Genomic DNA, 115,343 nt, shown 5'->3' with positions numbered 1-115,343 from the left:
TGGATCGAAAAGACCGAGCGCAGCTTGGTGAAGGGGCCCGCCTGCTTGAACTGGCCTTCACCGTTGTAGGCATTGAAGCCGACGTCCGATTGCACGACCCCCAGGTCAAGCTCGCCGGCCTTGATCGTGTTGGCATTGAAGACCGAACCGCCGGTCGATTCGACCGAGCAGCGGATGCCGTGGTTGGCGCGGTCCTTGTTGACCAGGCGGCAGATGGCGCCGCCCGCCGCATAGTAGACGCCGGTGACGCCGCCGGTGCCGATGCTGACGAACTTCTGCTGGGCGGCGGCCGGAGCCGGCGCCGTGGACAGCAATGCCGTTGCCAGGCCCGCCGCGGCGAGTGTCCAGGCATTGCGATGGCCCAAGGGGTGTTTGAAAGACCTGGTCATGCAAACTCCTTTTGGGGGTTTTCCCCGTGTGATTGCCGGTCTGTGCCGGCGGTGTTGGCAGCCCGCGAGCCGCGGATTGCCCTGTGCTGAATCATCACGTGCCCGCTGTCGGCGGGCGGCGCGCGCGGAACCCGCCGTCGCGCGCGCAGGCGGCGCCTAGGCGCCGGACTGGGCTATCGCCGCGTCGATCGCGCCGGCGAGCCTTTCCGTCAGTTGGTCCAGTTCATCGTCGGAAATGATGAAGGGGGGCGCGAGCAGCACGTGGTCGCCCTGGCGGCCGTCGATGGTGCCGCCCATCGGATACACCATCAGGCCGCGGGCCATGGCTTCGCGCTTGACGCGCGCGTGCAGCGCCAACGCCGGGTCGAAGGTCTGCTTGGTGGCGCGGTCCCGCACGAGTTCCACCCCCATGAACAGGCCGCGTCCGCGGATATCACCCACGTGGGGATGGTTGCCCAGCGCGGCTTCCAGCCGTTGCCGCAGGCCGGCGCCCTGGATGCGCACCCGTTCGAGCAGGTTGTCGCGGCGGATCACGTCCTGGACCGCCAGCGAGGCCGCGCAGGCTGTCGCATGGCCCAGGTAGGTATGGCCGTGCTGGAAGAAGCCGCTGCCCTGCTGCATGGCGTCGACGATGCGACCCTGCGCCATGACCGCGCCGATCGGCTGGTAGCCGCCGCCCAGGCCCTTGGCGATGGTGATGAGGTCTGGCGTCACATCCTCCTGTTCGACGGCATACAGCGTGCCAGTGCGGCCCATGCCGCACATCACCTCGTCGGCGATGAGCAGCACGCCGTGGCGGTCGCAGACCTCGCGGATGCGTGGAAAGTAGCCGGGCACCGGCGTCACGGCGCCGGCGGTCGCGCCGACCACCGGTTCGGCCACGAACGCCATCACGCTGTCGGGCCCCAGCCGCTGGATCGTTTCCTCCAGCTCCTGCGCCAGCCGTTCGCCGTATTGTTCGGCGCTTTCGTTGTCGCGCTGGTCGCGGTAGGCGTAGCAGGGCGACACGTGCGCCACGTCGATCAGCAGCGGCGCGAACTGCGCGCGGCGCCACGCATTGCCGCCGACCGCCAGGGCGCCGAGCGTGTTGCCGTGATAGCTCTGCCGGCGCGCGATGATGTGCCGGCGCTGCGGCTGGCCGATTTCCACGAAATACTGGCGCGCCATCTTCAAGGCCGCTTCCACGGCTTCGGAGCCGCCGGAGACGAAGTAGGCGTGTGAGGTGCCCGCCGGCGCATCCGCCACCAGGCGGTCGGCCAGTCGTTCGGCGACGTCGGTCGTGAAAAAGCCGGTATGGGCGTAGGCCAGCGCATCGATCTGGGCATGCATGGCGGCCTGCACGTCCGGGTGATTGTGACCCAGGCAGGACACCGCGGCGCCGCCCGAGCCGTCGAGATAGGCGCGGCCAGCGCTGTCATGGATCCAGACGCCCTGTCCGCGCACGGCGACGGGAGGGGTTTGGCGTAGGGAACGATGCAGGACGTGTGTCTGGCTCATGCTGCGGTTTTCCATGGATCAAGGGTTGAGAACGGCTGCGGCCCCGGGCCTCAGCCGGGCCGGCGCGCAGGCGCGCCGCTCCAGTAGACGTTGTCCGCGCGCAGGCGCGCCTCCACCTCGGTCAGGCGGTTCAGGACCGCATCGCCGCCGCGCGCGGTCAGCCGGGCGATCAGGTGTTCAGCCAGTCCCAGCAGGCCCGCGGTGGTGTGGAAAAACGAGCCCGGGCCCTGGCGCGCCGGGCGCGCCTGCACGCCGTCGCGGTCGGGCGGCGCAAAGCGCAGCGTGTGGCGCGCGTCCACGGCCAGCGGCGAGAGCGGGTCGTCGGTCAACGCCACGAGGGCGACGCCGCGCTGCGCCGCCTGGCGCGCGAGCTGGACCGTCGCGGTGGGGTAGGGCGCCTGCGAGATGACGATCAGCGCATCTTCCGGACCGAGGTTGTCGGTCTGCTCCGCGGGCGCGCCGCCCAGTCCGTCGATGAGGACGCTGTTGCGCCGCACAAGCTGGTAGGCGTAGCGCATCTGGAATGCGATGCCGAAGGCCGAGCGCGTCCCCAGGAATCCGACCTGGCGGGCTTCGAGCAGCGTTTGCACCGCTGCGTCGAACGCCGCGGGCGGGTTCAGCGTGCACACCGAGGACATGGCCTGGACCTGGTAGTCGGTCAGGACATCGGGACCAGGTTCGGCGGGGTCGCCCGCCGCGGCCTGCAACGCGGCGGCGCGGTCGCGCAGGCCGGGCTGTCCGTGCCCCACCAGCGCCTGTTGAAAGGGTTGGCGGAAGTCTTCGTAGCTGGCGTAGCCGACCGCGCGCGCCAGTCGCAGCATCGTGGCCGGCGCCACGCCCAGCGCCTGCGCCTGGCGCCGCATCGACCACAGGCCTACCTCCGCGGGATGCGCCACCACCCAATGCGCCGCCCGCTGCAACTCGGGGGGCAATTGCTCCAGCTTTTCCTGAAGTGTGGCGAGCAGGGATGACGGCAGGGACATGAGGGCGGGGAGGGGGGCGTTAAAAAAACATATGATAAATAAAACCAATGAAACAAAACATATGTTTTTTATAGGGGCTTCCCCGTGCTGCGCTGCGTCCGGCCCCCGGTCGCGGCAGCCCGACACCCCCCCGGCACCCCATAAGTGCGGCCATACTGCAGCGATCCTCGGCAAATCCGCGTTCATTTATTTACATCGTGCGGCGCCTTTTTGTTTGACTCGAATTAATCGGGCGCATATCATTCGTGTTGAAATTATTTTGTCCGAACCACCCGCAACCATGACTGACGCCGCGAAAACCGAAACCTCACAGCAGTACGACCTGCGCATTTTGCGAGCCCTGCGCCGCATCACGCGTTCGATCGCCCTGCATTCGCGCCAGTTGTCCGCGGTCAGCCACATCACCGCGCCGCAATTGATGTGCCTGCGCACGGTGATCGCCAACGGGCCCATGACGGCCACGGCGATCAGCCGCGAGATGCACGTCAGTCCCAGCACCGTGGTCGGCATCCTGGATCGCCTTGAAGACAAGGCCTTGATCCGCCGCGAGCGCGGTCGTGAAGACCGCCGCATCGTGTTCGTCACCGCCACCGAGGCGGGACGTGAATTGGCGCAAGGCGCGCCGTCGCCGCTGCAAAAGCACCTGGCCGACGCGCTCAACGCCTTGCCGGAATTGGAACAGGCCACCATCACCCTGTCCCTGGAGCGCATCGTGGCGCTCATGGAACAGGATGGTCAGGCCGCAGTCGACACGCATGGCGACGTGTCGTCGCCCATCCTTGAAGTGCCCACGGGCGGGGCACCACCAGAATCGGGAATCGTTGCATGAAGAAAAACGAACTGGACACCCCCACACTCTCAAGTGCCGTGGCGCCGGCAGTCAGCGCGCAGACCCACACCATGCGTCTGCCCGACCGCAAAGACGGCGCCGCCATCCACCGCCTCATTTCCGAGTGCCCGCCACTCGACCTGAATTCCCTCTACGCGTACCTGCTCCTGTGCGAGCACTTTCGCGACACCTGCGTCCTGGCTGAAAGCGCCGGGGGACGCATCAATGGTTTTATTTCCGCTTATGTGGACCCGTCCCGTCCAGACGTCCTGTTCGTCTGGCAGGTTGCGGTGCACGCCCGCGCTCGCGGCCATCGCCTTGGCCGCGCCATGCTCCGGGAACTCTTGCAGCGCAAGAACCTGGCGCATGTCCGCTATCTTGAAACCACGGTGGGGCCTGACAACCAGGCTTCGCGCCGCACCTTCGCCGGCCTGGCCGCCGAGGTGGGCGCCCACGTCTCCGAGCAGCCGTTCTTCGACCGGCAACTCTTCGGCGGCGCGGATCACGACGACGAGATGCTGTTGAGGATAGGTCCGTTCACTTTGCCGTCCCCCTAGGGACGCAGCAAGCCGGTCGGGCTTATCGATTTACCGGGATGGTTCACACCGTCCGGATGCGCCTGCCGCACCCGGAGGGGAGCTGGCCGTCTGTCAATTTATGAGATGAAAAGGGAGGATTAATCATGGACTTGAAGATCTTTGACCGTATGGAGTCTGAAGTGCGGGGCTACATTCGGTCGTTTCCCGTGATATTCAATCAGGCCCGGGGCTCGACGCTCATCGATGAGGATGGCGCCGAATACATCGACTTCTTCAGCGGCGCAGGCACGCTGAACTACGGCCACAACAATCCTGTTCTCAAGGAAAAGCTGCTGGAGTATGTGCAGGCGGACGGCGTCGTCCATGGCCTGGACATGGCCACCAGCGCGAAGAAGCGTTTCCTTGAGACGGTGGATCGCGTGCTGCTCAAGCCGCGCAACTGGCAGTACACGCTGCAATTCACCGGCCCGACTGGCACCAACGCCGTCGAAGCCGCGCTGAAGATCGCGCGCCAGGTCAAGGGCCGTCCCAATGTGATCTCGTTCACGCACGGTTTTCACGGCGTCACCGGCGGCTCGCTGGCCGCCACGGCCAACATGAAGTTTCGCGACGCCGCCGGCTACGCGCTGGGCAACACGACGTTCATGCCCTACGACGGATACTTCGGTCCGGACGTGGACACCATGTCGTACCTGGAACGCATGCTGGAAGATCCGAGCAGCGGCCTGGACAAGCCGGCCGCCGTCATCGTGGAAACGGTGCAGGGCGAAGGCGGCGTCAACGTGGCCACGCTGCGCTGGTTGAAAGAGCTGGAAAAGCTGTGCAAGCGGCACGACATGCTGCTGATCGTGGACGACATCCAGGTCGGCTGCGGCCGCACCGGCACGTTCTTCAGCTTCGAGGCCGCCGGCATCCGTCCCGACATCATCACGCTGTCGAAGTCGCTCTCCGGCTTCGGCCTGCCGATGTCCCTGGTGCTGATGAAGCCCGAGCTGGACATCTGGAAACCGGGCGCCCACAGCGGCACGTTCCGCGGCAACAACCTTGCCTTCGTCACCGCGACCCAGGCGCTGGAAACCTACTGGACCAACACCGCGTTCACCGCCGACATCCAGCGCAAGGAGCGCCTGGTGGGCGACTGGCTCGAGAACCTGGTGCACAGCTATCCCAACGCCGGCCTGTCGGCGCGCGGCCGCGGCCTGATCCAGGGCCTGGTGTCCAACACCACCCCGGCGCTGTCCAACCGCATTGCCCAATGCGCGTTCAAGAAGGGCGTCGTGATCGAAACCTCGGGCGCGCATGACGAAGTGCTCAAGCTGCTGCCCGCGCTGACGATCGAGGAAGACCTGCTGGCCAAGGGCCTGGATCTGATCGAGGCCAGCGTGGCCGAAGCGCTGGCCGATGAGGGGCAGTCTGCCCGCATCCTGAAATTTGGAGGAAAACGTCAATGATCGTACGCAATGTCAAAGATGTGATCGGCACCGCCGACGAAGTCCGCACCGACACCTGGGTCAGCCGCCGCGTGCTGCTCAAGAAGGATGGCATGGGCTTTTCTTTCCATGAGACCACCATTTTTCCGGGCGGCCGCACGCACATCCACTACAAGAACCACCTTGAAGCGGTGTGGTGCATCGAGGGCGACGGTTCGATCGAGACCATTGCCGACGGCAAAAAGTATGAACTGGGCCCCGGCGTGGTCTACGCGCTGAACGAACACGACGAGCACTGGCTGTGCGGCGGCAAGGAGCCGCTGCGCGTCATCTGCGTCTTCAATCCGCCGCTGACCGGCCAGGAAGTGCACGACGAGCATGGTGTCTACGCGCTACCCGATGCCGTCGCGGCCTGAAAATAGGAGGTTCGCATGATCTCACCCGCGAAGGATCCGTACGCCTCCCGTACGGATCGTGGTTCCGCCATCATTTCCCGCCAGGATCCCGTCGTCTATGAAGACGGCAAGTACGCCAGCGCGCTGTCCGACGAGCAGGTCGGCCAGTATGACCGCGACGGCTTCCTGCTGCTGGAAAACCTGTTCTCGGAAGCCGAAGTGCGCGCCCTGTCGGCCGAGGTCGAGCGCATGACGCGTGATCCGTCGATCGTGCGCCGCGAAGAGGCCATCACCGAGCCGGGCAGCAACGCCGTGCGTTCCATCTTCATGGTGCACGTGCTCAACCCCATGCTGGCCCGCCTGGTGCGCGATCCGCGCCTGGTCAACGTGGCGCGCCAGATCCTCGGTTCCGAGGTCTACATCCACCAGTCGCGCGCCAACATGAAGCCGGGCTTCAAGGGCAAGGAGTTCTACTGGCATTCGGACTTCGAGACCTGGCACGTCGAGGACGGCATGCCCTCGATGCGCGCGCTCAGCTGCTCGGTGCTGCTGACCGACAACAACGAGTGCAATGGCCCCCTGATGCTGGTGCCGGGCTCGCACCGCCAGTTCATCTCGTGCGTCGGCGAGACGCCGAACGAGCACTACAAGCAATCGCTGAAGAAGCAGGAATACGGCGTGCCGGATCCTGTCAGCCTGCAACTGCTGGTGGAGCAGGGCGGCATTCGCACGATGACGGCCAAGGCCGGCTCCGTGGTGTTCTTCGACTGCAACACGATGCATGGTTCGAACAGCAACATTTCGCCGTGGCCGCGCGCCAATGTCTTCATGGTCTACAACAGCATGGAGAACACCCTGAACCCGCCCAAGTATGGGCTGACCCCGCGTCCCGAGCACATCGCGACGCGCAAGGGATTCAAGGCGGTCACGCCGCTGGATGCGTTGAAGCTGGTTGGCGGTTGAGCATCCGCCGTCCACACCTGGCCCGGGCCCGTCCCGGGCCTTTTTTTTGTCTCTTGCCGGCGGCCCGGCGCGCCGCATTTCTTGTATTCTCTGCGGCATTCGCAACCCGTTGAGCCATCGCCGCCATGTCTGCCCGTATCCTCAGCCTGCACATCTATCCCGTCAAATCCTGCGCGGGCATCGACCTGACCGAATCTCCCATCGACCGCGCGGGCCTGGCGCATGACCGGCGCTGGATGGTCGTGGATGACAGCGGCCAGTTCATGACGCAGCGGCAATGGCCGGCCATGGCGCTGATCCGCACGGCGCTCTCGGCGGACGCGCTGCGCCTGTCGGCCCCGGGCATGGCGGACCTGGAGGTCGCCCTGGACGGATCGGGACTGGAAGGCGAGGCGCAAACGGTGGGCGTGTGGAGCGACACCATTTCCGCCCGGCGCGAAGGCGCGGCCGCAGAACGGTGGCTGTCCGAATTCCTCAAGACGCCGTGCCGCCTGCTCAAGGTGGATGCCGCTGCGCGCCGCAACGCCAAGCCCGACTGGGTATCGCGTTGGGCCGACGCGCATCCCGATCTGGCCGATGCCTTCGTGGGGGAACACCACTTCGGTTTTGCCGACGGTTTTCCGCTCCTGATCGCCAACCAAGCCTCGCTGGACGACCTGAACGCCCGCCTGCAGGCCAAAGGGGCGGCCCCGGTGCCGATGGACCGGTTCCGTCCCAACATCGTGGTCCAGGGCGAATGGGAGGCCTTCGAGGAAGACCACACGGCCATGATCACGGCGGGGGGCGTACGGATGGCGTTCGTCAAGCCCTGCACCCGTTGTTCGATTCCCGACATCGACCAGCGCACGGCCCAGCAATATGAAGAGCCGGGCCGCACGCTGGCGGGTTACCGCAATCTGGATATCGGCGTCGTGTTCGGCCAGAACGCCATCGTGGATGCGCCGGCCGGCGCGCGGCTGAAAGTGGGCGACGTGGTCGACATCGAACTGGATTTCTGACGCGCCGGGGGGCGCCGCGTCACGGCGAGGACAGCTTCAGGCCAACCAGGCCCAGCACGATGAAGGCAACGCTGGCAATGCGCAGCCAGCTTGCCGACTCGCCGAAGAGCACGATGCCCGCCACGAAAGCGCCGATCGTGCCGATGCCCACCCACACCGCATAGGCGGTGCCCAGCGGCAGGCTTTTCATGGCCAGGGCCAGCAGCCAGAAGCTGATGAGCATGCCGGCCACGGTCACGACGGACGGCCACAGGCGGGTAAATCCGTTGGTGTATTTCAGGCCGACCGCCCAGACGATTTCAAAGAGGCCAGCCAATACCAGGATTATCCAGGTCATGCACGACTCCCAAGATTGCGATGCCGGCGAGATGCCGACATAAATGGGGTCGTCCCCGGAAAAGGCGCCGGCCGTTTGACCGGGCGCAGCAACGGGCCGTCCCGTTGCGGCAAAAATTATAGAATACCGGCTTTCGACGGCAGATCCGGATGCCGGGCATCAACCTAGCAACACTTCGCGTTCCGGGCCGCGAAACCAGGATATTTTTATGCAACGCATCATGCTGCGGGCAAAGCTGCACCGCGTCACGGTCACGGAAGCCGACCTTCACTACGAAGGATCTTGCGGCATCGACGAAGACCTCCTCGACGCTGCCGGCATGCGCGAGTTCGAACGCATCGAGCTCTACAACGTGACGAATGGCGAACGCTTCGACACTTACATCATCAAGGCTGCGCGCGGCAGCGGCGCCATCTCGCTGAACGGCGCGGCGGCGCGCCGGGCCCAGGTGGGCGATCTGCTGATCATCTGCACGTACGGCCCCATGTCCGAAGAAGATTCGGCCACGCACAAGCCCCAGGTGGTGCTGGTCGACGACGCCAACCGCGTCAAGGAAATCCGCAAGTTCCCGGCGTGACGCCGGGCCGGGCGAAGCGCCATGCCGGCTCGGCCGGATAGCGCTTCGTCGCCTCTGAACCGTTTCATCATGAGCTTCCAGGTCATCATCCAACCCAGCAAGCATCAATTCCCGGTCGAGCCCGGCCAGACCGTGCTCGACGCCGCGCTGGCGGCGGGCATCGTCCTGCCCTATAGCTGTCGCAATGGCGCATGCTCCACCTGCAAGGGCAAAGTGGTGTCCGGGGAGTTCGACGCCGGCCAGTACCCCGCGCAGATCCTGTCGCCGGAAGAACTGGCCGACGGCTTCACCCTGTTCTGCCAGGCCCGGCCCCAGTCCGACCTGGTGGTCGAGTCCACCGAGGTCCGGCTGGCGAGCGACATCCAGATCCGCAAGCTGCCGTCGCGCGTCCAGACCATGGAGCGCGTCGCGCCGGATGTCACGGTGCTCAAGCTGCAACTGCCGGCCTCCGAGCAGTTCCGCTACTACGCGGGGCAGTACGTCGAAATCATCCTGAAGGACGGCCGCCGCCGCAGCTACTCGATGGCGGGCGCTCCGCACACCGGCAGCCCGCTTGAACTGCACATTCGCCACATGCCCGGGGGCCTGTTTACCGACCACGTGTTCGGCGCCGGCGACACGCAGATGAAGGAACGCGAGATCCTGCGCCTGGAAGGGCCGTTCGGATCGTTCTTCCTGCGCGAAGACAGCGACAAGCCCATCGTCCTCTTGGCCAGCGGGACGGGCTTCGCGCCGGTCAAGGCCATCGTGGAACACATGATCCACAAGAACATCAGCCGCCCCGTCGCGCTGTACTGGGGCGGGCGCCGTCCGCAAGACCTCTACATGGACGCGCTGGCGCAGTCCTGGGCGGCCCAGCTTCCGGACTTCCGCTACGTGCCCGTGGTGTCCAACGCGCTGCAGGAAGACAACTGGACTGGCCGCACCGGCTTCGTCCACGAAGCCGTCATGCAGGACATCGCCGACCTGTCCGGCCACCAGGTCTATGCCTGCGGCACGCCCTTGATGGTCGATGCGGCGCGCCGCGAGTTCAGCGCGCAGAACGGCCTGCCGCCGGAAGAGTTCTACGCGGACGCCTTCACGTCCGAGGCCGATCTGGCGAAGGCCGGGTCGTAAGTCGTATGTTTTTTTATTACTTAGGCGGCTGCAAAACGGCAAGGTAAACTGCTTTGGCAGCGGCTTGCCGGGCTGCGCGGACATCGGGTCCGCCCCCAGAACCGGCATGCAAGGAGCGATGCGGGCATGAAAGTAGCGGTATTGGGTAGCGGCATTATCGGCATCTCCAGCGCCTGGTGGCTAAGCCAGGCCGGTCATGACGTCGTGGTCATAGACCGCTGCACCGGTCCCGCGCAGGAAACCAGCCTCGCCAATGGCGCGCAGATTTCCGTCTCCTATGCCGAGCCCTGGGCCAATCCCCAGGCGCCGCTCAAGCTGCTCAAGTGGATGTTCCGCGACGACGCGCCGCTGCTGTTCCGTCCGCAACTGGACTGGCGGCAATGGATGTGGGGCCTGGCATTCCTGCGCGAATGCATGCCCGGCCGGCTTGCCCCCAATATCCGCGCCATGGTGCGCATGGCGGAGTACAGCCGCGCTACCTTGCGCGGCATGCGCGCCGAGCTCGGCATCCAGTACGACCACCTTGAACGCGGCATCCTGAATTTCTATCGCGATCCCCACGAATTCGAAAACTCGCAGCGCGCCGCCGGCCTGATGCGCGACTTCGGCGTCGAGCGCCGCGTCGTGACCGCCGACGAAGTCGTGGCCATCGAGCCCGCGCTGGCGCCGCATCGCGCCACGATCGTCGGAGGCGATTACACGCCCGAGGACGAAAGCGGGGACGTGCACCTATTTACCGTCGCGCTGGCCCAGCACTGCGAGCGTGCCGGGGTCGAGTTCCGCTACAGCACGCGCGCGACCCGGCTGCTCACGCAGGGCGGGGCCGTCACGGGCGTGGAACTCATTCAGCCCGACGGCCGCTACACCAGCCTGTCGGCCGACGCCTACGTCGTGGCCATGGGCAGCTTCAGCCCGGCGATGCTGCGTCCGCTGGGCATTCCGTGCAACGTGTATCCGGCCAAGGGTTATTCGGCCACGTTCCCGGTCCTGAATCCGGATGCGACCCCGACCGTCAGCCTCACCGACAGCAGCCATAAGGTCGTTTTCTCGCGCCTGGGCGACCGGCTGCGCATGGCGGGCACGGCGGAACTGTCCGGCTATTCCCGCAGTCTCAATTCTGGTCGTTGCGAAGCCATGACTCGCCTCGCCAGATCGCTCTTTCCCGACGCGCTCGATTTCGAGCGCGTCAGCTATTGGGCGGGCTTGCGCCCGTCCACTCCCTCGAACGTGCCCATCATCGGCCGCAGCCGCATTCCGAATTTGTATATCAATACAGGACACGGTACGCTTGGCTGGACGATGGGTGTTGGCTCGGGCCGGGCATTGGCCGATCTGCTCAGTGGACGGCGGCCAGAACCGGAATTCCCTTTTCTTGGTCTGTGAACCTATGAAGAAACTGCAATTGGCGGGCGTTGCCCGCGCGATGTTCGCCAGCCGGCGAGCATGGGTGTTCGGCGCCGCGATGGCGATGGCAGGCGTGGCAAACGCCGCACCCGTCGAAATCCAGGTCTGGCACACCCTGACCGACGCAAACAAGGCCGAGTTCGAAAAGCTCGCCAAGCAATACAACAAGGAACAGGACGACGTCCGGGTGACGCTGCGCGGTTTCGCGACGCCGGGCGCCCTGGAACAAGAGGCCGTGTCTGCGGTGAAGGCCAAGAAGGGCCCGAACCTGCTGCAACTGTCCGACAACCACTCGCCGGAAGTCGTGGCGCAGCACAAGGCGGTCCTCCCGCTGTATGAACTGCTGGCCAAATACCCGATCAAGGACCTGAACTGGTTCATCCCGGCCACCAGCAGCTTCACGCGCGACAGCAAGGGCCGCATCCTGGCCTTCCCCTGGATGGCCGAAGTCCCGGTGATGTTCTACAACACCGCGGCCTACAAGAAGGCCGGCCTCGATCCCAACAAGCCGGCCCGCACCTGGACCGCCTTGCAGGCCGATCTCCTGAAGCTGCGCGACGTGGCCGACATCGATTGCCCCTACGCGTCCAGCGACCAGGTCTCGGTCCACCTCGAAAATCTGGCGCCCATCAACAACCAGCAGTTCACCAGCAACAACAACGGCCTGGACGCGGCTTCCAAGAAGTCCGTCGCGCCCGCCATGCAGTTCGATACGCTGTACATGCGCCACATCTCGATGATGGTGAGCTGGAAGCGGTCGCTGCTGTTCATGGCGCACTCGGGCGACAACGCCAGCGACAAGCTGTTCGCCAAGGGCGAATGCGCGGTGCTGACGTCCAACTCGGGCGCGTTCGGCCAGTTCCTGGCCACCAAGTCGCTGTCCTTCGGCGTGGCTCCCTTGCCCTACTACGAGCAGGCCACCAAGGAAGGCGGCAAGCCCTTCGTGAGCGGTTCGGCCCTGTGGGCGCTGCAAGGCCATCCCCAGGCGCAGGAAAAAGCCACGGCGCAGTTCCTGGCGTGGCTGTCCAAGCCGGTCGTCGCCGCTGAATGGCATCAGCGCACGGGCTACCTGCCGCTGACGGAAGCCGCCTTCCGCGCGTCCGACGTGTCGTTCTACAGCCGCATTCCGGGCGCGCAGACGCTGATCGCCTCGATGAGCGCCAAGCCCGTGGCCAACAGCCGCGGCTTCCGCATGGCCAACTACGAGCGCATCGAGCCCGTGCTGAACAAGGAGCTCACCGATGCCTTCGAAGGCAAGGTGCCGCCCGTCGCCGCGCTGAACAACGCCGCCTCGCAGGCGCGCAGCATCGCCGCGCAGCGCTGAACGCCGCACGCGGCGCCGCTTTCGCGCGCGCCGCGTGACGCAGAGAAATCGCCCGGTCTTCGGACCGGGCTTTTTTTCGCCTGCCGATCCGTCGATGCGTTGATGCGTCGTCGGCCGGGTGGATGAATCCATCCATGCGTACATGCCAGTCTGGCGGCGCCTCGGGCGCTCGGCCAACATGCCGCTCATGCGTGTCGCTTCCGATGCGCCTTTTGCTCGCGGTGAGGCATGGTACGAATCTTCTTCCTGGCGGCCGGGCTGTCCTGTCTCGGCGCATGCTCGTGGTCGGGCCCCGGCCCGGGCGCACCCTCCTGGCAGGCGGCCCGTCCGTCGGCGCAAGGCTTCCGCTTTGATTGGCAGCTATCCGGCGATCCCGCCGTCGCGCCCCTGCAGGTCTTCGACGATGGGCGCGAGACCTGGCTGCAGTTCCTGCCCGGTCAGCCGCTGCCGGCCATCTTTGGCCTCGGCGCCGACGGCGAACACGCCTTGCCGTACGTGCGGCGCGACCCCTACGTCGTGGTCGCTGGCGCGTGGAAAGGGCTGGCGTTTCGCGGCGGGCGGCTGACCGCCAGGGCGCTGCGCGCGACGTCTCTGGCGGCCGTTTCGGCGCAGGGCCCGCAGACCGGCGCCGCATTGCCGGCGCCTGCCGCAGCCGACCCGACGCACCCGCAGACGGATCTGGCGGCGGCTGCCGCGCTTGCGGCAGAGTCGCCGGCCGCCACGGACAAGGACGCCACGCAGAAGGACGCCGCAGTCAAGGACGCCGCCGTCAAGGACGCCGCCGTCAACGAGGCTGCGGTCAACGAAGCCACAGTCAAAGAGGCCGCATCCAGGCACGCGCCCGATGCCGCGCAGGCATCCCTGTTCCGCGCGGCGCCGCCCGACGCCACGTTGCGGGCGGTGCTCGCGCGCTGGGCCGATGCGGCAGGCTGGACGTTCCAGCCCCAGCACTGGGCCGTGGACGTCGACATTCCACTGGCCGCCACCGCTGAATTCTCCGGCGACTTCAAGACTGCGGTGCGCGGACTGCTGGGCGCCACGGAACTGGCCGACCGGCCCCTGCAGCCCTGTTTCTACGGCAATCGCGTGCTGCGCGTCGTGCCGCTGGCACAGTCCTGCTCGCGCGCGGCAACGCCGCAAGGAGCCGCGGCATGAGCCCCAGACTGCTAGCGTTCGCCACGTTGTCCGGCATACTGGCCGGCTGCTCGGTCACCGGGCAGGTCTCGGACATGCATCGCATCGCCAAAGGCCGGCATGCCGACGTCGCCGCACGCCATCAGGCGTATGCCGACGGCCTGTCCGATCGCCAGGCGCGCCTTGCCGCGCAGGAAGTATCGACGCCCTGGCTCGCGGGCAAGCCGCAACCGCTGGCCCGCGAGGTCGTGCTGCCCCCGGCGCTGCGCGAAAACGTGCAGACCACGCTGATGCTGGCCGACGACGCCGACCTGTCCACGCTCGCCCAGCGCCTGACCGCCGCCACGGGCATCGCGGTGCGGGTGCGTCCCGACGCGTTGCTGCCGCAGGATCAGTTCCTGCCGCGGCTTGCCATCAGCGGGTCGATCGCCCTGGCCGCGCCGGCGCGCATCGAGGTGCGCGCAGATCCCCAGCCGCTCGCTGATCTGCTCGACGCGCTGGCCGCGCGCTTTTCGGTGTACTGGCGCTACGAACACAATGCGCTCGAGTTCTACCGGACCGAAACGCGCGTCTTCGACCTGCGGGCCCTGACGCTGGCCAGCAAGGTCGACGTGCGCCTGGGCCGGTCGGGCAGCGCGGAAGGCGAGGGCTTCGAAAGCACCTCCAACACCACGCTGTCGGCGGGCGAGCACAACGCGCTGGCCATCCTGCGCGCGAACATCCTGCCGTTCCTCACCCGGTCCGGCGTGATCGCCGAGTCCGTCGAAGGCGCGGCCGCGCTGGTCGTCACCGATACGCCGGACGCGCTGGACCGCGTCGCGCGCTATCTCGAACGCGAAAACAAGGCGCTGACCCGGCGCGTTCGCCTCGTCTTCGAAGAAATCACTCTCATCGCCAATAGCGAAGCCTCGGCCGGCATCGACTGGAACGCCCTGTATGCGGCCGCGGGCGCCACGGCGCGGCTCGCCGTGCCCGGCACGCCCGCCACCGGCGCCGGGCTGTTGCAGGCGGCGGCCGGCACGGGGCCGTTCCAGGGCTCGCAGGCCATCGTATCGGCGCTCAGCGCCATGGGGGCGGTCGTGCGGCACAGCAAGATTCCGGTCCTCACCCTGAACCGCCGTCCGGTCACCCATGCGGTCAGGACCACGTTTTCGTACATCGATCGGGTGCAGAGCACCGCCGTCCCGGGCATGACGTCCACGGGCGCGAACGGTTCGCTGCCCGCCGTATCCATCAGCCAGAAAGAGGAAACCGTCGGCTCGTTCCTGACGCTGGTGCCGGACATCCAGGAAGACGGACAGATCCTCTTGTCCATCGCCTATGACAACGCGGTCGCGCAACCCCTGAAGACCATCACCTTCGGAGAAAACGCCAACCAGGTCCAGGTGCAGCAGATCACCATCGACGGCAGCGGCACCGTGCAGCAGATCGAGCTGCGCCCGGGGCAGCCCATGATCGTCGCGGGCTTTGATCGCAAGCAGGACCAGCATGATCACCAACGGCTCGCGCCCGGCATGCCCCTGCTTGCCGGCGGCATGGACAGCGCCGCCTCCGAGCGCCTGACGACCCTGGTCCTCGTAACGGCCCAGGTCGAGGAAGGGTACTGAACGTGAACCGCGCTCCCCACTTCCTGCTGATCGAATGCCCAGGCTCGGAGCGGATGCTGGCGTTCGGCCTGCGCTGGTTCGCGCTGATCGGCTCCAACGTCCCCAGGCTGGCGCGTTCACGCGGGCGTCGCCTGCGGGCAACGCATTACGTGGTGGGCGGGTCCCCCGCGATGGTGGCCGGTTATGGGCGCGCGCGTCCTGGCCTGCGCCGGGGCCGTCGCGCGCAGGGCGGGGACGCGGCGCCTTTGCAGTCTGCCGCGCAGTTGTTTGCCTTGCTGTACCCGCAGGGCGGCCATAGCCTGGTCCGCTTGCCGGATGGGCGGCATTGGCTGGTGGCCGCGCAGGGCGGCGCGGTCCTGTCGCAGACGGACCGGGTGTTCGGTTCGTTCGACGACGCGCAGCAGGAACGGCTCGCGTTGATCGCGCAACGTCCTTCCTTGCAGGAGCACCCCGCCGACCAGGTCTGGACCGCGTTGGCGCAGGCCGTGGAACCGGGCGCGGCGTTGACGGCCTTGCCCTCGCGCTGGGCCGAACTGCCCGTCGCGTTGCGTCTCTTTCTTGCCTGCCTCGGGTTGGCCGCCGGGGCGCCCTTTGTGTGGAACGCCACCGTCAAGCCGCTCTGGCGCAAAGAGGCCGTCCGGCCCGAGCCGGTTCAGGTCCGGGACCCGGTGGTCGATGCGTACCACGCCATGCTGCGCGGTACGACCCTGCATCCGGCCGCGGGCCTCATGCGCCTGCTGGCCGGGGTGGCCGCGCTGCCCGTGCAGGTGCAGGGCTGGGCCTTGCGCCGCGCCCAGTGCGAAGCCGGACCCCTGCATTGGAACTGCACCGCCGTGTACGCCAGGGCCCATCCGCTCGCCACCAATGACGGTCTTTACGCCTTGCGCCCCGCCGGTTGGCAGGTGTTGTTCAAACCGCTCGAGGAAGCCACGCTGGCGTGGCAAGTGGCGTCGGCCCCGATCCGGCTGGCCGACATGACGCTGCCTACCGCTTTGCAGGTCGACACGCGGGTGGCCGGCGGGCTGCAAGGGCTGCGGCCGGCGTTCGCTTCCGTGACGTTGTCGCCGTCCACGCCGCTCGTGCCCCGGATGCCGGGCGTGCCGGCGGCGGGGCGTGCCTCTGGCACACAAGCCGGCGCAGCGGCGCCGGACATGCCCGCGATCCGGCGGCGCAGCCTCGTGCTGCACGGGCCTTTGCGCTCCATGGCGCTGATGCCCGGCCCCGTCTCCGCGGTCCGCTGGTCGCGCCTCGTGGTGGACGTGCAGCCGCAGGCGCGGCCGAGTCTGGCGGCCAGCGCGCTCGTCGCCGAATTGCAGGGAGATCTCTATGAAATGGACTAAACATCGCTTCGATCGCCGCCGCGTTGTCGGACGGACACTCTTCGGTCTCGTCATCGGGCTGACGTTGAACGCCGCGGCAGCCTCGCCGGCACCATCGCAGGCCGGGTCGGCCGCGGCAACGGACCCGCAGCCCTGGCCGGAAGCCGAAACCGTGCGCACGCTGTTGCGCGCGGATGCCGCCTCCGCGCTGGCGGCTTGTCGCGTGCCGGGCATCTGCGCCGCGGGCGACGCAGCCGACATGGCGTCCGAGCGGCCCGCGCCTGCGCGCTTGCGCGACGACATCCGGGTGGCCGCGATATTCGGCACGGCGCGCAGCCTAAACGTCGACATTGTCGTCAACGGGTCGCTGCTGCGTTACCGGGCGGGGCGCGCCGATCCCGTGGCGGGAAGCGCCGCGTTGGAGCCGTATCGGCTGCTGGCCATCGATGGCGCCTGCGTGCGCCTGCATCGAGACGGCCGCGACCAGACCGCATGCCTGGAAGCGCGAGGCCCGCGGCCATGACGACCCAAACCCAGCTTCCCGCCGGGGCGGGCGAGCGCGTCCCCGAGCTGCACACGCCCGAAGACGTCGCGAGCCTGGATCCGGCATTCGTCCGCGCGCTGGGCCGCCAGTTCGACCTGGCCTCGCTTGCCGGCCGGCTGTGCCCGGTCCTGCTCGAAGGCGGCGAGGCCGCGATCTTCGCCGTGAAGGAATACACCGTGGGCGACCAGATCGACGAGGTCGAACGCATGGTCAGGGCGGCGGGGTACCGCCTTGCGCAGCCCGCGCGCTACATGCTTCCCGCGCCGCTCCTGCTGATGATCGCGCGCGGCCAGTTCGTGCCGTCGGGACCGGGGCGCCTGGCCCGCGCCAATCAGGCCGAGCGCGCCTCGGCGCTGGCGGCCTTGTTTCTCGACATCGTCCGCTGGGGCGTCATGCAGGGCGCCAGCGATGTCCACATCAACGTCGACCAGCGGCGCGACACGGGAGAAATCCGCTACACCATTCACGGCGAATATGTCGGCACCGATCGGTTCGCCGGCCTGTCCAGCGCCACCTTGCTCGAAGTCCTGGCTGTGGCATGGATGGACGTGCGCGGCGGAAACGGCGCCGTGTTCGATCCGGCGGTCGAGCAACAGGGTCGTATTTCGCTGGACGTCGACTCGGCGCCCATCGTGTTGCGCTGGGCCTCGCTGGCCGCTGATGCGGGACCCTCGGTCTGCCTGCGCATCCTGCGCCTGGACGCCACCGTCAATGGCGACCTGCAGGCGCTGGGCTACCTGCCAGGGCAAGCCGAAACCCTGTTGCGGGCGCGCGAGCGCGAGGGCGGGGCGATCGTGCTGGCGGGCGTGGTCGGCTCAGGCAAGTCCACCACCATCGCCGCATTGATGCGCGGCATCGCGCCGACGCGCAAGGTCATCACGCTTGAAGACCCGGTGGAATACCACATCGGCAATGCGCTGCAGAACACGCTGTCGGGGGCGCTCGCGGATTCGGCCTGGCCCACGCTGGACGCCAAGCTCAAGACTATCAAGCGGTCCGCCATGAATGACCTGCTGATCGGCGAAATCCGCGACACCCAGACCGGCCGCGCCTTTATGGACCTCGCCAGTTCGGGCGTCAGCCTGTATGCGACGACGCACGCCGCTTCGGCCGCGATGATCCCCGAGCGGCTGGCTTCCGATGCGATCGGCGTCTCGCGCGAATTCCTCGCGTCGCCCGGCATCCTGAAGCTGCTCGTGTATCAGACGCTGCTGCCAAGGCTTTGCGAGGGCTGCGCCTTGCCGGTCGACAGCCTGTGGTCTCGCGGCGCCGCGCAGCAGGCGGGCGGATGGGACTGGCGCGGCTGGGTGCACGGCCTGCAAGCGGCGTTCGGCCTGGACGCCAATGCGCTCAAGGTCCGCAACGCGGCCGGCTGTTCCTATTGCCGGCGCCCTCACATGCCGGAACTCAACGGCACGTCGGGCCGCTGCGTCGCCGCCGAGATGATCGAACCCGAGCGGGCGCAGGGCTTTCTTGATCTGGTGCGACGGCGCGACAACCTGGGGCTGAAGCAGCAATTTCAGCCGGCAACGGGCACGGCCTGGCGCGACGCCGCCGCGCACGGCGTGCGGGCGCTCGATTGCGCCGTGTACCGGGTCAGTCTCGGCGATATCGATCCGCGCACGCTCTTGCGCAGATTCGAACTGCCCGTCGCGCCACGCATCGGTGCTTCTTTGAGCCACGCGGACCTACATGCGGCGGCGCCCGGGGGAGGCCGCCATGCCTGACCTCGCGCCGCATGCCTCCCCCTGGTTGCCGCGTTTCGGCGGCCAGCATCGGCTGCGCTGGGACGCGCTGCGCTTTCGCGCGCAGCGCGCCGACTACTACGACTACCTCGCCGACGTCGTCGAAGGCACGCAGGGGCGCAAGAGCCTGCGCGACATTTTCGAGGACGACGCGCGCCGCTACGGGCCTGACACGGTGCGCGGCCGTCTCTGCCAGCACTGGGCGGTCGCCTATCTCGACGCTGGCGGCGATCTGGGTGTGGCGTGGTCGGAAACGCTGCCGCACAACGAATGCCAGTTGCTGAGCTGCGTACAGGAAGAGGGCGGCGACCTGGCCGCGGCATTGCGGGATCTGGCCCGCGCCGTCAGGCTGGCGTCCGAGGCCTGGGGGGCATTGGTGTCGGCAGCCGCCACCGGCGTGGTCGCGGCCATCGTGGCCTTCGCCTTGCTGTGCGCCATCCCGTTCTTCAGCGTTCCCCGACTGCAGCAGGTTTTCCAGGTCGTGCCGGCCGAAGACTACGCGCCGCTGACCCGCGCGCTCTTCGCGCTGGCCAGCGGGCTGAAGCAATGGCTCGCGCTATGGGTTGTCCTGATCTTCGGCGCCGTCTTGCTGGTCCTGTGGTCGCTGGCCAATCTCACGGGCGATTTCCGTGCCGTGCTCGACCGCTGGCTGCTCTGGCGGCTGTACCGCGATTTTCAGGCGATCCGCTTCCTGTCGTTGCTTGCGGTGCTCATCAGGCAGCACGGCACGGCCGACACACGGTTGCGTCGCGCGCTGGCGGTGCAGGGGCGGGACGCGCCGCCGTGGCTGCACGCCCATCTGCAGGCCATGCTGAGCCGCATCGACGCGGGCGCCAGCGGCGCCGAAATATTCGGCACCGGGCTGCTGGACCCCGAAACCTGGTGGTACATGGCCGACATGATGGACGCATTGGGCGTGGAGCCCGGCCTGGCTCGCGTGCGCCTGCGCGTCGAGTCGCGGCTCCTGGCGCGGGTGCGGCGACAGGCGCTCGTGTTGCGCTGGTCATTGCTGATCTCGTCGCTCGCCACGGTGCTGGGCATCACGCTCTGGCATTACGCGGTGATAGACCAGCTACGCCAGGCATTGACGAATTTCTATGCCAGCCAGTAGGGCATCACGGGTTGGCGACAACGGCGCGGCTCGCGCTGCGCGCTTTATTCAAAGAGGGTAGTCATGAAAGAAATCGGGAAGTCTCGATTCGGCGCCGCGCGCCAGCAAGGGTTTTCGTTGATGGAAGTGTCCATCGTCACCGCCATCGTCCTGCTCATCGCCATCGTCGGCATCCCCGCCATCGGCGGTTACGTCATCGAGAACAAGGTGCCCAAAGTCGGCGAAGAACTGCAACGATTCATCGCCAGCATGAAGATCAATGCGCAGGGCGGCGGCGTGACGCCCTATGTCGGCCTCGATACCGGCGCCCTGGCCAACGCACTGCGCGATTCGACGGTGCTTGCCGTGCAGGGAACGGGCGCGGCGGCCAGCGTGGCGCACGGCCTGGGAGGCAGCGGAACCGGCGGCAGCGGCACCGTCGAGGTCGAGCCCGCGGCCGTCGATGGCGCGGGCATGGGCTCCGCGTTCACGCTCACCCTCACCAGCGTCAGCCATGCGGCATGCCCGGCGCTGGCTTCCGTGCTGCAGCGGGTGTCGGAAATCATCTCCATCACCGGGAGCAGCGGCGCCAAGGTCGTCAAGGACTCGATCGCCCAGCCCGCCACGCCTTATCGCGCCGCGCAGGCCCAGGCGCAGTGCAGCCAGGGCGACGTGAACACATTCGTGTTTACCGCAAGATGAGCGCGCCCCTGCGCAGCTCAGGCGTCCCGGGGCGCCACTGGTGCCGGGCCGGCAGCCCCGGGACCCAGCCGGGCTTTTCCCTGGTCGGGATGGTCGTGGCCCTGGCCATCACCACCGTAGTCGCCATTTGGGCCTCCAACGAAGTCGTCCACGGCATCGAGGCGTCCGCGGCGCGATCCACAGGCGTATGGATGACCCAGATTCGACTGGCGGTGGCCGGCGTGCTGTCGCGGCATGCTGACGCGCTGTCCAAGGGCGATGCGCCCGCGGACGGCCAGGGCCGGCCGTTGTTCGGGGACGCCTTGCGGCCCACCCTGGCCGAACTGCGCGGCCAGGGTCACCTGCCTGCCGATTTCCCCGACCAGTCGGCCCTGGGTTTCGGCGCCGATATCCGGATCTGGCGCGGTCCGACCTGTCCGGGCGAGCCGTGTCGCCTGGACGGCGTCGTCTATGCCGACAAGCCCTTGCTGAAAAAGGGGACGCAAGTTCCGGACCCTCTTGCCATGGCCGCCGTCCTCGAGGCGGCGGGGGGCTACGGCGGGGCGGTGTGGCCGCAAGCGCCCGCGCAGCTCCGGGGCGCCGCGTACAGTTTTCCCAATCCCCCGGCCGCCGGGGCGCCCACCTACGCACCCGGCACCCTGGCCTTGTGGGCGGGGGCGGGCAGCGGACAGCCCGATCTGAGCGGCTACGTCAAGCTGCGCGACACCCGCGACCCGGACCTGCAAGGCAAGCTGTCCGTGGCGGGCGATCTCGATGCGGGCGGCCACGTCACCGTGGGTGCGCGGGAGGTTCCCGGACATGCCTGCGGCGCGCAACCGGGGGCGCTGGCCACGTCCGCCGTCGGCCAACTGCTCTCCTGCGAGTCGGGCGCCTGGATGCAGGCGAGCGGGGGCTTCGGCGGCGCCTTCAGCATCAATTACCCCTTGGGCTGCTTTCATTACACGGGCGTCTCCACGGCCAATCCCCGCACGGGCCAATGCTCGTGCCCCGAAGGCTACGCAGGCGTCATTGTGTCGGCGGGCGGCAAATGGACGGAAACCGAAGGCTGGACCACCGGCTATGTCTGCGTCCGCTAAGCCTGCCCCAACCCGTTCCCGCGTATTCCCGCCAACCCTCTATAATTGGCGATTCGCCCTAAATTCTGCTTCATCCACGATGAAATCCTCCGAGATTCGCCAGCAGTTCCTGCAATTCTTCAAGTCCAAGGGACACACCATCGTCCCTTCGTCGTCGCTCGTCCCCGGCAACGACCCGACCCTGCTCTTCACCAATTCGGGCATGGTCCAGTTCAAGGACGTCTTCACGGGCAAGGAATCGCGGTCGTACACGCGTGCAACCTCGTCGCAGCGCAGCGTGCGCGCCGGGGGCAAGCACAATGACCTGGAGAACGTGGGCTATACCGCCCGCCACCATACGTTCTTCGAAATGCTGGGCAATTTCAGCTTTGGCGACTACTTCAAGCGCGATGCCATCCAGTACGCATGGGAGCTGCTGACGCAGGTCTACAAGCTGCCGGCGGAAAAGCTCTGGGTCACGGTCTACCAGGAAGACGACGAGGCCTATGACATCTGGGCCAAGGAAGTCGGCGTGCCGACCGAGCGCATCATCCGCATCGGCGACAACAAGGGCGCGCGCTACGCCTCCGACAACTTCTGGCAGATGGCGGACACCGGCCCCTGCGGTCCGTGCTCGGAAATCTTCTTTGACCACGGCCCCGAGATCTGGGGCGGCCCTCCGGGATCCCCCGAAGAAGACGGCGACCGCTACATCGAAATCTGGAACCTCGTGTTCATGCAGTTCGAACGCGATGCCGCGGGCAACATGCCGCGCCTGCCGCGTCCCTGTGTCGATACCGGCATGGGTCTCGAGCGCATCGCCGCCGTGCTGCAGGGCGTGCATTCCAACTACGAAATCGACCTCTTCCAGCACCTCATTGCGGCCGCCGCGCGCGAAACCGGCATCAAGGATCTGGAAGACAACTCGCTCAAGGTCATCGCCGACCACATCCGCGCCTGCTCGTTCCTCATCGTCGACGGCGTGATCCCCAGCAACGAAGGCCGGGGCTACGTGCTGCGCCGCATCGTCCGCCGCGCCCTGCGCCACGGCTACAAGCTGGGCCAGACCAAGCCTTTCTTCCATCGCCTGGTGCCGGATCTCGTCGCCGAAATGGGCGAGGCCTATCCGGAGCTGGCCGCCGCGGCTGAGCGCGTGGCCCAGGTGCTCAAGCAGGAAGAAGAGCGCTTCGGCGAAACCCTCGAACACGGCATGCGCATCCTGGACACCGCCCTGGCCAACGTGCCCAAGGGCGGCGTGCTGGACGGCACCACGCTGTTCACGCTTTACGACACCTATGGCTTCCCGGTCGACCTCACCGCCGACATCTGCCGCGAACGTGAAGTCGAGGTCGACATGGCTGGCTTCGAAGTCGCCATGGAGCGCCAGCGCGACCAGGCCCGAGCCGCCGGCAAGTTCAAGATGGCCGAAGGCCTCAGCTACGAAGGCGCCGAGACGCGCTTCGAAGGCTACGAAAAACTTGAACTGGACAACGTCAAGGTCACGGCCCTGTACGTGGATGGCACGCAGGTCCAGCAAGTGCAGGCCGGCCAGAGCGCGGTCGTCGTGCTGGACGCCACCCCGTTCTACGCGGAGTCCGGCGGCCAGGTGGGCGACACCGGTCTCCTGCAAGCCGATGGCGTGCGTTTTGCCGTCGCCGACACCCTGAAAATCCAGGCTGGCGTGTCCGGCCACCATGGCGTGCTGGAATCCGGATCGCTGTCGGTCGGCGATACGCTGCTGGCGCGCGTGGACGCCGTGCGCCGCGCCCGCACGGTGCGCAACCACTCGGCCACGCACCTCATGCACAAGGCCCTGCGCCAGGTCCTGGGCGCGCACGTGCAACAGCGCGGCTCGCTCGTCGATCCCGACAAGACCCGTTTCGACTTTGCGCAGGACGCGCCGCTGACGGCCGAGCAGATCGCTCGCGTCGAAGCCATCGTCAACGCCGAAGTCCTGGCCAACCAGCCCACCGTTGCCCAGGTCATGGGCTATGACGACGCGGTCAAGGGCGGCGCCATGGCGCTGTTCGGCGAAAAATACGGCGATACGGTCCGCGTCCTCGATATCGGCTTTTCGCGTGAACTCTGCGGCGGCACGCACGTCAGCCGCACCGGCGACATCGGCCTGTTCAAGATCGTCTCCGAAGGCGGCGTCGCAGCGGGCGTACGTCGCATCGAAGCCATCACCGGCGATAACGCGCTCGCCTGGGTGCAGAACCAGAACGCCTTGCTGACCCAGGTCGCCGGCATGCTGCGCAGCACGCCCGCCGATCTGCCCGCGCGCATCGCGCAGGTGCAGGATCAGGTCAAGACGCTCGAAAAGGAACTGGAGCAATCGCGCAACAAGCTCGCTGCCAGCGCCGGCAACGATCTGGCGTCAAGCGCCGCTGTCGACGTCAAGGGCATCAAGGTCCTGGCGGCCAGCATCGGCGACGTCGATCCCAAGGCGCTGCGCGGCATGGTCGACAACCTGAAAGACCGCCTGAAGCCCGCTGTCGTGCTGCTGGCCACCGGTTCTGCCGATGGCAAGATCAGTGTCGTGGGTGGCGTCACGGCCGACCTGACCGACCGCATCAAGGCCGGTGATCTGGTGGGCTTTGTCGCCGGCCAGGTGGGCGGCAAGGGTGGCGGCCGTCCCGACATGGCCATGGGCGGCGGCACGGACATCGCCGCGCTCCCCGCGGCCATCGCCGGGGTGCAGAAGTGGGTGGACGAGCGCCTCTGATGAGCGACGGCGATTCCAGCCTCGATGCCGGCGCCCAGGCGCCGGCCTTCGAGCAAGAGGTCGATGCCAGCGGCCTGACCTGTCCCTTGCCCATTCTGCGGGCAAAGAAGGCGCTTGCGCAGATGGAAAGCGGACAGGTGGTGCGCGTCATCACTACCGACCGTAATGCCATCCGCGATTTCCAGGCCTTTGCCCGCCAGACTGGCAACACGCTGGTCGCGCAGCAAGAGGCCGAGGGGCGCTGCGTGCATTTCCTGCGCCGACGCTAGCGCGCCGACCTCCCGCGCCCAAACGTCAAGGCCCGCTCATCGCGGGCCTTGTTTCATGCCGCGCCGTCTATCTGTGGATGGCCGCGGCGACCGCCTGGGTGACCGTGAAGTCCACCAGATCGCCTTCCTTGAGCTGCTGAAGCTTTTCACGCAGGGCCGGGTCTCGGACCTGGATGGTGCGTCTGCCGCCCTGGGGGCCCTTCAATATGACCAGATTCGCGCTGCGATTGATATGCCAGATCTCGGCCGTGATCGTGGTCTGCCGGCCAATGGCGCCGCCCGGCATCGCGCCCTTGGCCGCGCGGGTGGCCGCAGTCTCGGTCACGACCTCCGGCGCGCCGGAGCCCGCCGGGCGCACGTCCACCGCCACGGACTCGTAATAGTCCAGCGTCAACGTGTCCCCCGGCTTGATTTGCTGGAAGTTGCGAATGTCCGGCCCGGCAACGATTTCCACGGTGTTGCCATCGGCGCCGCGCAGCGTGATCGTCCGGCTGGCCGGGTCCACCGCCGTGACCTGGCCCGACGCCGTGGTCAGTGCGGCGCCGATCACGCGCGCGGACGCGCCAGTAGGCAACGCAAGTGATCCCGCCAGTAGTCCAGCCACAGCCAGGCGCGCGACGGGAGCGAAGACTGATTTTTGGTTCTTCATGATGTGCACACTCCAGTGAAAGGTAGTTCGTGGGGGGGGAAGTGGGGCAAAAAGCAGGGACGTAGCCGCATGGTCCGATAAGTCCGGACGCCGGGCAGGGAGGCGGGGAGGGCGAGAAAGCGGTCGCTGGACGGCGACCAGCAAAGACGTGGCGTAGAGTTTTGCGCGGGTCGACATGAATCCGATCGCTCCAATCAGATTGCTCTTCAGACGCAACAACTGCTCAAACGCATTAAAACGGGCTGTTTGCAGGCACAAGCAGCGCGGGGAGGCTACACTTCGGGCTGCGGCGGGCCTGGGCCCTTGTTTTGTAGAATACCCGGATGTGGTGTTTTAGGATATAAATCGCGCCGCATCGCAGAATTCAGCACTCCCATTTGCCAGCAGGCTTTAATCAGTGCTAGAATTTCCCGTTTTTCACAACTAATTCAAGGGATTACCTATGGTGGTGATTCGCCTGGCCCGCGGTGGGTCCAAGAAGCGTCCGTTCTACAACCTGGTGGCCACCGATTCGCGTAACCGTCGCGATGGCCGTTTTATCGAGCGCGTGGGTTTTTACAACCCCGTGGCTAGCGAAGGCACGGAAAACCTGCGCATTGCGCTGGATCGCGTGCAGTACTGGACCGGCACCGGCGCGCAACTGTCGCCCGCCGTCGAGCGTCTGGTCAAGGAATACTCGGCCAAGGTTTCCGCTGCGGCCTGATTGCCCGCGTCGCGTATTTTTGGCTGATACTCTTGGCTGATGCTGATACGCGAGCTGCTGGTTTTTCCACGCTGAAAGCTACACGCTTGAAAGCTACCATTCATAGCTGATTCATAGCTATCTAAGCCCGATAAAGAGCACGATACATGCCTGATGCCGCAACCTCCAACGCGGCGCCCACGGATTTGGTCGAGCTTGGCCGCATCACTGCAGCCTACGGTGTGAAAGGCTGGGTTAAAGTGCAGCCGCATTCGGCCAACGCCGAAGTGCTGCTCTCAGCGTCTCAATGGTGGTTGACTCGCCCTGTGCCTGAATTGGCGCGGGGCGCTGTCGCGTCTGCACCTGTCGCAATTAAGGTCCTGCAAGCCCGTTCGCAGGGCGCCACCGTGGTGGCGCAACTGCAGGGCATCACGGATCGCGACCAGGCCGAGGCGCTGCGCGGGCATACCGTGCAGGCGCCGCGCGGGTCATTCCCCGCGCCCGAGGAAGACGAATACTACTGGGTCGATCTCATCGGTTGCGCGCTGTATTCCAGCGCCAACGGCGAACCCGCGCTGATAGGCGTGGTAAGCGAGGTCCTCGACAACGGTGCACATGCCGTGTTGAAGGTCCAGCTCCAGAAGGCTGGGGACCAAGGTCCCGAGACCCTGCTGGACGCCAAAGGCCGGCCCGCCGAAATGCTCGTTCCGTTCGTACGCGCGCACATCCACGCCGTCGATCTGGCTGCTCGCCGCATCGACAGCGATTGGCCCGCGGATTTCTGATGCGTATCGACGTCGTTACGCTGTTCCCCGAGATGTTCGGGGTGGTGCGCGACCTCGGCGTCACCGGCCGGGCCCATGCCCAGGGCCGGTGGCAGTTGCGCACCTGGAATCCGCGCGATTTCACCCACGACGTGCATCGCACCGTGGACGACCGCCCCTACGGCGGGGGTCCGGGCATGGTCATGATGGCCGGCCCCCTGGAGGCCGCCGTGAGTGCGGCTCAGCGATCCCGCGCCGAACAAGGCCTGGATCCCGCGCCGGTCGCGCTGCTGGCCCCCGTTGGCCGGCGCTATGACCAGGCGGGCGCCGAAGCCCTGGCCGCCAGCGATGGCCTCATCCTCATCTGCGGCCGCTACGAAGGCGTCGACCAGCGGTTCATCGATCGCTGCGTCACCCATGAAATCTCCCTGGGCGACTTCGTGCTGTCCGGCGGAGAGATCGCCGCGCTCGCGGTGATCGATGCCGCCGTGCGCCTCTTGCCCGGCGTGCTCAATGATGGTGACTCCGCCCTGCAGGATTCGTTCAACGACACCTTGTCCGGTCTGCTGGACAGCCCGCACTACACGCGCCCGGAAGTCTATGAGGGCGAGCCGGTGCCGGCGCCCTTGTTGAGCGGGCATCATGCCAATATCGCGCGTTGGCGCCGTGAGCGCTCGCTGGCGTTGACCGCGGCGCGGCGGCCCGAGCTCATCGATGCGGCCCGAGCCAAGGGCTGGCTGAACAAGCTGGATGAGCGTTTCCTGGCCGAGCTGGCCGGGTCGCCGCTTCCTGCCGACACGACGCCTTCCCGCCGCCGCCGGCCGCGCAAGGCGTCAGGCGCCGACACCGCGCCTTCCACGGCCGGCGCTTCCAAGCCGACCGACGCCGCCTGACGTCTCCGCCGGCCGTTTCCCCCTGATTTTTCCGCAGGGGTCTCCGCCCCGCCTGTCCGTCATCGGCCGCACGTCGCCGTCACGCGCCTGCGCCTGCGCCCGCGATGCGCCGGATCCCAGTCTGCGCGGCAAACAAAACAAAAGCCCCGGAACGTGTCCGGGGCTTCTGGGTTGCTGCGCGCGAAGCGGAGATCAGTCCCCCAGCTTGGCGCGCTGCTCCTGCACCTTCTGCAGGGTCTCGCCAAACTGCGCCATGCGCGCCTTCTCCTGTTCGACCACGGCCGCGGGGGCGCGTTCGACGAAGCTGGCGTTGGACAGCTTGCCCTGGGCCTTGGCGATCTCGCCGGTCAGGCGTGCGATCTCCTTGTCCAGGCGCACACGCTCGGCCGCCACGTCGACTTCAACGTGCAGCATCAGGCGGCTGGAACCCACGACCTGCACAGGGGCGCCGGCGTCGGGCAGGGCGTCCAGCACCTCAACCTGGCTCAGCTTGGCCAGCGCGGCCAGGTACGGCGCGTTGCGGGTCAGCATGGGTGCGTCGCCCTGGGCGCACAGCGGCACCTTCTGGGCGGGCGACAGGTTCATCTCGCCGCGCAGCGCACGGACGGCCTCGACCTGCGCCTTCAGTTCGGCCACCGCGGCCTCGGCGGCCGCGTCCACGGCTTGCGGATTGGCCTTCGGATAGGGCTGCACGCTGACGCTGTCGGCGACGCCTTCCTTGCGCTTGCCCGCCACGACGGACACCTTCTGCCACAGCTCTTCCGTGATGAACGGAATGATCGGATGGGCCAGGCGCAGCACGCATTCCAGCACGCGGATCAGCGTGCGGCGCGTGCCGAGTTGCTGGGCCGGCGTGCCGGTCTGGATCTGCACCTTGGCCAGTTCCAGGTACCAGTCGCAGTACTCGTCCCACACGTAGCGGTAGAGCGCGTTGGCGATGTTGTCGAAGCGGTAGTCGGCAAAGCCGCGCGCCACGTCGGCTTCCAGGGTCTGCATCTGGCTGACGATCCAGCGGTCGACGAAGGACAGCTCGCCGGCGTCTGTCACCGTCAGGTCGTGGCCTTCGGTGTTCATCAGCACGAAGCGCGTGGCGTTCCACAGCTTGTTGCAGAAGTTGCGGTAGCCCTCGCAACGCTTGAGGTCGAAATTGATGTTGCGGCCCAGCGTGGCGTAGGCGGCCATCGTGAAGCGCAGCGCGTCGGTGCCGTAGGCGGGGATGCCGTCCGGATACTGGCGGCGTGTCGCTTTTTCGATCGCGCCGGCCTGCTTGGGGTTCATCAGGCCGTAGGTGCGCTTGGCCACCAGGCCGTCCAGGTCGATGCCGTCGATCAGGTCCACCGGGTCCAGCGTGTTGCCCTTGGACTTGCTCATCTTCTGGCCGTCGGCGTCGCGGATCAAGCCGTGCACATAGACGTGCTTGAACGGAATCTGGCCGGTCATGTGCGTGGTCAGCATGACCATGCGCGCCACCCAGAAGAAGATGATGTCAAAGCCCGTGACCAGGACGCTGGAGGGCAGATAGCGCTGCAGGTCCGGCGTGTTTTCCGGCCAGCCCAGCGTGGTGAAGGGCACCAGGCCCGACGAGAACCAGGTGTCCAGCACGTCCGGATCGCGCGTGAGCGGGCCCGACACGCCGGCGGCGCGGGCCTGTTCGATGGCTTCGGCTTCGTCGTGGGCGACGAACACCTGGCCGTCTTCCGAATACCACGCTGGAATCTGGTGGCCCCACCAGAGCTGGCGCGAAATGCACCAATCCTGGATGTTGTTGAGCCACTGGTTGTAGATGGTGGTCCAGTTCTCGGGGTAGAACTGGATGCGGCCGTCGGCCACCACTTCGAGCGCGACCTCGGTGATGCTCTTGCCGGGATTCAGCGTGCCTTCCGGCGCGGGCTTGCTCATGGCCACGAACCACTGATCGGTCAGCATGGGCTCCAGCACGACGCCAGTGCGGTCGCCCTTGGGCTGCATCATTTTGTGCGGCTCGACCTTGACCAGATAGCCTTCGGCTTCCAGTTGCGCCACAACGGCCTTGCGCGCCTCGTAGCGTTCCATGCCCTGGAACTGCTTGGGGCCGTTCTCGTTGATGTGCGCGTCCAGCGTGAAGATCACGATCAGCGGCAGATCGTGGCGCATCGCGCAGGCGTAGTCGTTGAAATCATGCGCGCCGGTGATCTTCACGCAGCCCGTGCCGAAGGCCGGGTCGACGAAATCGTCGGCGATGATGGGAATGTTGCGGTCGCACAGCGGCAGTTCGACTTCCTTGCCGACCAGGTGCTTGTAACGGGGGTCGTCGGGGTGGACGCACAGGGCGCCGTCGGCCAGCATGGTCTCGGGGCGGGTGGTGGCGATGGTCATGCCGCGCAGCGTGACCGTCTGGCCGTCCTTGTCGACGATGGTTTGCGGGCCATCGACGAAGGGGTAGAGGATGTGCCACATGTGGCCATCGGTCTCTTCGGACTGGACTTCCAGGTCGGAAACGGCCGTCAGCAGCTTGGGGTCCCAGTTGACCAGGCGCTTGCCGCGGTAGATCAGTCCCTGTTTATGCAGGCGGACAAAGGTTTCCACCACGCCGCGCGACATGCGCTCGTCCATGGTGAAGTACTCGCGCGGCCAGTCGGCCGACGCGCCCAGGCGGCGCACCTGCTCGGTGATGGCGCTGCCGGATTTTTCCTTCCATTCCCACACTTTCTCGACGAACTTTTCGCGGCCCAGGTCGTGGCGCGAAACCTTTTGCGCGTCGAGCTGTCTTTCAACGACGATCTGCGTGGCGATGCCGGCGTGGTCGGTGCCCGGGATGAACACGGTGTCGTCGCCGGACATGCGGTGGTAGCGGATCAGCCCGTCCATGATGGTCTGGTTGAACGCGTGGCCCATGTGCAGCGTGCCGGTCACGTTGGGCGGCGGGAACTGGATGACGTAGGGCTGGCTTTCCGTCCCCGTTTCTACGTGCTGGCCGCCGGCGAAGTAGCCGCGCTTGTCCCACTCGGCATACCAGCGGGATTCCAGTTCGGAGGGTTCGAAGCTCTTGGAGAGTTCCGGGGTTTCGCCGGCGATGGGCGCGGCGTTCGGGGGAGCAGCTTGAGTCATTACTAAGTTCCGGCAGACAGGGGCGCCCGGATAGGACGCGGGCAGCAAACCGCTCATTTTAAGATGTAATGCGGTCTTCTCAGCGTGTTAGAATACCGGGTTACTGTAAACCTTTTAGAAGTCCCTGAATTCATTGAGGATTCCTTCGGAAATGCGCGCAGAATCGTCCAGATTCACCCGCATCCGGAATCCCGCAGGCAATCCGGGACGCCTCCGACAGGTCGGCAGTGTCGAATCCTGTCCTGGTAGGTGGAACAGAGCGGCCCGAGGCACCCATTCGTTTCGGATCGCCTGCGCGCCAAGGGCGCGACACGCTCGTAGACGGCACCGAACGGTGGCATCGAAGGGCGGCATCGCCAAGCGCAGAGCCCCGCCAGGCAATTAACTAGAAACCCGTCAGAAATCAGTTTTCGGAGTCTTTTATGTCCATCCAACGCACCCTCTCGATCATCAAGCCCGACGCCGTCGCCAAGAACGTGATCGGCCAGATCGTCGGCCGTTTCGAGCAAGCCGGCCTGAAGGTCATCGCCGCCCGCCTGGCCCAGCTGTCGCGCGCCGACGCCGAGCGTTTCTACGCCGTGCACAAGGAACGCCCCTTCTTCAAGGACCTGGTCGACTTCATGATCTCGGGCCCCGTGTTCGTGCAAGTCCTGGAAGGCGAAGACGCCATCCAGAAGAACCGCGACCTGATGGGCGCCACCGACCCCAAGAAGGCCGCCCCGGGCACCATCCGCGCCGACTTCGCCGACAGCATCGACGCCAACGCCGTCCACGGCTCGGATGCCCCGGAAACGGCTGCCGTCGAAGTGGCTTTCTTCTTCCCCGAAATCAACATCCACAGCCGTTGATTTTTGGCTTGAGTTGTTGAGATCGCTTCAGCTTCAGTCCAGGCCTCGGCGTCAGTCTTTGTCTTGGCTCTGGCTTTAGCTCTAGCTTCTGTTTTGGTTTTACCTGGTTATGGAATCCGTCGAACGAATCAATCTGCTGGGGCTGGACAGCTCCGCCCTGTCCGAACTGGTCGGACAGTGGGGCGGCAAGCCGTTTCGTGCCCGCCAGTTGCAGCGCTGGATGCACCAGCGCGGCGCCGATTCGTTCGACGCCATGACCGACCTGGCCCGCGAATTCCGCGGCCAACTGGCCACGCACTGCCGCATTGAGGCGTTGCCCGTCAACATCGAGCAGCGCTCGGCCGACGGCACCCGCAAGTGGCTGTTCGACGTGGGGCAGGGCAATGCCATCGAAACCGTCTTCATTCCCGAAGACGACCGCGGCACGCTGTGCATTTCCAGCCAGGCTGGCTGCGTGGTGAATTGCCGCTTCTGCTCGACCGGGCACCAGGGCTTCAACCGCAACCTGAAGACCAGCGAGATCATCGGCCAGTTGTGGTGGGCCAAGCGCGTGCTCGAAGCCGACATCGGCACCGCCCGCCTGGAAGGCGCCCGCGCCACCGAAGACACCCGCGTCATCAGCAACGTCGTCATGATGGGCATGGGCGAACCCCTGCTCAACTACGACCAGGTCCTGCCGGCCCTGCGTCTCATGCTGGACGACAACGCCTATGGCCTGTCGCGCCGCCGCGTCACGGTGTCCACCTCCGGCGTGGTCCCCATGATGGACCGCCTGTCGCAGGACTGTCCCGTGGCGCTGGCCGTATCGCTGCACGCGCCCAACGACGCGCTGCGCGACGAACTGGTGCCGCTGAACAAGAAGTACCCGCTGAAGGAGTTGCTGGCCGCTTGCGAACGCTACCTGGCGTTCGCCCCGCGCGACTTCATCACATTCGAATACTGCATGCTGGACGGCATCAACGACACCGACCAGCACGCCAAGGAACTGATCCACATTGCACGCCAGGTGCGCTGCAAGCTCAACCTGATCCCGTTCAACCCCTTCCCCGCGTCCGGCCTGAAGCGCTCGAGCTCGGCGCGGGTGAAAGTGTTTGCCCAGCGTCTCATGGACGCCGGCATCATCACGACGGTCCGCAAGACCCGGGGCGACGACATCGATGCGGCTTGCGGCCAACTGGCCGGAGAGGTGCGCGACCGCACTCGGATCACCGAGCGCAACGCCGCACAGCGCCAGACCATACCAATCAGACAGGTGCACGCATGACGCAGGATATCGCTTCTGCAGTTTCCGAACCGTCCGCCGGCGCCTCGGGCAGCGTGGGCGCCGCATTGCGCGGCTTGCGCCAGTCCAAGGGCTGGTCGCTCGACGAAGTGTCCAGCCGCATCAAGTTTTCCACCAAGCAGATCGAAGCCCTTGAAAACGAGCAGTGGGACAACCTGCCCACCGGCGTTTCCTTGCGCGGCCTGGTCCGCAACTACGCGCGCCTGCTGGGCGCCGATGCGCAGGCCATCGTCGATTCGCTCGATCCCAAGGCCCGCGCCACCGGCCCGGCCAAGCTGAGCCCGAGTTCTCTGCACTCGGCGCATTCCATTCCGCAATCCAGCGCCGACGACGACCGCTCGTCCACGACGTCCTGGGGATGGCTCATCGCCATCGTGCTGGTGCTGGCCGCTGGCGTGGCGTATGCCTTCTGGCAAGGCTGGTTGCCGCAGCACTGGCTGCCGGCCGACTGGCTGCCCAAACCGACCAAGTAACCCGGTTCCACCCGATGCAAGATTCTTCTCTGCCTTGCCAGGATGCGCCGCCTCCCCCGGTGGGGGCCGCGGCGCGCCGCGCCACGCGCTCCGTCGCGGTGAAGTGGGGCGATCGCGTCGTCACCGTGGGCGGCGACGCCCCGGTCGTGGTCCAGTCCATGACCAACACCGACACCGCGGACGCCATCGCCACCGCCATCCAGGTCAAAGAGTTGGCCCAGGCCGGCTCCGAACTGGTGCGCATCACGGTGAACACGCCCGAAGCGGCCCGCGAAGTCGTCGCCATCCGCGAACAGCTCGACCGCATGGGCGTGAACGTGCCGCTGGTGGGGGACTTCCACTACAACGGCCACAAGCTGCTGACGCAATTCCCGGAGTGCGCCCAGGCGCTGTCCAAGTACCGCATCAACCCCGGCAACATGGGCGGCGGCAAACGCCGCGACGATAACTTCGCGCAAATGATCGAAGTCGCCTGCCGCTATGACAAGCCGGTGCGCATCGGCGTCAACTGGGGCAGCCTCGATCACGAACTCATGGCGCGCAAGATGGACGAAAACAGCCGTCGCGCCCAGCCGTGGGAAGCGCAAGCCGTCATGCGCGACGCGCTGGTCGTGTCGGCCATCAGCAATGCCCAGCGCGCCGAAGAACTCGGCCTGCGGCGCGACGCCATCATCCTGTCGTGCAAGGTCAGCCACGTCCAGGACCTGATCGCCGTCTATCGCGACCTGTCCGCCCGTTGCGACTACCCGCTCCATCTGGGCCTGACCGAAGCCGGCATGGGCAGCAAGGGCATCGTGGCTTCCACGGCCGCGCTGGCCGTGCTGCTGCAGCAGGGCATCGGCGACACCATCCGCATTTCGCTCACGCCCGAACCGGGCGGCGAGCGCAGCCGCGAAGCCATCGTCGCGCAGGAAATCCTGCAGACCATGGGCCTGCGCGCCTTCACGCCCATGGTCGTCGCCTGCCCGGGTTGCGGCCGCACCAGCAGCACGTTCTTCCAGGAATTGGCCGACAGCATTCAGTCGTTCCTGCGCCGGCAGATGCCCGTGTGGCGCACGCAGTACCCCGGCGTCGAGAGCATGAACGTCGCGGTGATGGGCTGTGTGGTCAATGGGCCGGGCGAAAGCCGTCACGCCGACATCGGCATCAGCCTGCCGGGCACCGGCGAAGTGCCGGCCGCGCCTGTGTTCGTTGACGGCGAGCGGACGGTCACGCTCAAGGGCGACCATATCGCCGAAGAGTTCCAGGCCATCGTTGAAGAATACGTTGCGCGCCGCTATGGCGCGCTCGCCTCTCACTAAAGTAAGGGTGTAGCCGCTGGCGCGCTTCCCGGCGCGCGGCGCGGCATGATCAAGATGACTCAAGCTTTCCAGAAAGTCGCCGCCATACGCGGCATGAATGACCTGCTTCCGGGGGCGAGCGCCCGCTGGGAGCAATTCGAGGAAATCGTGCGCGGCTGGCTGCGCGGCTATGGCTATCGCAATGTGCGTACGCCCGTGCTTGAGCATACGCGCCTGTTCGCGCGCGGCATCGGTGAAGTCACCGACATCGTCGAAAAAGAAATGTACACGTTCACCGACGCGCTCAACGGCGAGTCGCTGACCATGCGCCCCGAGATGACCGCGGGCATCGTGCGTGCCTCCATCGAACACAACCTGCTCTATGACCGCCCGCAGCGCGTCTACTCCATCGGCCCCGTGTTCCGCCACGAGCGCCCGCAGCGCGGCCGCTACCGCCAGTTCCACCAGATCGACGTCGAAGCGCTCGGTTTCGCCGGTCCCGACGTGGACGCGGAACTCATCGTCATGCTGGCCCGACTCTGGAAACTGCTGGGCCTGAAGGACGTGCGCCTCGAACTGAATTCGCTGGGCCAGCCCGCCGAGCGCGCCGCGCATCGCGCCGCCCTGATCCAGCATCTGGAAAAGCACCGCGACGTCCTCGACGAAGACGGCCAGCGCCGCATGTACAGCAACCCGCTGCGCGTGCTGGACACGAAGAATCCCGCCATGCAGGAGATGGCGGACAGCGCGCCGCGCCTGTTCGACTTCCTGGGCGAAGAATCCCGCGCGCACTTCGAAGGCGTGTGCCAGCGCCTGACCGACGCCGGCATCGAGTACCGCCTGAACCCGCGTCTGGTGCGCGGCCTGGACTACTACAACCTCACCGTTTTCGAGTGGGTCACGGATCGCCTCGGCTCGCAGGGCACGGTCTGCGGCGGCGGCCGCTATGACGGCCTGGTCGAACTGCTGGGCGGCAAGCCGGCGCCCGCCGTGGGCTTTGCCATCGGCATGGAACGCCTGCTCGACCTGTGGGAGCAGAGCGTCGATATCGCCGCGCCCGCCGAGTGCGACGTCTATGTCGTGCACCAGGGCGAAGAGGCGCAGCGCCTGGCCGCGCGCGTCGGCGAAGACCTGCGCGACGCGGGTCTGTCGGTCATCGTGCATGCCGGATCGGCGGGCTTCAAGTCGCAATTCAAGCGCGCGGACGCCAGCGGCGCCCGCGTTGCGGTTATTCTTGGCGCCGACGAAGTGGCTACGCAGACCGCCAGCGTCAAGTTCCTGCGCGCGCAGGAACAGGGCGAGGCGGCCCAGCAGCAGGTGCCGCTGGCGAAGCTGGCCGACGCATTGAACAACAAGGGTTAAGGCATGGCATACGATCTGGAAGAACAGGAAAAACTCGACGCGATCAAGGCGTGGTGGGCCCGCTACGGGACGCTCGTACTCACGCTGGTGACGGTCGTGCTCCTGGCCTGGGGCGGCTGGTGGGGCTGGAAGGCGTATGAATCGCATCGCGCCAACCAGGCCATGGGTTACTTCGAGGCTCTCGAAGATGCGGCCCGCCTGGGTGGCGCCGATTCCGCGGTGCGCATCAAGACGGCCGCCGCGACGCTGCGCGAAAAGTATCCGAACACCGGCTATGCCGCCCGCGGCGCCCTCGTGGCCGCTCAGGCGCTGCAGGCCCAGAAAGATGACGCCGGCGCGCGCGAACAGCTCGAATGGCTGGCCGGCCAGAACAAGAACCCGTCCATGCAGGCCGTGGCGCGCTTGCGCCTGGCGGGCATGATGCTGGACCAGAAGCAATACGATGCCGCCCTGGCGCAGTTGAACAACCCGCCGGCAGCCTTTGCCGCCTTGTTCGCCGACCGCCGTGGCGATGTCCTGGCTGCGCAAGGCAAGCGTGACGAGGCCCGCGCGGCATGGCAGAGCGCCATCGATGGCCTGGGCCAGGCCAATCCCCTGACCCAGGTTGTGCAACTGAAACTGGATGCCTTGAGCGGAGCGTGACTGTAATGCGTAAATTTGCACCTGGCCGCACGTGGCGCGGCGCCGTTTTGCTGGCCAGCCTGCTGGCCCTGGGCGGTTGCGGCATGTTTTCCCATGATGACGGCCGCTACGACCCCGCTCCCCTGACCGAATACAAGGCCGGCATGTCCGTGCGCCAGGTCTGGTCCACGTCGATCGGCAGCGGCTCGGGCCTGGGTTTCGCGCCCACCGTGCTCGGGGACGCCATCTACGCCGCCACGCCTGACGGCTCCGTGGGCAAGTTCGATCTGCAGAGCGGCCGCGTCATCTGGAAGGCTGACGTCGACGGCAAGTTGTCCGCCGGCGCGGGCAGCGACGGCACCACCACCGCCGTGGCCTCGCCCAGTGGCGACGTCATCGCTTTCGACGACACGGGCAAGGTCAAGTGGAAGGTCCGCGCCACCAGCGACGTCAGCATTCCGCCGGTCGTCGGCTATGGCATCGTCGTCGTGCGTAGCGGCGACTATCGCATCCAGGCATTCGACGCCAACAGCGGCGAACGCGTCTGGAGCGTGCAGCGCCCCGGGCCCTCGCTCGCCTTGCGCAGCGTGTCGCAGATGGTGCTGGCCGAAGGCCTGGTGATCACCGGCCTGCCCGGCGGCAAGCTCATGGCCATCGCTTCCAACAGCGGTAACGTTCAATGGGAAGGCACCGTGGCCACGCCCCGCGGCGCCAGCGACCTGGAACGGCTGACCGACGTGGTCGGCGCCCCGCGCATTGCCGGCAACCTGCTGTGCGCGGTCGCCTATCAGGGACGCATTGTCTGCTTCGACGTCACCGCCGGCGGCCGTCCGCTCTGGGCAAAGGACTTCTCCAGCGTCAGCGGCCTCACGCTGGACGACCGATTTGCCTATTCCGCCGACCAGAACAGTGTGGTAAACGCATTTGCGCTGGATAATGGGGGCAATCTCTGGAAACAGGCCGCCCTGAAGAACCGCCAGCTCACCGCACCGGCTATGCTGGGGGGAGCGCTGGCAGTGGGCGACCTGGACGGATACATGCACTTCCTGTCGCGCAGCGACGGCAGCCTGATGGCGCGCCTGTCCGTGGGCGGAGGCGCCATCGTTTCGCCGCCGCAAACGACCCCCCAAGGCGTGCTGGTCCAGACGGGCAATGGCAATCTCGTCATGATCGGCACCAACTGAAACCCATAAAGCAAAACCCTTACACCGTGTCTTTCAAGCCTGTCGTTGCCCTGGTCGGCCGCCCCAATGTGGGGAAATCGACCCTTTTCAATCGCCTGACGCGATCGCGCGCCGCGCTGGTGGCCGATTATTCCGGCCTGACCCGCGATCGCCATTACGGCGAGGGCAGGGTGGGCGATATTCCGTTCATCGCCATCGATACGGGTGGCTTCGAGCCCGTCGCGAAGGATGGCATCCTGCTGGAAATGGCCCGCCAGACGCGCCAGGCCATCGCCGAGGCGGACGTCGTCGTGTTCCTGGTGGACGCGCGAGCCGGCCTCAATGCGCACGACCACGAAATCGCCAAGCTCCTGCGCAAGTCGGGCCAGCAACGCGTCCTGCTGGCCGTGAACAAGGCCGAAGGCATGGGCCTGGGGCCCGCCATCGCCGAGTTCCACGAGCTCGGCCTGGGCCAGCCTTACCCCATTTCGGCGGCGCACGGCGACGGCATCGTCGACCTGATCGAACTGGCGCTCAAGGACCTGGCCGAACCGCCCGCTGAAGCCGAGCCTGCCGAAGAAGGCGAGCACGATCACCGCATCAAGCTGGCAATCGTCGGTCGCCCGAACGTGGGCAAGTCCACGCTGATCAACACCTTCCTGGGCGAAGAGCGCGTCATCGCCTTCGACATGCCCGGCACCACGCGCGACGCCATCGAAATCGATTTCGACCGCGACGGCCGGCGTTACACGCTGATCGACACGGCCGGCCTGCGCAAGCGCGGCAAGGTGTTCGAGGCGGTCGAAAAGTTCTCCGTCATCAAGACCTTGCAGGCCATCGAGGCCAGCAACGTCGTGCTGCTCATGCTGGACGCGCAGACCGAAATCTCCGAGCAGGACGCGCACATCGCCGGGTTCGTGCTGGAAACCGGCCGTGCGGTAGTGGTGGCCGTCAACAAGTGGGACGGCCTGGACAGCGAAGAAAAGGAACGCATCGAGCGCGAGTTCAATCGCAAGCTGCGATTCCTGTCGTTCGCGCGCGTGCACACGATTTCCGCGCTGCGCGGGCAGGGCATCAAGCCTTTGCTCAAGTCCATCAATGCCGCGCACGCCGCCGCGTTCGCCAAGCTGTCCACGCCCAAGCTCACGCGCGAGCTGCAGCTTGCGGTCGAGCAGCAGCAGCCTCCCCGCAAGGGCATCTTCCGCCCCAAGATGCGCTACGCGCACCAGGGCGGCCAGAACCCGCCGCTGGTGGTCATCCACGGCAATGCGCTGGACGCGATTCCCGACTCGTACCGCCGCTATCTCGAAACGCGATTCCGCAATGCGTTCGACCTGGCCGGCACGCCGCTGCGCATCGAATTCAAGTCTTCGCACAACCCCTACGCGCAGGAAAGCTGATCCATGAGCCGTTTCTGGAGTCCCGTAGTCGGGACGCTCAGTCCCTATGTCCCGGGCGAGCAGCCCAAGCTTCAGAACCTGGTCAAGCTGAACACCAACGAGCATCCTTACGGGCCTTCGCCCAAGGTGCTCGATGCGATCCGCGAGGCCTGCGACGACACGCTCAAGCTTTATCCGGATCCTTCCTCCGATCGCCTGCGCCAGGCCATCGCCTCGACCGTCGGCGTGCAGCCGGGGCAGGTGTTCGTGGGCAATGGTTCCGACGAAGTCCTGGCGCACGCTTTCCTGGCCCTGCTCAAGCATGATCGGCCTCTGCGGTTCCCGGACATCACCTACAGCTTCTATCCGGTGTATTGCGGTCTGTACGCCATCGATTTCGAAACGATGCCGCTCACCGCGGACTTCCGCATCGATGTGGAAGACTACCTGCCCGCGCGCCACGGACAGGCGGGCGCCATCATCTTCCCGAATCCCAACGCGCCCACCGGCCGAGCGCTTGCCGCCGCCGAGGTCGAACGCATCGTTGCCGGCAATCCCGACACGGTGGTCGTCGTCGACGAAGCCTACGTGGATTTCGGCGCGGAATCGGTCATCCCGCTCGTCTCGCGCTACGACAACCTGCTCGTTGTGCAGACGCTCTCGAAGTCCCGCTCGCTCGCGGGCCTGCGGGTGGGGTTCGCCGTCGGCAGCGCCGCGCTGATCGACGGACTCGAGCGGGTAAAGAACAGTTTCAACTCCTACCCCATCGACCGGCTGGCATCCGTCGGCGCAGTAGCGGCCCTGGAAGATACGGAGTACTTTGAGAAAACCCGCTGCGCCGTGATCGAAACCCGCTCACGCATGACGACGGGGCTGGAATCGCTGGGCTTCGAAGTGCTGCCGTCCGCCGCGAACTTCGTGTTCGCGCGGCACCCTTCGAAAGACGCCGCGATGCTGGCCGCGGCCTTGCGCGAGCGCAGCATCATCGTTCGACATTTCCGTCATGCGCGCATCGATCAGTTCCTGCGCATCACGGTGGGTACCGACACGCAGTGCGACCTGCTGCTGGAAGCGCTTGCGCAGGTACTGCAGGCGTGATTTTCAGGGGCGTTTGAGCTGGAAAACTCTGGTCTCATTTTTGCTTCCCGGCCAAGTAGCACGGGCCGGGAAAACCCTGTAGAGTACGTGTTTCGGCGTGCACCACCAGTACAAAAAGCACGCCACCACTCAATAACAAACAAATGGAGCCTGGCCAATGAGCAATAAAGGGCAAACTCTGCAAGATCCGTTCCTCAACACGCTGCGCAAGGATCATGTGCCCGTGTCGATCTATCTCGTGAACGGCATCAAGCTTCAAGGGCAAATCGAATCTTTCGACCAGTACGTCGTGTTGCTGCGCAATACCGTCACCCAAATGGTCTACAAGCACGCCATCTCCACCGTCGTTCCCGCGCGTGCCGTCAATTTTCAAGTGGAAGTCCCTGCTGAGTAATCTCGCTCCAGCTTTACCTTTTATTGCCCGCCGGACGGTTCTCGTCGGCGGGCATTTTCGCTTTGGCTCCAATATGGTGCATGTATGCGCGCTCTGATCATCAGCGTGGATCTGGGTGACCCAGACTTCACGGCCCATGCCGAGGAATTCGCCATGCTGGCCAAGGGCGCGGGCGCCGAAATCGTCGGCACCCTGACCGCCCGTCGGGACCGTCCCGACGCCAAGTTCTTCATCGGCTCGGGCAAAGCCGACGAGGGGGTTGCGATGGCGCAGGCCTTGCTTGCGGATATCGTCCTTTTCGACCAGCCTTTGTCGCCGGCCCAGCAACGCAACCTCGAGCGCGTCTTCAACCTGCGCGTCGTCGATCGCGTTGCGCTCATCCTGGACATCTTCGCGCTGCGCGCAAAGAGCCACGAAGGGAAACTGCAGGTCGAACTGGCGCAGCTCCAGCATCTGGCCACGCGCCTGACGCGCATGTGGAGCCACTTGGAGCGCCAGCGCGGCGGCATCGGCATGCGCGGCCCCGGCGAATCCCAGCTCGAAATGGACCGCCGCATGATCGGCGCCAAGGTCAAGACGCTGCGTGAGCGGCTGGACAAGGTCGAGCGCCAGCGCGTCACGCAACGCCGCGCCCGCGCGCGGGGCGGGGCGCTGTCGGTGTCGCTGGTCGGCTATACCAACGCCGGCAAGTCGACCTTGTTCAATGCCCTGACCCGCGCAGACGCCTACGCCGCTGACCAGTTGTTCGCCACGCTGGACACGACCACGCGGCGCATCTGGGTCGAAGGAGCGGGTTCGGTGGTGATATCCGATACGGTCGGCTTCATCCGCGACCTGCCCCACAACCTGATCGCCGCCTTCCGGGCCACGCTTGAAGAAACCGTGCACGCCGATCTGCTCCTGCATGTGGTGGATGCGGCCAGTCCGCAACGGGATGAGCAGATCTTCGAGGTGAACAAGGTGCTCGCCGAAATCGGCGCTGCCGCGATTCCGACCATTCTGGTATACAACAAGATAGATCGGGCGGGACTGGAACCGCGGGTCGAGCGCGATGCACATGGTACGATTGCGCGAGTATTTGTAAGCGCCACCGAGCGCGCCGGTTTGGACGCGTTGCGCGGGGCAATTGCGGAGACCGGACAGATTGTGGGAAACAATGCCGCGAATTATCAAACTCTTCAATCTGAATGACCCCGGCTGGGGTCGCGGAAACAACAATGGCTCCGAGCCGCCGCCCAAGCGGCCTCAGCGCGACGGAGACGGCCCACCCGACCTGGACGAGGTCTGGCGCGATTTCAATAATCGCATCGGCAACCTGTTCGGCCGCAAGGGCGGGGGCGGCAACAACCGGCCCGGCAATCGTGGCGGCATGACGCCGCCTTCCCCGCGTGGCACGCGTATCGGCCTGGGCGTCATCGCCCTGGTCGCGGTGGGCATCTGGCTGGCCAGCGGCTTCTACATCGTGCAAGAAGGCCAGGTCGCGGTCGTGACCCAGTTCGGCAAATACAAGAGCACGTCGCAAGCCGGTTTCCAGTGGCGCCTGCCGTATCCGATCCAAAGCCATGAAATGGTCAACGTGTCGCAACTGCGCACGTTCGAAGTCGGTTTCCGCGGCGGTGCGCGCAACAAGGTCCTCCCTGAAGCGCTGATGCTCACCACGGACGAGAACATCGTCGACATGCAGTTCGTGGTCCAGTACCGTCTGCGCGCCGATGGCGCGCCTGACTACCTCTTCATGACGCGTGACCCGGACGAATCCGTCCGCCAGGCCTCCGAAACCGCGATGCGCGAAGTCGTGGGCAAGCAGTCCATGGACTTCGTGCTGTACGAAGGCCGTACGACCGTCGCCTCGCAGGTGCAGGCGCTGATGCAGCAGATCCTGGATCGCTACCAGACCGGCGTGCAGGTCAGCACCGTCGCCATCCAGAACGTGCAGCCGCCCGAGCAGGTCCAGGCCGCGTTCGACGACGCCGTCAAGGCGGGCCAGGATCGCGAGCGCCAGATCAACGAAGGCCAAGCCTACGCCAACCAGGTCGTGCCGCTTGCAAGCGGTCAGGCCTCGCGCATGGTCGAACAGGCCGAAGGCTACAAGGCCAAGGTCGTCGGCGACGCGCAGGGTAATACGTCGCGCTTCACCAGCATCCTGGGCGAGTACGAGAAGTCACCCCTGGTCATGCGTCAGCGCATGTACCTGGAAAGCATGCAGGACATCTTCACGCGCGCCAGCAAAGTTATGGTCGACACCAAGAGCAACAACAACATGTTGTACCTGCCCCTGGACAAGATCATGCACCTGGCCGCTCAGGACGGGGGCAAGTCCAATGTCGGCAATCCCGGTTCGCCCGCTCTGGTCTCTCCGCCTGTCCAGCCTCCGCGTGGCACTGCCACGCCGGCGCCGCAGCCTTCCGGCAGCAGCACGAGCAACACGCTGCCCCGCGACCGTATGTCGCGCTAATCCGGAGGAGTCCCGAACATGAATCGTCTTATGCCCATCCTGGTCGGCCTGCTCATCGTGCTGGCCCTGCTTTCCTCCAGCGTGTTCGTCGTGCGCGAGCGCGACTACGCACTGGTGTTCTCGCTCGGCGAGGTCCGCAAGGTCATCAGCGAACCTGGCCTGTATTTCAAACTTCCGCCGCCGTTCCAGAATGTCGTCACGCTCGACAAGCGCATTCTGACCATCGAAACCAACGAAGCCGAGCGTATCCAGACGTCGGAAAAGAAAAACCTCCTGATCGATTCCTACGTCAAGTGGCGCATCGCGGATCCCCGCCTGTTCTACGTGACGTTCGGCGGCAATGAGCGTGCGGCGCAAGAGCGCCTGCAAGCACAGATCCGCGACGCGCTGAACGCGTCGGTCAACGTGCGCACGGTGCGGGATGTCGTCTCCACCGAGCGCGACAAGATCATGGCGGAAATCCTGACCAACGTCGCCAAGCGCGCCGAGCCCCTTGGCGTGCAGATCGTCGACGTGCGTCTGCGCCGGATCGAGTTCGCGCCGGAGATCTCGGAATCGGTGTACCGCCGCATGGAGGCCGAACGCACGCGCGTCGCCAACGAGCTGCGTTCCATCGGCGCCGCCGAAGGCGAGAAGATCCGCGCCGAAGCCGACCGCCAGCGCGAAGTCATCGTCGCCCAGGCGTACGCCAAGGCACAGGGCATCATGGGTGAGGGCGATGCCGCTGCGGCAGCGATCTACTCCCAGGCTTACGGCAAGAACCCGGACTTCTACACGTACTACAAGAGCCTGGAAGCCTATCGCGCCTCGTTCTCCAGGCCGGGCGACGTGCTGGTGGTCGACCCCAGCTCCAGCTTCTTCCAGTTCATGAAGGATCCGGCTGGCGCCGCGCTGGCGCCTGTCACTGTGCCGGCCAAGTGATGCGCAAGCGGTAGCGCCAGCGCGCCGCAGGCACGAAAAGCCCCCTGGTTCTCCAAGGGGCTTTTCTGCATCTGGCGCGCGCCGTATCGTGCGTCCGTATTGGGGACGGGTTGCGGCCATGCGTGCGCCACCCGGCTGGCGCTGTCGGCCGAACCATGTACAATACCGCGTAAGCTAGAAAACATTCCGCAGCGGCTGAGCGGGCTTACGCCCCCTCAGCCGCTTTTTCGTTTGGGCGACGCCCACGCATCACTTGGCGTTATTCAGGTAAACATTCATGGGTAACTGGTTGCTGCCCGAGAGCCTTGCCGACGTACTTCCGGCCGAGGCCCGGCGCATCGAGGAATTGCGCCGCGAACTTCTCGATCTTTACCGTACTTACGGGTTCGAGCTGGTCGCGCCGCCCCTGGTCGAGTACATCGATTCATTGCTGTCGGGCACCGGCAGCGATCTGGATCTGCGCACCTGCAAGCTGGTGGACCAGCTCTCGGGCCGCACGCTGGGCGTGCGCGCGGACATGACTCCCCAGGTCACGCGCATCGACGCGCACTTGCTGAACCGCGCGGGCGTCACCCGCCTGTGCTACTGCGGCAACGTGTTGCATGCGCGGCCTTCGGACCTCTTGTCCAGCCGTGAATTGCTGCAGATCGGCGCCGAAATCTACGGCCACGCCGGATTCGAAGCCGACCTCGAAATCATCCAGCTCGTGCTGGAAACCGTTGCAATCGCCGGCGTGCGCAATCCGCGCCTGGATCTGTGCCATCCGGGCGTGTTGCGCGCCCTCCTGAAGTCCGACCCGGCGGCTGCCGAGCTGGCGCAGGACGCCATCCGGCTGATGCGCGACAAGGACGTGCCCGGTTTGGGCGAGCTCGCATCGCGGGCGCCCGGCATCCGACCGGAAACGCTCAAGGCGCTGCAATTGCTGCCCACCCTGTACGGCGGTCCGGACGTGCTGAAGACCGCTCGCCGGGAACTGCCGTCGTTGCCCGGCGTGGCCGAGGCGCTCGACGCGCTGCAGTCGCTGGTGGATGCCATGCCGAACGTGTCGTTCAGCGTGGACCTGGCCGATGTCGGCGGCTACGCCTACCACTCGGGCGTGAAGTTCGCCCTGTACGCCGAAGGTTGGCACGACGCGCTGGTCAGCGGCGGCCGCTATGACGACGTCAGTCGTGCATTCGGCCGGGCGCGTCCGGCGACGGGCTTCAGTCTGGATTTACGCAAGCTGGCGGCGGGTCTGCCGCCGGCGGAAAGGGCGCGAGCGGTTCGCGCGCCCTGGGGGCAGGCCCCCGCCCTGACCGAGGCGGTTCGCCGCTTGCGCCGGTCAGGGGAAATCGTCGTTCAGGTATTGCCCGGTCACGAGCAGGATCAGGACGAATTCGTTTGCGATCGCGAGCTGGCGCTGCAGGATGGCGTCTGGACGGTCAGAACGCTGTGACTAACTCCCTCTCGGAAACGAGGGGGCCGCGGGGAGATTTCCGGATTTCCCGAGAAACTCGATATTGATTCGTAACATGAGCAAGAACGTAGTCGTAATCGGCACCCAGTGGGGTGACGAGGGCAAAGGCAAGATCGTCGACTGGCTGGCGGAATCCGTCCAGGGCGTGGTCCGCTTCCAGGGCGGTCACAACGCCGGCCATACGCTGTGGATCAACGGCAAGAAGACGATTCTTCGCCTGATTCCGTCGGGCATCATGCATCCCGGTGTCACCTGCTTCATCGGCAATGGCGTCGTGCTGTCCCCCGAAGCCCTGCTCAAGGAAATCGAAGAGCTTGAGGCGGCCGGCCTGGACGTGCGCTCGCGCCTGCAAATCTCCGAGATCTGCCCGCTGATCCTCCCGTACCACGTCGCCATCGACAAGGCACGCGAAGCCCGCAAGGGCGAGGGCAAGATCGGCACGACCGGTCGCGGCATCGGTCCGGCCTACGAAGACAAGGTCGCCCGCCGCGCGCTGCGCGTGCAAGACCTCTTCAATCCCGCGCTGTTCGATGAAAAGCTCGCCGAAGTGCTGGATTACCATAACTTCGTGCTGACCCAGTACCTTGGCGCCGAAGCCGTGTCGGCCAACGAAGTGCGCGATCAGGCCATGGCGCTCGCCCCGGCCATCGCCCCGATGGTCAAGGACGTCTCCAGCAACCTGTATGCCATGCAACAGGAAGGCAAGCGCCTGCTGTTCGAAGGCGCCCAAGGTGCGCTGCTGGATGTCGACCACGGCACTTACCCCTTCGTCACCAGCAGCAACTGCGTGGCGGGCGCGGCCTCGGCCGGCGCCGGCGTGGGTCCCCAGCAACTGGATTACGTCCTGGGCATCACCAAGGCGTACACCACGCGCGTCGGTTCCGGTCCGTTCCCCACCGAACTGGTCGACGAGATCGGCACGCGCCTGGCCACGATCGGCAAGGAATTCGGTTCGGTCACCGGCCGTCCGCGTCGCTGCGGCTGGTTCGACGGCGCCGCCCTGAAGCGCTCGGTGCGCCTGAACGGCATTTCCGGCCTGTGCATCACCAAACTGGACGTGCTGGACGGTCTGGAAACCATCCAGCTCGGCGTCGGCTACCGCGTCAACGGCGAGTTCCGCGACGTGCTGCCCTATGGCGCGCACGCCGTGGCCCAGGCGCAGCCCGTCCTGGAAGAACTGCCCGGCTGGAGCGAGTCGACGGTCGGCATCACCGAGTACGCCAAGCTTCCCGCCGCGGCCCGCCGCTACCTGGAACGCGTGGCGGAAGTCTGCGGTGTTCCGATCGACCTGGTGTCCACCGGCCCGGACCGCAACGAGACCATTGTTTTGCGTCATCCCCTGAAGGGCTGACATCGGGTTATTATTCCCGAGGCCGCCGCCGGTCATACCGGCGGCGGCCTTTTCGTATTTTTGTGCAGGAGATGCTTGCCTATGAGCACGCCGACCAGTGACGATAGCCATCTGTGGGTAACGTGGGACGATTACAACCGCTTGATCGAGCGCCTTACTTTGCAGGTGCACCAGTCGGGCTGGAAGTTTGACAAGATTCTTTGCCTGGCGCGCGGCGGCATGCGCGTGGGCGACGTCATGTCCCGCATTTTTGACGTGCCGCTCGGCATCCTCGCCACCAGCAGCTATCGCGAGGCGGCAGGCACCAAGCAGGGCGACATGGATATCGCCCAGTTCATCACCATCACCCGAGGCACGCTGTCCGGGCGAGTGTTGCTGGTGGACGACATGGTCGATACCGGCAAGACGTTCAGCAAGGTCTACGACCACCTGAAGAGCCAGTTTGCCGACATCACCGAACTGCGCAGCGCCGTGCTGTGGTGGAAAGGCCATTCCCTAGCCACGCCCGACTACTACGTCGAAAAGCTGCCCACCAATCCCTGGATCCACCAGCCGTTCGAAGACTACGACAGCTTGCGTCCCCATCAATTGGAAGCCTGGATACGCAAGGGCTCCCAGGGCTAGCTGGTTTGGTCGAAGGGCGGTCCCGGCGCGCTGGGAAGCCCTTTCAGTAGTCAAACCACCTATGACCATGCTAGAATCGCTGGTTATCGCTAAACCGAACTTGGCTTGTTACTCTCTGGGTAGTCTTTGGGTAACGGAAACAGCCAGCTTAAACCCGGGTGATCGCATGCCTGGGTTGCGCTTTCAAGGTTCCTAGTTATCGCGGTACTAGCCTTTTGGTGGTTGGCTGGCCTGGTTGTCAGGTCCCGTCGCCAAAGGCCGTCTTCGCGTACCTGGGTCCGCGCAGCGTTGCTGGAAAAGCAAGCCAGGTTTGTCATCAACTTTTGTTACCCTACAAGCAGGCCAATTACTTTATGCCTATCGTTCGACTGAAGGAAAACGAACCGTTTGAAGCCGCTCTGCGCCGCTTCAAGCGCACCATCGAAAAGACCGGTTTGCTCACCGAGCTGCGTTCGCGCGAGTTCTACGAGAAGCCCACCGCCGAGCGCAAGCGCAAGCATGCCGCCGCCGTGAAGCGCCACTACAAGCGCATCCGTAGCCAACAACTGCCCCCGCGCCTGTATTGATTTCTGATTCCCGAATCTATTGATTCCAGAATCATTCATCCAGGATTTGCTCGCCCGAGTCGACGTCGTCGACATAGTCGGGCGATATGTGCAGTTGCGAAAGGGTGGGGCCAACTTGCTTGGCCTGTGCCCCTTTCATAACGAAAAAAGTCCCTCGTTCACTGTCAGTCCCACCAAGCAGTTCTATCACTGCTTCGGCTGCGGAGCTCATGGCAGCGCCATCACCTTCCTGATGGAACATACGGGCGCCAGTTTCCCCGATGCCGTGCGTACGCTCGCGGCATCGGCGGGAATGACGGTCCCCGAAGAAAACCGCAGTCCCCGTCAGCAGCAGGAATCCGCGCGCCGCAAGGCCGAGGAATCCCGGCATACGCAAGTGCTGGACGCCGCTCAGGCGCATTACCTCAAGCAGTTGCGCGCGTCGCCCGCTGCCGTGCGCTACTTGAAGCAACGTGGCCTCACCGGCGAAATCGCGGCGCATTTCGGCCTGGGCTGGTCCGGCACGGACAGGCATGGCTTGTCTCAGGTATTTCCCAATTACGAAGATCCCACATTGGTGGAGTCCGGGCTTGTCATCGAGTCCGAAGACGGGCGCCGTTACGACCGCTTCCGCGAGCGCGTCATGTTCCCGATTCGCAATGCGCGGGGAAGCCTCATCGGATTCGGCGGCCGGATTATCGGCAAGGGTGAGCCCAAGTACCTGAACTCGCCCGAGACCCCGCTGTTTTCGAAAGGGCAGGAGCTCTACGGACTGTGGGAAGCGCGCCAGGCCATCCGCCAGGAAGGGCAGGTCATCGTGGTCGAAGGCTACATGGACGTGGTCGGGCTGGCCCAGCAGGGCATCGCCAATGCCGTCGCCACGCTTGGCACCGCGACCACGCCGGATCATGTCAAGAAGCTCTTGCGCGCCAGCGACAAGGTGATTTTCAGCTTCGACGGCGACAAGGCCGGGCGGCGGGCTGCGTGGCGCGCCCTGCAGGCGTGCCTGCCGGTGCTCAGGGACGATATTGCGATCCGGTTCCTGTTCCTTCCTGCCGAGCACGATCCGGATTCCTACGTGCGCGAACTCGGCGCCGAGGCTTTCCGGGCTTGCCTGGCCGAAGCCGTGGCGCTGTCGCGCTTCCTGCTGGAAGAGCTGGCGTCGCGTCACAACATGACCGAGGCCGAAGGTCGTGCCAGTTGCCTGCACGAAGCCAAGCCCCTGCTGGCCGCCATCCCCGAATGTGCGCTGCGCGTGCAGATTGAACGCGAAATGGCCAAGCTGGTGCAGCTCACGCCCGAGGAGATGGCCCAGGTCCTGGCGCAGCAGCCCGCCAAACCCTTTGCGCCCGCCGGCCGGCCGGCGCAGGGGGCGGGCGAAGCGGCTGCAGCCGGCTCGCCGGGCTCCGATGGCGGCGCGCCCGACATGGGATATGACTTCGGCGGCCACGAATTCCACGACATTCCGGCAGACGAATCCGAATTCACGGATTATGGCCAGTATGCCTCGCACGGCGACGAGTCCATCCCCGGCGGCGGCGGCTGGCAGCAGGGCGAAAAGCAGGACTGGAAGGCCAAAAGTGACTGGAAGTCGAAGGGCGATTGGAAGGGCAAGGGCGATTGGAAGGGCGGCAAGGGTAACTGGAAGGGGCGCCGTGACAACGACGTCGGCGGCTTCGAAGGCCGCCGCACGATGCCGTCGCTGGCCAAGCGCCTCCTCAGTCTGCTGCTGGCCCATCCCGAGTTGGTCGATTCCATGGGAGACCAGCAGCTTGAAGTCATCGACCACGGCCCCCATCTAGGTCTTGTAAGGGACCTGATCATGCTGGCGCAATCCAGCGGGGCACGCCACGTCGGCGCCTTGCTGGAGGCGGCCGAACCGGATTCGGACCTTGCCACCGTGCTGAAAGGCCTGAGGGCGGACATCTTGTCGCAAGAGGATCTGCCGGACCCGCAGACGGAATGGGATGACGCGCTGCGGCGCATCGAGTTTGATTCGGCCAAGGTCGAAATGGCCAAGCTGGCAGCGGCGGGCCTGGCCACGGACGAGGCCCGCAAGCGCTATCTTGAGCTGTCCCGCCGCATGACCGTCTTGAAAGGTGCCGGCATGCGCTAAATGCGCTAAAATCAAAGGTTGTCCGCCACGTTGCGAGAGGCCCGGCAGGCAAGAGCAGGGGCCTCTGGATGACCAGCAGTAGCAGGAACTTGAAAAATGTAGGGTGGTATCCGGAATCTATTTTGGATGCCGTAATCTAATAATTATTGTGGCAAATTATTGTGGCCATTGGCGTGCCCATCGATGCGAGCGGATGTTCGATTGATGCTTAGGCACTCCGGTAGTTCCCGGTAGTTAGTTGAGCCCGTGGCGCTAGCGCCGACCAGAAAAAAGGAAAGCCTTCTTTTTCTTAATGGCTTAAAAAAAACGGGACGCGTGCGTCAATTTTGTTACATAGTTAATTAATATAGCTGAGCGGTGAATCGAGCAGTTCAGCGGCGGTAGTTCCGCGTGGCGTTAGTGGTTCGGGTGCTGTGTATACGTAGCCGCTTGGGGCAATGGCCCGATAAGCGAGCAAAGCCTATTTATAGGCAGGCAGCCCCGCCCGATGTCCGGAACCCCGTCGATGAATGAGGTCATGCACGCCATGCGCCATAACGGTATTGAACCGTAGGATGGCGCCCGGCGGGCTCGCAAGAGCTGGCGCTGTGAACAACGCAGCCGCGTGATCTCTGCCGATCCACCAGATTTACCCGTATTTCATGCCGCGCCGGGTCCTTGCCCGGCGGGGTGATATGCGGTGCAACATGCCCGAACGGGTTGCGACGACCACGGAAGCGACTATGACCAAATCCACCGGCAAATCCTCCTCTGCAATTGAAGCGGCCGAAACCCAGGCTGTGGCGCCCAAGCGCGCCGTCAGCATGGCCGCGGAAAAAGCGCCCGCCAAGACGGCGGTAAAGGTCGCCAAGCCCGCTGCCAAGACGGCTGTCAAAAAGGCGGCCAAAACGGCTGTTGCCGCGGACAAGCCTGAAAAGGTAACGAAGGCCCGCGCCAAGAAGGCCGAAGACAAGCTGGCCGACCTGGTCGGCAGTGCGCGTCCCGCCCCGAGCGGCCGCCGCCCGGGCCGCCCCGCCAAGAACGCCAACAACGATTCCGACGGCTTCGACGATCCGATGGACGGCGAAGGCGAAGTCCTGCCCGACCTGAAGCCGCCCAAGCGCGGCGGCAAGCGCGGCAAGGCGGATCCCAAGGATCTGATCGCCCGTGGCCCTGTCACGCCGGAAGAGTACGAAGCCCGCCGCAACCGCCTGAAGCAGCTCATCAAGCTGGGCAAGGACCGCGGCTACCTGACGTACGGGGAAATCAACGACCATCTGCCGGATGACCTGGTCGACGCGGAAGCGATCGACGGCATCATCAGCACCTTCAGCGACATGGGTATCGCGGTCTACGACCAGGCCCCCGACGCCGAAACCCTGCTGATGAGCGAAAACGCGCCGGTGGCGTCCAACGACGACGACGTCGAAGACGAAGCCGAAGCCGCGTTGACTACGGTGGATTCCGACTTCGGCCGCACGACCGATCCGGTCCGCATGTACATGCGCGAAATGGGTTCCGTCGAGCTGCTGACCCGCGAAGGCGAAATCGAGATCGCCAAGCGCATCGAAGACGGCCTGAAGCACATGGTCATGGCCATCTCGGCCTGCCCGACCACGATCAACGAAATCCTCGCCCACATCACGCGCGTGCGTGAAGGTCAGGCGCAGATCGACGAAGTGGTCGATGGCCTGGTCGATCCGGAAGACGGCGAAGAATATGCCGGCGCCGGCGTGACCGCCGACGAAGACGAGAGCGATGACGGCCCGGCGGGCGGGATGTCCAGCAAGCAGCTGGAAGACCTGCGCGTCAAGGCCCTGGCCAAGTTCGACGAGGTCGGCAAGCAGTTCGACAAGATGCGCCTGTCGTACGAAAAGGACGGCTACAAGTCCGACATCTACGTGCGCGCCCAGGAAGCCATCCAGAACGAGCTTATGGGTATCCGCTTTACCGCCAAGATGGTGGAGAAGCTGGCCGATACGCTGCGCAACCAGGTCGAAGAAGTGCGCCAGCTCGAGCGGGCCGTCCTGCACACGTGTGTGGACCGTGCCGGCATGCCGCGCCTGCACTTCATCAAGGTGTTCCCCGGCAACGAAACCAACCTCCAGTGGGTCGTCGACGAAGTGGCCGCCGGCCATCCGTACGCTGAAACGCTCGAGCGTCAGATCCCCGCCGTGCAGGAATTGCAGCAAAAGCTGATCGACCTGCAGACCCGCGTCGTGCTGCCGCTGAAGGACCTGAAGGACGTCAACAAGCGCATGGCCACCGGCGAAGCCAAGGCTCGCAAGGCCAAGCGCGAAATGACCGAGGCCAACCTGCGTCTCGTGATCTCGATCGCCAAGAAGTACACGAACCGCGGCCTGCAGTTCCTGGACCTGATCCAGGAAGGCAACATCGGCCTGATGAAGGCCGTGGACAAGTTCGAATACCGTCGCGGCTACAAGTTCTCGACCTACGCCACGTGGTGGATTCGCCAGGCCATCACGCGGTCCATCGCCGACCAGGCGCGCACCATCCGTATCCCGGTTCACATGATCGAAACGATCAACAAGATGAACCGCATCAGCCGCCAGATCCTGCAGGAAACCGGCGCCGAGCCGGATCCCGCGACCCTGGCGCAAAAGATGGACATGCCCGAGGACAAGATCCGCAAGATCCTGAAGATCGCCAAGGAACCGATCTCCATGGAAACGCCCATCGGCGATGACGACGATTCGCACCTGGGCGATTTCATCGAAGACACGTCCACGCTGGCGCCTTCGGACGCGGCGCTGCACGGTTCCATGCGCGACGTTGTCAAGGAAGTGCTAGACTCTCTCACCCCGCGTGAGGCCAAGGTTCTGCGCATGCGTTTCGGCATCGAAATGAGCACCGACCAGACCCTGGAAGAAGTGGGCAAGCAGTTCGACGTCACGCGCGAGCGCATTCGCCAAATAGAGGCTAAAGCGCTGCGCAAGCTGCGTCACCCCAGCCGGGCCGACAAGCTGAAGAGCTTCCTGGAAGGGCAGTAAATTTTTCCGGGCCTCTAGCTCATGCCTGGTTAGAGCAGCGGACTCATAATCCGTTGGTGCCGAGTTCGACTCTCGGGGGGCCTACCAAGCATAGACGCGGGTTGCGTGTTTTCACGCAACCCGCGTTTTTCTTTTGGCTGCAAAGAAAATAAGGGGAGGTTCCTGGAACCTCCCCTGCATCATTCTTCGGCCGCCCGCTTCATGGGACGGGCCGGCACGCCGGCCACGGTCGTTGACGCTTCCACGGGCTTGGTGACCACGGCGCCGGACGCGACGGTGGCCTTGCTGCCGATGCGCACGCCGGGAAGGAGCGTGGCTCCCGCGCCGACGAATGCGCCCGCTTCGACAACGGGGCCCGTGATGTGGTCGCCGAAGCCCGCCCGGATCAGGTTGTCGTTTGCCGTGCCGACCATGGTGCTGATGAAGACGTCTTCGGCGATCCGGGCGTTCCCCGTGATGTGGGTGTTGTCCATGATCTTGGTGCGGTCGCCGATGGAGGTGTCGTAATTGATGGTCACGTAGCGGCTGATGATGCAACGGCTGCCAATCGAACATTTTTCGCGCACGGACGCGCCGTCGCCCAGCAAAGTGTTCGAGCCAATGGTGACGTCGTAGAAGATGACGACATGCGGCCCGATCGAGCATTCGTCCTCGATCACGATTTTTCGTTCGAATTGCGGCTGGCGGGCGATCGCGCCGGCGCCTTTGGGCTCTTTGCCGATGAAAGCGCCCGGGAAGACTTCGACGTTGCGCCCGAGGTGGACGCCGTCGGCCATCACGACATGCGGGTGGATGATGGAGCCCTCACCGATAGTCACGTCGCCGATCACGGCGTAAGGTCCGATGACGACGTTCTCCCCAATGACAGCATTATTGGAAACAATCGCGGTGGGATGTATTTTGCTCATGGCCATAAGTTGTTGTGATAAAGCAAAAGTTTCAGTAGGGGCCAGCGTGGCGACTTCCATATCCTACCTCCAGTCGCGAGCGACTGTTCGTCAGGGGGCAGCGATATGTCGCGCGCCCTAGCGTGGAATGGGCGAGGCTTTAGCGTATATTGATTGTCATTCTTTTGCCATAAAGCCATGCGAAATATGGAGCAATTTCTCCGCCGCTGCGTCGTCAACGCCCTCAATTTCGTGGATGAGAAGTTTTATTTTCGGGAATACCCGGACGTTGCCGCATCGGGTATGAGTGCGGCGGAGCACTTTCACCGGTTCGGCCTGGCCGAGGGACGGCTGCCCAATCGGTTTCGCATGTGGTGGTGGCGAAGGCAACAGTACCGCTTGCTGCGAGTCAAGCCCGAGCGCCGGAAGCTCTACGATCCCGAAATGCCAGATCTGACGCGTGACGGCCTGTTCTACCTGGCGAGGACCGCGTCGGCAACGAAGCTGCATAAGATGATCCGGGAGATATTGATCGACGTCCCGCCGGATTCCCTGGTCTGCAAGGTGCTGCGGCGCGTGCGGGTCCAGGACGCGGGTGAAATGCGTCGTCTGCCTGGCCCGGCAAGCTTTGGTTTCATTGAGCCGCCGGTCTATGGAGAGATCGGGCGCCAGATCCATCGCGTGGTTGACGTCCCGGAGTCCTGGATCGCGACGGTGCGGCAGGCCTCTGTGATCGGCGGGTTCCAGGTCCTGAAGAACGACTGGCTTGTGCAATACGAACCCGCGGCCGACCAGCGCAAAGGCTTCGTGGCCGGTATCTGGCCGTTCCTGCACGTCGTGGGAAAAAGCCGCAATCGTGTCGTCGCCTGGTTTCGCTATGACCATGTTGAAAATCTGGAGGCGGGCATACTGCTGAGCGGGCGTTGCAGTCCGAACTATTTCCATTGGCTGATCGAGTATCTCCCGCGCGTTCAACTCGCCATGACGCAACTGGACAAGGTCCGTCCGCCCCTGCTGGTCGATGCGGACATGTACCCGCAGGAGTTCGAATCGCTGGCTGCGATCGCCGGGGACTGGCCGATCCACAAAGTGCGAAAGGCCACATTACTGCATGTGGGCACGCTGCATATCCCTTCGATTCCGACGTATCACCCGGATTCCATCGATACGCCGTTCTGGAAAGGGTCTGCGGTCAATGTCGATTCCCTCAAGTTCCTGCGCGAGCGCGCCTGGGCGGCGGCGGGCATCCCCGTGGACGCCGCTCCGCCGACGCGTCGCATTTATGTGGCGCGGCGGCAAGGACGCAATGTGACGAACGGCGAGGAAGTGGAAGCCGTCTTGCGCGGCCTGGATTTCGAAGTCGTGGACACGGCGGGCATGTCGTTCATTGAACAGGTGCGCCTCTTTGCTTCGGCGGCCGTGCTGGTGGGCGCAGTCGGCGCGGCGTTTTCCAATCTCGTGTTTTGCGATCCGCGGTGCAAGGTGATCTGCTTCGTATCGCCTTTCGGAAAAAGATATTCCATGCAGGCGAGCCTGGCGCAGTTTGCCGGCTGCGAGTACATGCTGATTGCCGGCCAGCATCCGCGATATTCGCCCGGCGCCGAAGATACCAACCGCGACGTCAATCTGCTGCAGGAATCCTTCGGCATTTCCAAAGACGACCTGGAGGGCGCAGTGCGCCACATGCTCGGGCGGCAATAGCCCAGGCGCCCTTGGCGATAAAACGCGGAGTCCAAATGGAAGAGCGCCCCAGCTCGAGATGAGTCTGAGGCGCTCCTGCCCGGCTTCGCACGCGATGGGTGTCAGACAGCCCGGCAATTCCAATCTACTGCTGGGTTGGGAGGCCGGCAATAGGGGAAACCCTTGCAATAAACGGGGTTGGATTGCGCAACTCCGGACGCGCGCGTTTCCCACGAAGGCGGCGTCCAGTCAACGCGCCGGGACAAATTTGTCCGCCTCGGCATCCACGAATTGTTGGCTCATCGCCCGCTGGCGACACTGTGCTCCACGTTCACTGCACGGGAGAGCAGACATGTCGGGGTATCGGAAGCGTCAATTGGGGCAGGGCATGACCGAGTACATCGTGGTCGTGGCCCTGGTTGCGGTCGCGGCGATCGCGGTCTACCAGTACTTCGGGCAAGTCGTGCGATCGCAGACTGCAGCGATGGCGCGCGAGCTCGCCGGCGAGGACGGCAGCTCGCAATCCCGATCCGCGCAGCAGGCGGCTCAGAAGGCTGCGGCGCAGACCAAGGCGCGATCGCTCAAGTCCTTCACCGGCAACGCCGAGAGCGCAAATTGAGCGCGCCTTCGCTCACGCTTCCCGACTCCCAGCGAGGCCAGGCCCTGGTCCTGGGCATGCTGGTCGCCGTGGTGGGGGCGGCGTCTCTCGTCGTCCTGTACAACCTGGGCCAGACCGTGGAAGCGCGCACCCGCCTGACCCATGCGGCGGACGCCGCGGCCTACAGCGGCGCGCTGGCGCAGGCCCGCGCCCTCAATGCCATCGCCTATGTGAACCGTAGCCACATCGCGCATCAGGTCGCCATGGCGCATCTGGTCACGTTGGGGGCGTCGGCGCAGTATCTCCATGCGCTGCAGGCGCAACGCCGCCGCGGCAACCCGCCGGGCAGCCTCATTACGATGCTCTTCGGCCCCGACGTGGGAGCAGCCTATCTGACGGCGCAAGCGCCGGCGGACGCCGAAAGCCGGCTGGCCCGCGCATTCGCGCAGCACGACCGCGTCGTGCATCAGGTCCTGGAAATGGCCGCCCGCGAGATCGTCGCGGATTTCTCCGCAGCCCGGGAGCGCGTGATGCGCAAGGTGCTCGCCGCCAATTATCCCGCGCATCCGGGCATCACCCGGGACGCAGGGGCGCCAGCGTCCCCCCTCACGCTGCGTCTGCTGGCAGACGCGTGGCCACGCTACACGGAACGCAACGCGGCAACGCGCAAGGCGGGCCTGAGGCCCGCCACCGAAGGCGCGGCGGCGCGATACGGCTTTCTGGACAGCCGCAGCCAGACCCGTCGCAATCCCTGGATGGTCAATCCACGGTGCCCCCTGCATCGCCACGAGCTTCGGCGGCGCGGGTCGACCTGGCTTGGACCGGATGGCCGGTGGGGCGCTCTGGACACGCAGTCCTATCACGCCTTGCGCTCGAATCGCTGGGTCGGTTGCTACTTCCGCGAGTACGCAATGGGGTGGGGAACGGTGCAGGGAGAAAAAAGTGGCGTGCCGAACGATGTGGAATACGTCGACGATGCCCCCGCGGATTTCTCGCAAGAGGATTTCTGGCGGTGGGTGGAGCAGTCCACGTCGTGGGACATTTTTGGTGGCGCCACCAACCCGATGGCGAATTCGTACGCGATGGCGTCGGCGCAGCGGTGGCCGGCAGGCGGCTTGCCTGCCTATCGCGAAGTCGCCGCGGCGCGCATCGCCTATCCATTGCGTTTCGCGGTGGCGGTCAGCCTGGACTCCGCGGTGCTGAAGACCTCCGATGCGGCCAGTGCCGTGGCCGCGCCGAAGGGACGTTTTCACTACGCCGCGCTGGGTCGGACGAGCGCCGTCAAGGTCAGCAGCGCAGCCGAAACGTACTTCACGCGTCCGGAGCGGCGCGCCGACGGCCGGCAGGAGCTCGCCACGCTTTTTCGGCCCTATTGGCAGGCTCGCCTGTCTCCGGTCACGCCGCAGGAAGCCCTGTTGGCCAGGAGCGCCCCATGATGAAGATACGGACCCGCCAAGACGGGCAGGCGGTGATCGAGGCGTTGCTGATGCTACCGCTCATGGCGGGTTTGCTGTGGGCGGTGTCGGGCATCGGCGCGCTGCAGTTCTCCGCCCAGCGCGCGACGCAGGCCAGTCGCCAGGCCGTCATGGCGGCGGCACGGGGGCAGCCGGCAGCGCTGTGGCGCGCGCCGGACGGGATGGACGTCGCCCGCGCCGCCCAGGTCTTGGCCGGCGTTGCCACGCCCCGTGCCGACACGTTGCAGGACGAGTGGTTCGGCCAGGGCATGAAGATGCTGTCCGCGGAGACCCGGTCCCGGCCGCGCCCGGGTGACTCCACGTTTGGCTTGCCGATCGTTCGTCACATCAGTGTGGCGAGCGGGGCGGGCCATGCGCACGGGGACGCCGATGCGCAACGCCGTGTCGCAGGCTCGGCTACCGGCTGGTTGCAGGCGAGCCGGACTTCGACGTCCGAGGCCGGGCGGATGCAAGGCTATGTGGATCGGGCGGATCGCCCATGGGGGCGCCCGTCGCTATCGCTGGACTGGTTGTCCGCGTGGGGGGATGTGGTGCCCGCCGACCGGCTGGCCAAGCGCTCGGAGGAAGGCAGATGAAAAAAGTCCGATCTGTACGGACGCCATGCGGCAGGCAGGCGCGCATCGCCGCGCGCACGTCCGGCGTCGTTCTTTGCGGCGTGTTGGGATTGTCGCCGCAAGGCGTGCACGCGTCGCCTGGGGTCACGCGCCTCGAGGACCTGCGTTTTCCCGCGGGGGCGCTGCGCGAACGCCTGGCGGATCGCCTGTGGCTGCACGGCATGCCGGCGGACGTGCTGGTGTTCGACGCGCCCCAAAGTCCCTCGGCCCTGGCGCGCACGCTGTCGGCGCAACAGCCTGCCTTGGCGGACCTGCACGTGCTCCCCGGCCAACTCATCCTGTCCGGCCACGTCGGCGCTGAGCGCTGGGTGGTGCAGATGGAAGGGGTGGGTGAGGATCGCACGGTGGGCAGCCTTTCGGCGATCAACGTGCGCGCGGCCCCGACAGTCGCTCGGCCCGCGTGGCTGCCCGAGGGCATGCGCGTCAAGTCGGACATGACCGCGATGGACGCCGGCGTCAAGGTGTCTGACCGCATCTGGCAGCATGCGCTGCCCCCTAAAGAACTGGCCGACCTGCTCGATGCGGGCCTGCGGCGGGCCGGTTGGTCGCCGGAGCGCGATGCGGATGCGGCCCTGCCGGCGGTACGCCCTGGCGGCGCGGGACAGTGGTGGACGCGCGAGCGCGAACGCATGAAGCTGTGGCTGGTTCCCGTGGAGCGCGGCAGCGGGGTGCGCGCCGTCGGGTGGGCGCCATGAAGGCCTGGATCATTGGCGGTGCTGCTCGCTTGAGACGGACCGGCGTGTACGGATTGGCCCTGCTTGCCGGCCTGGTCGCGGCGTGGGCGGTGCGCGAACACGTACAGCAGCGCGTGCAGGCGCTGGAGGCCGAGGCGCGCACGCCGGTCGTAAGCCGGCTCGTGGCCGCCTACGACCTGCCGGCAGGCACGTTGCTGGAAGAAGTGCACCTTGCCGTACGCCAGATTCCCCAGCCCTGGGCGCCCGGCACCAGCGTCGATCCCATGGATCTGGGCAGCGTGCTCGGCGCCACGCTCATCGCCGACGTCGCGCATGGCGAGCCGTTGTTGAGGAGCTTCATGACCTTCACCGCGCCGGCTCCCTCGCTGGCCTCGCGGCTTCGGGCCGGCCAGCGTGCGCTCACCGTGGCGGCGACAGACCTGGGCGGACTGGGCGGCATGCTGAGGGCCGGCGACGCGATCGACATCTATGTCACCTTCAATCATCGCCAGCGTGAGGTCACGGTTGCGGTGCTGCAGGGAATGCGCGTGCTGACCGTGGCGGATACCGACGGGGCGGGCAATATCACCTTGGCGGCCACGCCGGAGGAAGCCATGCGCTTCATCGCCGCGCGGCAGGCCGGCGCGCTGACCGCCATGCTGCGTCATCGCGATGACGCAGCGCCCGTCAATCCTTCCGCGCAGAGTGACCTGGCGTCGCTCATCGGGCTGGACCCAGACCCCAAGCCCGCGCCCGGCGTTGCCATTCTCTATGGGGACCGCCTGGACGCCCGCGCAAGCTTCGACACGGAGCGGCCATGATCCGAATTCGATTCATTCTTGCACTTGGTCTCAGCCTCGCCATCCCGCCTGCGTGGTCCGCCACTGAAGCCTTGGAAATGCAGGTCGGGGAAACGCGCGTCCTGCCGCATCCCGGTGTGCGGCGGGTGGCAATCGGCAATGGCCAGGTGGTCAGCGCGGTCGCGGCGGAAGGCCGCGAGGTCGTGGTGTTCGCGCGCGCCGAAGGCGTGTCGTCGGTGCATGTCTGGGCGGGCCGCGACCGCATTGCTGCCTATGAGTTGCGTGTTGTTCCGGCGGGCACGCCGAGACTGCGCGACGAAGTGCAGAGCCTGTTGTCGCGTATTCCCGGGGCGCGCAGCTCAAGCGTGGGCGGCCGCATCCTGATCGAGGGTGATGATCTTTCCGATGACGACCGTTCCCGCATTGCGGCGCTGGCGCAGCGCTATCCGGATGTCGTGGACTTCACCGGGCAGGTTGGGTGGGACCGCATGGTGCTGTTGGATGTCCAGGTGGTCGAAATTCCTACATCCAGGTTGCAGGAACTTGGCGTGCGGTGGGACGGCATGACGCAGGGGGGCGTCAATGCGGGGCTGGCCTGGGACGCGGGGTCCCGAGGCCGCATGGCCCGTCCGGGTGAACAGATCATCGAGACGGCGGCGCCAGCGTCGGCGGCCGCGGGGTACTTCGGCATAAACGCCTTGCTCTCTGCGCGTATCGCGGCGCTGGCTCAAACGGGCGAAGCCGTCATGCTGGCGCAACCTCAGCTTCTTGCCCGCAGCGGCGCCAGCGCCACCTTTCTTGCCGGCGGCGAGGTGCCTTATGCGTCCACCGACGCGCGCGGCAATCCGACCACGCTGTTCAAGCCTTACGGCGTGTCGCTGAACATCACGCCTCGGATAGACCGCAACGGCGTCATCCGGTCGTTGATCGAAGTGGAGGCCAGCTCGATCGACACGTCGCTGAGCCTGCCGGGCGGCCCGGCGTTGCGTACCCGGCGTGCGTCCACCGAGTTCAACGTGCGGTCCGGCAACACTCTGGTCATCGGCGGATTCCTGTCGCGCGAACAGGGAAATGACGTCAGTGGCTTGCCGGGCTTGCAGAACATTCCCATCCTGGGCGCATTGTTCTCCTCAAGTCGCTATCAGCGCCGCGAGACCGAACTGGCGATCTTCGTGACGCCGAAGATCGTGTCGCAAGGCGAGCAGGCCATGGCCGACCGCGTGCGGCGCGGGCGCGAGACACTCCAGGCTGCGTTTCCGGATCCCCCACGGCTGGGAACGGTGGCGCCCGCCGATGCGCCGGGTTGGGATCCTTACTCCGGTGTGGGTTCGCAGTGGGCTGCATCTTGGCCGCACCCCAGTTCCACCTTGCCGGAGTGACGCAATGCTCAAGATCGAACTGACCTTTGAGGACGCGGCCGAGCACCGGCTCGAACTGCCCGTGCCGGTCTTGATAGGCAGGGGCGCCCATTGCGCATTGCGCATCCCGACCTGGAGAGTCGGGCGCCAGCACGCCCGGCTTCTACGCGAAGACGACGCCATTGTGCTCGAAGACCTGGGCACGCTGGCGGGCACGATGGTCAACGGCGCAAGGGTGGTGCGGCACTCGCCCGTATTGCCCGACGACGAGATCCTCATCGGGCCGTGTCGGCTGCGCGTATCGGCCGCGACGCCGCATGAGGTGCCTTCGGCCGGCGCCCCGGGAAGCGCGCCGGTCATCGCTGAGCCCGCTGTCGCGCGGTCGCTGGCGGTAGCGGGCAGCGTCGCGCCGGCGATCGCCGTGCCGTCCGTGCTGCACCGGCTGCACGACCGCCGCCGCCTGCATGCGGCCTTGCTGGGCGCACTGGACCTGCGTCGGCGCGACGTGGCGGGCATGAGCGACAGCATGCTGCGCGCGGAAGCCGAACGTCTGCTCACCCAGATCGTGGCTGCGGACGCCGATCTGCCGGCGCAGGCCGACAAGGCCGCCCTGTGCCGCGAGGTGCTGGATGAAGCCGTGGGCCTGGGGCCGCTGGAGCCTCTGCTCGCAGCGCCCGACATTACGGAAATCATGGTCAACCGCTACGATGAAATCTATGTCGAGCGGGCCGGCCGCCTGTGGCGTGAGCCGGCGGTGTTCACCAGTGAACAGTCGGTGCGCTGGGTGATAGAACGCATCGTGACGCCGCTGGGCAGACGCATAGACGAAAGCTCGCCGATGGTGGATGCGCGGCTGCCCGATGGATCGCGGGTGCACGCCATCATTCCTCCCGTGGCCATGAAAGGGGCCAGCCTGACCATACGAAAGTTCCCGCAGCGGCGGCCGCAGATGCCCGACCTGATTGCGCTCGGCGCGCTGAGCAACGAGATGGCGCAGTTTCTTGCGCTGTGCGTAAGGATGCGCAAGAACCTGGTCGTCTCGGGCGGCACCGGTGCCGGCAAGACGACCTTGCTCAATATCCTGTCCAACGAAATTCCGGACGCCGAGCGCGTGGTCACGATCGAAGACGCGGCGGAGCTGCGCCTGAACCATGAAAATCTGGTGGCGCTCGAGGCGCGTCCGGCCAACCAGGAGGGACGTGGCCGCATCGACATTCGCGAACTGGTGCGCAACGCGTTGCGCATGCGGCCGGACCGCATCGTCGTGGGCGAATGCCGAGGCGCCGAAGCGTTCGACATGCTGACGGCCATGAACACGGGCCACGAAGGCTCTCTCACCACGCTGCACGCCAATTCGCCGCGCGATGCGCTGGGCCGCCTGGAGGCCATGGTACTCATGGCCGGACTGGACCTGCCCTTGTCGGCGGTTCGTGAGCATATCGCCGCCAGCGTGGACCTTGCCGTGCAGCAGGCGAGGCTGGCGGACGGACGCCGCATCGTGACATCCATCGTCGAGGTGGTCGGCATGGAGAGCGGCCGCATCCAATTGCAGGAATTGTTCCGCTATGACCGCGCGCGGGGTTTTCAGGGGTGCGGCGCGCTGCCCAGTTTTGCGCGGGAGTGGGCGGAGCAGGGCGTGAGCCTGGATGGGGGATGGTTCTCGGATAAGGGGGCCCTCGCCGTCGATTCCTCGGCCTTTTCGCAGGGGTTGGCGTGATCTGGCTCGCGGCGGCGGCCGCCATGCTGTGCGCCGGCCTGCTGGCGTGGCGCGCGCAGAGCTGGTTCGCGCCCGCGCTTCGGCGATATCGCGAGGTCTACACCCAGGAAGCGGGTGTGCGGCTAAGTGAGGTGTTCCTGTTCATCGATCCCGGGCAGTTGTGGGTGGGCGCCGTGGGCTGCGGGGTGGTGGCGGCGGGGGTGGCCTTCTCGGCAACCGGCAGCGGCCTGGTGGCGGCGCTGTTTGCCGTGCTGGCATCGCGCGTGCCGCGGATGGTCGTGGATGGACTGCGGCGCCGGCGCGCCCGGCGCTTCGAGGAGCAACTGCCCATGGCCCTGCTGATGCTCGCCTCCGCGTTGCGCGCCGGCGTGGCATTGACGACCGGGCTGCGGCATGTGGTTGACCAGAGCGGGGCGCCGCTCGCGCAGGAGTTCGGCTTGATCCTGCGCGAGCAGCGGCTGGGTGTCTCCTGGGATACCGCGCTCGATAACCTGCATACGAGGATGCCCGCCGATTCGACGTCGCTGGTGGTGGCGGCCATGCGCATCGCTGCCAAGACGGGCGGCAACCTGGCGGAGGCCCTCGAAAGCATTGCCCAGACATTGCGGGCTCGCCTGCAGTTGCAGGCCAAATTGCTGGCGCTGACCTCGCAGGGACGGCTGCAGGCCTGGATCGTGGGCGCGCTGCCCTTGGCGCTGCTGGCGGTGCTTGACCGGCTGGAGCCGGAAATCATGGGGCTGCTCTGGCACACGCCCATGGGGTGGGGCGTGCTGGCGATCGTGGCGGTGCTGGAGACCGCGGGCGTGTTGCTGATCCGGCGCGTCATGCGGATCGATATCTGAAGGGGAACGGGAATGTGGCTTTATCTGGGCATGGTCGCGGCGGCGGCGGGGACGGGCTGGCTTGCCTGGGTGCTGTTGAAACCATTGTTGGCGCAGGAACCGGAAGCTGCCCGCGCCATGCCGTGGTGGTGGCGGGCGGCGTGGCCCTGGATCGCGGCGGTGGCGCCGCTGGCAGGGCCGCTGTGTTCCTGGCGCTGGCGGTCGCGGCTGACACGGCTGATCGAACAGGCCGCCTTGCCGGCGGGCGTCGGCTACGCGCACATCGTGGCGCTGTGTGGCAGCGCTGCCATCGCCGCCGGCGGCATTGGCGCGGCCGCCGCCGCGGCGCTGGCGCCCGCCGGGAGCATCGTGTGGATGCCTGGGGCGGGCGCGGCGGGGTTGGTAGCCGGAATCGCGCCGGCGCTGTGGCTCAAGGGGCTGGGCACGAAGCGGCGGCTTGCCATCGAACGGGACCTGCCTTTCGTGTTCGACATGATGACGCTCTGCGTCGAAGCCGGTTTGGGCGTGCAGGGCGCACTGCAATTGGCCGCCCAGAGCGGGCCGCCCGGGGTATTGCGCGATGCGCTCGGAGATGCATTGGCCGAGATGCGCGCCGGCGTGTCCAGAATCGCCGCGATCAAGGCGCTTGCCGACCGGAGCAACAGCCCGCTTGCGCGCAACTGGGCGGCGGCGCTGGCGCAGGCGGAATCCTTGGGGGCCAGCCTGGGGCCGGTCCTGCGGGCGCAAGCGGCGCAGTGCCGCAGCGAGCGGCATATGCGTGCGGAGCAACTGGCCATGCAGGCGCCGGTAAAGATGCTGTTGCCTTTGATCGGCTGCATCTTTCCCTGCACGTTCATCGTGCTGGCCTTTCCCATCGCGGTCCAGTTGCTGCAAAGCGTGCAATGAGCCGGCCGGCACCCTTGCCAGAAGGGCGTCTGCGCCTGCTGGCCGTCAGGCGCTGGCAGGGCCGGATGCGGGGACTGCTGGTGCGCGTCGCGCCCAGCCCGCGGACTGGAATCCTGCTGATGCCGTGCGCCGCGGTGCACACCTTCGGCATGCGTTACGCCATCGACGTGGCGTTCATCGGCCGGGGCGGCCAGGTGGTGGCGTTGCGCCGGGCGCTCGGGCCGTGGCGCGTGGCGCTATGCCTGCGCGCTGTTGCCGTTGTCGAAATGCGTGCCGGCGCTATGGATGCCGAACACGGAGGTGTACGCCGGATAGAAGCTGCAGTAAAGGACGCCACCCGCCGCAATGTTGAATGGAATCTGCAGGGTGCCCGCCAACTGCGGCGACAAACCGATGGCGACCAGTAACCCGGCGCACAGGTCGATGAAGAGGAACACCATGATCCAGCAGGCGCCGTAGACCAGGAACGGCAGCTTGTTGCGCCAGCACGCGATGCCCGAAAAGAACAGGGCCTGGGTCAGGCGCAGGCCGTGCCAGGCCACCAGCACGGGTGCATGCCAGAACAACGCCGCGATCACTACATAGCAGATCGCGAACAGCATGAGCGGCAAGGCCATGGCCGACAGGATGGGCTCCACGCTTTGCTCGACCGAAGCGATGCGTATGCCCTCCATCATGGCGTCGGTGAAAGGCAGGAAGATGAGCAGGCCCGTCACCAGGCACAGCCCCGCATAAAGCGCGCCCATGAGAAACAGCTTTCGGAAAACGCCCGGCTGCTTGAGCGGTTTGCCCCACATGGACGGCAGCATGACGCGATCGGCCTCTACGTGCTTGCACGCCGACAGCGTCATCAGGGTGATTATGGGCATCAGGGCGACGACCAGCATCGGACCCACCGGCGGGGTAGCGGACGCGAAGACGACCAACAGGCTGATGGCCATGGCCCAGGTGAACATGGCCAGGGGTTGCTTGCGGAACAGACGGAAACCGTCGCGGACCCAAAGCCAGCCGGACGTCGCGGGTAGAAATGCTGCTTGCATGGCTCTCTGAAGGGGAGTTCTCTCAAGGGGGGCGCTGTTCCCATTATGGGGGGCGTAGCGGTTACGGCAAGGTTGGCAAGGCCGAGCGGTGGCGTGCTTGCAACACTCGTTCGAAATGGCGCGGGTCGTGCGGCTTGAGGGTCTGGGCCGGCCGCGGCAGGTAGAAGTCATACAGGCGGGACAGCCAGAAGCGCAGGGCGGCCGCGCGCAGCATCAGCGGCCAGACTTCCCGCTCGGCGTCGGTGAATGGGCGCACGGAGGCGTAAGCCTTTAGCCAGGCCTGCACCAATTCAGGGACGAATTCGCCGGTGTCGCGCTCGATGCACCAGTCGTTGACGCTCACGGCCACGTCGAACAGCCACGTGTCGCAGCCCGCGAAGTAGAAGTCGATGATGCCGCCCATGAGCGGATCTTCGAACGTGCCGGCGAAAAGGACGTTGTCGCGGAACAGGTCGCAGTGTGCCGGTCCGGTCCGCAGGGCCTGCCAGGCGGGGGTCGAGGTAACGGCCTGCTGCGCGGCCAGTTCGGCCGTCAGCAGCTCGGCCTGGGCCGGGCTGAGAAAGGGCATGACCTTGGGGGCGGTCTCCAGCCACCAGGACAGCCCGCGCAGGTTGGGCTGGCGGATCGGAAAGTCCTGCGCCGCCACGTGGGCGCGCGCCAGGGTGGCGCCGGCCAGCGCGCAGTGGGCGGGACCGGGGGCCGGCTCGTAGCCGCCGGGCAGGCGAGACACGATGGCGCAGGGCTTGCCGTGCAGGGTGGTCAGCCGGGTGCCGTCGCGCAATGTCTGGGGCTGGGGCACGGGGATGCCGCGTTCCGCCAGGTGGTACATCAGCTCGATGTAGAACGGCAGTTGGGCATGCGTCAGCACTTCGAACAGCGTCAGCACGTATTCGCCGCGCGTCGTGTAAAGAAAATAGTTGGTGTTCTCGATACCCGCCGTAATGCCTCGAAGCGAGACGAGCTCGCCCAGATCGAAATGCGCCAGCAGGGCGCGCGCGTCGTCGTCGGATACAGAGGTGAATACGGCCATGGATCTACGGTGTGAAGGTTAACGGACGCGCGGACAGGCGTGCACGGCGGCGGCGCCGCAATTTTAGACCACATGGAGGGCGGCCCCTGGGCCGCCGTCGGACGACCGGATGGCGGCCGCCGGGCACAATGTCGCCAAGCACCGTAAAATACCGCATCCCCTTGTTTTGTAGAGTGATTCTTGGACTCCCCCGACTGGCGGCTTTGCGTCGCCCCGATGATCGACGTCACCGACCGTCACTGCCGTTACTTTCACCGGCTGCTGGCGCCACGCGCTCGCCTGTACACCGAAATGATCACCACGGGGGCGCTGCTGCACGGCAACGTCGCGCGCCACCTGGAGTTCGACGAGGCCGAGCATCCCGTGGCCTTGCAACTGGGCGGCAGCGAGCCCGATGCGCTGGCCCACTCGGCCAAGCTGGGCAAGCAATGGGGCTATGACGAAATCAACCTGAATTGCGGCTGCCCGTCCGAGCGCGTGCAGAAGGGCGCGTTTGGCGCCTGCCTGATGGCCGAGCCGGCGCTGGTGGCGGACTGCATGAAGGCCATGCAGGATGCCGTGGACATTCCCGTTACGGTCAAGCACCGTCTGGGACTGGACTACGACGAATCCTATGAATTCGTGCGGGATTTCGTGGGAAAGATCTATGACACCGGCTGCCGCGTCTTCATCGCGCACGCCCGCAACGCGGTGCTCAAGGGCCTGTCGCCCAAGGACAACCGCGAGATTCCGCCGCTGCGTTATGACGTGGTCGCGCAGCTCAAGCGTGATTTTCCGGATTGCACCTTCGTGCTCAATGGCGGGCTGGCCGATGCCGGGCAGTCCGTGAGCGCCGCGCAGACCTTTGACGGGGTGATGCTGGGACGCGCCGCCTGGCACACGCCGCGCGTGCTGTCGGAAGTGTCGTTGCAGTTATGGCCGTCGGTGCGGCTGCCCAGCGACGCGCAGGTCGTGGACGCCATGACGGAATACGCCGCCCGCCAGGTTGCCAAGGGTGTGCCGCTGCGGGTGATGACCCGTCCGATGCTGGGCTTGGTGAACGGACAGTCTGGCGCGCGCCGTTGGCGCCGGATGCTGTCGGATCCGGCCCTGCTGGCTGCGAACAATCCGGAGCTGATCTACGACGCGTGGCGCAGCCAACGCCATGCGCCGGGCTCAGGCGCGCACGACGCGGCTCGCGAGGCCGCGCCGGCCGGGATGTAATTCCCGCGGCAGGCCGCAGCGAGGGCGCCCGCGGGGCTCAGGACTTGGCGGGTTCGGCGCTTTCGGCGGGCCAGTCGCGGATATACGCCTTGAGCATGTTGTTTTCGAACTGCTGGGCGGCGACGATGGCCTGCGCCATGTCATAGAACGAAATCACGCCCATCAGCGTGGGACCGTCCATCACGGGGATGTAGCGCGCGTGCTTTTCCAGCATCAGGCGCTGCACTTCGTCGGCGCTGGTGTTGGGCGACACGCTGACCGGGGCGTCGTCCATGATCGAACGGATGGTCGTATCGCCGGCCCCGCCATGCGCATGCATGTGGCGGATGATCTCGCGGAACGTGAGCATGCCGGTCAGGGTGCCGAATTCCATGATGACCAACGAGCCTATGTCCTGCTCGCTCATGGTTTGCACGGCCTGCGCCACGGGCATGTCGGGCGACGCCGTATAGAGCGTGTCGCCCTTGACGCGCAAAATCTCACTGACCTTCAACATCGGAATCTCCTGGGGCGGACTGCGCCCATATGCTTTGCTATTTCTTGTTCGCGCCCAGTTGCAGCAGCACGGGTGCGACGTCATTGTCGGTATTTTGCGCTTCTCCGCAGAGTTCTTCCAGCGTTGGCGTGGTTTGCGGCGAAATCACGGACGAAGCGACGCGCAGGATGTCGGGATCATTGCGCACGCGGGGCTGGCTGCGGTCGATCAGAAAGCGGTCCACGACCGGCGCCATCGAGGTCGTGCGGGCGTCGCAGGTCAGCATCCAGTTGTCTTCGGGGCTGCGGGTAACCAAGCCCATGGCGCTCAGCGTCTCCAGGACTTCATTGAGCTCGTCCTGGTGCAGGCGCAGCTGCGAGGCCAGCGTGTTTGCGGCCACGCCGCCCGGGGTCGACAGCTGTGCCTTGCGCAACGCGCGCAGGGCAGCCAGCGCGTCCACGAACGAGGCGCCGGGATAGCGGTTGATGTGCCAGCGTCCCAGCCTGATCAGGGGGGCGCTGGAGGCGAGCGTGGCGCCCAGCAGGACCGCCAGCCAGGACAGGTAGATCCACAGCAGGAAGATGGGGAGGGTCGCAAAGGCGCCGTAGATGACCGTGTACGTGGGAAACCGCGTCAGGTAAAAGGCGAACGCCGATTTCATGATTTCCAGCACGATGGCCGTGACGCTGCCGCCGATGAGCGCGTCGCGCCACAGCACATCGCGGTTCGGCACGACGACGAAGAGCGCCGCGAAGCCCAGCCCCGTGAGCACCAGCGGGATGAAAGAGATGGCCACACTGACCACCTCGGGCACGTCCTTGATGAGCCCCAGCGATTCGCGGGCCACGAACGAGGTGGCCCAAAGGCTGCCGCCGGCCAGGACCGGTCCAAGCGTGATGATGGCCCAGTACACGAGCGCCCGCTGCGGCAAGGGGCGCTGGCGCGAGACGCGCCAGATGTCATTGAAGGCCTGGTCGATCGTCATGATCAGCAGCAGTGACGTGACCAGCAGGAAGGCGCCGCCGATGGCGGTCAGGCGCGATGCCTGGTGCGCAAACTGGTTCAGGTAGTCCATGATGTTGTCCGAGACGGACGGGGGCATCAGGCTGGTGGTGAGGAAGTCCTCGAGGGCGACCCGGAATTCCTGGAAAACGGGAAAGGCGGTGAACAGCGACAGCACCACCGCCAGCATGGGGACGATTGCCAGGACGGTGGTGAAAGTGAGGCTGGACGCCACCTGGAGCAATTTCTCTTCGTTGGCGCGCTGCACAACAAAGATAAATACGCGTCCGGACCTCGCGACCCATGAAAAGCGCGAGGTCGATCGTTTGGTGACCGCCGGCGTAGCGGCGGCGGGCTCGGCGGGGCGATTCATCAGGCGATAATAGCAGCATGAACCCCGAACTCAACCCCCGCTTGCGCCTGCTGGCCTCGGTGTCGTTGTTTGCCCTGATCGTGCTGTGCGTCGCCTGGGAAACTGTGGTGGCGCCCGTACGGCCAGGCGGATCCTGGATGCTGCTCAAGGCCCTGCCGCTGGCCTTCCCGTTGCGCGGCATCGTGCGCGGCAATCTCTATACCTATCAGTGGGCGTCGATGCTGTCGCTGCTCTACCTGATGGAAGGGGTGGTCCGCGCCATGTCCGATCCGGCGCCCCTGTCCGTCCTGATGGCGTGGGGCGAGATACTGCTGTCGACCACCTTTTTCCTCAGCGCCATTTTCTATGTGCGTCCAGCCAAACGCGCCGCCCGGAGTCAACGCGCATGAAGAATGCCCAATCGCTGTCCGAACTGAATGCCGTCAACTCGTTTGCGGCCTTGCCCGAGGCCTTCTATACCCGGCTGGCAGCCCAAGGGCTGAACAACCCCAGGCTGTTGCACGCCAATCATGAGGCGGCCGCCCTGATCGGCCTGGATCCCGCGGTGCTGTCCACCTCGGAATTCCTGGAGGTGTTTTCCGGCAGCCGCCCGTTGCCGGGCGGAGACACGCTTGCCGCCGTTTACAGCGGTCACCAGTTCGGCGTCTGGGCGGGCCAGTTGGGCGATGGGCGCGCGCACCTGCTGGGAGAGGTGGAGGGGCCCGAAGGCGCATGGGAATTGCAGCTCAAGGGTTCCGGCATGACTCCCTATTCTCGGATGGGGGATGGCCGGGCGGTGCTGCGTTCTTCCGTGCGCGAATATCTGGCCGGCGAAGCCATGCACGGGTTGGGCGTGCCGACCACGCGGGCGCTGGCGCTGGTGGTGTCCGACGATCCGGTCATGCGGGAAACCGTCGAAACCGCCGCGATCGTGACGCGGATGTCGCCCAGTTTCGTCAGGTTCGGCTCGTTCGAGCACTGGTCGTCGCGGCGCCAGCCCGACCTGCTCAAAACGCTGGCCGATTATGTGATTGATCGGTACTACCCGCAGTGCCGCGAGGCGCAGGCGGGGGAAACTCCCTCTGAAACCGCGCCCTACGTGAATCTGCTGCAGGAAGTCACGCGCCGCACGGCGCTGCTGATGGCCGATTGGCAGGCCGTGGGGTTTTGCCATGGCGTCATGAATACCGACAATATGTCCATCCTGGGGCTGACGCTGGATTACGGTCCCTACGGTTTCATGGACGGTTTTCGGTTGGGACATATCTGCAATCATTCGGACGCCGAGGGGCGGTATTCCTGGAATCGCCAGCCGTCCGTGGCGCTCTGGAATCTTTACCGGCTGGGCGGCAGTCTGCATATGCTGGTGCAGGACGCCGATGCGTTGCGCGCGGTGCTGGACCAGTTCGAAGCCATTTTCACGCGCGCTTTCCACGACAGGATGGGCGCCAAGATGGGACTGGCGGCCTGGGTGCCCGACGACGAGGCGCTGCTGGACGATCTGCTGAAACTGATGGATGCCAATCAGGCCGATTTCACCCTGACCTGGCGCCGGCTGGCCGATGCATTGCAGGGCCGGCGCAGCGCGTTTGAAGATCTTTTTATCGATCGCCCCGCGGCCGGCGCCTGGCTGGATCGGCTGCTGGCCCGCCATGCGCAGCAAGGTCGGCCCGTGGCCGAAACCGCCGCCGCCATGAATCGCGTCAATCCCCTTTATGTCCTGCGCAATCACCTCGCCGAGAACGCGATCCGCGCTGCCAAAATGGGGGATCCTGGTGAAATTGATACGCTGCTTAAACTACTGCGTAACCCTTATGTCGCCCAGGACGGTTATGAACGTTATGCCGGGTTGCCGCCGGATTGGGCCAACGGAATCGAAGTGAGCTGTTCTTCCTGAAGCCGATTTTGAGATATTCGCGGCACGATTAATCCGGCGGCAAACCCGGCTTGCGAAAAAAACGCGCGAAAAATGCAAAATATCGCCGTTTTTTTCACTGCAATCATTCGTTTCCATTGTAAAAGTCGTAAGATTGCCGGCTCCGGGACCTTTTTTTCAAGAGTCTCCAGGGCATTTGTCGACAATCTCAATGTAAAGCGCTCTGAATATGCCTGGTGCAGATGGTTTGCTATGTATCGGCCTGCTTGAGGACGATGCCGATTTCCGCGAGGAATTGGCGCTGGGCCTGGGCGGCTACGGCTTTCGCGTGGCGTTCGCCTGTGACAATGCAGTGGCCTTTTATCGCCGGTTGCAGGAGCAGCCGTGCGACATCGTCATCCTGGACGCCCATCTTCCCGGCGAGGATGGTTTTTCCGTCGCCACGCGCCTGCGCGCCTTGAGCCCGGTGGGCATCGTCATGTTGACGGGCCGCAGCGCCCTTGAGGACCGCGTTCGCGGGCTGGAAGGCGGCGCCGACGTCTATATGACCAAGCCGGTCGACCTGCTTGAACTCAGTTCGGTCATACGCAGCCTCGCGCGCCGGATGCGCCTGGCAAAGGCGCCGCGCCCGGCCGATGCCGAGACGCGCGCGTCGGCGGACACGAACTGGTCCCTGCAGGACGGCGGCTGGATTCTCGTCGCCCCGGACGGCGCTTCGCTGCACCTGAGCGCGCAGGAGCGGACGTTCCTGGTGGCCTTGATGGATGCCGCCGGCAGCGCGGTCAGCCGCCAGGCGCTGGCCGAACTCTTCCTGCCGGACAGCCCGGGCGGTTTTGAATTGCGGCGCATCGACGTGCTGGTGAGCCGGTTGCGCGCCAAGGCGCAAAGCGCCGGCCTCAAGCTGCCGGTGCTGTCCGTGCGCGGCCAGGGCTACGTGTTCGCCGCATGACGCGGGCCGTGGCCACGAGCCGTGGACCGCGCACGCCGATTGGCGCCTAGGCCTGCGGTCCGCAGGTCGGCAGGGTGACGACAAAGCGCGTGCCCACGCCCACCTGGCTTTGCACCGTCAGCGTGCCGCCCTGGCTCTGGCAGATGCGCCGGGCCAGATACAGCCCGATCCCCATGCCCTGGGTCTCGCGATGCGCAGACCGCCGAAAGCGCGGCTCGAAGATGCGGGCCTGTTCTTCTTCCTCGATGCCGGCGCCGCGGTCGACGACGGCCGCCCACGTCATGGGCGTGTCGCCGACCCGGGTATGACCGGTTTCGATACGCACCGGCTCGTTGGCGGGCGAGTACTTGATGGCGTTGTGGATCAGGTTGCGCACGACCACGCTGGTGAGCGGACGGTCGCAGTAGACGGGCAGCGGGGCGTACGCGTCGACCACGAGCGCATGCGCCGTATCGGGCTGCATGGCGTGGACCACGTCGCGCACCAGGTCGGCCAGGTCGGTCTGTTCGCCGCGCGGGCTCCAGGCGTGTTCTTCCAGGCGATCCTGGTTCAGCAACTGGTCCATCAGCTCCGTCATCCGCGCGACGGACCGGTGGATGCGCGCCAAGCGCGTATCCACGGTTTCGCCGCTGTCGGAGAGAATCATGTCCAGGGATTGGGCCGCGGCACTGATGGTGGCCAACGGGGCGCGCAATTCGTGCGAGATCAGCGCATTCATCTGCCGCTGCGTGTCGAGCGCGCCGGCCAGTTCCGCCAGCCGCAGTTCGCCCTGGGCCAGATGCTCGGCGTTCGTGGCGCCATCGGCGGGGCGGGCCGGCGCGAGGTCGACGGAGGTATTGAGCGCCAGCCAGAGCAGTGCGCCCGAAGCCAGCATCAGCCGCAATACCTCGATGCCGGCGTCGGCGGCATCGGCGCCGCCGGCGGTCCAGGCATCGTGTCCGAGTATCCATGCCGATGCGCCATACGTGAGCGCCAGGGCCAGCGCCAGGGACATCTCGCGCACGCACCGTTGCCTTGCCGCACTTGCCAGAAACCAGATTGCCAGCGGCACGCTGAGCAGGGCGCAGACGCCCGCGATGGCGGCGGGCAGCACGCCGGATTCGGTTTCGTAGACGAAGATCAGCGCCAGCGCCGCCACGCCGCACAGCGCGATGCTGATGGATCGGCACGCGGCGGCCAGCATCGTGGCCCAGCGCGAGCCTTTCAGAAGGGGGGCGGTCAGGGCGAGCAGGGCCGCGTAGGAGGCGGCCTGCAGCGCGCCCGGGGGCATCAGCGCGGGCAGGGATCGGAACAGGCCTTCCACCAGCGCAAAGGCCATGCCTGCCGCGTACAACGCGTTGCGGGTATGCGCCCAGGCCACGCCGCAGGCCAGTGTGCATGCGATCGCGACGCCAGCGGTCAGGCCGGACTGCAGGCTGTCGTAGTCGGCATTCAGCCCGTAGGCCAGCGCATGGCCCGGCCAGAAAAGGGCGCATAGCAGCAGCCCCATCCCCGGCCAGGCGGATCTCCGGAGGGAGCCGGCCCAGCTCGCGCGAAGGTGGCGGAAACGCCAGCGGGTGCGAAGAAACAATCCTTCCGTCAACTAGGAACCCATTGGTGATCATGCGCGAGATCGTGCGCGTGGGCGAAGTTTACGACAGCCCCGCTGATCGCGCGGACGCCGATCTCTTCCAGCACGAACTGCGTGGCGCTGTCAGGCACGTCGGCGGCATAGACCGCCATGTCCAGCGTCCTTGCGGTGGCGACCACGGTGGCGGCCAGGTGCTGGCTGCCGGGGCTGTGGAGCAGGCCGGTGATGAAGCTGCCGCAAAGCGTCACGTAGGACACGGGGAATTCATGCAGGTGTTCCATGGCGCCGAATTGCTGCGACAGCCTGGACACGCCGACCCTTCCGCCGGCGCCGGTGACGATGTCGCAGAGCAGGCGCACGTCGGCGCCTTGTTCCACGAGTCCCGCGGCGTCGACGTCGAGGATGAGCCGCATCGTCAGCGCCGGCCGGTCGGCGAGCATGCGTTCAAGCCGGGTGAAGAACGACCCTTGCGCGAGCGTGGCGAGCGACACCGGCACGGTGAGCGCGCCTTCATGGGTGAAGAGCCAGTCCAGTCCCAGGCGGATCGCCTGGATGTCGCATTCGGCCGACAGGCCCAGGCGCACCGCCGGGGGCATGAAGATCGAGGCGGGGACGGGGTCCGTGCCGGACGCGTCGTGCAGCGCCAGGGTGGCCTCGTAATGCAGCACCGCGCCGGACAGGTCATGCAGTGGCTGGGCCGCCAGCGAGAACCGGTGCTGCTCCAGCGCCGTGACCAGCGCATCGTGCCAGCTGTATTCGCCGATACGGGTGCTGTCGGCGGCCTGGCTCGCGGGCGTGATCTGGTCGTCGTCTGCGCTTTCCGCGCACATCAGGGCATGGTCCAGGCGGGCCAGGATGTCGCTCATGTTGTCGCCCGAGGCGAACGCGGCCATGGCCAGCGCCCAGCGGCACCAGCCGTATTTGTCCATCGGCACGCGCAGGGACCGCAGCTCGCGCCGCACGCGTTCGGCCAGCAGGCTGGCCTGCGGCGCTGACGTGCGTGGCAGCAGCAGGGCGAAGTCCGAGCCGCTGATCCGCGCGAGCAGCGCGCCCGGACCGCCGAATTCCTCCACCAGCTTGCGCAGCCGGTCCGACGACGACCGCAGCCACTGGTCGGTGAAGGCGCGGGACAGATGCCGGTTGATCTGCGCCAGATCGCGCTGGCGGAACATCAACAGGTGCCCGCCCGTGTCGTCGGATTTGTCGGTCAGGGCCAGCCTGAACTGGTCGATGAAATGCTTGCGGTTGGACAGGCGGCTGATTGGGTCCCGGTAGATCTCGCTTTGCAGGGATTCGATGCGGGCGTTCTGTTCCTGCACCGTGGCGGCCACGCGCCGCTGCGCATCGACCAGCGCCTGGTCCACCCCCGGCATTTCGCAGGAGCCGGTCAGCGCCGTGCCGGCGCCCGGCGCCAGGGCCCGGACGCGGTCGCAGATGTCCCGGGAGGTCCGGGCCTCGATCCACCGCACGAGGTTGGTCGCGAAAAGCGCCCAGAAAGCGGCGGCGGCCAGCGCCAGGCCCAGCACTCGCACACCGCCTTGCCATAGCGTGTCGCGCGCCAGCCGCGCGTCGGCCTGCACGGTCAGGGTGCCCTTGGTCTTGCCGTTGGGCGTGGCGAAGGGCCGGGACACCGCCGGCGCTTCCATGTTCAGCCACGCGGCGCGCCAGTCCCGGTCGCGGCCGACGGCCGGCGGCGACCGGCGCTCGACGCGCAGGACATTTCCTTCATTCGTGATATTTACCAGCGAATACAGGCCTTGGCCGAACAGTTCATCCGCGAGCTCGGCCTGCTCCTGCTGGGTGCCCGTGCCGTGGGACAGCGCCCACGCCAGCGCGTTGGCGCCCGCTTCGCTTTGCTGCGCGAGCTGGGTGTTCAGGTAGCGGTGCGCCGCCAGCATCCCGAGCGCCTGGGCGCCAAGCAGGATGAAGCCGATCAGAAGAGCGGAGCATAAAAGCAGCCGGCGTAATGTGGGCATGTTACTTGCGTGTCCCTTCCTGGGCTTGCGCGGTGCCGGCGGGGTATCGCGTCGGCTGCCGCCTAAACGGGAGCGTCAGGCGGCAAGAACGCCTGCGCGGGATAAAACCTGGATATCAAACGTGACACACGTTACGGAGATTGCGATGGCAACGCTGACACTGTAATGGGGCCTGTCACAGAACGCACAGAATATTACGAAATCCTCGGTCATATCAGACAAGGTGTGCAATTATTTCGCTCGTGATAATTGGCCGGTTGAGAACTATTGAGACACTGCGTATTAATTTTTGGCGCTTCGGTGTCGTAGATGGAGCGAGGCATGGCGAGAGGACCGGCCAGCGACTGCCATCCAGGACCCTGCCATGACCTGCCGCGAGCAAACCAAGAACCCAAGGATGTCAGGAAAGAAGGGGCGTGTTGCCTCCGAAAAGTGGCGTGTTTTTGCGAAAGCAATGCATAATTTAAAATATGTTACAGCCCCTGGGCCCGTGGTCGGGCCGCAACGCCGGGGGCATATGGATAGGGGGCTCCGTGCGTGAGAGTTACCTGCTCGCACTGTGCCTGACGCTCGCGGGCGCACTTGCAGCGATCAGTCTGCTTTTCGTCCGCCGGGAGCGCACGCTCCGGCGGCGTTTGACGCGTGACGAATTGACCGGCCTCCTTAGCCAGCAGGAGCTGCATCGTCGCGTGCGTACCTGGCTGGGCAAGCCGCAGGGCACGACGCGCCGCGGCGCCTTTTTTCTGGTCAGTTTCGAACACTACGCCCAGATCAGCGCGATGCTGCGCGCGGGCGAAGACCAGGCCCTCGTGGTGCAGGTGGCGGACCGGCTCGGGCTGGTCGCCCGCGCGCTGGGCGGCATGGCGGCCCGTGCCGGTGCCGATTCGTTCACCGTCTGCGTCCCCAGCGTGGACGAAGAGGGCGCCGCGCAGGTGTCGGCCAAATTGCTGGCCGACCTGAGCGCGCCCTATGAACTGGGAGGCCGTCCCCTTATTGCGGTCTTTCGGATTGGCGCCGCCCTCTATCCCGCCCACGGCCGCAGCGTCGAAGAACTGCAGCGCTGCGTTCAGGTCGCGATGGTCCCGCTCAAGGAACGCGGCGGCGAGGGCTGGAACCTCTTTGATTTCCGTCTGCTGGCGCGCCAGCGGGATCAGCAGGGCCTGGAAAACGACCTGCGGCTGGCGTTGACCACGCCCGACATGGAGCAGTTCGAGCTGTACTACCAGCCGGTCTGCGACAGCGGCACCGGGGTGGTGCAGGGCTGCGAGGCCCTGCTGCGCTGGCATCACCCCGTGCTGGGCAGCGTGTCGCCGGCCGTCACGATCGAACTGGCCGAACGCAGCGGCCTCATCGTGCCGCTGGGCGCCTGGATCCTGGAGCGGGCTTGCACGCAGGCGGCGCTGTGGCCGTCCGCCTGGCGCGTCCACGTGAATCTTTCCGTCAAGCAGATGGACGAGGACAGCCTGGTGCAACTGGTGACCGACGTGCTGGAGGCCACTCGCCTGTCTCCGCGCAAACTGGTGCTGGAAATCACCGAATCCATCTTCATCCTGCACTACGAGCGGCACGTAAAGATCCTGAACATCCTGCGCGACAAGGGCATCGGCGTGGCATTGGACGACTTCGGCTGTGGCTATTCCAGCCTGAACCACCTGCGCCATCTGCCCATCGACTGGGTCAAGATCGACCGCAGCTTCATTTCCGCCCTGGAATCGGACGCCGGCAGCCGCGAAGTCGTGTCGGCCCTGTTCGGGCTGTGCCAGGCGATGCATCTGCCTGTCGTGGCCGAGGGGGTCGAGACGGAAGGTCAGCGCGAAATCCTCAAGTCCTTGGGATGCCGCGTGATGCAGGGCTATTTGCTGGGTAGGCCCGCGCCCGCCGCCCAGATCCAGGCTTTGGCCTCGGCGGTGTCATAATCGGGGTTGCTTGCAAACCCGACCTGTTGACTCCCTATGCCCGGCAATACCCTAGGTACTCTCTTTACCGTCACGAATTTCGGCGAATCCCACGGGCCGGCCATCGGTTGCGTCGTGGATGGCTGTCCCCCCGGATTGGCGCTGGACGCCTCGGACATCCAGGCCGAGCTGGACCGCCGCCGTCCCGGCACCTCGCGCCACGTGACGCAGCGCCAGGAAGCCGACCAGGTCGAGATCCTGTCGGGCGTTTATGACGGCGTCACCACCGGCACGCCCATCGGCCTCCTGATCCGCAACACCGATGCGCGCAGCAAAGACTATTCCAACATTGCCGACACCTTCCGGCCCGGCCACGCCGACTTCGCCTACTGGCGCAAGTTCGGGGTGCGCGACCCGCGCGGCGGCGGCCGTTCGTCCGCGCGCCTGACGGCGCCCACCGTGGCGGCCGGCGCCATCGCCAAGAAATGGCTGGCCGAACACCATGGCGTGAAGGTGCGCGGCTACATGAGCCAGCTCGGTCCCATCGCGATCCCTTTCGTTTCCTGGGACGAGGTGCCCAACAATCCCTTCTATGCCCCCAATGCCGAGGTCGTCCCCGAACTGGAAGCCTATATGGACCAGTTGCGCCGGGACGGCGATTCCATCGGTGCGCGCATTGAAGTCGTCGCAGAGAACCTGCCGGCCGGCTGGGGGGAACCCATCTACGACCGTCTCGATGCCGACATTGCCCACGTCATGATGGGCTTGAACGCGGTCAAGGGCGTGTCCATTGGCGCCGGCTTCGACTGCATCGCGCAGCGCGGGTCCGAACATGGCGACGAGATCACGCCCGAGGGCTTTCTGAGCAACCACGCCGGGGGCGTGCTGGGCGGCATCTCCACGGGCCAGCCCATCACCGTGTCGCTGGCGATCAAGCCCACGTCGAGCATCCGGGTCGAGCGCCGCTCGGTCAACCGCGCCAACGAGCCGGTGATGGTCCAGACGCTAGGCCGCCACGACCCCTGCGTCGGCATCCGCGCGACGCCGATCGCCGAGGCCATGCTGGCGCTCGTGCTGATCGACCACGCGCTGCGCCACCGCGGGCAGTGTGGCGCCGCCCCGGTCTGATACGCTTTCCCGTTGTTGAAATGGCTTGGAGGCCGACATGAAACAGAAGCGTCATTTTCTGCGCAATGCCGGAGCCGTGCTGTCGCTGACCGTACTGGCCGGCTGCACGGGCATGAACACTACGCAGTCTGGCACCGTGGGCGTCAATCGCACGCAATATATGTCCAGCATGGTGCCCTCGCAGGCACTGGAGCAGGAGGCGGCCCAGCAATACGCCGACATCCTGCAGCAGGCCAAGTCCAAGGGGCTGCTGGACCGCGACGCCAAGCAGGTGGCCCGGGTGCGGGACATCTCCCAGCGCCTGATCGCGCAGGCGGGCGTGTTCCGTCCCGATGCGACAGGCTGGAAATGGGAAGTCCACGTGCTGTCCAGCGACGAAATCAACGCCTGGTGCATGCCCGGCGGCAAGATCGCCGTCTACACCGGGCTGATTTCAAAGATCAATCCGACCGACGATGAGCTGGCCGCGGTGCTGGGCCACGAGATCGCCCACGCGCTGCGCGAACATGCCCGCGAGCGCGTATCCCAGCAGATGGCCACCGATCTGGGCTTGCAGGTGCTGTCCATCGCCACGGGATCTCCCGCGGCGTCGGACCTGGGCGGGCAGTTTACGAGCGTGATGTTCACCTTGCCCAACAGCCGCACCCATGAGACCGAAGCGGATCGGATGGGCGTGGAACTGGCCGCCAGGGCGGGCTACGACCCGCGCGCCGCCGTGACGCTGTGGCAGAAGATGGGCGCGGCCAGCCAGGGCAGCGCACCGCCCGAGATCCTCTCGACCCACCCGTCGGCCGCCTCGCGCATCAGCGACCTGCAAGCCGCAGCGCAGAAGGTGATGCCGCTTTACGAACAGTCCAAGGGCCAGGGCGCGCGCTGAGCGCGTCCGGCCTCGCGCTGACGACACGGCCCGCGCGGCAAGGCCTGCGCGGGCCGTTTTGCATGGTCTGCCGATCGCGGGGCCTTCAGCCTTGTCCCCCGCTGGCCGTCTTGACGCCCTGGCCGCGCATGATCTCGATGCCCAGGCCGTGCAGGATGCGTTGGGTCTCCGCGTCCGGCACGTCTTCCGCATAGACCGCGATCCCCAGCGACCGGGCGGTTTCCAGCACCGAGGCGGTCAACTGTTGGCTGCCCGGGCTTTGCGACATGCCACCCACGAATCCACCGCCCAGTTTCACGTAGGACAACGGCAGCGTGTGCAGCTGCGCCACCGCGCCGAACTGCTGCGCCAGGCGGCGCACGCCGATGTGCGCGCCGAACTCCGCGGCGACGCGCGCAAACGCGGTGATCTGCTCGTGGCATTCGACCAGCCCGTGCGCGTCGATTTCCACGAACAGGCGGCGCGCCAGCGGACGGTTTTCGGTCAGCAGCAGCGCAAGCTGGCGCATAAACTTCTGGCCGCGCAGCGACGGCAGCGCCACGCGCACGGCGAGTTCGCCCGGATGGCGGGCCAGCCATTGCAGGCCCAGCCTCACGGATTCCAGGTCGCATTCCGCCACCAGGTCCAGCCGCACGGCCGGCGGGATGAAGAGCGTGGCCGGGATCGGCTCCTGGTCGGGCGCGGTGCGCAGCATCAGCATGGCTTCGGTCCGCACCACGCGGCCGTCCAGCGCGAGCAGGGGTTCTGTCGCCAGTTCGAAATGCTGTCCTTCCAATGCCGTCTGGATGGCGTCCTTCCATGCGCGCTCGCCGGCTTCCGAGGGCGATTGCATGTCGGTGGCGCCCGCAATCACGACTTGGTCGTTGCCGGCGCTTTCCGCACGCATCAGGCCGAAATCCAGTCGCGCCAGCACGGCGCCTGCCTGGCTGCCGTGTCCGTAATCGGTCATGGCCTGCGCCCAACGGCACAGATGCCCCTCACCGACCGGAATGCGCGAGGCGTGCAGATCGGCCCGCACCTGCTCGGCCACCATCATGGCCTGCGGCGCCGCGCAGCCGGGCAGCAGCAGCGCAAAATCGGATCCGTTCAGGCGCGCGAGCAGGGGCGTCGCCACATGCATGCGCGTCAGCGACCCCTGGATGCGTTCGCAGGCCGCGCGCAGCCACTGGTCGATGAATTCACGCGGCATGTGCCGGTTCAGGTCCGCCAGATCGCGCTGGCGGAACACCAGGACATGCCCGCCATCGATCCGGGACGTGCCCGCCGCCGGCCGGGTTTCCAGCGCGCGCCGGAACTCGTTGACGAAGTACTTGCGGTTGGGCAGGCCGGTCACCGGGTCCTGGTTCAGCTCCAGTTCCAGCGACTCGATCTTCGCGTTCTGCTCTTCGACGCTGGCATGGATGCGTTCGCGCGTCTGGTTCAGGGCCTGCACCACGCCGGAGAGCTCCGGCACCCGCGCCTCGACCTGCTCGCCCGGCGAGTCCCGGCCGATGCCGCGGACGTGGTCGCTGATCTCGCGCAGAAGCCGGTTCTTGATCCAACCGACCAGCACGAAGGCAAAGACGGCCCACAGGATGCCCGCGCCCACCACCAGCGCGATCATCTTCAGGCTGCTGCGCCACAAGGCTTCCCAGGCATAGGCGTCGTTGGCGATCAGGGTGACTTCGCCGATCTGCCGCCAGCCGTCGCTGACCGCGTGGCTGGCCGCTTGGCTATCCAGCGGCGCCAGCGCCTGGAACCACGCCGGCACGGAAGCCGCCGTCGCCGTGGACTTGCGCTCGATCAGCACCTTGCCCTCGGGATCCGTCAGACGCACCAGCGAGAAGTGCCCGCCATCGTAGAGCGCCGACACCAGCAGCTCCTGGACGACCGGGTCATTGTTCGCCGGTTGCGACAAGGACAGGGCCAGGGACACGGCCGCGTCGGTGCTTTGCACCTGGAGCTGGCCCGAGAGGTATTCGCGCGCCGAGTTGACGCTGAGCGCCAGCGTCCCCAGCAAGATGACGCTGATGGCGAGGGTGACACTGAGCAGGAGCTGACGAAGTATGGACATAGTCTTGTTTCCGGACATCAGGGGCGGATGCCTTCCCGTTCCATGCGTTGAAGGAGGTCGCGCCAGCGGCTGAGGCGGTCGACGGGCGCGGCAGCCTTGCCGTCCACGTAGACGCCGTCGGCGTTGAAACTGAACACCGGCGTCAGGTCGCGCCGCTGCGTGGCCGGCAGGATGGTTGAGATCAGGCTGTCCAGCACCAGCGGGACGGCGTTCGGGGTTTCGTAATAGCCCAGCACCATGTGCGCCACCTGGCTGCTGCTGGCCGCGCCGCCAATGCGCGCGCGCACGTAGATGAAGCGCAGCTTGTTGGCCGGCACGCCCATGGAGAGCAGGGTGAAATACTTGCCGATGACATAGTCTTCGCAATCCCCCGCGCCTCGCCCCAGCGATTCCAGCGGCGTGGCCCAGTAGTCGGCCTGCTTCCAGATGATGGAATCCTCGCCGGAAAGGAGGGCGCGGTTCCAGAAATCGTTGGCGACGGTGAGGCGGTCCTTGTTCGCGGCGGGCGCGGGGCTGCGCAGCAATTGCAGCCAGCTCGAGACCGATTTGGAGCCCTTGGCGCCGTAGCGGCTGGCCGACAGGCTTTGCAGCCGGTCGGAGTTGACTTCCAGGGCGGAACTGCCCGTCCAGCCGCAAGCCAGGCATAGCAACGCCAATCGGCACAGAGTCAGCGCGCTACGGTAACGGCGGGTCGATGGCATGAAACGGATTTTCACATTTTTTGCGTGATGTTGGACGCACCCTTTAAAAAATGTGACTGAGAAAAAAGGGAAGGCCGATGCCGGCCTTCCCTTGGAACGTCGTGGCTTAGTGGTGATCGACGTTCAGCTTCCCCTTCTGCAGCAGGTCGTTGATGATGGCCTGGTTGCTGACGGCCTGACCGTGGGCGTCATGAGTGAGATCGACGCCCTCCAGCACGATCTTCTGATCGGCACCCTGGCCGATCTGGCCCTTGGTGTTGATCTCGAGAATCGTGTTGCTGGAGTTGGCCGGATCCTGCTTGAAGTTCAGATAGTTCGTCAGATTGCCGTCCTTCTCTCCGACGAGCAGGTCCTTCAGATCCAGCACGTCTCCGCCGTCCGCGGGCTTGGCCAGGGAGAAGTCCTTGATCCGGTCGACTGCCGGGTTGGCGGTCGTTCCCTGATCATTGAACTCCCAGCGGAACGTGTCGGAGCCGTCGCCACCGATGAGGGTGTCGCTGCCCTTTCCGCCGACCAGCACGTCGTTGCCCTTGCCACCGTTGAGCGTATCGTTCCCATCGCCCGCAAGCAGGATCTCGCTCTTGTCGGTGCCAAGCAGAGAGCTACCCGATTGATACGCCACCGACACATTGGCACTGTCGCTATGACCATCCGCCGTCTGGATCGTGTACGAGGAATTGGCCACGTTGTCGGTCACGGGGTTCGCGTGGGAGTAGTCCACGGTCATCGTGAGCAGATAGTCCTCCGCTCCCGTGCCGCCCCAGCTCGATCCGTTGTCGTCGACGTTGACCATGTGGATTTCGTAGGTGGCACCGTTCGTGGAGCTGATGGACTGGCCGCTCTGCAGCACGACATAGTCGTCCGAGCTTCCTGCCAGGCGATACTCCATCCGGATCCAGTTGCTTGGCTGGTCATGGCTCAGCGTGAGGACCTCACCGGCCAGCAGGGTGATGGTGATTGTGTCCTGATCGTTGTTTTGGCTCGAGCCGACCGAAGCAAGATAACCGTCCACCTTGATCTGAGCGCGATCCTGGCCAATCTGCGCCAGACGGTCACGGTTGACCGTCAGGAACTTGTTCGCGTTGTTGTTGCCGGTGCTGTCAAAGTCAACTTTTTCCACCGTTCGTGCGGTGAAATCGCCTCCCTTGTCCTTCCAGCCCGTATTCACCGTCAGCGGACCCATCGTCAACGCACCCGTTCCGCGCACGTCGTTGGCAAGCAGCGAGCCGGCCTGCACGGTCAACTGCGAACCCAGGATGTTGGTGATCACGCTGTCGTTCACGGCATCCGGGTTTTGATGGACCGGCGCCGTCACCGTCAGCGTGAGGCTGGAGCTTGCCGTATCGCCGTCGCCATCCTTGACCGTGTACTGGACGGTGTCGCTGCCGGCGGTTTGCGGCTGGTAGCGGTAATCGCCCACGTTTTCGCCCGCCAGATCGATGGTGAACTTGCCATGCGACGTGGTCACCGTCAGTTCGGATTTGGCCGAATCGAATGTGTAGGTCGCGCCGGAGCTGGCCGTAACCTTGTTTGTCGCGGCGTCGTAGTTATACGTCTTGCCGTCGATGACCAGTTGTGTAATGCGCGCACCGGCCAGGTCGGCGCCCAGCGTGCCTCCGGCGGAGATGTCACCGGTAATGGGCGGCGCGATGGTGTCCGCGATCGCCGTGTCGAGCCCGTTCAGGTCCTTCACGATGATCGTGTTGCTGTCCTGCGGCTTGTCCGGGTTGTAGGAGACCGGATCAATGTACGTGCCGCTGGCGTTGGTGCCCAGGCCGATGCCGTAAGAATTGATATGGTTGTCCGAGAGGAACTTCTCCCAGGTCGCTTGCTGCGCCGCGTAGACGGGACCGTTCTCCGGATTTCCGTCCGTGAAGAAGTAGGAAATGTTCTGGACATTGGCGCCTTCCAGCTTGCCCGTGCCAGAGTTGTTCCACGCAGTCATCGCGGTGTTCAACGCGGCTTCGTAATTCGTGCCGCCGCCGTAGCTCAAGCCCTCGACCAGCACTTTGGCGTCGGCCAGCGACATCCAGCCGCCTCCCTTCTGGCCGGCGGTCGAGTTGAACTCCACGATCATGACGCGCACGTCGCCGGCTTCGCCATATTGGTCGAGCAGCTTGGCAACCGAGGACTTCAGAACCTCCAGTCGCGACAGTTCACGCCAGCCGCTGTACACCCCGCTGCCATAGTTCATGCTGCCGGACGTGTCCAACGTAAGCATGATGTTGGTGCCGAGCGAAGACAGCGCGGAGCTTGCGGCGGCCGGAACGAGACTGGGCGCCGTGTCGGTGACCAGCACGCCCAGGTCGCCCGTGGCCTTGCCGCCGAACTTGTCTTCGACCGTGATCGTGAAGTGGTCCTGGACGTTGGTGTCGTCGCCGGTGTGTTGCTGCGCGCCGCTGGTCTGGTAGGTGTAGGTCACCTTGCCGGTGGCCGCGTCGTAGCCGGTAAGCGTCAGCGTGCCCTTGCTGGTGGTCAGCGTGAGCGGATCGTTCGCCAGGCCCGCCAGGCGGTCCAGGGTCAGCGTGGCATCGGCGTTGCCCGTGCCGTCGATCGAGATCGACTTCAGTCCGGCCGCCGCGGTGATCAGGAAGGAGCCGCTGCCGGTGGCCTGTGCTTCCGACACGCTCAAGACGCCAGGAGCAGCGGCGTTGTTGTCTGCGATCGCCAGGGTCGGCCCGGTCGGCTCGACACCGCCGACCTGGAATTGACCGTTGGCAAAGTCGCCGTCGGCGTCCTTGACTTGGTACGTGAAGTCGATCAGGTCGTTGGCCGTGCCATTCATGGGTTGGTACTGATAGAACTCCCACTTGCCGGTGGCCGGCGTCAGGCGGATCTCGAACACCAGATTGCCCGAGGAATCCAGGCCCTGGATCAGGTTGCCATTGGCCGCCACATTGGTCTTGATGGCGCCGCCGTCGCGCGTGGTCAGGCCGCTTTCCACCCCCGTCAGCTGCAGCGTGCCGGCGCCGTCGGCGCCGTAGGCGTACTGCAGGTTGCCGTCGGCATAGGCGATGGCATGGACATCCTGGCTGCCCAGGAACGTCACGCCGGTGACCGTGAAGTCGCTGTTGTCGCTCGACGAGTTCTTGTGGTTGTCCGTGGCGGAAACCACGATGGTGTCGAAACCGCCTTCCTCGACCCGGAAGTTCGCCGCATAGTCGCCGCCGTTCTTGTCGGAGGTGAAGGTGCGTTCGGCAATCAGCACGCCATCGCGGTAGAAACGCGCGATGCCGCTTTCCACTTCGCCGCCGTACATGGCTGCAAAGTCGATGGTTGCGCCGTAGGCGATCTTTCCGCCGGTAAGGCGGATCGTCAGCTCTTCAGACGCGCCTTGCCCGTTCAGTTCGCGATAGTCCACCTCATTCGCAATGTTGTGATACGGGGATTCATTGCTGGCCACGCCCAGCCCGGACGTGCTCTGGTTGACCTTGGCGTCGACGAGCGTGAGGTCGTCTTTCGAGGTGAATCCCTTGGCGGAGACTTCCACCGCACCATTGCCGAACGTGAACTTCCATTGGCTGTCGCTGCTGGAGCTGCCCGCAAACGACACCTTGCCGGTGTAGACATCGGGAATGCCGGTGGATTCCACGTTGACGGGCGAATTCTGCTGCACGACGGGAGAGTCGTCTTCGATCGTCACGTTCAGGGTGGTGGAGACGGGCGCATTGACGCCGTCGGCGACCTTGACCGTCACGGACAGGCCGAGCGTATCTTCGCGGGTCGTGTCCGGGTGGTCGACCGGCGCCAGCATCTTCACCGTGTACGCGCCGGTGTCGTCGATCTTGATGATGATGGCATCGGCGGAGCCGGCGCGGCCGGTCAAGGTATGGCCGTTGTCGGAGAGCGTCCAGACGATGGGCACGCCGTCGGAAGAGAGGGTGCCATTGGCCGGCGCCACCAGGGTGATGGTGTAGGTGGCTCCACTATTGTCGTCGGTGATGCTCAGTTGACCGTTGGCCTGCGCCGAGTTGGTCGTGTCGGACGTGCCGTTGCTGTCCTTGATGCCGCCGCTCAATCCTTCCTCGGACACGGCCGCGGATGCGCTGCCGACCACCGGGGGCTTGTTGATATCGACGATCGAGGCATTTCCGCTGTCCGAGATGCCTGCCGGCAAGGCCGAGCCACTGGCGGTCTGTCCGGAAAGCGTGGCGTCGAGCGTCATTTTCTCGGTGCCTTCGTAGATGCCGTCTGCCGTCGTGGGCACTTGGACCACGATGCCGCCGGTGGTGCCGGCGGGAACCTTGATGCTGTACGAGCCGTCGGCGTTGGCCGTGACCGTCACGGACAGCCCGCCAATCGTCGCGGTCGGGGTGCCGTGGTCGGCTGCGGTGATCTGGCCGCCCAACGTAAAGGTGAGGGTGGTCTCGGCATCGACGGGCTTGCTCAGGGAGACGTTGAAGCTCGCCTTATTCCCTTCCGTCACGTTGCCCGCGTCGGACACATTGAGCGAGGGCACGTCGGCGCCGGGGCCGCGGTCGTCCACGATGACGGCGTTGCCGGTGTCGGTGATGTTGCCCGGCAAGGCAACGCCACTGGCGGAATTGCCCGTCAGCGTGGCTTCGAGGGTCAGTTGCTCGCGGCCTTCGAACACCGTGTCGTTGGTGGTCGGGACCGTGACCACGATGCCGCCCGTGGTGCCGGCAGGGACCGTGATGCTGTACGAGCCATCCGCGTTGGCGGTGACCGAGGCGGACTTACCGCCGATCATGACGGTGGGCGTGCCCACGTCGCCCGCTTCGATCTGGCCGCCCAGCTTGAAGGTCAGGGTGGTGTCGGCGTCGACGGACTTGGTCAGCGCGACGTTGAAGACTGCGTTGCTGCCTTCATTGACATCCCCAGCGTCGGAGACGGTCAGGGCGGGCACGTCGGCGCCCGGGTTCGGGTTGGACGGATCGGTGCTTTCGGTATCGACAATCGTGGCGCTGCCGCTGTCGGTGATGTTGCCCGGCAAGGCAACGCCGCTGGCGGAATTGCCGGTCAGCGTGGCTTCGAGGGTCAGGTTCTCGCGGCCTTCGAAGGTGACATCATCGGTCGTCGGGACCGTGACGACGATGCCGCCGGTCGTGCCGGCAGGCACGGTGACGCTATACGAGCCATCCGCGTTGGCGGTGACCGTGGCGGACTTGCCGCCGATCATGACCGTGGGCGTACCCACATCCCCCGATTCGATCTGACCGGCCAGCGTGAAGGTGAGCGTGGTGTCGGCGTCGACCGGTTTGGTCAGTGCAACGTTGAAGACCGCGTCGCTGCCTTCGTTGACATCGCCTGCATCGGAGACGGTCAGGGCGGGCACGTCCGCGCCCGGGTTCGGATTGGACGGGTCGGTGCTTTCGGTATCGACAATCGTGGCGCTGCCGCTGTCGGTGATGTTGCCAGGCAAGGCAACGCCGCTGGCGGAATTGCCGGTCAGCGTGGCTTCGAGGGTCAGGTTCTCGCGGCCTTCGAAGGTGACATCATCGGTGGTCGGGACCGTAACAACGATGCCGCCGGTCGTTCCGGCAGGCACGGTGACGCTATACGAGCCATCCGCGTTGGCGGTGACCGTGGCGGACTTGCCGCCGATCATGACGGTGGGCGTACCCACGTCGCCCGCTTCGATCTGACCGCCCAGCGTGAAGGTCAGGGTGGTGTCGGCATCGACCGGCTTGGTCAGTGCAACGTTGAAGACCGCGTCGCTGCCTTCGTTGACATCGCCTGCATCGGAGACGGTCAGGGCCGGCACGTCGGCGCCCGGGTTCGGGTTGGACGGGTCAGTGCTTTCCGTATCGACAATCGTGGCGCTGCCGCTGTCGGTGATGTTGCCCGGCAAGGCAACGCCGCTGGCGGAATTGCCGGTCAGCGTGGCTTCGAGGGTCAGGTTCTCGCGGCCTTCGAAGGTGACATCATCGGTCGTCGGGACCGTGACGACGATGCCGCCGGTCGTGCCGGCAGGCACGGTGACGCTATACGAGCCATCCGCGTTGGCGGTGACCGTGGCAGGCTTGCCGCCGATCATGACCGTGGGCGTACCCACGTCGTCTGCTTCGATTTGACCGCCCAGGGTGAACGTCAGCGTGGTGTCGGCATCGACCGGTTTGGTCAGGGCGACGTTGAAGACAGCGTCGCTGCCTTCGTTGACATCCCCGGCGTCGGAGACCGTGAGTGCGGGCACATCCGCGCCCGGGTTCGGGTTGGACGGGTCAGTGCTTTCGGTATCGACAATCGTGGCGCTGCCGCTGTCGGTGATGTTGCCCGGCAGTGCAATGCCACTGGCGGAATTGCCCGTCAGCGTAGCTTCCAACGTCAGGTTCTCGCGGCCTTCGAAGGTGACATCATCGGTAGTCGGGACCGTGACCACGATGCCGCCGGTGGTCCCGGCGGGCACGGTGACGCTATACGAGCCATCCGCGTTGGCGGTGACCGTGGCAGGCTTACCGCCGATCATGACGGTGGGCGTACCCACATCGCCCGCTTCGATCTGGCCGCCCAGCGTGAAGGTCAGCGTAGTGTCGGCGTCGACGGACTTGGTCAGCGCGACGTTGAAGACCGCGTCGCTGCCTTCGTTGACATCGCCTGCGTCCGAGACGGTGAGCGCGGGCACGTCCGCGCCCGGGTTCGGGTTGGACGGGTCAGTGCTTTCGGTATCGACAATCGTGGCGCTACCGCTATCGCTAATGTTGCCCGGCAAGGCAACGCCGCTGGCGGAATTGCCCGTCAGCGTAGCTTCCAACGTCAGTTGCTCACGGCCTTCGAACACCGTGTCATCGGTCGTCGGGACCGTGACGACGATGCCGCCCGTGGTGCCGGCCGGCACGGTGACACTGTAGGTTCCATCCGGATTGGCGGTGACCGTAGCGGGCTTACCGCCGATCATGACCGTGGGCGTACCCACATCGCCCGTTTCGATCTGGCCGCCCAGCGTGAAGGTGAGCGTGGTGTCGGCGTCGACCGGCTTGGTCAGTGCAACGTTGAAGACGGCGTCGCTGCCTTCGTTGACATCGCCTGCGTCGGAGACGGTCAGGGACGGCACGTCCGCGCCGGGGTTCGGGTTGGACGGATCAGTGCTCTCGGTATCGACAATCGTGGCGCTGCCGCTGTCGGTGATGTTGCCAGGCAAGGCAACGCCACTGGCGGAATTGCCCGTCAGCGTAGCTTCGAGGATCAGGTTCTCGCGGCCTTCGAAGGTGACATCATCGGTGGTCGGGACCGTAACGACGATGCCGCCGGTCGTGCCGGCCGGCACGGTGACGCTGTAGGTTCCATCCGAATTGGCGGTGACCGTGGCAGGCTTGCCGCCGATCATGACGGTGGGCGTACCCACATCGCCCGCTTCGATCTGGCCGCCCAGCGTGAAGGTCAGCGTAGTGTCGGCGTCGACCGGCTTGGTCAGTGCAACGTTGAAGACGGCGTCGTTGCCTTCGTTGACGTCCCCGGCGTCCGAGACCGTCAGGGACGGCACGTCGGCGCCCGGGTTCGGGTTGGACGGGTCGGTGCTTTCGGTATCGACAATCGTGGCGCTGCCGCTGTCGGTAATGTTGCCCGGCAAGGCAACGCCGCTGGCGGAATTGCCCGTCAGCGTGGCTTCGAGGGTCAGGTTCTCGCGGCCTTCGAAGGTGACATCATCGGTCGTCGGGACCGTGACGACGATGCCGCCGGTCGTGCCGGCAGGCACGGTGACGCTATACGAGCCATCCGCGTTGGCGGTGACCGTGGCGGACTTGCCGCCGATCATGACCGTGGGCGTACCCACATCGCCCGTTTCGATCTGGCCGCCCAGCGTGAAGGTGAGCGTGGTGTCGGCGTCGACCGGCTTGGTCAGTGCAACGTTGAAGACGGCGTCGCTGCCTTCGTTGACATCCCCAGCGTCGGAGACGGTCAGGGCGGGCACGTCGGCGCCCGGGTTCGGGTTGGACGGGTCAGTGCTTTCCGTATCGACAATCGTGGCGCTGCCGCTGTCGGTGATGTTGCCAGGCAAGGCAACGCCGCTGGCGGAATTGCCCGTCAGCGTGGCTTCGAGGGTCAGGTTCTCGCGGCCTTCGAAGGTGACATCATCGGTCGTCGGGACCGTAACAACGATGCCGCCGGTCGTGCCGGCCGGGACGGTAACGCTGTAGGTTCCATCCGCGTTGGCGGTGACCGTGGCAGGCTTGCCGCCAATCATCACCGTGGGCGTACCCACATCGCCCGCTTCGATCTGGCCGCCCAGCGTGAAGGTGAGCGTGGTGTCGGCGTCGACGGACTTGGTCAGCGCGACATTGAAGACGGCGTCGCTGCCTTCGTTGACATCGCCTGCATCGGAGACGGTCAGGGCCGGCACATCGGCGCCGGGACCATGGTCATCCACGATGACAGCGTTGCCCGAGTCGGTAATGTTGCCCGGCAGCGCGATGCCGCTGGCCGAGTTGCCCGTCAGCGTGGCTTCGAGCGTCAGCTGCTCACGACCTTCAAACACCGAGTCACCGGTCGTCGGGACCGTGACGACGATGCCGCCCGTGGTGCCGGCGGGCACGGTGATGCTGTACGAGCCGTCCGCGTTGGCGGTAACGACGGCAGGCGCGCCGCCGATCAGGACGGTGGGCGTACCCACGTCGCCTGCTTCGATCTGGCCGCCCAGGGTGAACGTCAGCGTGGTGTCGGCGTCGACGGACTTGGTCAGGGCGACGTTGAAGACCGCGTCGCTGCCTTCGTTGACATCGCCCGCGTCGGAGACGGTCAGGGCCGGCACATCGGCACCCGGGCCGTGATCATCGACGATGACGGCGTTGCCCGAGTCAGTGATGTTGCCCGGCAGGGCAATGCCGCTGGCCGAGTTGCCCGTCAGCGTGGCTTCGAGGGTCAGTTGCTCACGACCTTCAAACACCGAGTCACCGGTCGTCGGAACGGTGACGACGATGCCGCCCGTGGTGCCGGCGGGCACGGTGATGCTGTACGAGCCGTCCGCGTTGGCGGTAACGACGGCAGGCGCGCCGCCGATCATGACGGTGGGCACGCCCACGTCGTCTGCTTCGATTTGACCGCCCAGGGTGAACGTCAGCGTGGTGTCGGCGTCGACGGACTTGGTCAGGGCGACGTTGAAGACCGCGTCGCTGCCTTCGTTGACATCCCCAGCGTCGGAGACGGTCAGGGCCGGCACATCGGCGCCGGGACCATGGTCATCGACGATGACGGCATTGCCCGAGTCAGTGATGTTGCCCGGCAGAGCAATGCCGCTGGCCGAGTTGCCCGTCAGCGTGGCTTCGAGCGTCAGTTGCTCACGACCTTCAAACACCGAGTCACCGGTCGTCGGGACCGTGACGACGATGCCGCCCGTGGTGCCGGCGGGCACGGTGATGCTGTACGAGCCGTCCGCGTTGGCGGTAACGACGGCAGGCGCGCCGCCGATCATGACGGTGGGCGTACCCACATCGCCTGCTTCGATTTGACCGCCCAGCGTGAAGGTCAGGGTGGTGTCGGCGTCGACGGACTTGGTCAGCGCGACATTGAAGACGGCGTCGCTGCCTTCGTTGACATCGCCTGCATCGGAGACGGTCAGGGCCGGCACATCGGCGCCGGGACCATGGTCATCCACGATGACAGCGTTGCCCGAGTCGGTGATGTTGCCCGGCAGCGCAATGCCGCTGGCCGAGTTGCCCGTCAGCGTGGCTTCGAGGGTCAGTTGCTCACGACCTTCAAACACCGAGTCACCGGTCGTCGGGACCGTGACGACGATGCCGCCGGTGGTGCCGGCGGGCACGGTGATGCTGTACGAGCCGTCCGCGTTGGCGGTAACGACGGCAGGCGCGCCGCCGATCGTGACGGTGGGCGCACCCACGTCGTCTGCTTCGATCTGGCCGCCCAGGGTGAACGTCAGCGTGGTGTCGGCGTCGACGGACTTGGTCAGCGCGACGTTGAAGACGGCGTCGCTGCCCTCGTTGACATCGCCAGCGTCGGAGACAGTCAGGGCCGGCACATCGGCGCCGGGACCATGGTCATCCACGATGACGGCGTTGCCGGAGTCAGTGATGTTGCCCGGCAGCGCAATACCGCTGGCGGAATTGCCCGTCAGCGTGGCTTCGAGGGTCAGTTGCTCACGACCTTCAAACACCGAATCACCGGTCGTCGGAACGGTGACGACGATGCCGCCCGTGGTGCCGGCGGGCACGGTGATGCTGTACGAGCCGTCCGCGTTGGCGGTAACGACGGCAGGCGCGCCGCCGATCATGACGGTGGGCGTACCCACGTCGCCTGCTTCGATTTGACCGCCCAGCGTGAAGGTGAGCGTGGTGTCGGCGTCGACGGACTTGGTCAGCGCGACGTTGAAGACCGCGTCGCTGCCTTCGTTGACATCGCCCGCGTCGGAGACGGTCAGGGCCGGCACATCGGCGCCGGGACCATGGTCATCCACGATGACGGCATTGCCCGAGTCAGTGATGTTGCCCGGCAGGGCAATGCCGCTGGCCGAGTTGCCCGTCAGCGTGGCTTCGAGGGTCAGTTGCTCACGACCTTCAAACACCGAGTCACCGGTCGTCGGGACCGTGACGACGATGCCGCCCGTGGTGCCGGCCGGCACGGTGATGCTGTACGAGCCGTCCGCGTTGGCGGTAACGACGGCAGGCGCGCCGCCGATCATGACGGTGGGCGTACCCACATCGCCCGCTTCGATCTGGCCGCCCAGCGTGAAGGTGAGCGTGGTGTCGGCGTCTACGGACTTGGTCAGCGCGACGTTGAAGACGGCGTCGCTGCCTTCGTTGACATCACCCGCGTCGGAGACAGTCAGGGCCGGCACATCGGCGCCGGGACCATGGTCATCGACGATGACGGCGTTGCCCGAGTCAGTGATGTGGCCAGGCAGCGCAATGCCGCTGGCGGAGTTGCCCGTCAGCGTGGCTTCGAGGGTCAGCTGCTCACGACCTTCAAACACCGAGTCGCCCGTCGTCGGGACCGTGACGACGATGCCGCCCGTGGTGCCGGCAGGGACCGTGACGCTGTACGTGCCATCCGGATTGGCGGTGACGGTGGCAGGCGCGCCGCCGATCATGACGGTGGGCGCACCCACGTCGTCTGCTTCGATTTGACCGCCCAGGGTGAACGTCAGCGTGGTGTCGGCGTCGACGGACTTGGTCAGCGCGACATTGAAGACAGCATCGCTGCCTTCGTTGACATCACCCGCGTCGGAGACGGTCAAGGCGGGCACATCGGCGCCCGGGCCGTGATCGTCGACGATGACGGCATTGCCCGAGTCAGTGATGTTGCTAGGCAGCGCAATACCGCTGGCGGAATTGCCCGTCAGCGTGGCTTCGAGGGTCAGTTGCTCACGACCTTCAAACACCGAATCACCGGTCGTCGGAACGGTGACGACGATGCCGCCCGTGGTGCCGGCGGGCACGGTGATGCTGTACGAGCCGTCCGCGTTGGCGGTAACGACGGCAGGCGCGCCGCCGATCATGACGGTGGGCGTACCCACGTCGCCTGCTTCGATTTGACCGCCCAGCGTGAAGGTGAGCGTGGTGTCGGCGTCGACGGACTTGGTCAGCGCGACGTTGAAGACCGCGTCGCTGCCTTCGTTGACATCGCCCGCGTCGGAGACGGTCAGGGCCGGCACATCGGCGCCGGGACCATGGTCATCCACGATGACGGCATTGCCCGAGTCAGTGATGTTGCCCGGCAGGGCAATGCCGCTGGCCGAGTTGCCCGTCAGCGTGGCTTCGAGGGTCAGTTGCTCACGACCTTCAAACACCGAGTCACCGGTCGTCGGGACCGTGACGACGATGCCGCCCGTGGTGCCGGCCGGCACGGTGATGCTGTACGAGCCGTCCGCGTTGGCGGTAACGACGGCAGGCGCGCCGCCGATCATGACGGTGGGCGTACCCACATCGCCCGCTTCGATCTGGCCGCCCAGCGTGAAGGTGAGCGTGGTGTCGGCGTCTACGGACTTGGTCAGCGCGACGTTGAAGACGGCGTCGCTGCCTTCGTTGACATCACCCGCGTCGGAGACAGTCAGGGCCGGCACATCGGCGCCGGGACCATGGTCATCGACGATGACGGCGTTGCCCGAGTCAGTGATGTGGCCAGGCAGCGCAATGCCGCTGGCGGAGTTGCCCGTCAGCGTGGCTTCGAGGGTCAGCTGCTCACGACCTTCAAACACCGAGTCGCCCGTCGTCGGGACCGTGACGACGATGCCGCCCGTGGTGCCGGCAGGGACCGTGACGCTGTACGTGCCATCCGGATTGGCGGTGACGGTGGCAGGCGCGCCGCCGATCATGACGGTGGGCGCACCCACGTCGTCTGCTTCGATTTGACCGCCCAGGGTGAACGTCAGCGTGGTGTCGGCGTCGACGGACTTGGTCAGCGCGACATTGAAGACAGCATCGCTGCCTTCGTTGACATCACCCGCGTCGGAGACGGTCAAGGCGGGCACATCGGCGCCCGGGCCGTGATCGTCGACGATGACGGCATTGCCCGAGTCAGTGATGTTGCTAGGCAGCGCAATGCCGCTGGCGGAATTGCCCGTCAGCGTGGCTTCGAGGGTCAGTTGCTCACGACCTTCAAACACCGAGTCACCGGTCGTCGGGACCGTGACGACGATGCCGCCCGTGGTGCCGGCGGGCACGGTGATGCTGTACGAGCCGTCCGCGTTGGCGGTAACGACGGCAGGCGCGCCGCCGATCGTGACGGTGGGCGCACCCACGTCGTCTGCTTCGATCTGGCCGCCCAGCGTGAAGGTCAGGGTGGTGTCGGCATCGACCGGTTTGGTCAGGGCGACGTTGAAGACAGCGTCGCTGCCTTCGTTGACATCCCCGGCGTCGGAGACCGTGAGTGCGGGCACATCCGCGCCCGGGTTCGGGTTGGACGGGTCAGTGCTTTCGGTATCGACAATCGTGGCGCTGCCGCTGTCGGTGATGTTGCCCGGCAGTGCAATGCCACTGGCGGAATTGCCCGTCAGCGTAGCTTCCAACGTCAGGTTCTCGCGGCCTTCGAAGGTGACATCATCGGTAGTCGGGACCGTGACCACGATGCCGCCGGTGGTCCCGGCGGGCACGGTGACGCTATACGAGCCATCCGCGTTGGCGGTGACCGTGGCAGGCTTACCGCCGATCATGACGGTGGGCGTACCCACATCGCCCGCTTCGATCTGGCCGCCCAGCGTGAAGGTCAGCGTAGTGTCGGCGTCGACGGACTTGGTCAGCGCGACGTTGAAGACCGCGTCGCTGCCTTCGTTGACATCGCCTGCGTCCGAGACGGTGAGCGCGGGCACGTCCGCGCCCGGGTTCGGGTTGGACGGGTCAGTGCTTTCGGTATCGACAATCGTGGCGCTACCGCTATCGCTAATGTTGCCCGGCAAGGCAACGCCGCTGGCGGAATTGCCCGTCAGCGTAGCTTCCAACGTCAGTTGCTCACGGCCTTCGAACACCGTGTCATCGGTCGTCGGGACCGTAACAACGATGCCGCCCGTGGTGCCGGCCGGCACGGTGACACTGTAGGTTCCATCCGGATTGGCGGTGACCGTAGCGGGCTTACCGCCGATCATGACCGTGGGCGTACCCACATCGCCCGTTTCGATCTGGCCGCCCAGCGTGAAGGTCAGCGTAGTGTCGGCATCGACCGGCTTGGTCAGCGCGACGTTGAAGACAGCATCGCTGCCTTCGTTGACATCGCCCGCGTCCGAGACCGTCAGGGACGGCACGTCGGCGCCCGGGTTCGGGTTGGACGGGTCAGTGCTTTCGGTATCGACAATCGTGGCGCTGCCGCTGTCGGTGATATTGCCCGGCAAGGCAACGCCGCTGGCGGAATTGCCGGTCAGCGTAGCTTCCAACGTCAGTTGCTCACGGCCTTCGAACACCGTGTCGTCAGTCGTCGGGACCGTGACGACGATGCCGCCCGTGGTGCCGGCAGGCACGGTGACGCTGTACGTGCCATCCGGATTGGCCGTGACCGTGGCAGGCGTGCCGCCGATCATGACGGTGGGCGTGCCCACGTCGCCTGCTTCGATTTGACCGCCCAGCGTGAAGGTCAGGGTGGTGTCGGCGTCGACCGGCTTGGTCAGTGCAACGTTGAAGACGGCGTCGCTGCCTTCGTTGACATCCCCAGCGTCGGAGACGGTCAGGGCGGGCACGTCGGCGCCCGGGTTCGGGTTGGACGGGTCAGTGCTTTCGGTATCGACAATCGTGGCGCTGCCGCTGTCGGTGATATTGCCCGGCAAGGCAACGCCGCTGGCGGAATTGCCGGTCAGCGTAGCTTCCAACGTCAGTTGCTCACGGCCTTCGAACACCGTGTCATCGGTCGTCGGGACCGTGACGACGATGCCGCCCGTGGTGCCGGCGGGCACGGTGACGCTGTACGAGCCGTCCGCATTGGCGGTAACGACGGCAGGGGTGCCGCCAATCATGACGGCGGGCGTACCCACATCGTCCGATTTGATCTGACCGCCCAGCGTGAAGGTCAGCGTCGTGTCGGCGTCGACGGACTTGGTCAGCGCGACGTTGAAGACCGCGTCGCTGCCTTCGTTGACATCGCCTGCGTCGGAGACGGTCAGGGCGGGCACGTCCGCGCCCGGGTTCGGGTTGGACGGGTCAGTGCTCTCGGTATCGACAATCGTGGCGCTACCGCTATCGCTAATGTTGCCCGGCAAGGCAACGCCGCTGGCGGAATTGCCTGTCAGCGTAGCTTCCAACGTCAGTTGCTCACGGCCTTCGAACACCGTGTCATCGGTCGTCGGGACCGTGACGACGATGCCGCCCGTGGTGCCGGCGGGCACGGTGACGCTGTACGAGCCGTCCGCATTGGCGGTAACGACGGCTGGGGTGCCGCCGATCATGACGGTGGGTGTACCCACGTCGCCGGCTTCGATCTGGCCGCCCAGCGTGAAGGTCAGGGTCGTGTCGGCGTCGACCGGCTTGGTCAGCGCGACATTGAAGACGGCGTTGCTGCCCTCGTTGACATCCCCGGCGTCGGAGACGGTCAGGGCGGGCACGTCCGCGCCCGGGTTCGGGTTGGACGGATCGGTGCTTTCCGTATCGACAATCGTGGCGCTGCCCGTGTCGGAAATGCCGGACGGCAATTGAGCGCCGTTGGCGGCCTGACCGCTGAGCGTTGCTTCCAGCGTCAGCGTTTCGCGACCTTCGAAGGTGCTGTCGTCGGTGGTGGGCAGCGTCACCACGATGCCGTTCGTGACACCGGCCGGAAGTTGGAAGCTGTACGTGCCATCAGCGTTGGCCGTCACAGCGACGGCGACGCCACCGATGGTGACGACAGGCAAACCGACGTCCTGAGGCTCGACCTGACCACCGATTTTGAGCGTGACGGTGGTTTCACGATCCAGATCGATCGTATTGCCCAAGCTGATGTTGAACGTGGCGGTGCCGCCTTCGTTCACGGTGCCGGCATCCGAAACGGCAATCGTCGGCACGTCGAGTTCGCCAGTGACGGTGACGGCGACCGTCGCCGTCGAAGTGGCGCCCGACGGATCGGTAATCGTGTAAGAAATGGTGGAGACGACCGTCTCGCCTTCTCCCAGCGCCTTGTATTCGCCATTGGGGTTAAAGACGTACGATCCGTCGGGGAACACCGTGAAAGTCCCGCCGTTTGAACCAGGAACGGTAATTCCCGCGCTGGTCATCGCGCGGCCATTGACGGAAACCAGCGTCAGCGCGTCGCCATCGGCGTCCGCGTCGTTGGCAAGAAGGTTGCCGCTGATCGAATTGTCCTGGCGCGTGGCGACGGTGTCGTTCTGCGCGACGGGAGGGGTGTTGCCCGGCGTTTGCACGGCGGCGGCATCGTCGTCCGCCGTCAGGCCGGCGCCCGACACGCGGGGCAGCGTGTCATCGGCGCGCGCCGGGTTCGGATAAGCCAGGTCCAGCGGGCTGGTGGTTTCCAGGATGCGCGCCAGGCGGACAAAGCTGCTGCCGCCGGCTTCACCGCCGCCGGCCACGACGGCGGCCGTCGGATCCAGGACTTCAAACGGGTCGCGGCCCGCTTGCAGGGCGGCCAGCAGGCGGTCGGAATCCGTGCCCGAAGGCGGCGCGACCGCGGCTTCCGTCGGATCGGCCAGGGGGCCGGTCATGTCGCTGTTCAGCGCCACTTCACGGCCCTCGCCGATGACGATGGGCATGCCGTTTTCAACCTGAAGCGAAACCGTGCCGCCCGACGCCGTGACGATGTCGCTGCCGGCGGGGACCTTGCTGCCTTGATGCAGTTCGGTCAGAGAACCGTCGCTATTGCGAATCCAGGCGCGACCGGAGATTTCGTTGACGACTGCGGGAGAGGAGTTGGCCATGTGGGTTCCGTTTCAGGGAGTTATCCAAGATGGCCAGATACTACGAGGCGCCGGCGACGGCGGATATTGTCCTCGAGGACAGTTTTACGCAGTGATTTTGGTGCGCGCTTCGGCGGGCGCGGAAATGCCGTGTACCAGCAGGGCGAGCTGCAGCCGGTCGGTGACGCCGAGCTTGTCGAAAACGGCCGACAGGTGCGCCTTGACGGTGCGCTCGGTGATGCCCAGCGCTTCGGCGATCTGCGCATTGGCCTGGCCGCTGGCGGCGTAGCGCGCGACGGTGATTTCGCGCTCGGTCAGCCGGCCTGCGTCCCAGGCATACGCGTCCTGCGCACGCTCGGTGACCAGCTTGAGCAGCCGGGATACCAGGGACCGGCCCATCCAGATGCCACCCGAGGCGACGACCTCCAGGGCCTGCGCCAGCGCGGCGGGCTGCGCGTAGCTGTGGCAGTAGCCGTGGGCGCCGGCGCCCAGCGCCTGCGTGCCTTGCTCGTCGTTGGGGCTGGCGCTGGCGACCACGACCTGCAGGCCGGCCAGCGCGGGCGTCCACGAAGGATCATGCCAGGAGGGCAGCTTGGGCACGTCGGCGTCCAGCACCGCCAGCGCGCGGCCTTGTTCTCGCCAGCGTTGCAGATCGGCCAGGCCTCGCCCGCGGGCGGCCATCCAGCGCGCCGGGTCCAGGGCGCGCCAGTGCTGCCACAGCAGATCGTCGTGCGTAATCAACAGGACGGGAGTGGGTTTCATAAGGCCTTGAAGCTCTCCATTAACGTTCGGTAAAGGCGTTCGCCTTGGCCCGCAGAATGGGCTTGAGCAGGTACTGGAGCACCGTGCGCTTGCCTGTCAGGATATGAACCTCCGCCACCATCCCGGGGATGATGGGCAACAGCTTGTCGCCTACCGTGCTGCGGTCGGTGCGCACCCGCACGACGTAGTAGGAATTGCCTTTCTCATCGGTCACGGTGTCCGCGCCGATCTGCTCCACCCGGCCTTTCAGGCCGCCGTAGATGGCGAAATCGTAGGCGGTGAATTTCACCTCCGCCTCCTGGTCCGCATGCAGGAAGCCGATGTCGCGCGGCTGGATGCGCACTTCGAGCAGCAGGGTGTCGTCCTTGGGAACGATCTCGATGATGTCCTTGCCGGGCTGCACCACGCCGCCGACCGTGTTGTTGAACAAGGTCTTGATGGTGCCGCGCACCGGGGCGCGCACTTCGGCCAGTTTGACGCGGTCGACCAGCGCCGCCTTGCCCTCGCGCAGCGTGGCGAGCTTGGTGTTGGTTTCGGACAGTTCGCTGCGGGCCTGGTTGCGGATGTTCAGCTCGGTTTCCTGGATCTTGCTTTCCGCTTCCTTGATCGACGCCTGGAAGCGGTCGATCTGCGCCTCGGCGCCTTTCTGCTCGCCGCAATACCGGGCCACGTCGCGCTGCAGGCGCAGCAGGTCGACTTCGGACACCGCGCCGCTCTTGAGCAGGGGCCGCGTCACCTGCAGTTCGCGCGAGGTCAGCCCGCAGCTTGCCGACGCCTGGTCTCGCTTGGCGATGGTTTCGCGCAGGTCTTCCTGGCGCTGCTTGAGTTGTTCACGGGCGACGTTGACGGTCGCGTTGAGTTCCGTGTTGCGCGCCTGCCAGGCGTTGCGTTCCATCTCCGCCAGTCCGGGCGCCTGCTTGAGCACTTCCTCGGGCGCGACAAAGGGGTCGCCCGTGGCCAGCGCCTTCAGGCGGGCCGCCTTGGCCAGCAGCGACAGGTATTCCGCGTTGTTTTCGCCCAGCGACGAGGCAAACCGGGTGGAGTCGATTCTCAGCAGGACTTCCCCCGCCTCGACCTCCTGGCCGGGGCGCACCAGGATTTCCTCCACGATGCCGCCGTCCAGGCTCTGGATGATCTGCACCTGCCGGGACGGCACGACCTTGCCTTCGCCGCGGACCACTTCGTCGATGCTGCCCAGCGCCGCCCAGACGAGCAGCCCGATCGTGGCGAGCAGCGACGTCCAGAGCAGGATGCGCGAACCGCGGGCCCGCGACTCGTGGATGATCCATTCGGCATTGCCGATGTAGTCGGACCGTTTCGCGGGTTTGCCTTTTTCCGCGCCGTCCAGGAGGCGGTTAAAGAAGAACACGAAGATGTCTCGCGGTGCGCGCAGCAGGCTGCCAAAGAAACCGTGCTTGGGGGCTCCAGGATTGTTCAGCATGGTTTTCAGCTCCCGCGTCCGACGCGTCCCTGACGCAGGGCCTCGACAACCTGTTCCTTCGGACCGTCGGCCACGATATGGCCGTTGTCGATCACGATGAGCCGGTCCACCAGTTCGAGCAGCGCGGTGCGGTGCGTGACCAGCAGGATCGTCTTGGTGGCGCTGGCTTGGCCCAGGCGCTTGCGCAATTGGGCCTCGCTCTGGTGGTCCATGTTGCTGCTGGGCTCGTCGAGCAGTAGGATCGGCGGATCGTTGATCAGCGCGCGCGCCACCGCCACCGACTGGCGTTGACCGCCGGACAGCGATTCGCCGCGCTCGCCGATGATCATGTCAAAGCCATTGGGATGCAGGTTGGCGAATTCGGTCACGCCGGCCAGGTTGGCGGCGGCCAGGATGCTGGCGTCGTCGGCGTATGGCGCGCCCATCGCCAGGTTGTGCTTGAGGCTGCCGTAGAAGAGCAGGGGATCCTGCGGCACGTGGCCGATGGCCCGGCGCACGTCGGCCGGATCGATCTGGCGCACGTCCACGCCGTCCAGCAGCACGGCCCCTTCCGTGGGCTGATACAGGGCCAGCGCCAGCTTTTCCAGCGTCGTCTTGCCCGAGCCGATGCGGCCGATGATGCCGACCTTTTCACCGGGCTTGAGCTTGAACGACACCTTCTTGAGCACGGGCTGGGTGCTGCCGGGATAGACGAAGGTCACGTCGCGGAACTCCAGGCCGCCGTGAAACACGGGACGATGCAGGAATTCGGCCTCGGCCGGGCGTTCGACCGGCAGTTTCATGTAGTTGTCGATCGAGCCCAGCGACGTGCGCGCGTTCTGGTACTGCATGAGCAGCCCCGCAACCTGGCCCAGCGGCGCCAGGCAGCGGCCGGCGATCATGGACGCGGCGATGATGCCGCCCATGGACAGGGCCGATTCCTGCGCCAGGTAGACGCCGATGATCACGACGGCGATCGACACGAGCTGCTGGACGGCCTGGACAAAGCCCACGGTGGACGACGAGATCAGCTTGAGCTTGCCGCCGGTCTGCGCGATGAATTCCGTGGCGCGCTCCCAGTTGCGCTGGATCGCGCCCTGGGCGTTGAGCGTCTTGACGGCTTCCAGCCCGGTCAACGCCTCGACCAGCGTGGCATTGCGCTGCGACGACGCCTGGAACGAGGCCATGGTCAACGCCTCCATGCGGGCCTGCGCCGCCAGCGACACCAGCAGGATCAGCACGATGCCGACCAGCGGCGGCAGGATCATCCATGGAGAAATCCAGGCCAGCGCGCCCAGGAACAGCAGGATGAAGGGCAGGTCGACCAGCGTGGTGATGGTGGCCGAGGCAATGAAATCGCGGATGGATTCGAACGAGCGCAGGTTGGCCGCGAAGGAGCCGACCGAGACCGGACGGCCTTCCAGGCGCAGGTCCAGCACGCGTTCCATGATCTGCGCGGACAGGCGCACGTCCACGCGCTTGCTGGCGCTGTCCACCACGTGGGAACGCGCCGTGCTCAGGATCATGTTGAAGATCACCACCAGCGTGATGCCGATGGCCAGCACCCACAGCGTTTCGACGGCGTTGTTCGGCACCACGCGGTCGTACACGTTCATGGTGAAGAGCGGCATCGCCATGGCGAACAGGTTGATCAGCAATGCCGCGACGAGCGCGTCGCGGTAAAGCCGGCGGTTCTCCATGATGGCCGCCCAGAACCAGTGGCGTTCGCGCACCTTGGCGACTTCCGGCGACCGGGCGTCAAAGCGGAATTGCGGGCGGATCAGGCAGACCAGGCCGGTGTACTGCGCGGCCAGTTCGGTCGGGCTCATTTCAATGGCGCTGCCCCCCAACTCGGGGTGGCTGACCACGTACTTGCCGCCGTCCTTCTTGAGCAGCAGGCAGGCGCGTTCGCCCTTGAGCAACAGGATGGCGGGCAGCAGGTCTTGCGATATGTCTTCCAGCGTGCGCTTGACCACGCGCGCCGACAGTTGCGCGCGCGCGGCGGCGCGCGGCAGCAGGGCCGGCGTCAGGCGGTGCTCTTCCAGGGGCAGGCCCGCCGACAGGGCTTGCGCGGTGGCCGCGACGCCGTGCAGGCGGGTGATTTCCACCAGGCAATCCAGCAGGGGATCGTCATGCGCGGCGCGCGCGTCGGCGCGCCATTCCCGGGCTGCCAATTCAGATAACTTGTCCATCTTCGTCATCCAACAGGTCCAGATGTTCCGAGAGGCGCGCACGCTGCTGCTTGCGCTGGGTGAGCTTTTGCTGGGCCTGAATGGGCAGATCCGTCATGCGCAAGGTGCCGTTGGCGATCAACGCGTCGATCAAGTCTTCCAGGACGCGGACAAAGTCCGCGTCCAACTGCGAGAAATCATTGCCCTGGGTTGCCATTGGGCCTCCTTGCGCATTGCGCCAATCAGGGTCTGGCGGCAGGCGCGTTCATCGGCACGAACGTGGGGGGCAGCGTGCCTTCGTTGTAGTGCACGCGCACGGGCTGCAGGCGGGCGGCGTCCGGAACGGTCGAATTGCACAGCTTGATCACTTCGTCCGACACTTCCAGCTTGCCGTTCTCCTCGGGCATTTCATTGCGCGCGGGTTGCAGCGACAGCGCCGGCAGCAGGGTGTGGGACAACGCCAGCCAGCGGTACTGCGCAAGGCGCAGATCATAAATGGCATTGGTCAGCGCGCGGCGCGATTCGAACAGTTCGTTTTCCGTGTCCAGCAGGTCCAGCAGCGAGCGCTGGCCGATCTGGAACTGCTGCACGTAGGCGTCGCGCACCTTCGTGGTGGCCACTTCGTGGTCGCGCAGGAAGGGCAGCTTCTGGTTCAGGCTGACGATGTTGTTCCAGGCCACGGCCAGATCTTGCTGTACGTTGCGGCAGGTGTAGTCGCGGATGTCGCGGGCGGCGTAGGACTGGGCGGCGGTCTGGCGCACGCGCGCGGAGTCCGCGCCGCCGCGGTACAGGTTGTAGCTCATCACGACCTGCACGCTGGAACTCTGGATGTCGCGGTTCTCGGGCGTGGGGTCGTTCTGGTCGCGTCCCGTGCTGGCCACGAACTCGAATTTCGGCGAGAACGCGCCCTTGGACGACTGAACGCCGGCCTGGGCGGCCTGCAGGCCCGCCTGCTTGGACAGGAAGCTGGGATTGCGGCGCAGCGAATCATTGAAGTTGCCGGGATTCTTCGGCAGCTTGTCGCTGATGTCGGGCGGCGGCTGCATCGATTCGGGCGGGAAGGCGCCGGTCACGCGCTGGAAGCGCTGCTGCACGTCCAGCAGGTTGGCCGTCTCGGTCATCAGGTTCGTCTGCGCCAGCGAAAGGCGGCCGCCTGCCTGTTCCAGGTCGACGCGCCGGCCCACGCCGGATTCCGTGCGCTCGCCGATCTGCTTGAGGGTCTGCTCATGCAGGGAGTAGTTCTGGCGGGCCAGCAGCTCCATGTCGCGGTAGCGTTGCAGGTCGATGTAGGCCTGCACGGCGGAGAAGGCGGTGGTGTCGCTGGTGGCCAGCACGTCGTAGAAGCGCGCCAGCTTGTCAAAGCCGGCCTGCTTGACGTCATTCGTGGTGCGGAAGCCGTCGAAAATCAGTTGGCGCAGTTCGACGGTCCAGCCCGGGCGGTTCCAGCTTTGCGATCCGACGCCGGGCACGTTGTTGCGCCATTCGCGCCCCACGTAGCCCTGCGCGTTGATCTGCGGAAAGTAGGCGGCGCGGGCGACGGCCTGGCCTTCGAGCGAAGCCTGGAAGTCGTGGTACTTGGCCTGGATTTCAGGGTTGCTGAGCAGCGTCTGCTCGACGATTTGATTCAACGTCACTTGCGATTGCCCGGCCGGCTCAGTAGCGGCGGGCGTGGCGGACTGTGCAAATGCGGCAGGAACGAATGCAAGGGCAAGGACCGAGGTCGTGCTTTTAAGCAAAAACGAAGCCATAGTGATTATTCGCGAGTCAAGTTGAGATTGAATGGCCGCCATGTTGTATGCAAATGTCAGTTTTGGCGAGTCAAGATTTGTCAATTCTTGATGGTTATTGCTGGCGGTCCATGATGTGATTGTCGCGCAACATCTACTAACTTCGTTGAATTTGCACGAACGCCGCTTAATCGAAAATGTATTATTTCTATTAATACGGATTATTACGTATTATTTCGATGAGTACGTCTCCAAAGCGAATGTCGATTATATCTATTTGAGAGTTCTGTATCTATTTTGTTTACCAATTTGTATCGAACCGGTTATTTGCCGGGTCGTGGGCCCTGTTATGTAATAAGTCGATACAACGCCCGTGATTGCCCTGTAACGACCGGCAGCGTGGTAGTTGTAGTACTGGTATATCAGGTGTGCTTGTACTAGGTTTGGGGGCTGGGCATAATTCCCTCATGCCGCAGCAGCCGGCGCGGCAGGGTAGCCTTTTACCCTCGCGCGAGGCTCGAGCCGGATTGTCTATTTGCAGAGCGCATCCATGGCCCAAACCCTTTACGACAAACTCTGGGACGCCCACATCGTCCACCAGGAATCAGACGGCACCTGTCTGCTCTATATCGACCGCCACCTGCTGCACGAGGTCACCAGCCCGCAGGCGTTCGAGGGGCTGACGCTGGCCGGCCGCAAGCCGTGGCGCACCGGCGCCAATCTGGCGGTGGCCGACCACAACGTGCCCACGCTGAATCGCGCCCAGGGCATCGACGATCCGATCTCGCGCCTGCAGGTCGACACGCTGGACGCCAACTGCGGCAAGTACGGCATCACCGAATTCCGCATGAACGACCTGCGCCAGGGCATCGTGCACGTCATCGGGCCGGAGCAGGGCGCCACCCTGCCGGGCATGACGGTGGTCTGTGGCGACTCGCACACCAGCACGCACGGCGCGCTGGGCGCGCTGGCCTTCGGCATCGGCACGTCCGAGGTCGAGCACGTGCTCGCGACGCAGACGCTGCTCATGAAGAAAGCCAAGAGCATGCTGATCAAGGTCGAAGGCGAACTGCCTTTCGGCTGTACCGCCAAGGACGTCGTGCTGCACATCATCGGCATCATCGGCACGGCCGGCGGCACGGGCCACGCGATCGAGTTCGCCGGCAGTACGATCCGCGCGCTGTCCGTCGAGGGCCGCATGACCGTCTGCAACATGGCGATCGAAGCCGGCGCGCGTTCGGGCATGGTGGCGGTCGACGACAAGACCATCGAATACTTCCGCGGCCGCCCCTTTGCCCCCACGGGCATCGTGTGGGATCAGGCAGTCAAGTACTGGCGCACCCTGCACACCGACGAAGGCGCCAAGTTCGACACGGTGGTGCAAGTCGATGCGCGCGACATCAAGCCGCAGGTGACCTGGGGCACGTCGCCGGAAATGGTGCTGCCGGTCGATTCCCGCGTGCCGGACCCCGACCGTGAAAAGGACGACGTGCGCCGCAGCGGCATGGAGCGCGCGCTCGAATACATGGGCCTGAAGCCCAACACGCCGCTGACCGACATCCGCGTGGACCGCGTGTTCATCGGCTCCTGCACGAATTCGCGCATCGAAGACCTGCGGGCGGCGGCCGTGGTGGCGCGCGGCAAGCGGGTCGCGTCCAATGTGCGGCAGGCGATGGTGGTGCCCGGCTCCGGCCTGGTGAAGCAACAGGCCGAGCGCGAAGGGCTGGACAAGATTTTCATTGAAGCCGGCTTCGAATGGCGTGAACCGGGCTGTTCGATGTGCCTGGCCATGAACGCCGACCGCCTCGAACCCGGCGAGCGCTGCGCGTCGACCTCCAACCGCAATTTCGAGGGACGGCAGGGACAGGGCGGCCGCACGCACCTGGTCAGCCCGGCCATGGCCGCCGCCGCGGCTGTCGCCGGCCATTTCGTCGACGTCCGCACGTTCCGTTAAGCGTCAAGCATCGAGTAAACAACATGCAAGCATTTACCACTCACGAAGGCCTGGTGGCGCCGCTCGACCGCGAAAACGTCGACACGGACCTCATCATCCCCAAGCAGTTCCTCAAATCCATCCAGCGCACGGGCTTCGGGCCCAACCTGTTCGACGAGCTGCGTTACCTGGACCACGGCGAACCGGGCATGGACAACAGCAAGCGTCCGCTGAACCCGGATTTCGTGCTGAATCAGCCGCGCTACCAGGGCGCCTCGATCCTGCTGGCCCGCAAGAACTTCGGTTGCGGTTCCAGCCGCGAGCACGCGCCGTGGGCGCTGACCCAGTTCGGCTTTCGCGCCATCATCGCGCCGTCCTACGCCGACATCTTTTTCAACAACAGCTTCAAGAACGGCCTCTTGCCGATCGTGCTGTCCGAACTGGAAGTGGCGCGCCTCTTTGACGAAGTGAAGGCCTTTCCCGGCTACAAGCTGAACATCGACCTCGACCGCCAGGTCGTGATCGCCGCGGATGGCCGCGCCATGGGCTTTGACATCGAGCCCTTCCGCAAGTATTGCCTTCTCAACGGCCTGGACGACATCGGCCTGACGCTGCGCCACGCCGACAAGATCCGCGCCTTCGAAGCCGAGCGCCTGGCCCGCCACCCGTGGCTGGAAAGCCGCCCGGTCGCCTGATCACTACCCATCGACCACAGGAACGCTCTCAATGACCCACAACATCGCAGTCTTGCCCGGCGACGGCATCGGCCCGGAAATCGTCGAACAGGCCGTGCGCGTCCTGAAGGCGCTGGACGTGCCCTTGGACATCAAGCAGGCGCCGGTCGGCGGCGCGGCATTCGACCAGTTCGAACACCCCCTGCCGCCCGCCACGCTGAACCTCGCCAAGGAATCGCACGCCGTGCTGTTCGGCGCGGTCGGCGACTGGAAGTACGACAGCCTGCCGCGTGAATTCCGGCCGGAACAGGCCATCCTGGGCCTGCGCAAGGCCCTGGGCCTGTTCGCCAACCTGCGTCCGGCGATTCTGTATCCGGAACTGGCAAGCGCCTCGTCGCTCAAGCCCGAGATCGTGTCGGGCCTGGACATCTTGATCATCCGCGAGCTCACCGGCGACATCTATTTCGGCACGCCGCGCGGCGTGCGTTCGTCGCCGGACGGCGCGTTCACCGGCGAGCGCGAAGGCTACGACACCATGCGCTACGCCGAATCCGAAGTGCGCCGCATTGCGCGCATCGGCTTCGAGTCGGCCCGTAAGCGCAACAAGAAGCTGTGCAGCGTCGACAAGGCCAACGTGCTGGAGACCTCGCAGTTCTGGCGCGACATCGTCATCGAGGTGGCGCGCGAGTACCCGGACGTCGAGCTGTCGCATATGTATGTCGACAACGCCGCCATGCAGCTCGTGCGCAATCCGCGCCAGTTCGACGTCATCGTCACCGGCAACCTGTTCGGCGACATTCTCTCGGACGAGGCGGCCATGCTGACCGGCTCGATCGGCATGCTGCCCTCGGCGTCGCTCAACGCCGGTGGCCAGGGCCTGTACGAACCCAGCCACGGTTCGGCGCCGGATATCGCGGGGCAGGGCATCGCCAACCCGCTCGCCACGATCCTGTCGGCCGCGATGCTGCTGCGCTATTCGCTGAACCTCGCGCCGCAGGCCGACCGCATCGAAGCGGCGGTGCGCAGCGTGTTGGCCAGCGGTCTTCGCACCGCCGACATCTTCGAACCCGGCACGACCAAGGTCAGCACCGCCGGCATGGGCGACGCCGTGCTCAAGGCGCTGGCCTGACAGGGTGCCAGCTGGTTTCACAGCCATCTATATAGATCTGTATGGATATATATAGGTAGAGGGAAGGGGCTGCCCGGGCGGCCCCTTCCGCTTCCTGGCCCCGTTTTTTTCTAGCTGCATCGCAACATCCCCGCGTGCATTCTGATAAATTGTTGAATTGCACGGAATTTCCCCTCCCATCTTGTCACCCCATTTAAAGAGCGATTGAAATGAATCAAGCAGTAGGCCTTGTCGGCTGGCGCGGTATGGTCGGCTCGGTGCTCATGCAACGCATGCGCGACGAGAACGACTTCGCACTGATCGAACCGGTGTTTTTCTCCACCAGCAACGCTGGCGGCGCGGCGCCCACTTGGGCGACCGGCGCGGGCCCGCTGCAAGACGCCTACAACATCGACGCTCTGAAAAAACTGCCGATCATCGTGACGGCGCAAGGCGGGGACTACACCTCCGAGGTCTATCCCAAGCTGCGCGGCGCGGGCTGGAACGGCATCTGGATCGACGCGGCCAGCACCCTGCGCATGGCCGACGACGCCATCATCGTGCTGGATCCGGTCAATCGTCCGGTGATCGACGCGGCCCTCAAGCGCGGCGTGCGCAACTTCATCGGCGGCAACTGCACGGTGAGCTGCATGCTGATGGGCCTGGCGGGCCTCTTCAACAACGACCTGGTCGAATGGATGACCTCCATGACCTACCAGGCCGCGTCCGGCGGCGGCGCGCAGCACATGCGTGAACTGCTGACCCAGTTCGGCGAGATCAACCAGTCGGTCAAGTCCCTGCTGGACGACCCCGCGTCGGCCATCCTGGAAATCGACCGTGGCGTGCTGGCCAAGCAGAAGGACGCTGCGCTGCCCCACGAGCACTTTGGCGTGCCGCTGGGCGGCAACCTGATTCCCTGGATCGACAAGGACCTGGGCAACGGGATGTCCAAGGAAGAATGGAAGGGCGAGGTCGAGACCAACAAGATCCTGGGCCGCGGCGCCGCGTTCGGCACGCCCGCCACCCCGATCGACGGCCTGTGCGTGCGCATCGGCGCGATGCGCTGCCACAGCCAGGCGCTGACCATCAAACTCAAGCGCGACGTGCCGCTCGACGAAATCGAAGCCCTCATCGCGCAGGGCACGCAGTGGGCCAAGGTCGTTCCCAACACCAAGGAAGCCACCGTCTCGGCGCTCACCCCGGTCGCCGTCACCGGCACGCTGGACATCCCGGTGGGACGCCTGCGCAAGCTGTCGATGGGTTCGCAGTACCTGGGCGCCTTCACGGTCGGCGACCAGCTCTTGTGGGGCGCCGCCGAACCGCTGCGCCGCATGCTGCGCATTGCGCTGAACGAAGCCTGATGCCCGACCGGGCGGCGCCTCGGGCTGCCCGGACCTTCGCCAGAGCAATCAGGGCACCTTCGGGTGCCCTTGTTTTTTGCGGCGCGTGTGCCCGCCGGCCAAGGTGCATGCCCCTTTCAGGTTTGTGAAATGCGCTTGATCCATTACACTTTTCGGGTGAATCGAGGCCTTTTTTTGCGCTGCAAATGGCGCGAATGGGCCTAAGCCCGTAATTCGATTACAAGAACGGAATTCCAGCTTATGACCCAGCGTTCGCGCCAAGTGAAGCATGCCCGCCGTTTGAAGACCCTTCAGTGGGCAATTGCGCTGGCGATCGGTTCAAGCGTCTGCGGTTCGGCGCTGGCCATGCGCGTGGGGCATTCGCGCGTCGTTTCCGTGCCCGGCGCGCCGCTGCAGGCGCTGGTGGGCCTGCAGGAATTGACGCCCGAAGAGATCAGCTCGCTCAAGGTGTCCATTGCGGACGAAGCTGCGTGGCAGCGCGCCGGCGTCAAGCCGCCGGTGCCGTTGGCCAGCATGGTGGTCCGGGTCGAGAACGGCATGGATCCCACGCGCAAGAATCTGCGGGTGCGGTCTGTGCAGGCGCCGGCGAGCGGCGCTGTCGACCTGCTGCTCGACATCAATTCCAGTTCGGGCCAGCGGCAGGTGCAGGTCAGCATCCTGGTGCCCCTGCGCGGCACCGGCGCTGACATCACGCCCGCCGCCGTGGGCGGGCCCGCCAGGGCTGGCGGGACGTCGGGCTCCGTCACGGTGAAATCGGGCGACTACCTTTTCGCCATCGCCCAGCGCAATGCCGTGCCCAACGCGTCGGTCTACCAGATGCTGGTGGCATTGTGGCGCGCCAATCCGCAGGCCTTCATCCAGAACAACATGAATCTGGTGCGCGCCGGCCAGACGCTCAAGATTCCAGATGCCGCCACGGTGCGCGCCATTGATCCGGCCGAAGCGCGCCGCATCTTCAACGAACATGCCGAGGCCTACGCCAAGTACCGCGGTCGCGTGGGGGCGGCAGCAGGCGCGAACCCATCGGTCGTCAAGGGACAGGACGCCGCCTCCGGCACCGTCGCCCCGCCGGCCGACGCGGGCGTGGCCAGCGCCGCGCCGGCGCAGGACCGTGTGCGCCTGTCCACCGGCCAGGCGCAGGACAGCGCCGCCGCCCAGGCCGAGGCGCAGGCTGATGCCAAGACCTCGTCCGAACGCGCCCTGGCGGACGCGCGCGGACGCGTGGACCAACTTCAAAGCAACGTCGACGACCTGACCAAGGCCGTCGCCCAGCAATCGGCCGGGGCGGGTGCCACGGGCGCTGCTGGAGCGGCGGGAGTGGCAGGCGCAGCGGGTACGCCGGGCGCGGCAGGCGCACCGGGCGCAGCAGGCACGCCGGGCGCAGCAGGCGCACCGGGCACGGCAGGTACTTCGGGCGCAGCAGGCGCACCGGGCACGGCAGGTACTTCGGGCGCAGCAGGCACGCCGGGCACGGCAGGGACGCCGGGCGCGGCAGGTACTTCGGGCGCAGCAGGCACGCCGGGCGCAGCAGGCGCACCGGGCACGGCAGGTACTTCGGGCGCAGCAGGCACGCCGGGCACGGCAGGCACGCCGGCCGCAGCAGGCACGCCGGGCGCGGCAGGTACGCCGGGCGCAGCAGGTACGCCGGGCGCAGCAGGTACGGCGGGCACGACAGGCACTCCGGGCTCGGAAGGCACTTCGGGCGCAGCAGGCACCCCGGGTGTGGCGGGCACGCCGGGTGCAGCGGGCACGCCGGGCACAGCAGGTGCACCGGGCGCAGCAGGCGCTTCGGGCACAGCAGGCGCGCCGGGCACAGCAGGCACGCCGGGCACAGCAGGCACGCCGGGCACAGCAGGCATCCCCGGCGCAGCAGGCACCCCCGGCGCGGCCGGATCGTCGCCCGCCGCATCCGACAAGCCCGTCGGCACGCTCCCCGACAAGACCGTTCAGACGGGCATGCCCGGCTGGCTGGCCGACAATCTGCTCGTGATCGTTACCGCGGTGCTGGCGCTTGTCGCCTTCGCCATCGCCTGGCTGTTGCGCCGGGCTGGCGCACGGCGCGACGACGATGATGAGGATAGCTATACCGACAACGAGCCGGTGCTGGACACGGCAGCGCTGAACCGCAGGCTCGACACCATCAATCTCGACCTGGACGTACCGCCCACGGACGAACCGCGCCGTGTCGGCGGTCCTCGGGTTTGAAGCATGTCTAGAGTTGCATTGGGGCTGGCGTATGACGGCTCCGCCTGGCAGGGTTGGCAGACACAGCCGCACCGGCAGACGGTGCAGGACTCGCTGGAGTCCGCCCTGGCCAGTTTCTGCGGCGTCGCCGAGCCGGTCCCCACGATCTGCGCCGGCCGCACCGACACCGGTGTGCACGGGGCAATGCAGGTGGTCCATCTGGACACCACGCTGAACCGCAGAACGGAATCCTGGGTGCGCGGCGTGAACGCGTTCCTGCCGCCCAGCATTTCGGTGCAGTGGGCCCAGGAAGTCTCCGACGAATTCCATGCGCGTTTTTCCGCTCGCGCACGCACCTATGTATACCTGCTCTGGCGTGGCCGGGTTCGTCCGGCGCTGTGGGCAGGCCGTGCCGGCTGGTGTTTCCAGCCGCTGGATGTGGACGCCATGCGCGAGGCGGCGAAGGCCTTGATCGGCGAGCACGACTTTTCCAGCTTCCGGTCGTCGCAATGCCAGGCCAAGCACCCGGTGCGGCACATGCATCGCCTGGACATCGAGGAGCGCGGGCCATTCCTGGTCTTCACGCTGAAGGCGAATGCATTCCTGCACCACATGGTGCGCAACATCATGGGCGCGCTGCTGCAGATCGGGCAGGGCAGGGAATCGGTCGACTGGATGCCGCAGCTCCTGGCCTGGCGTGACCGCAGGCGGGGCGCGCCTACGTTCGCGCCCGATGGCCTGTATCTGGCCGCCATCGACTATCCCGACGCCTTCGGCTTGCAGGAACTCGACGGCGGGGCCACGCTGTTGTCGCCCTTTACTCAATCCTGAGGGACGCCGCCACCCCGGCGGCGCATTCCCGCGCCTTATCGGAGGCATGCGTCATGCAACGCCGCGCGTTTTTGAAGCAAACCGCCTTGGCCGCCGCGGGCGGCGCCGTGTTGGGCAAGGTCGTCGCCCAGGATGCGTCTGGCGTCGCGCAGGATGCGCTGCCCCCGGCACCGGATGCCGCGCCCGCCGTCCCCGACGCGCCGCCCGCCGTGCCGCACGCCCCGCCCGCCGCCGCCGATGCGCCCGCCATCGTGCAGGAGGCGCCCCGGCTGACCTGGCGATTGGCCTCGACCTTCCCGAACGAGTCGCCCACGCTCTTTGCCGGCGCCGAAGACGTCGCTCGCTACGTGGCCGATGTCACGGAAGGGCGCTTCGTCATCGAAATCCTGCCGGCCGGCAAACTGCCGCGGCCCGACCAAGTCCTGCAAGCCGTGCAGCGCCGCGACGTCGACTGCGGCCACACGGTGTCCACCCGCTATTTCGATACCGACCCGGCCCTTTCGTTTGATGCCTGCGTGCCGTTCGGGCTGAACACCCGCCAGATGAGCGCGTGGATGAACCAGGGCGAAGGCCTGACGCTCACGCGCGAGGCGTTCGGCAGATACGGCATTTTGAACTTCCCTTGCGGCCAAACCGGCGCGCAGATGGGAGGGTGGTTTCGCGGTGAGATCAAGACGGTCGAGGACCTGCGCGGCCTCAAGGTGCACGCGGGCGGCTTTGCCCGTCACGTGCTGGCGCGTCTGGGCGCCGTGCCCGTCGACATACCCGTGGAACAGGCCTACGCCGCGCTGGAAGATGGCCGCGTGGACGCGGTGGCGTGGATCGGTCCCTACGACGACGAGCGCCTTTCCCTTTACAAGGTGGCGCGCAACTACTATTTCCCGGGATGGTGGGCGGGGACCCAGCAATTGTCGCTCTACGTGAACAAGGCCGCGTACGACGAATTACCGAAGCCCTTCCAGTCCGCGCTGTCGCTGGCCTGCGCCATGGCCACCGGCAACATGATCGCCCAGTACGATGCAGGCAATCCGGACGCGCTGCGCCGGCTGGTGTCGCAGGGCGCGCAACTGAAGGCGTTCCCGAGGCCGGTCCTGCAGGCCTGCTACGAGGCCTCGCTGGCGGCTTACAATGAACTCAGCGCCAAAGACCCGATGTTCAAGCGGCTCTACGACAGCATGCTGGCTTTCCGCAACAAGCAGGCCCCGTGGTCCCGCATGGCCGAGGGCAGCTTCGACAACATGGTGGCCACGCTGGGCGCGCAGGGCGCCTAGCCCCGCCAGCGCCCGGGACATAATCCCCCGGCCCCGGCAAGTCGCCGCGGGACCACACTCCTCTTGAAAATGCCATGCGTACACGCATCAAGATCTGCGGGCTGACCCGCGAAGAAGACATCGACGCCGCCGTCTCGGCCGGCGCGGACGCGATCGGCTTCGTGTTCTATCCGAAGAGCAAGCGTTGCCTCACGCCGACCCGCGCCGCGCAACTGCGCCGCGCGGTGCCGGCATTCGTCGATGTCGTCGCGCTTTTCGTGAATGCCGAAGACGAGCTTGTCCGCACCGTGCAGGGCGAAGTCGGCCCCGACCTGCTGCAATTCCATGGCGACGAATCGCCGCTGGACTGCGCGCGCTACGGCCACCGCTTCCTGCGGGCTTTCCGCGCCGGCGCGCCCGGCCTGGACACGGCGGACACGCTGGCCTCCGCGTGCCGCGCGTACGGCGAGGCGGCGGGCTGGCTGTTCGACAGCTACAGCGCGGGCTACGGCGGGAGCGGACACGGGTTCGATTACGCGCTGCTCGACGACGTGCGGGCCGATCCGGTCTCGCGTCCCTTGATCCTGTCCGGCGGATTGAACGCCGAGAACGTGGGCGCCGCGATCGAAAAGGTGCGTCCTTGGGCGA

General features: G+C 65.8%; 88 protein-coding genes, 1 tRNA gene and 1 pseudogene (2 of these 90 running past the window's edge). 69 read left to right on the top strand and 21 right to left on the bottom strand.

The annotated features are described in order from the left end of the window. The 3 genes from ACZ50Q_RS19705 to ACZ50Q_RS19695 all read right to left on the bottom strand — a co-directional run. On the bottom strand, positions 1 to 389 hold the beginning of the coding sequence (locus ACZ50Q_RS19705; RefSeq protein WP_464079351.1) for a TAXI family TRAP transporter solute-binding subunit. Its footprint begins 616 nt before the window's first position; 389 of the gene's 1,005 nt are visible here — the first part of the coding sequence; it begins with the start codon at positions 387 to 389; the stop codon falls past the left edge of the window. A 156-nt stretch (positions 390 to 545) separates the two neighbouring features. After that, the gene (locus ACZ50Q_RS19700; protein WP_464079350.1) at positions 546 to 1,886 is read right to left on the bottom strand and encodes an aspartate aminotransferase family protein; all 1,341 of its coding nucleotides are present in this window, start codon (positions 1,884 to 1,886) and stop codon (positions 546 to 548) included. A gap of 50 nt (positions 1,887 to 1,936) precedes the next feature. After that, a complete protein-coding gene (locus ACZ50Q_RS19695; RefSeq protein ID WP_076519883.1) occupies positions 1,937 to 2,869 on the bottom strand; it encodes a MurR/RpiR family transcriptional regulator in 933 nt (310 codons plus the stop codon). 280 nt (positions 2,870 to 3,149) lie between these two features. On the opposite strand from ACZ50Q_RS19695, the gene ACZ50Q_RS19690 reads away from it, so the two are divergent. The 6 genes from ACZ50Q_RS19690 to ACZ50Q_RS19665 all read left to right on the top strand — a co-directional run bounded on the left by ACZ50Q_RS19690 (position 3,150) and on the right by ACZ50Q_RS19665 (position 8,023). Then, a complete protein-coding gene (locus ACZ50Q_RS19690) occupies positions 3,150 to 3,698 on the top strand; it encodes a MarR family winged helix-turn-helix transcriptional regulator (protein WP_464079349.1) in 549 nt (182 codons plus the stop codon). Next, positions 3,695 to 4,255, top strand: a complete 561-nt coding sequence (gene ectA, locus ACZ50Q_RS19685; RefSeq protein WP_076519885.1) for a diaminobutyrate acetyltransferase — start codon at positions 3,695 to 3,697, stop codon at positions 4,253 to 4,255. The genes ACZ50Q_RS19690 and ectA overlap by 4 nt, the downstream gene beginning before the upstream one ends. A gap of 125 nt (positions 4,256 to 4,380) precedes the next feature. Next, positions 4,381 to 5,688, top strand: a complete 1,308-nt coding sequence (gene ectB / locus ACZ50Q_RS19680; RefSeq protein WP_076519886.1) for a diaminobutyrate--2-oxoglutarate transaminase — start codon at positions 4,381 to 4,383, stop codon at positions 5,686 to 5,688. Next, positions 5,685 to 6,083 carry an ectoine synthase gene (locus ACZ50Q_RS19675; protein WP_076519887.1) on the top strand — a complete coding sequence of 133 codons (399 nt, stop codon included), beginning with the start codon at positions 5,685 to 5,687 and terminating at the stop codon, positions 6,081 to 6,083. Before ectB ends, ACZ50Q_RS19675 begins: the two co-directional genes overlap by 4 nt. Positions 6,084 to 6,098: 15 nt before the next feature. Beyond that, positions 6,099 to 7,025, top strand: coding sequence for an ectoine hydroxylase (gene thpD, locus ACZ50Q_RS19670; protein WP_092582252.1), 927 nt, complete (start codon positions 6,099 to 6,101; stop codon positions 7,023 to 7,025). A gap of 125 nt (positions 7,026 to 7,150) precedes the next feature. Further along, positions 7,151 to 8,023: an MOSC domain-containing protein gene (locus ACZ50Q_RS19665; RefSeq protein ID WP_464079348.1), complete on the top strand. Its 873-nt coding sequence runs from the start codon at positions 7,151 to 7,153 to the stop codon at positions 8,021 to 8,023. A gap of 19 nt (positions 8,024 to 8,042) precedes the next feature. Here the strand turns inward: ACZ50Q_RS19665 and sugE are convergent, their stop codons facing one another. Further along, positions 8,043 to 8,360 (bottom strand): quaternary ammonium compound efflux SMR transporter SugE, encoded by a 318-nt coding sequence (gene sugE / locus ACZ50Q_RS19660; RefSeq protein ID WP_076519890.1) that lies wholly within the window; start codon positions 8,358 to 8,360, stop codon positions 8,043 to 8,045. A gap of 208 nt (positions 8,361 to 8,568) precedes the next feature. Between sugE and panD the strand changes: the two genes are divergently transcribed. The 14 genes from panD (at position 8,569) to ACZ50Q_RS19590 (ending at position 24,971) form a co-directional block, all read left to right on the top strand. After that, the gene (panD, locus tag ACZ50Q_RS19655; RefSeq protein ID WP_050446262.1) at positions 8,569 to 8,937 is read left to right on the top strand and encodes an aspartate 1-decarboxylase; all 369 of its coding nucleotides are present in this window, start codon (positions 8,569 to 8,571) and stop codon (positions 8,935 to 8,937) included. A gap of 69 nt (positions 8,938 to 9,006) precedes the next feature. Next, entirely contained in the window at positions 9,007 to 10,053 is a 1,047-nt protein-coding gene (locus ACZ50Q_RS19650; RefSeq protein WP_464079347.1) for a CDP-6-deoxy-delta-3,4-glucoseen reductase, read from the top strand. Positions 10,054 to 10,179: 126 nt separating this feature from the next. Further along, positions 10,180 to 11,436, top strand: a complete 1,257-nt coding sequence (locus ACZ50Q_RS19645) for a D-amino acid dehydrogenase (RefSeq protein ID WP_464079346.1) — start codon at positions 10,180 to 10,182, stop codon at positions 11,434 to 11,436. A gap of 4 nt (positions 11,437 to 11,440) precedes the next feature. Beyond that, positions 11,441 to 12,781 (top strand): extracellular solute-binding protein, encoded by a 1,341-nt coding sequence (locus ACZ50Q_RS19640; RefSeq protein ID WP_092582248.1) that lies wholly within the window; start codon positions 11,441 to 11,443, stop codon positions 12,779 to 12,781. 228 nt (positions 12,782 to 13,009) lie between these two features. Beyond that, positions 13,010 to 13,936, top strand: coding sequence for a TrbG/VirB9 family P-type conjugative transfer protein (locus tag ACZ50Q_RS19635; protein WP_464079345.1), 927 nt, complete (start codon positions 13,010 to 13,012; stop codon positions 13,934 to 13,936). Beyond that, a complete protein-coding gene (locus ACZ50Q_RS19630; RefSeq protein ID WP_464079344.1) occupies positions 13,933 to 15,522 on the top strand; it encodes a hypothetical protein in 1,590 nt (529 codons plus the stop codon). Before ACZ50Q_RS19635 ends, ACZ50Q_RS19630 begins: the two co-directional genes overlap by 4 nt. 2 nt (positions 15,523 to 15,524) lie before the next feature. Beyond that, positions 15,525 to 16,862 (top strand): hypothetical protein, encoded by a 1,338-nt coding sequence (locus ACZ50Q_RS19625; protein WP_464079343.1) that lies wholly within the window; start codon positions 15,525 to 15,527, stop codon positions 16,860 to 16,862. Then, positions 16,849 to 17,364 carry a hypothetical protein gene (locus tag ACZ50Q_RS19620; RefSeq protein WP_464079342.1) on the top strand — a complete coding sequence of 172 codons (516 nt, stop codon included), beginning with the start codon at positions 16,849 to 16,851 and terminating at the stop codon, positions 17,362 to 17,364. The genes ACZ50Q_RS19625 and ACZ50Q_RS19620 overlap by 14 nt, the downstream gene beginning before the upstream one ends. Continuing rightward, a complete protein-coding gene (locus tag ACZ50Q_RS19615; RefSeq protein ID WP_464079341.1) occupies positions 17,361 to 19,112 on the top strand; it encodes an ATPase, T2SS/T4P/T4SS family in 1,752 nt (583 codons plus the stop codon). Before ACZ50Q_RS19620 ends, ACZ50Q_RS19615 begins: the two co-directional genes overlap by 4 nt. Beyond that, positions 19,105 to 20,241: a hypothetical protein gene (locus tag ACZ50Q_RS19610; protein WP_464079340.1), complete on the top strand. Its 1,137-nt coding sequence runs from the start codon at positions 19,105 to 19,107 to the stop codon at positions 20,239 to 20,241. Before ACZ50Q_RS19615 ends, ACZ50Q_RS19610 begins: the two co-directional genes overlap by 8 nt. A gap of 63 nt (positions 20,242 to 20,304) precedes the next feature. Next, complete coding sequence (locus ACZ50Q_RS19605; RefSeq protein WP_092582244.1) at positions 20,305 to 20,922, top strand: type 4 pilus major pilin; 618 nt, start codon at positions 20,305 to 20,307, stop codon at positions 20,920 to 20,922. Further along, complete coding sequence (locus ACZ50Q_RS19600; RefSeq protein ID WP_464079339.1) at positions 20,919 to 21,998, top strand: prepilin; 1,080 nt, start codon at positions 20,919 to 20,921, stop codon at positions 21,996 to 21,998. The genes ACZ50Q_RS19605 and ACZ50Q_RS19600 overlap by 4 nt, the downstream gene beginning before the upstream one ends. A gap of 79 nt (positions 21,999 to 22,077) precedes the next feature. After that, on the top strand, positions 22,078 to 24,702 hold the full coding sequence (alaS, locus tag ACZ50Q_RS19595; RefSeq protein ID WP_464079338.1) for an alanine--tRNA ligase: 2,625 nt from the start codon (positions 22,078 to 22,080) through the stop codon (positions 24,700 to 24,702). Beyond that, positions 24,702 to 24,971 (top strand): sulfurtransferase TusA family protein, encoded by a 270-nt coding sequence (locus ACZ50Q_RS19590; RefSeq protein ID WP_464079337.1) that lies wholly within the window; start codon positions 24,702 to 24,704, stop codon positions 24,969 to 24,971. The genes alaS and ACZ50Q_RS19590 overlap by 1 nt, the downstream gene beginning before the upstream one ends. Positions 24,972 to 25,038: 67 nt before the next feature. Here ACZ50Q_RS19590 and ACZ50Q_RS19585 read toward each other — a convergent pair whose 3' ends face one another. After that, entirely contained in the window at positions 25,039 to 25,620 is a 582-nt protein-coding gene (locus ACZ50Q_RS19585) for a hypothetical protein (RefSeq protein ID WP_092582241.1), read from the bottom strand. 442 nt (positions 25,621 to 26,062) lie between these two features. Between ACZ50Q_RS19585 and rpsP the strand changes: the two genes are divergently transcribed. The 3 genes from rpsP (at position 26,063) to trmD (ending at position 27,959) form a co-directional block, all read left to right on the top strand. Next, complete coding sequence (gene rpsP / locus ACZ50Q_RS19580) at positions 26,063 to 26,323, top strand: 30S ribosomal protein S16 (protein WP_008165084.1); 261 nt, start codon at positions 26,063 to 26,065, stop codon at positions 26,321 to 26,323. A gap of 146 nt (positions 26,324 to 26,469) precedes the next feature. After that, entirely contained in the window at positions 26,470 to 27,087 is a 618-nt protein-coding gene (gene rimM, locus ACZ50Q_RS19575) for a ribosome maturation factor RimM (RefSeq protein WP_092582240.1), read from the top strand. Continuing rightward, positions 27,087 to 27,959 carry a tRNA (guanosine(37)-N1)-methyltransferase TrmD gene (trmD, locus tag ACZ50Q_RS19570; RefSeq protein WP_464079336.1) on the top strand — a complete coding sequence of 291 codons (873 nt, stop codon included), beginning with the start codon at positions 27,087 to 27,089 and terminating at the stop codon, positions 27,957 to 27,959. The genes rimM and trmD overlap by 1 nt, the downstream gene beginning before the upstream one ends. Before the next feature lie 192 nt (positions 27,960 to 28,151). On the opposite strand, the gene ACZ50Q_RS19565 is transcribed toward trmD, so the two are convergent. Next, positions 28,152 to 31,046: a valine--tRNA ligase gene (locus ACZ50Q_RS19565; RefSeq protein WP_464079335.1), complete on the bottom strand. Its 2,895-nt coding sequence runs from the start codon at positions 31,044 to 31,046 to the stop codon at positions 28,152 to 28,154. A 422-nt stretch (positions 31,047 to 31,468) separates the two neighbouring features. Between ACZ50Q_RS19565 and ndk the strand changes: the two genes are divergently transcribed. From ndk to ACZ50Q_RS19465, 20 genes are all read left to right on the top strand, one after another. Then, positions 31,469 to 31,894 (top strand): nucleoside-diphosphate kinase, encoded by a 426-nt coding sequence (gene ndk / locus ACZ50Q_RS19560; RefSeq protein WP_076519905.1) that lies wholly within the window; start codon positions 31,469 to 31,471, stop codon positions 31,892 to 31,894. Positions 31,895 to 32,003: 109 nt separating this feature from the next. Beyond that, entirely contained in the window at positions 32,004 to 33,158 is a 1,155-nt protein-coding gene (gene rlmN, locus ACZ50Q_RS19555; RefSeq protein WP_464079334.1) for a dual-specificity RNA methyltransferase RlmN, read from the top strand. Then, a complete protein-coding gene (locus tag ACZ50Q_RS19550) occupies positions 33,155 to 33,649 on the top strand; it encodes a helix-turn-helix domain-containing protein (protein ID WP_076519907.1) in 495 nt (164 codons plus the stop codon). The genes rlmN and ACZ50Q_RS19550 overlap by 4 nt, the downstream gene beginning before the upstream one ends. 14 nt (positions 33,650 to 33,663) lie before the next feature. Then, entirely contained in the window at positions 33,664 to 34,950 is a 1,287-nt protein-coding gene (gene ispG, locus ACZ50Q_RS19545) for a flavodoxin-dependent (E)-4-hydroxy-3-methylbut-2-enyl-diphosphate synthase (RefSeq protein WP_056315698.1), read from the top strand. A gap of 54 nt (positions 34,951 to 35,004) precedes the next feature. Beyond that, positions 35,005 to 36,291 (top strand): histidine--tRNA ligase, encoded by a 1,287-nt coding sequence (gene hisS, locus ACZ50Q_RS19540; protein ID WP_092582276.1) that lies wholly within the window; start codon positions 35,005 to 35,007, stop codon positions 36,289 to 36,291. Between the two features lie 3 nt (positions 36,292 to 36,294). Beyond that, positions 36,295 to 36,933, top strand: a complete 639-nt coding sequence (locus ACZ50Q_RS19535) for a YfgM family protein (RefSeq protein ID WP_076519909.1) — start codon at positions 36,295 to 36,297, stop codon at positions 36,931 to 36,933. 5 nt (positions 36,934 to 36,938) lie between these two features. Beyond that, on the top strand, positions 36,939 to 38,096 hold the full coding sequence (gene bamB, locus ACZ50Q_RS19530) for an outer membrane protein assembly factor BamB (protein WP_464079333.1): 1,158 nt from the start codon (positions 36,939 to 36,941) through the stop codon (positions 38,094 to 38,096). A gap of 26 nt (positions 38,097 to 38,122) precedes the next feature. Then, a complete protein-coding gene (gene der / locus ACZ50Q_RS19525; protein WP_076519911.1) occupies positions 38,123 to 39,475 on the top strand; it encodes a ribosome biogenesis GTPase Der in 1,353 nt (450 codons plus the stop codon). A gap of 3 nt (positions 39,476 to 39,478) precedes the next feature. Then, positions 39,479 to 40,552: a histidinol-phosphate transaminase gene (hisC, locus tag ACZ50Q_RS19520; RefSeq protein WP_464079332.1), complete on the top strand. Its 1,074-nt coding sequence runs from the start codon at positions 39,479 to 39,481 to the stop codon at positions 40,550 to 40,552. 157 nt (positions 40,553 to 40,709) lie between these two features. Then, positions 40,710 to 40,946: an RNA chaperone Hfq gene (hfq, locus tag ACZ50Q_RS19515; RefSeq protein WP_006218585.1), complete on the top strand. Its 237-nt coding sequence runs from the start codon at positions 40,710 to 40,712 to the stop codon at positions 40,944 to 40,946. A gap of 84 nt (positions 40,947 to 41,030) precedes the next feature. Continuing rightward, a complete protein-coding gene (gene hflX, locus ACZ50Q_RS19510; protein WP_464079331.1) occupies positions 41,031 to 42,137 on the top strand; it encodes a GTPase HflX in 1,107 nt (368 codons plus the stop codon). Further along, the gene (gene hflK / locus ACZ50Q_RS19505) at positions 42,103 to 43,401 is read left to right on the top strand and encodes an FtsH protease activity modulator HflK (protein WP_464079330.1); all 1,299 of its coding nucleotides are present in this window, start codon (positions 42,103 to 42,105) and stop codon (positions 43,399 to 43,401) included. Before hflX ends, hflK begins: the two co-directional genes overlap by 35 nt. A gap of 18 nt (positions 43,402 to 43,419) precedes the next feature. After that, complete coding sequence (hflC, locus tag ACZ50Q_RS19500; protein ID WP_076519915.1) at positions 43,420 to 44,322, top strand: protease modulator HflC; 903 nt, start codon at positions 43,420 to 43,422, stop codon at positions 44,320 to 44,322. A 277-nt stretch (positions 44,323 to 44,599) separates the two neighbouring features. After that, positions 44,600 to 45,757 (top strand): ATP phosphoribosyltransferase regulatory subunit, encoded by a 1,158-nt coding sequence (locus tag ACZ50Q_RS19495; protein WP_092582232.1) that lies wholly within the window; start codon positions 44,600 to 44,602, stop codon positions 45,755 to 45,757. 76 nt (positions 45,758 to 45,833) lie between these two features. Further along, complete coding sequence (locus tag ACZ50Q_RS19490) at positions 45,834 to 47,129, top strand: adenylosuccinate synthase (protein WP_056315722.1); 1,296 nt, start codon at positions 45,834 to 45,836, stop codon at positions 47,127 to 47,129. Between the two features lie 81 nt (positions 47,130 to 47,210). Beyond that, positions 47,211 to 47,753 carry a phosphoribosyltransferase gene (locus ACZ50Q_RS19485; RefSeq protein ID WP_076519917.1) on the top strand — a complete coding sequence of 181 codons (543 nt, stop codon included), beginning with the start codon at positions 47,211 to 47,213 and terminating at the stop codon, positions 47,751 to 47,753. Positions 47,754 to 48,106: 353 nt separating this feature from the next. After that, positions 48,107 to 48,319, top strand: coding sequence for a 30S ribosomal protein S21 (gene rpsU / locus ACZ50Q_RS19480; protein ID WP_006218592.1), 213 nt, complete (start codon positions 48,107 to 48,109; stop codon positions 48,317 to 48,319). A 19-nt stretch (positions 48,320 to 48,338) separates the two neighbouring features. After that, a complete protein-coding gene (gene dnaG, locus ACZ50Q_RS19475; protein WP_464079329.1) occupies positions 48,339 to 50,414 on the top strand; it encodes a DNA primase in 2,076 nt (691 codons plus the stop codon). Positions 50,415 to 51,136: 722 nt separating this feature from the next. Next, positions 51,137 to 53,404, top strand: a complete 2,268-nt coding sequence (rpoD, locus tag ACZ50Q_RS19470; RefSeq protein WP_092582229.1) for an RNA polymerase sigma factor RpoD — start codon at positions 51,137 to 51,139, stop codon at positions 53,402 to 53,404. 8 nt (positions 53,405 to 53,412) lie between these two features. Further along, positions 53,413 to 53,491: transfer RNA gene (locus ACZ50Q_RS19465), tRNA-Ile, on the top strand. Positions 53,492 to 53,583: 92 nt separating this feature from the next. Here the strand turns inward: ACZ50Q_RS19465 and ACZ50Q_RS19460 are convergent. Further along, a complete protein-coding gene (locus tag ACZ50Q_RS19460) occupies positions 53,584 to 54,372 on the bottom strand; it encodes an N-acetyltransferase (RefSeq protein ID WP_197685554.1) in 789 nt (262 codons plus the stop codon). Positions 54,373 to 54,498: 126 nt separating this feature from the next. Here ACZ50Q_RS19460 and ACZ50Q_RS19455 point away from each other — a divergent pair, with 126 nt between their 5' ends. From ACZ50Q_RS19455 to ACZ50Q_RS19405, 11 genes and pseudogenes are all read left to right on the top strand, one after another. After that, positions 54,499 to 55,992 (top strand): glycosyltransferase family 61 protein, encoded by a 1,494-nt coding sequence (locus ACZ50Q_RS19455; protein WP_464079328.1) that lies wholly within the window; start codon positions 54,499 to 54,501, stop codon positions 55,990 to 55,992. A gap of 331 nt (positions 55,993 to 56,323) precedes the next feature. Then, positions 56,324 to 56,590: a hypothetical protein gene (locus tag ACZ50Q_RS19450; protein ID WP_076521703.1), complete on the top strand. Its 267-nt coding sequence runs from the start codon at positions 56,324 to 56,326 to the stop codon at positions 56,588 to 56,590. Beyond that, on the top strand, positions 56,587 to 58,005 hold the full coding sequence (locus ACZ50Q_RS19445) for a hypothetical protein (RefSeq protein ID WP_464079327.1): 1,419 nt from the start codon (positions 56,587 to 56,589) through the stop codon (positions 58,003 to 58,005). Before ACZ50Q_RS19450 ends, ACZ50Q_RS19445 begins: the two co-directional genes overlap by 4 nt. Then, positions 58,002 to 58,619, top strand: coding sequence for a TadE/TadG family type IV pilus assembly protein (locus ACZ50Q_RS19440; protein WP_464079326.1), 618 nt, complete (start codon positions 58,002 to 58,004; stop codon positions 58,617 to 58,619). The genes ACZ50Q_RS19445 and ACZ50Q_RS19440 overlap by 4 nt, the downstream gene beginning before the upstream one ends. Continuing rightward, positions 58,616 to 59,353: a hypothetical protein gene (locus ACZ50Q_RS19435; protein ID WP_464079325.1), complete on the top strand. Its 738-nt coding sequence runs from the start codon at positions 58,616 to 58,618 to the stop codon at positions 59,351 to 59,353. The genes ACZ50Q_RS19440 and ACZ50Q_RS19435 overlap by 4 nt, the downstream gene beginning before the upstream one ends. Positions 59,354 to 59,397: 44 nt before the next feature. After that, positions 59,398 to 60,153, top strand: a complete 756-nt coding sequence (gene cpaB / locus ACZ50Q_RS19430) for a Flp pilus assembly protein CpaB (protein ID WP_464079324.1) — start codon at positions 59,398 to 59,400, stop codon at positions 60,151 to 60,153. Then, positions 60,150 to 61,511: a type II and III secretion system protein family protein gene (locus ACZ50Q_RS19425; RefSeq protein WP_464079323.1), complete on the top strand. Its 1,362-nt coding sequence runs from the start codon at positions 60,150 to 60,152 to the stop codon at positions 61,509 to 61,511. The genes cpaB and ACZ50Q_RS19425 overlap by 4 nt, the downstream gene beginning before the upstream one ends. 4 nt (positions 61,512 to 61,515) lie before the next feature. After that, a complete protein-coding gene (locus ACZ50Q_RS19420) occupies positions 61,516 to 63,207 on the top strand; it encodes an ATPase, T2SS/T4P/T4SS family (protein WP_464079322.1) in 1,692 nt (563 codons plus the stop codon). After that, the gene (locus ACZ50Q_RS19415) at positions 63,204 to 64,049 is read left to right on the top strand and encodes a type II secretion system F family protein (protein WP_464079321.1); all 846 of its coding nucleotides are present in this window, start codon (positions 63,204 to 63,206) and stop codon (positions 64,047 to 64,049) included. The genes ACZ50Q_RS19420 and ACZ50Q_RS19415 overlap by 4 nt, the downstream gene beginning before the upstream one ends. Before the next feature lie 12 nt (positions 64,050 to 64,061). Continuing rightward, a complete protein-coding gene (locus tag ACZ50Q_RS19410; protein WP_464079320.1) occupies positions 64,062 to 64,934 on the top strand; it encodes a type II secretion system F family protein in 873 nt (290 codons plus the stop codon). Beyond that, a pseudogene (locus ACZ50Q_RS19405) lies at positions 64,931 to 65,164 on the top strand (DUF192 domain-containing protein); the annotation flags it as partial. The gene ACZ50Q_RS19410 and the pseudogene ACZ50Q_RS19405, both read left to right, overlap by 4 nt. A 6-nt stretch (positions 65,165 to 65,170) precedes the next feature. On the opposite strand, the gene ACZ50Q_RS19400 reads toward ACZ50Q_RS19405, so the two are convergent. Together ACZ50Q_RS19400 and ACZ50Q_RS19395 are read right to left on the bottom strand one after the other, a co-directional pair. Then, complete coding sequence (locus ACZ50Q_RS19400) at positions 65,171 to 65,974, bottom strand: BPSS1780 family membrane protein (RefSeq protein WP_254792117.1); 804 nt, start codon at positions 65,972 to 65,974, stop codon at positions 65,171 to 65,173. A 61-nt stretch (positions 65,975 to 66,035) separates the two neighbouring features. Further along, entirely contained in the window at positions 66,036 to 67,004 is a 969-nt protein-coding gene (locus ACZ50Q_RS19395) for a homoserine kinase (RefSeq protein WP_464079319.1), read from the bottom strand. 216 nt (positions 67,005 to 67,220) lie between these two features. Here ACZ50Q_RS19395 and dusA point away from each other — a divergent pair, with 216 nt between their 5' ends. Beyond that, positions 67,221 to 68,207 carry a tRNA dihydrouridine(20/20a) synthase DusA gene (dusA, locus tag ACZ50Q_RS19390; RefSeq protein WP_231952308.1) on the top strand — a complete coding sequence of 329 codons (987 nt, stop codon included), beginning with the start codon at positions 67,221 to 67,223 and terminating at the stop codon, positions 68,205 to 68,207. Between the two features lie 37 nt (positions 68,208 to 68,244). On the opposite strand, the gene ACZ50Q_RS19385 is transcribed toward dusA, so the two are convergent. Beyond that, positions 68,245 to 68,703, bottom strand: a complete 459-nt coding sequence (locus ACZ50Q_RS19385) for a CBS domain-containing protein (RefSeq protein WP_076521692.1) — start codon at positions 68,701 to 68,703, stop codon at positions 68,245 to 68,247. Between the two features lie 37 nt (positions 68,704 to 68,740). Then, on the bottom strand, positions 68,741 to 70,057 hold the full coding sequence (locus tag ACZ50Q_RS19380; RefSeq protein WP_092582216.1) for a YihY family inner membrane protein: 1,317 nt from the start codon (positions 70,055 to 70,057) through the stop codon (positions 68,741 to 68,743). A gap of 17 nt (positions 70,058 to 70,074) precedes the next feature. Here ACZ50Q_RS19380 and ACZ50Q_RS19375 point away from each other — a divergent pair, with 17 nt between their 5' ends. The 3 genes from ACZ50Q_RS19375 (at position 70,075) to ACZ50Q_RS19365 (ending at position 72,861) form a co-directional block, all read left to right on the top strand. Beyond that, a complete protein-coding gene (locus tag ACZ50Q_RS19375; protein WP_076521690.1) occupies positions 70,075 to 70,446 on the top strand; it encodes a DUF2069 domain-containing protein in 372 nt (123 codons plus the stop codon). Next, a complete protein-coding gene (locus ACZ50Q_RS19370) occupies positions 70,443 to 71,933 on the top strand; it encodes a protein adenylyltransferase SelO (protein ID WP_464079318.1) in 1,491 nt (496 codons plus the stop codon). Before ACZ50Q_RS19375 ends, ACZ50Q_RS19370 begins: the two co-directional genes overlap by 4 nt. A 208-nt stretch (positions 71,934 to 72,141) precedes the next feature. After that, positions 72,142 to 72,861, top strand: coding sequence for a response regulator transcription factor (locus ACZ50Q_RS19365; protein ID WP_043518814.1), 720 nt, complete (start codon positions 72,142 to 72,144; stop codon positions 72,859 to 72,861). Positions 72,862 to 72,907: 46 nt separating this feature from the next. On the opposite strand, the gene ACZ50Q_RS19360 is transcribed toward ACZ50Q_RS19365, so the two are convergent. Continuing rightward, on the bottom strand, positions 72,908 to 74,350 hold the full coding sequence (locus ACZ50Q_RS19360) for a sensor histidine kinase (protein WP_464079317.1): 1,443 nt from the start codon (positions 74,348 to 74,350) through the stop codon (positions 72,908 to 72,910). Between the two features lie 89 nt (positions 74,351 to 74,439). Further along, positions 74,440 to 76,407: a bifunctional diguanylate cyclase/phosphodiesterase gene (locus tag ACZ50Q_RS19355; protein ID WP_464079316.1), complete on the bottom strand. Its 1,968-nt coding sequence runs from the start codon at positions 76,405 to 76,407 to the stop codon at positions 74,440 to 74,442. 533 nt (positions 76,408 to 76,940) lie between these two features. Here ACZ50Q_RS19355 and ACZ50Q_RS19350 point away from each other — a divergent pair. The 3 genes from ACZ50Q_RS19350 to ACZ50Q_RS19340 are packed head-to-tail and all read left to right on the top strand — an operon-like array spanning position 76,941 to position 80,307. Then, entirely contained in the window at positions 76,941 to 78,323 is a 1,383-nt protein-coding gene (locus ACZ50Q_RS19350) for a putative bifunctional diguanylate cyclase/phosphodiesterase (protein ID WP_092582212.1), read from the top strand. Between the two features lie 36 nt (positions 78,324 to 78,359). Beyond that, a complete protein-coding gene (gene aroC, locus ACZ50Q_RS19345; RefSeq protein ID WP_464079315.1) occupies positions 78,360 to 79,430 on the top strand; it encodes a chorismate synthase in 1,071 nt (356 codons plus the stop codon). Positions 79,431 to 79,467: 37 nt separating this feature from the next. Beyond that, on the top strand, positions 79,468 to 80,307 hold the full coding sequence (locus ACZ50Q_RS19340) for a M48 family metallopeptidase (RefSeq protein ID WP_464079314.1): 840 nt from the start codon (positions 79,468 to 79,470) through the stop codon (positions 80,305 to 80,307). Between the two features lie 85 nt (positions 80,308 to 80,392). On the opposite strand, the gene ACZ50Q_RS19335 is transcribed toward ACZ50Q_RS19340, so the two are convergent. From ACZ50Q_RS19335 to ACZ50Q_RS19300, 8 genes are all read right to left on the bottom strand, one after another. Then, positions 80,393 to 82,360: a bifunctional diguanylate cyclase/phosphodiesterase gene (locus tag ACZ50Q_RS19335; RefSeq protein WP_464079313.1), complete on the bottom strand. Its 1,968-nt coding sequence runs from the start codon at positions 82,358 to 82,360 to the stop codon at positions 80,393 to 80,395. 17 nt (positions 82,361 to 82,377) lie between these two features. Then, positions 82,378 to 83,061 carry a transglutaminase-like cysteine peptidase gene (locus tag ACZ50Q_RS19330; protein WP_464079312.1) on the bottom strand — a complete coding sequence of 228 codons (684 nt, stop codon included), beginning with the start codon at positions 83,059 to 83,061 and terminating at the stop codon, positions 82,378 to 82,380. 106 nt (positions 83,062 to 83,167) lie between these two features. Further along, positions 83,168 to 99,295, bottom strand: coding sequence for a retention module-containing protein (locus ACZ50Q_RS19325; RefSeq protein WP_464079311.1), 16,128 nt, complete (start codon positions 99,293 to 99,295; stop codon positions 83,168 to 83,170). An 84-nt stretch (positions 99,296 to 99,379) separates the two neighbouring features. After that, on the bottom strand, positions 99,380 to 100,036 hold the full coding sequence (locus ACZ50Q_RS19320) for a helix-turn-helix transcriptional regulator (RefSeq protein WP_092582093.1): 657 nt from the start codon (positions 100,034 to 100,036) through the stop codon (positions 99,380 to 99,382). Between the two features lie 19 nt (positions 100,037 to 100,055). Continuing rightward, positions 100,056 to 101,477 carry an HlyD family type I secretion periplasmic adaptor subunit gene (locus tag ACZ50Q_RS19315; RefSeq protein WP_076521681.1) on the bottom strand — a complete coding sequence of 474 codons (1,422 nt, stop codon included), beginning with the start codon at positions 101,475 to 101,477 and terminating at the stop codon, positions 100,056 to 100,058. Between the two features lie 5 nt (positions 101,478 to 101,482). Further along, entirely contained in the window at positions 101,483 to 103,648 is a 2,166-nt protein-coding gene (locus ACZ50Q_RS19310) for a type I secretion system permease/ATPase (RefSeq protein ID WP_464079310.1), read from the bottom strand. After that, on the bottom strand, positions 103,632 to 103,844 hold the full coding sequence (locus ACZ50Q_RS19305; RefSeq protein WP_076521679.1) for a hypothetical protein: 213 nt from the start codon (positions 103,842 to 103,844) through the stop codon (positions 103,632 to 103,634). The genes ACZ50Q_RS19310 and ACZ50Q_RS19305 overlap by 17 nt, the downstream gene beginning before the upstream one ends. Before the next feature lie 25 nt (positions 103,845 to 103,869). Continuing rightward, entirely contained in the window at positions 103,870 to 105,375 is a 1,506-nt protein-coding gene (locus tag ACZ50Q_RS19300) for a TolC family outer membrane protein (protein ID WP_092582096.1), read from the bottom strand. Positions 105,376 to 105,904: 529 nt separating this feature from the next. Here ACZ50Q_RS19300 and leuC point away from each other — a divergent pair. From leuC to ACZ50Q_RS19260, 8 genes are all read left to right on the top strand, one after another. Further along, positions 105,905 to 107,308, top strand: coding sequence for a 3-isopropylmalate dehydratase large subunit (leuC, locus tag ACZ50Q_RS19295; protein WP_092582097.1), 1,404 nt, complete (start codon positions 105,905 to 105,907; stop codon positions 107,306 to 107,308). 23 nt (positions 107,309 to 107,331) lie between these two features. After that, positions 107,332 to 107,982 carry a 3-isopropylmalate dehydratase small subunit gene (gene leuD / locus ACZ50Q_RS19290; protein ID WP_076521676.1) on the top strand — a complete coding sequence of 217 codons (651 nt, stop codon included), beginning with the start codon at positions 107,332 to 107,334 and terminating at the stop codon, positions 107,980 to 107,982. Positions 107,983 to 108,013: 31 nt separating this feature from the next. Continuing rightward, positions 108,014 to 109,090, top strand: coding sequence for a 3-isopropylmalate dehydrogenase (gene leuB / locus ACZ50Q_RS19285; protein WP_464079309.1), 1,077 nt, complete (start codon positions 108,014 to 108,016; stop codon positions 109,088 to 109,090). 209 nt (positions 109,091 to 109,299) lie between these two features. Beyond that, complete coding sequence (asd, locus tag ACZ50Q_RS19280) at positions 109,300 to 110,430, top strand: aspartate-semialdehyde dehydrogenase (RefSeq protein ID WP_464079308.1); 1,131 nt, start codon at positions 109,300 to 109,302, stop codon at positions 110,428 to 110,430. Between the two features lie 240 nt (positions 110,431 to 110,670). After that, complete coding sequence (locus ACZ50Q_RS19275) at positions 110,671 to 112,635, top strand: type IV pilus assembly protein FimV (RefSeq protein WP_464079307.1); 1,965 nt, start codon at positions 110,671 to 110,673, stop codon at positions 112,633 to 112,635. 3 nt (positions 112,636 to 112,638) lie between these two features. Continuing rightward, positions 112,639 to 113,445 carry a tRNA pseudouridine(38-40) synthase TruA gene (gene truA / locus ACZ50Q_RS19270; RefSeq protein WP_464079306.1) on the top strand — a complete coding sequence of 269 codons (807 nt, stop codon included), beginning with the start codon at positions 112,639 to 112,641 and terminating at the stop codon, positions 113,443 to 113,445. A 53-nt stretch (positions 113,446 to 113,498) separates the two neighbouring features. Continuing rightward, positions 113,499 to 114,716: a TRAP transporter substrate-binding protein gene (locus ACZ50Q_RS19265; RefSeq protein ID WP_464079305.1), complete on the top strand. Its 1,218-nt coding sequence runs from the start codon at positions 113,499 to 113,501 to the stop codon at positions 114,714 to 114,716. Positions 114,717 to 114,790: 74 nt separating this feature from the next. Further along, positions 114,791 to 115,343, top strand: partial view of a phosphoribosylanthranilate isomerase gene (locus ACZ50Q_RS19260; RefSeq protein WP_092582103.1) — the 5' portion only. The gene runs 110 nt beyond the window's last position; the window shows 553 of its 663 coding nt (coding positions 1-553); the start codon lies at positions 114,791 to 114,793; the stop codon falls past the right edge of the window.

Source organism: Achromobacter sp. T5-5, from assembly GCF_055397965.1.
The sequence above is the reverse complement of the archived record's forward strand: the minus strand, read 5'-3'. Positions and strand labels throughout refer to the sequence as shown.

Excerpts from the sequence above, each read along its gene's own strand:
- ACZ50Q_RS19700 (WP_464079350.1), bottom strand. The coding sequence starts at position 1,886 with ATGAGCCAGACACACGTCCTGCATCGTTCCCTACGCCAAACCCCTCCC.
- ACZ50Q_RS19695 (WP_076519883.1), bottom strand. The coding sequence starts at position 2,869 with ATGTCCCTGCCGTCATCCCTGCTCGCCACACTTCAGGAAAAGCTGGAG.
- ACZ50Q_RS19690 (WP_464079349.1), top strand. The coding sequence starts at position 3,150 with ATGACTGACGCCGCGAAAACCGAAACCTCACAGCAGTACGACCTGCGC.
- ectA (WP_076519885.1), top strand. The coding sequence starts at position 3,695 with ATGAAGAAAAACGAACTGGACACCCCCACACTCTCAAGTGCCGTGGCG.
- ectB (WP_076519886.1), top strand. The coding sequence starts at position 4,381 with ATGGACTTGAAGATCTTTGACCGTATGGAGTCTGAAGTGCGGGGCTAC.
- ACZ50Q_RS19675 (WP_076519887.1), top strand. The coding sequence starts at position 5,685 with ATGATCGTACGCAATGTCAAAGATGTGATCGGCACCGCCGACGAAGTC.
- thpD (WP_092582252.1), top strand. The coding sequence starts at position 6,099 with ATGATCTCACCCGCGAAGGATCCGTACGCCTCCCGTACGGATCGTGGT.
- ACZ50Q_RS19665 (WP_464079348.1), top strand. The coding sequence starts at position 7,151 with ATGTCTGCCCGTATCCTCAGCCTGCACATCTATCCCGTCAAATCCTGC.
- sugE (WP_076519890.1), bottom strand. The coding sequence starts at position 8,360 with ATGACCTGGATAATCCTGGTATTGGCTGGCCTCTTTGAAATCGTCTGG.
- panD (WP_050446262.1), top strand. The coding sequence starts at position 8,569 with ATGCAACGCATCATGCTGCGGGCAAAGCTGCACCGCGTCACGGTCACG.
- ACZ50Q_RS19650 (WP_464079347.1), top strand. The coding sequence starts at position 9,007 with ATGAGCTTCCAGGTCATCATCCAACCCAGCAAGCATCAATTCCCGGTC.
- ACZ50Q_RS19645 (WP_464079346.1), top strand. The coding sequence starts at position 10,180 with ATGAAAGTAGCGGTATTGGGTAGCGGCATTATCGGCATCTCCAGCGCC.
- ACZ50Q_RS19640 (WP_092582248.1), top strand. The coding sequence starts at position 11,441 with ATGAAGAAACTGCAATTGGCGGGCGTTGCCCGCGCGATGTTCGCCAGC.
- ACZ50Q_RS19635 (WP_464079345.1), top strand. The coding sequence starts at position 13,010 with ATGGTACGAATCTTCTTCCTGGCGGCCGGGCTGTCCTGTCTCGGCGCA.
- ACZ50Q_RS19630 (WP_464079344.1), top strand. The coding sequence starts at position 13,933 with ATGAGCCCCAGACTGCTAGCGTTCGCCACGTTGTCCGGCATACTGGCC.
- ACZ50Q_RS19620 (WP_464079342.1), top strand. The coding sequence starts at position 16,849 with ATGAAATGGACTAAACATCGCTTCGATCGCCGCCGCGTTGTCGGACGG.
- ACZ50Q_RS19615 (WP_464079341.1), top strand. The coding sequence starts at position 17,361 with ATGACGACCCAAACCCAGCTTCCCGCCGGGGCGGGCGAGCGCGTCCCC.
- ACZ50Q_RS19610 (WP_464079340.1), top strand. The coding sequence starts at position 19,105 with ATGCCTGACCTCGCGCCGCATGCCTCCCCCTGGTTGCCGCGTTTCGGC.
- ACZ50Q_RS19605 (WP_092582244.1), top strand. The coding sequence starts at position 20,305 with ATGAAAGAAATCGGGAAGTCTCGATTCGGCGCCGCGCGCCAGCAAGGG.
- ACZ50Q_RS19600 (WP_464079339.1), top strand. The coding sequence starts at position 20,919 with ATGAGCGCGCCCCTGCGCAGCTCAGGCGTCCCGGGGCGCCACTGGTGC.
- alaS (WP_464079338.1), top strand. The coding sequence starts at position 22,078 with ATGAAATCCTCCGAGATTCGCCAGCAGTTCCTGCAATTCTTCAAGTCC.
- ACZ50Q_RS19590 (WP_464079337.1), top strand. The coding sequence starts at position 24,702 with ATGAGCGACGGCGATTCCAGCCTCGATGCCGGCGCCCAGGCGCCGGCC.
- ACZ50Q_RS19585 (WP_092582241.1), bottom strand. The coding sequence starts at position 25,620 with ATGAAGAACCAAAAATCAGTCTTCGCTCCCGTCGCGCGCCTGGCTGTG.
- rpsP (WP_008165084.1), top strand. The coding sequence starts at position 26,063 with ATGGTGGTGATTCGCCTGGCCCGCGGTGGGTCCAAGAAGCGTCCGTTC.
- rimM (WP_092582240.1), top strand. The coding sequence starts at position 26,470 with ATGCCTGATGCCGCAACCTCCAACGCGGCGCCCACGGATTTGGTCGAG.
- trmD (WP_464079336.1), top strand. The coding sequence starts at position 27,087 with ATGCGTATCGACGTCGTTACGCTGTTCCCCGAGATGTTCGGGGTGGTG.
- ACZ50Q_RS19565 (WP_464079335.1), bottom strand. The coding sequence starts at position 31,046 with ATGACTCAAGCTGCTCCCCCGAACGCCGCGCCCATCGCCGGCGAAACC.
- ndk (WP_076519905.1), top strand. The coding sequence starts at position 31,469 with ATGTCCATCCAACGCACCCTCTCGATCATCAAGCCCGACGCCGTCGCC.
- rlmN (WP_464079334.1), top strand. The coding sequence starts at position 32,004 with ATGGAATCCGTCGAACGAATCAATCTGCTGGGGCTGGACAGCTCCGCC.
- ACZ50Q_RS19550 (WP_076519907.1), top strand. The coding sequence starts at position 33,155 with ATGACGCAGGATATCGCTTCTGCAGTTTCCGAACCGTCCGCCGGCGCC.
- ispG (WP_056315698.1), top strand. The coding sequence starts at position 33,664 with ATGCAAGATTCTTCTCTGCCTTGCCAGGATGCGCCGCCTCCCCCGGTG.
- hisS (WP_092582276.1), top strand. The coding sequence starts at position 35,005 with ATGACTCAAGCTTTCCAGAAAGTCGCCGCCATACGCGGCATGAATGAC.
- ACZ50Q_RS19535 (WP_076519909.1), top strand. The coding sequence starts at position 36,295 with ATGGCATACGATCTGGAAGAACAGGAAAAACTCGACGCGATCAAGGCG.
- bamB (WP_464079333.1), top strand. The coding sequence starts at position 36,939 with ATGCGTAAATTTGCACCTGGCCGCACGTGGCGCGGCGCCGTTTTGCTG.
- hisC (WP_464079332.1), top strand. The coding sequence starts at position 39,479 with ATGAGCCGTTTCTGGAGTCCCGTAGTCGGGACGCTCAGTCCCTATGTC.
- hfq (WP_006218585.1), top strand. The coding sequence starts at position 40,710 with ATGAGCAATAAAGGGCAAACTCTGCAAGATCCGTTCCTCAACACGCTG.
- hflX (WP_464079331.1), top strand. The coding sequence starts at position 41,031 with ATGCGCGCTCTGATCATCAGCGTGGATCTGGGTGACCCAGACTTCACG.
- hflK (WP_464079330.1), top strand. The coding sequence starts at position 42,103 with ATGCCGCGAATTATCAAACTCTTCAATCTGAATGACCCCGGCTGGGGT.
- hflC (WP_076519915.1), top strand. The coding sequence starts at position 43,420 with ATGAATCGTCTTATGCCCATCCTGGTCGGCCTGCTCATCGTGCTGGCC.
- ACZ50Q_RS19495 (WP_092582232.1), top strand. The coding sequence starts at position 44,600 with ATGGGTAACTGGTTGCTGCCCGAGAGCCTTGCCGACGTACTTCCGGCC.
- ACZ50Q_RS19490 (WP_056315722.1), top strand. The coding sequence starts at position 45,834 with ATGAGCAAGAACGTAGTCGTAATCGGCACCCAGTGGGGTGACGAGGGC.
- ACZ50Q_RS19485 (WP_076519917.1), top strand. The coding sequence starts at position 47,211 with ATGAGCACGCCGACCAGTGACGATAGCCATCTGTGGGTAACGTGGGAC.
- rpsU (WP_006218592.1), top strand. The coding sequence starts at position 48,107 with ATGCCTATCGTTCGACTGAAGGAAAACGAACCGTTTGAAGCCGCTCTG.
- rpoD (WP_092582229.1), top strand. The coding sequence starts at position 51,137 with ATGACCAAATCCACCGGCAAATCCTCCTCTGCAATTGAAGCGGCCGAA.
- ACZ50Q_RS19460 (WP_197685554.1), bottom strand. The coding sequence starts at position 54,372 with ATGGAAGTCGCCACGCTGGCCCCTACTGAAACTTTTGCTTTATCACAA.
- ACZ50Q_RS19455 (WP_464079328.1), top strand. The coding sequence starts at position 54,499 with ATGGAGCAATTTCTCCGCCGCTGCGTCGTCAACGCCCTCAATTTCGTG.
- ACZ50Q_RS19450 (WP_076521703.1), top strand. The coding sequence starts at position 56,324 with ATGTCGGGGTATCGGAAGCGTCAATTGGGGCAGGGCATGACCGAGTAC.
- ACZ50Q_RS19440 (WP_464079326.1), top strand. The coding sequence starts at position 58,002 with ATGATGAAGATACGGACCCGCCAAGACGGGCAGGCGGTGATCGAGGCG.
- ACZ50Q_RS19435 (WP_464079325.1), top strand. The coding sequence starts at position 58,616 with ATGAAAAAAGTCCGATCTGTACGGACGCCATGCGGCAGGCAGGCGCGC.
- ACZ50Q_RS19425 (WP_464079323.1), top strand. The coding sequence starts at position 60,150 with ATGATCCGAATTCGATTCATTCTTGCACTTGGTCTCAGCCTCGCCATC.
- ACZ50Q_RS19420 (WP_464079322.1), top strand. The coding sequence starts at position 61,516 with ATGCTCAAGATCGAACTGACCTTTGAGGACGCGGCCGAGCACCGGCTC.
- ACZ50Q_RS19410 (WP_464079320.1), top strand. The coding sequence starts at position 64,062 with ATGTGGCTTTATCTGGGCATGGTCGCGGCGGCGGCGGGGACGGGCTGG.
- ACZ50Q_RS19400 (WP_254792117.1), bottom strand. The coding sequence starts at position 65,974 with ATGCAAGCAGCATTTCTACCCGCGACGTCCGGCTGGCTTTGGGTCCGC.
- ACZ50Q_RS19395 (WP_464079319.1), bottom strand. The coding sequence starts at position 67,004 with ATGGCCGTATTCACCTCTGTATCCGACGACGACGCGCGCGCCCTGCTG.
- dusA (WP_231952308.1), top strand. The coding sequence starts at position 67,221 with ATGATCGACGTCACCGACCGTCACTGCCGTTACTTTCACCGGCTGCTG.
- ACZ50Q_RS19385 (WP_076521692.1), bottom strand. The coding sequence starts at position 68,703 with ATGTTGAAGGTCAGTGAGATTTTGCGCGTCAAGGGCGACACGCTCTAT.
- ACZ50Q_RS19380 (WP_092582216.1), bottom strand. The coding sequence starts at position 70,057 with ATGAATCGCCCCGCCGAGCCCGCCGCCGCTACGCCGGCGGTCACCAAA.
- ACZ50Q_RS19375 (WP_076521690.1), top strand. The coding sequence starts at position 70,075 with ATGAACCCCGAACTCAACCCCCGCTTGCGCCTGCTGGCCTCGGTGTCG.
- ACZ50Q_RS19370 (WP_464079318.1), top strand. The coding sequence starts at position 70,443 with ATGAAGAATGCCCAATCGCTGTCCGAACTGAATGCCGTCAACTCGTTT.
- ACZ50Q_RS19365 (WP_043518814.1), top strand. The coding sequence starts at position 72,142 with ATGCCTGGTGCAGATGGTTTGCTATGTATCGGCCTGCTTGAGGACGAT.
- ACZ50Q_RS19360 (WP_464079317.1), bottom strand. The coding sequence starts at position 74,350 with ATGGGGCTGCTGCTATGCGCCCTTTTCTGGCCGGGCCATGCGCTGGCC.
- ACZ50Q_RS19355 (WP_464079316.1), bottom strand. The coding sequence starts at position 76,407 with ATGCCCACATTACGCCGGCTGCTTTTATGCTCCGCTCTTCTGATCGGC.
- aroC (WP_464079315.1), top strand. The coding sequence starts at position 78,360 with ATGCCCGGCAATACCCTAGGTACTCTCTTTACCGTCACGAATTTCGGC.
- ACZ50Q_RS19340 (WP_464079314.1), top strand. The coding sequence starts at position 79,468 with ATGAAACAGAAGCGTCATTTTCTGCGCAATGCCGGAGCCGTGCTGTCG.
- ACZ50Q_RS19335 (WP_464079313.1), bottom strand. The coding sequence starts at position 82,360 with ATGTCCATACTTCGTCAGCTCCTGCTCAGTGTCACCCTCGCCATCAGC.
- ACZ50Q_RS19330 (WP_464079312.1), bottom strand. The coding sequence starts at position 83,061 with ATGCCATCGACCCGCCGTTACCGTAGCGCGCTGACTCTGTGCCGATTG.
- ACZ50Q_RS19325 (WP_464079311.1), bottom strand. The coding sequence starts at position 99,295 with ATGGCCAACTCCTCTCCCGCAGTCGTCAACGAAATCTCCGGTCGCGCC.
- ACZ50Q_RS19320 (WP_092582093.1), bottom strand. The coding sequence starts at position 100,036 with ATGAAACCCACTCCCGTCCTGTTGATTACGCACGACGATCTGCTGTGG.
- ACZ50Q_RS19315 (WP_076521681.1), bottom strand. The coding sequence starts at position 101,477 with ATGCTGAACAATCCTGGAGCCCCCAAGCACGGTTTCTTTGGCAGCCTG.
- ACZ50Q_RS19310 (WP_464079310.1), bottom strand. The coding sequence starts at position 103,648 with ATGGACAAGTTATCTGAATTGGCAGCCCGGGAATGGCGCGCCGACGCG.
- ACZ50Q_RS19305 (WP_076521679.1), bottom strand. The coding sequence starts at position 103,844 with ATGGCAACCCAGGGCAATGATTTCTCGCAGTTGGACGCGGACTTTGTC.
- ACZ50Q_RS19300 (WP_092582096.1), bottom strand. The coding sequence starts at position 105,375 with ATGGCTTCGTTTTTGCTTAAAAGCACGACCTCGGTCCTTGCCCTTGCA.
- leuC (WP_092582097.1), top strand. The coding sequence starts at position 105,905 with ATGGCCCAAACCCTTTACGACAAACTCTGGGACGCCCACATCGTCCAC.
- leuD (WP_076521676.1), top strand. The coding sequence starts at position 107,332 with ATGCAAGCATTTACCACTCACGAAGGCCTGGTGGCGCCGCTCGACCGC.
- leuB (WP_464079309.1), top strand. The coding sequence starts at position 108,014 with ATGACCCACAACATCGCAGTCTTGCCCGGCGACGGCATCGGCCCGGAA.
- asd (WP_464079308.1), top strand. The coding sequence starts at position 109,300 with ATGAATCAAGCAGTAGGCCTTGTCGGCTGGCGCGGTATGGTCGGCTCG.
- ACZ50Q_RS19275 (WP_464079307.1), top strand. The coding sequence starts at position 110,671 with ATGACCCAGCGTTCGCGCCAAGTGAAGCATGCCCGCCGTTTGAAGACC.
- truA (WP_464079306.1), top strand. The coding sequence starts at position 112,639 with ATGTCTAGAGTTGCATTGGGGCTGGCGTATGACGGCTCCGCCTGGCAG.
- ACZ50Q_RS19265 (WP_464079305.1), top strand. The coding sequence starts at position 113,499 with ATGCAACGCCGCGCGTTTTTGAAGCAAACCGCCTTGGCCGCCGCGGGC.